81 protein-coding genes are annotated in these 100,569 nt (G+C 71.9%); 41 read left to right on the top strand and 40 right to left on the bottom strand.

Translation table 11 applies throughout. The features are described from left to right. Window positions 1-445 precede the first annotated feature (445 nt). The 6 genes from BCD48_RS39710 to BCD48_RS39685 all read left to right on the top strand — a co-directional run bounded on the left by BCD48_RS39710 (window position 446) and on the right by BCD48_RS39685 (window position 7,685). Complete coding sequence (locus BCD48_RS39710; RefSeq protein ID WP_071053546.1) at window positions 446-2,245, top strand: acyl-CoA dehydrogenase; 1,800 nt, start codon at window positions 446-448, stop codon at window positions 2,243-2,245. A 115-nt stretch (window positions 2,246-2,360) separates the two neighbouring features. Then, a complete protein-coding gene (locus BCD48_RS39705; RefSeq protein ID WP_071053545.1) occupies window positions 2,361-2,771 on the top strand; it encodes a YidH family protein in 411 nt (136 codons plus the stop codon). A 118-nt stretch (window positions 2,772-2,889) separates the two neighbouring features. After that, entirely contained in the window at window positions 2,890-3,237 is a 348-nt protein-coding gene (locus BCD48_RS39700; RefSeq protein WP_071053544.1) for a DUF202 domain-containing protein, read from the top strand. Between the two features lie 270 nt (window positions 3,238-3,507). Further along, window positions 3,508-4,218, top strand: a complete 711-nt coding sequence (locus BCD48_RS39695; RefSeq protein WP_198543584.1) for a vWA domain-containing protein — start codon at window positions 3,508-3,510, stop codon at window positions 4,216-4,218. Window position 4,219: 1 nt separating this feature from the next. Beyond that, a complete protein-coding gene (locus BCD48_RS39690; protein WP_071053543.1) occupies window positions 4,220-5,356 on the top strand; it encodes a PP2C family serine/threonine-protein phosphatase in 1,137 nt (378 codons plus the stop codon). Further along, the gene (locus BCD48_RS39685) at window positions 5,349-7,685 is read left to right on the top strand and encodes an NHL domain-containing protein (RefSeq protein WP_071053542.1); all 2,337 of its coding nucleotides are present in this window, start codon (window positions 5,349-5,351) and stop codon (window positions 7,683-7,685) included. Before BCD48_RS39690 ends, BCD48_RS39685 begins: the two co-directional genes overlap by 8 nt. A gap of 43 nt (window positions 7,686-7,728) precedes the next feature. On the opposite strand, the gene BCD48_RS39680 is transcribed toward BCD48_RS39685, so the two are convergent. Then, entirely contained in the window at window positions 7,729-8,502 is a 774-nt protein-coding gene (locus BCD48_RS39680) for a siderophore-interacting protein (protein WP_071053541.1), read from the bottom strand. A gap of 130 nt (window positions 8,503-8,632) precedes the next feature. Here BCD48_RS39680 and BCD48_RS39675 point away from each other — a divergent pair, with 130 nt between their 5' ends. After that, a complete protein-coding gene (locus BCD48_RS39675; RefSeq protein WP_071053540.1) occupies window positions 8,633-9,202 on the top strand; it encodes a helix-turn-helix domain-containing protein in 570 nt (189 codons plus the stop codon). Between the two features lie 17 nt (window positions 9,203-9,219). Here BCD48_RS39675 and BCD48_RS39670 read toward each other — a convergent pair whose 3' ends face one another. Then, a complete protein-coding gene (locus tag BCD48_RS39670; RefSeq protein WP_071053539.1) occupies window positions 9,220-9,984 on the bottom strand; it encodes a class I SAM-dependent methyltransferase in 765 nt (254 codons plus the stop codon). Window positions 9,985-10,195: 211 nt separating this feature from the next. Here BCD48_RS39670 and BCD48_RS39665 point away from each other — a divergent pair, with 211 nt between their 5' ends. Then, window positions 10,196-12,229, top strand: coding sequence for an MFS transporter (locus tag BCD48_RS39665; protein WP_241842347.1), 2,034 nt, complete (start codon window positions 10,196-10,198; stop codon window positions 12,227-12,229). A gap of 251 nt (window positions 12,230-12,480) precedes the next feature. Next, a complete protein-coding gene (locus tag BCD48_RS39660; protein ID WP_083419914.1) occupies window positions 12,481-12,978 on the top strand; it encodes a MerR family transcriptional regulator in 498 nt (165 codons plus the stop codon). A gap of 53 nt (window positions 12,979-13,031) precedes the next feature. Here the strand turns inward: BCD48_RS39660 and BCD48_RS39655 are convergent, their stop codons facing one another. The 3 genes from BCD48_RS39655 to BCD48_RS39645 form a co-directional block, all read right to left on the bottom strand. After that, on the bottom strand, window positions 13,032-14,408 hold the full coding sequence (locus BCD48_RS39655; RefSeq protein WP_071053538.1) for an MFS transporter: 1,377 nt from the start codon (window positions 14,406-14,408) through the stop codon (window positions 13,032-13,034). 274 nt (window positions 14,409-14,682) lie between these two features. Continuing rightward, on the bottom strand, window positions 14,683-15,813 hold the full coding sequence (locus BCD48_RS39650) for a uroporphyrinogen-III synthase (protein ID WP_071053537.1): 1,131 nt from the start codon (window positions 15,811-15,813) through the stop codon (window positions 14,683-14,685). A gap of 691 nt (window positions 15,814-16,504) precedes the next feature. Further along, a complete protein-coding gene (locus BCD48_RS39645) occupies window positions 16,505-18,247 on the bottom strand; it encodes a helix-turn-helix domain-containing protein (protein WP_071053536.1) in 1,743 nt (580 codons plus the stop codon). Window positions 18,248-18,832: 585 nt separating this feature from the next. Here BCD48_RS39645 and BCD48_RS39640 point away from each other — a divergent pair. Beyond that, on the top strand, window positions 18,833-19,522 hold the full coding sequence (locus BCD48_RS39640; protein ID WP_131804201.1) for a hypothetical protein: 690 nt from the start codon (window positions 18,833-18,835) through the stop codon (window positions 19,520-19,522). Window positions 19,523-19,613: 91 nt separating this feature from the next. Here the strand turns inward: BCD48_RS39640 and BCD48_RS39635 are convergent, their stop codons facing one another. From BCD48_RS39635 to BCD48_RS39615, 5 genes are all read right to left on the bottom strand, one after another. Next, window positions 19,614-20,504 carry a bifunctional helix-turn-helix transcriptional regulator/GNAT family N-acetyltransferase gene (locus BCD48_RS39635; protein ID WP_071053534.1) on the bottom strand — a complete coding sequence of 297 codons (891 nt, stop codon included), beginning with the start codon at window positions 20,502-20,504 and terminating at the stop codon, window positions 19,614-19,616. A 123-nt stretch (window positions 20,505-20,627) separates the two neighbouring features. After that, on the bottom strand, window positions 20,628-21,863 hold the full coding sequence (locus BCD48_RS39630) for an ABC transporter substrate-binding protein (RefSeq protein WP_241842346.1): 1,236 nt from the start codon (window positions 21,861-21,863) through the stop codon (window positions 20,628-20,630). Between the two features lie 498 nt (window positions 21,864-22,361). After that, window positions 22,362-23,711 carry an ABC transporter substrate-binding protein gene (locus tag BCD48_RS39625; RefSeq protein WP_083419913.1) on the bottom strand — a complete coding sequence of 450 codons (1,350 nt, stop codon included), beginning with the start codon at window positions 23,709-23,711 and terminating at the stop codon, window positions 22,362-22,364. A gap of 2 nt (window positions 23,712-23,713) precedes the next feature. Next, a complete protein-coding gene (locus tag BCD48_RS39620) occupies window positions 23,714-25,000 on the bottom strand; it encodes a GlnX family signal transduction membrane protein (RefSeq protein ID WP_131804200.1) in 1,287 nt (428 codons plus the stop codon). Window positions 25,001-25,487: 487 nt separating this feature from the next. After that, window positions 25,488-26,174 carry a hypothetical protein gene (locus tag BCD48_RS39615; RefSeq protein WP_071053530.1) on the bottom strand — a complete coding sequence of 229 codons (687 nt, stop codon included), beginning with the start codon at window positions 26,172-26,174 and terminating at the stop codon, window positions 25,488-25,490. A gap of 444 nt (window positions 26,175-26,618) precedes the next feature. On the opposite strand from BCD48_RS39615, the gene BCD48_RS39610 reads away from it, so the two are divergent. Next, window positions 26,619-27,629 (top strand): NADP-dependent oxidoreductase, encoded by a 1,011-nt coding sequence (locus BCD48_RS39610; protein WP_071053529.1) that lies wholly within the window; start codon window positions 26,619-26,621, stop codon window positions 27,627-27,629. Window positions 27,630-27,665: 36 nt separating this feature from the next. Continuing rightward, the gene (locus BCD48_RS39605; protein ID WP_071053528.1) at window positions 27,666-28,079 is read left to right on the top strand and encodes a MerR family transcriptional regulator; all 414 of its coding nucleotides are present in this window, start codon (window positions 27,666-27,668) and stop codon (window positions 28,077-28,079) included. Between the two features lie 35 nt (window positions 28,080-28,114). Here the strand turns inward: BCD48_RS39605 and BCD48_RS39600 are convergent, their stop codons facing one another. After that, window positions 28,115-28,768 (bottom strand): class I SAM-dependent DNA methyltransferase, encoded by a 654-nt coding sequence (locus BCD48_RS39600; protein WP_071053527.1) that lies wholly within the window; start codon window positions 28,766-28,768, stop codon window positions 28,115-28,117. Window positions 28,769-29,101: 333 nt separating this feature from the next. Then, a complete protein-coding gene (locus BCD48_RS39595) occupies window positions 29,102-29,704 on the bottom strand; it encodes a KH domain-containing protein (protein WP_157910620.1) in 603 nt (200 codons plus the stop codon). A 594-nt stretch (window positions 29,705-30,298) separates the two neighbouring features. On the opposite strand from BCD48_RS39595, the gene BCD48_RS39590 reads away from it, so the two are divergent. The 5 genes from BCD48_RS39590 (at window position 30,299) to BCD48_RS55195 (ending at window position 34,875) form a co-directional block, all read left to right on the top strand. Continuing rightward, a complete protein-coding gene (locus BCD48_RS39590; RefSeq protein WP_071053525.1) occupies window positions 30,299-31,072 on the top strand; it encodes a nucleotidyltransferase domain-containing protein in 774 nt (257 codons plus the stop codon). A gap of 339 nt (window positions 31,073-31,411) precedes the next feature. Further along, window positions 31,412-32,059 carry a DUF488 domain-containing protein gene (locus BCD48_RS39585; RefSeq protein WP_083419912.1) on the top strand — a complete coding sequence of 216 codons (648 nt, stop codon included), beginning with the start codon at window positions 31,412-31,414 and terminating at the stop codon, window positions 32,057-32,059. 218 nt (window positions 32,060-32,277) lie between these two features. Continuing rightward, on the top strand, window positions 32,278-33,345 hold the full coding sequence (locus tag BCD48_RS39580) for a type III polyketide synthase (RefSeq protein WP_071053524.1): 1,068 nt from the start codon (window positions 32,278-32,280) through the stop codon (window positions 33,343-33,345). Beyond that, window positions 33,339-33,860 (top strand): isoprenylcysteine carboxyl methyltransferase family protein, encoded by a 522-nt coding sequence (locus BCD48_RS39575; protein WP_071053523.1) that lies wholly within the window; start codon window positions 33,339-33,341, stop codon window positions 33,858-33,860. The genes BCD48_RS39580 and BCD48_RS39575 overlap by 7 nt, the downstream gene beginning before the upstream one ends. Further along, a complete protein-coding gene (locus BCD48_RS55195; RefSeq protein ID WP_071053522.1) occupies window positions 33,853-34,875 on the top strand; it encodes an FAD-dependent oxidoreductase in 1,023 nt (340 codons plus the stop codon). Before BCD48_RS39575 ends, BCD48_RS55195 begins: the two co-directional genes overlap by 8 nt. Before the next feature lie 35 nt (window positions 34,876-34,910). Here the strand turns inward: BCD48_RS55195 and BCD48_RS54505 are convergent, their stop codons facing one another. The 3 genes from BCD48_RS54505 to BCD48_RS39550 form a co-directional block, all read right to left on the bottom strand. After that, window positions 34,911-35,249, bottom strand: a complete 339-nt coding sequence (locus BCD48_RS54505) for a hypothetical protein (protein WP_241842345.1) — start codon at window positions 35,247-35,249, stop codon at window positions 34,911-34,913. Window positions 35,250-35,956: 707 nt separating this feature from the next. Continuing rightward, on the bottom strand, window positions 35,957-38,116 hold the full coding sequence (locus BCD48_RS39555; protein WP_071053520.1) for an acyl-CoA dehydrogenase family protein: 2,160 nt from the start codon (window positions 38,114-38,116) through the stop codon (window positions 35,957-35,959). Window positions 38,117-38,326: 210 nt separating this feature from the next. Next, window positions 38,327-39,352 carry an MBL fold metallo-hydrolase gene (locus BCD48_RS39550; RefSeq protein WP_071053519.1) on the bottom strand — a complete coding sequence of 342 codons (1,026 nt, stop codon included), beginning with the start codon at window positions 39,350-39,352 and terminating at the stop codon, window positions 38,327-38,329. Window positions 39,353-39,721: 369 nt separating this feature from the next. Between BCD48_RS39550 and BCD48_RS39545 the strand changes: the two genes are divergently transcribed. Both BCD48_RS39545 and BCD48_RS39540 read left to right on the top strand, forming a co-directional pair. After that, window positions 39,722-40,483 carry a crotonase/enoyl-CoA hydratase family protein gene (locus BCD48_RS39545; RefSeq protein ID WP_071053518.1) on the top strand — a complete coding sequence of 254 codons (762 nt, stop codon included), beginning with the start codon at window positions 39,722-39,724 and terminating at the stop codon, window positions 40,481-40,483. Further along, complete coding sequence (locus BCD48_RS39540) at window positions 40,480-41,439, top strand: thioesterase family protein (RefSeq protein ID WP_083419911.1); 960 nt, start codon at window positions 40,480-40,482, stop codon at window positions 41,437-41,439. The genes BCD48_RS39545 and BCD48_RS39540 overlap by 4 nt, the downstream gene beginning before the upstream one ends. Before the next feature lie 49 nt (window positions 41,440-41,488). On the opposite strand, the gene BCD48_RS39535 is transcribed toward BCD48_RS39540, so the two are convergent. Further along, a complete protein-coding gene (locus BCD48_RS39535; RefSeq protein WP_071053517.1) occupies window positions 41,489-42,109 on the bottom strand; it encodes a TetR/AcrR family transcriptional regulator in 621 nt (206 codons plus the stop codon). Window positions 42,110-42,348: 239 nt separating this feature from the next. On the opposite strand from BCD48_RS39535, the gene BCD48_RS39530 reads away from it, so the two are divergent. Continuing rightward, window positions 42,349-42,918, top strand: coding sequence for a TIGR03086 family metal-binding protein (locus BCD48_RS39530; protein WP_071053516.1), 570 nt, complete (start codon window positions 42,349-42,351; stop codon window positions 42,916-42,918). Window positions 42,919-43,254: 336 nt separating this feature from the next. Next, a complete protein-coding gene (hpnH, locus tag BCD48_RS39525; protein ID WP_083419910.1) occupies window positions 43,255-44,376 on the top strand; it encodes an adenosyl-hopene transferase HpnH in 1,122 nt (373 codons plus the stop codon). A 112-nt stretch (window positions 44,377-44,488) separates the two neighbouring features. On the opposite strand, the gene BCD48_RS39520 is transcribed toward hpnH, so the two are convergent. Further along, the gene (locus tag BCD48_RS39520; RefSeq protein ID WP_071053515.1) at window positions 44,489-46,222 is read right to left on the bottom strand and encodes a proline--tRNA ligase; all 1,734 of its coding nucleotides are present in this window, start codon (window positions 46,220-46,222) and stop codon (window positions 44,489-44,491) included. Window positions 46,223-46,576: 354 nt separating this feature from the next. On the opposite strand from BCD48_RS39520, the gene BCD48_RS39515 reads away from it, so the two are divergent. Then, on the top strand, window positions 46,577-46,819 hold the full coding sequence (locus BCD48_RS39515; protein ID WP_241842344.1) for a type II toxin-antitoxin system Phd/YefM family antitoxin: 243 nt from the start codon (window positions 46,577-46,579) through the stop codon (window positions 46,817-46,819). A 69-nt stretch (window positions 46,820-46,888) separates the two neighbouring features. Here the strand turns inward: BCD48_RS39515 and BCD48_RS39510 are convergent, their stop codons facing one another. From BCD48_RS39510 to BCD48_RS39490, 5 genes are all read right to left on the bottom strand, one after another. Further along, the gene (locus tag BCD48_RS39510; RefSeq protein ID WP_071053514.1) at window positions 46,889-47,275 is read right to left on the bottom strand and encodes a type II toxin-antitoxin system VapC family toxin; all 387 of its coding nucleotides are present in this window, start codon (window positions 47,273-47,275) and stop codon (window positions 46,889-46,891) included. Beyond that, the gene (locus BCD48_RS39505) at window positions 47,272-47,508 is read right to left on the bottom strand and encodes a type II toxin-antitoxin system CcdA family antitoxin (protein ID WP_274536629.1); all 237 of its coding nucleotides are present in this window, start codon (window positions 47,506-47,508) and stop codon (window positions 47,272-47,274) included. Before BCD48_RS39505 ends, BCD48_RS39510 begins: the two co-directional genes overlap by 4 nt. 191 nt (window positions 47,509-47,699) lie before the next feature. Continuing rightward, window positions 47,700-48,851 carry an acyl-CoA dehydrogenase family protein gene (locus tag BCD48_RS39500; protein ID WP_071053512.1) on the bottom strand — a complete coding sequence of 384 codons (1,152 nt, stop codon included), beginning with the start codon at window positions 48,849-48,851 and terminating at the stop codon, window positions 47,700-47,702. A gap of 115 nt (window positions 48,852-48,966) precedes the next feature. Then, a complete protein-coding gene (locus tag BCD48_RS39495) occupies window positions 48,967-51,162 on the bottom strand; it encodes an acetyl/propionyl/methylcrotonyl-CoA carboxylase subunit alpha (protein ID WP_071053511.1) in 2,196 nt (731 codons plus the stop codon). Between the two features lie 49 nt (window positions 51,163-51,211). Further along, window positions 51,212-52,864 carry a carboxyl transferase domain-containing protein gene (locus BCD48_RS39490; RefSeq protein ID WP_071053510.1) on the bottom strand — a complete coding sequence of 551 codons (1,653 nt, stop codon included), beginning with the start codon at window positions 52,862-52,864 and terminating at the stop codon, window positions 51,212-51,214. A gap of 514 nt (window positions 52,865-53,378) precedes the next feature. Here BCD48_RS39490 and BCD48_RS39485 point away from each other — a divergent pair. Further along, window positions 53,379-57,410 (top strand): serine/threonine-protein kinase, encoded by a 4,032-nt coding sequence (locus BCD48_RS39485; protein WP_071053509.1) that lies wholly within the window; start codon window positions 53,379-53,381, stop codon window positions 57,408-57,410. Between the two features lie 55 nt (window positions 57,411-57,465). Further along, window positions 57,466-58,938: a protein kinase domain-containing protein gene (locus BCD48_RS39480; RefSeq protein ID WP_071053508.1), complete on the top strand. Its 1,473-nt coding sequence runs from the start codon at window positions 57,466-57,468 to the stop codon at window positions 58,936-58,938. A gap of 138 nt (window positions 58,939-59,076) precedes the next feature. Here the strand turns inward: BCD48_RS39480 and BCD48_RS39475 are convergent, their stop codons facing one another. From BCD48_RS39475 to BCD48_RS51750, 8 genes are all read right to left on the bottom strand, one after another. Continuing rightward, window positions 59,077-59,838, bottom strand: coding sequence for a pentapeptide repeat-containing protein (locus BCD48_RS39475; protein WP_071053507.1), 762 nt, complete (start codon window positions 59,836-59,838; stop codon window positions 59,077-59,079). Continuing rightward, entirely contained in the window at window positions 59,835-60,533 is a 699-nt protein-coding gene (locus BCD48_RS39470) for an RNA polymerase sigma factor (protein ID WP_071053506.1), read from the bottom strand. Before BCD48_RS39470 ends, BCD48_RS39475 begins: the two co-directional genes overlap by 4 nt. Before the next feature lie 251 nt (window positions 60,534-60,784). Continuing rightward, window positions 60,785-62,116, bottom strand: a complete 1,332-nt coding sequence (locus BCD48_RS39465; protein ID WP_116271816.1) for a Kelch repeat-containing protein — start codon at window positions 62,114-62,116, stop codon at window positions 60,785-60,787. Then, window positions 62,113-62,838, bottom strand: coding sequence for a SigE family RNA polymerase sigma factor (locus tag BCD48_RS39460; RefSeq protein ID WP_241842342.1), 726 nt, complete (start codon window positions 62,836-62,838; stop codon window positions 62,113-62,115). The genes BCD48_RS39465 and BCD48_RS39460 overlap by 4 nt, the downstream gene beginning before the upstream one ends. Window positions 62,839-63,061: 223 nt before the next feature. Then, window positions 63,062-64,777: an HNH endonuclease signature motif containing protein gene (locus BCD48_RS39455; protein ID WP_083419917.1), complete on the bottom strand. Its 1,716-nt coding sequence runs from the start codon at window positions 64,775-64,777 to the stop codon at window positions 63,062-63,064. Window positions 64,778-65,512: 735 nt separating this feature from the next. Then, on the bottom strand, window positions 65,513-65,833 hold the full coding sequence (locus BCD48_RS39450; protein ID WP_083419909.1) for a hypothetical protein: 321 nt from the start codon (window positions 65,831-65,833) through the stop codon (window positions 65,513-65,515). Window positions 65,834-66,143: 310 nt separating this feature from the next. Further along, the gene (locus BCD48_RS39445; RefSeq protein WP_071053502.1) at window positions 66,144-66,404 is read right to left on the bottom strand and encodes a hypothetical protein; all 261 of its coding nucleotides are present in this window, start codon (window positions 66,402-66,404) and stop codon (window positions 66,144-66,146) included. Window positions 66,405-66,407: 3 nt separating this feature from the next. Then, window positions 66,408-66,566 carry a Rieske (2Fe-2S) protein gene (locus tag BCD48_RS51750; RefSeq protein WP_157910619.1) on the bottom strand — a complete coding sequence of 53 codons (159 nt, stop codon included), beginning with the start codon at window positions 66,564-66,566 and terminating at the stop codon, window positions 66,408-66,410. Between the two features lie 223 nt (window positions 66,567-66,789). On the opposite strand from BCD48_RS51750, the gene BCD48_RS39435 reads away from it, so the two are divergent. Together BCD48_RS39435 and BCD48_RS39430 are read left to right on the top strand one after the other, a co-directional pair. Further along, window positions 66,790-67,371 (top strand): NUDIX domain-containing protein, encoded by a 582-nt coding sequence (locus BCD48_RS39435; RefSeq protein WP_083419916.1) that lies wholly within the window; start codon window positions 66,790-66,792, stop codon window positions 67,369-67,371. Window positions 67,372-67,521: 150 nt separating this feature from the next. Further along, entirely contained in the window at window positions 67,522-67,731 is a 210-nt protein-coding gene (locus BCD48_RS39430) for a hypothetical protein (protein WP_071053500.1), read from the top strand. Window positions 67,732-67,850: 119 nt separating this feature from the next. Here the strand turns inward: BCD48_RS39430 and BCD48_RS39425 are convergent, their stop codons facing one another. Next, on the bottom strand, window positions 67,851-68,768 hold the full coding sequence (locus BCD48_RS39425) for an IclR family transcriptional regulator (protein WP_071053499.1): 918 nt from the start codon (window positions 68,766-68,768) through the stop codon (window positions 67,851-67,853). Window positions 68,769-68,926: 158 nt separating this feature from the next. Between BCD48_RS39425 and BCD48_RS39420 the strand changes: the two genes are divergently transcribed. From BCD48_RS39420 to BCD48_RS39400, 5 genes are all read left to right on the top strand, one after another. Further along, a complete protein-coding gene (locus tag BCD48_RS39420) occupies window positions 68,927-70,294 on the top strand; it encodes an amidohydrolase family protein (protein ID WP_083419908.1) in 1,368 nt (455 codons plus the stop codon). Further along, a complete protein-coding gene (locus BCD48_RS39415; protein ID WP_083419907.1) occupies window positions 70,291-71,604 on the top strand; it encodes an amidohydrolase family protein in 1,314 nt (437 codons plus the stop codon). The genes BCD48_RS39420 and BCD48_RS39415 overlap by 4 nt, the downstream gene beginning before the upstream one ends. A gap of 65 nt (window positions 71,605-71,669) precedes the next feature. Beyond that, complete coding sequence (locus BCD48_RS39410; RefSeq protein ID WP_071053498.1) at window positions 71,670-72,491, top strand: acetoacetate decarboxylase family protein; 822 nt, start codon at window positions 71,670-71,672, stop codon at window positions 72,489-72,491. Between the two features lie 195 nt (window positions 72,492-72,686). Then, window positions 72,687-73,484, top strand: a complete 798-nt coding sequence (locus tag BCD48_RS39405) for an SAM-dependent methyltransferase (protein WP_071053497.1) — start codon at window positions 72,687-72,689, stop codon at window positions 73,482-73,484. Window positions 73,485-73,530: 46 nt separating this feature from the next. Beyond that, window positions 73,531-74,376, top strand: a complete 846-nt coding sequence (locus tag BCD48_RS39400; protein WP_071053496.1) for a PIG-L deacetylase family protein — start codon at window positions 73,531-73,533, stop codon at window positions 74,374-74,376. Between the two features lie 166 nt (window positions 74,377-74,542). Here the strand turns inward: BCD48_RS39400 and BCD48_RS39395 are convergent, their stop codons facing one another. Then, on the bottom strand, window positions 74,543-74,806 hold the full coding sequence (locus BCD48_RS39395) for a DUF2277 domain-containing protein (protein ID WP_071053495.1): 264 nt from the start codon (window positions 74,804-74,806) through the stop codon (window positions 74,543-74,545). Between the two features lie 208 nt (window positions 74,807-75,014). Between BCD48_RS39395 and BCD48_RS39390 the strand changes: the two genes are divergently transcribed. Then, window positions 75,015-76,718, top strand: coding sequence for an AMP-binding protein (locus BCD48_RS39390; protein WP_083419915.1), 1,704 nt, complete (start codon window positions 75,015-75,017; stop codon window positions 76,716-76,718). Here BCD48_RS39390 and BCD48_RS39385 read toward each other — a convergent pair. Both BCD48_RS39385 and BCD48_RS39380 read right to left on the bottom strand, forming a co-directional pair. Further along, entirely contained in the window at window positions 76,715-77,725 is a 1,011-nt protein-coding gene (locus tag BCD48_RS39385) for a DMT family transporter (protein ID WP_071053494.1), read from the bottom strand. The two genes, BCD48_RS39390 and BCD48_RS39385, sit on opposite strands and share 4 nt — an antisense overlap. A 147-nt stretch (window positions 77,726-77,872) precedes the next feature. Further along, a complete protein-coding gene (locus BCD48_RS39380; RefSeq protein ID WP_071053493.1) occupies window positions 77,873-78,415 on the bottom strand; it encodes a CGNR zinc finger domain-containing protein in 543 nt (180 codons plus the stop codon). Between the two features lie 60 nt (window positions 78,416-78,475). Here BCD48_RS39380 and BCD48_RS39375 point away from each other — a divergent pair, with 60 nt between their 5' ends. Then, window positions 78,476-79,723, top strand: coding sequence for an EamA family transporter (locus BCD48_RS39375; RefSeq protein ID WP_071053492.1), 1,248 nt, complete (start codon window positions 78,476-78,478; stop codon window positions 79,721-79,723). A gap of 64 nt (window positions 79,724-79,787) precedes the next feature. Here BCD48_RS39375 and BCD48_RS39370 read toward each other — a convergent pair whose 3' ends face one another. Both BCD48_RS39370 and BCD48_RS39365 read right to left on the bottom strand, forming a co-directional pair. Then, window positions 79,788-80,216 (bottom strand): VOC family protein, encoded by a 429-nt coding sequence (locus BCD48_RS39370; protein WP_071053491.1) that lies wholly within the window; start codon window positions 80,214-80,216, stop codon window positions 79,788-79,790. Window positions 80,217-80,220: 4 nt separating this feature from the next. Further along, a complete protein-coding gene (locus BCD48_RS39365) occupies window positions 80,221-80,799 on the bottom strand; it encodes a helix-turn-helix domain-containing protein (protein ID WP_083419904.1) in 579 nt (192 codons plus the stop codon). Window positions 80,800-80,961: 162 nt separating this feature from the next. Between BCD48_RS39365 and BCD48_RS39360 the strand changes: the two genes are divergently transcribed. From BCD48_RS39360 to BCD48_RS39340, 5 genes are all read left to right on the top strand, one after another. After that, window positions 80,962-82,482: a DUF3375 domain-containing protein gene (locus BCD48_RS39360; protein WP_083419903.1), complete on the top strand. Its 1,521-nt coding sequence runs from the start codon at window positions 80,962-80,964 to the stop codon at window positions 82,480-82,482. After that, a complete protein-coding gene (locus BCD48_RS39355; RefSeq protein ID WP_083419902.1) occupies window positions 82,475-83,131 on the top strand; it encodes a DUF4194 domain-containing protein in 657 nt (218 codons plus the stop codon). The genes BCD48_RS39360 and BCD48_RS39355 overlap by 8 nt, the downstream gene beginning before the upstream one ends. Continuing rightward, complete coding sequence (locus tag BCD48_RS39350) at window positions 83,128-86,610, top strand: ATP-binding protein (RefSeq protein WP_083419901.1); 3,483 nt, start codon at window positions 83,128-83,130, stop codon at window positions 86,608-86,610. The genes BCD48_RS39355 and BCD48_RS39350 overlap by 4 nt, the downstream gene beginning before the upstream one ends. 115 nt (window positions 86,611-86,725) lie before the next feature. After that, window positions 86,726-88,144, top strand: a complete 1,419-nt coding sequence (locus tag BCD48_RS39345; protein WP_083419900.1) for a Wadjet anti-phage system protein JetD domain-containing protein — start codon at window positions 86,726-86,728, stop codon at window positions 88,142-88,144. A gap of 67 nt (window positions 88,145-88,211) precedes the next feature. After that, window positions 88,212-89,696: an AAA family ATPase gene (locus BCD48_RS39340; protein WP_116271815.1), complete on the top strand. Its 1,485-nt coding sequence runs from the start codon at window positions 88,212-88,214 to the stop codon at window positions 89,694-89,696. A 61-nt stretch (window positions 89,697-89,757) separates the two neighbouring features. Here the strand turns inward: BCD48_RS39340 and BCD48_RS50925 are convergent, their stop codons facing one another. Further along, the gene (locus tag BCD48_RS50925; RefSeq protein ID WP_131804199.1) at window positions 89,758-91,302 is read right to left on the bottom strand and encodes a wHTH domain-containing protein; all 1,545 of its coding nucleotides are present in this window, start codon (window positions 91,300-91,302) and stop codon (window positions 89,758-89,760) included. A gap of 62 nt (window positions 91,303-91,364) precedes the next feature. After that, a complete protein-coding gene (locus tag BCD48_RS39335) occupies window positions 91,365-91,979 on the bottom strand; it encodes a TMEM175 family protein (RefSeq protein WP_071053489.1) in 615 nt (204 codons plus the stop codon). Window positions 91,980-92,355: 376 nt separating this feature from the next. Between BCD48_RS39335 and BCD48_RS39330 the strand changes: the two genes are divergently transcribed. The 3 genes from BCD48_RS39330 to BCD48_RS39320 all read left to right on the top strand — a co-directional run bounded on the left by BCD48_RS39330 (window position 92,356) and on the right by BCD48_RS39320 (window position 95,501). Beyond that, entirely contained in the window at window positions 92,356-93,138 is a 783-nt protein-coding gene (locus BCD48_RS39330) for an enoyl-CoA hydratase/isomerase family protein (protein WP_071053488.1), read from the top strand. 4 nt (window positions 93,139-93,142) lie between these two features. Beyond that, window positions 93,143-94,222: an SDR family oxidoreductase gene (locus tag BCD48_RS39325; RefSeq protein ID WP_241842341.1), complete on the top strand. Its 1,080-nt coding sequence runs from the start codon at window positions 93,143-93,145 to the stop codon at window positions 94,220-94,222. Window positions 94,223-94,286: 64 nt separating this feature from the next. Next, window positions 94,287-95,501 carry an LLM class flavin-dependent oxidoreductase gene (locus tag BCD48_RS39320; protein WP_083419899.1) on the top strand — a complete coding sequence of 405 codons (1,215 nt, stop codon included), beginning with the start codon at window positions 94,287-94,289 and terminating at the stop codon, window positions 95,499-95,501. Window positions 95,502-95,602: 101 nt separating this feature from the next. On the opposite strand, the gene BCD48_RS39315 is transcribed toward BCD48_RS39320, so the two are convergent. Together BCD48_RS39315 and BCD48_RS39310 are read right to left on the bottom strand one after the other, a co-directional pair. Further along, on the bottom strand, window positions 95,603-98,947 hold the full coding sequence (locus tag BCD48_RS39315; protein ID WP_071053487.1) for a protein kinase domain-containing protein: 3,345 nt from the start codon (window positions 98,945-98,947) through the stop codon (window positions 95,603-95,605). 630 nt (window positions 98,948-99,577) lie between these two features. Continuing rightward, window positions 99,578-100,435, bottom strand: a complete 858-nt coding sequence (locus tag BCD48_RS39310; RefSeq protein ID WP_071053486.1) for an SMP-30/gluconolactonase/LRE family protein — start codon at window positions 100,433-100,435, stop codon at window positions 99,578-99,580. Between the last annotated feature and the right edge of the window lie 134 nt (window positions 100,436-100,569).

Raw genomic sequence — 100,569 nt, 5'->3', positions numbered from 1 at the left:
CTGGGTGAACTTCCTCCGCATCGATCCCATCCCCGGATCTCCCTGGTAGTCAGTGATAAGTACGTCCACTGTCTACAGAACCGGGATCACTCCACTTCGCTCATGGGCGGGGCTCCGCGGAGCGCGCCTCCGCGCCCAGCACGGTCACCTACCGCCGCGCGTCACCAAACCACAACGACCCGGTCTAGAAGCATCCCCGCGAGCGCCGCGGTCTCGGGCTGGTGACGTCACCGCGGAAAGCAACCGAGCTGGCGCGGAGGCGCGCCTCCGCGGAGGCCCGGCCACGGAGCGAAGCGAACGTGGTTGGGCCGCAGCGGAGGTCGCCGGAGCGCCCGTGAGCGGAGGAGGACAGCGCACGGAGGTCCCTTGGGAGCGAAGCGAGTAAGGGGCCGTAGTGCGCTGCCCGGACGGAGCGAACCAGAGACAGAGTGGATACGGTTACGCCATGGCCGAGTCTGTGCTGTTATCGCGGCGGAATCTCGACTTCCTGCTGTACGAGTGGCTGGACGTGACGGCGCTTACCAGCCGCGAGCGGTTCGCCGAGCACACGCGGGAGACATTCGACGCGGTTCTCGACCTCGCCGAGCAGGTCGCGACAGAGCACTTCCACCCGCACCTGCGGGCGGCCGACACGCACGAGCCGACGTTTGACGGCCAGCGGGTCTCGATGATCCCGCAGGTCGGCGCGGCGCTGGAGGTGCTCGCCAAGACCGGTCTGACGGCCGCCACCTTCGACGCGGAGCTGGGCGGCGCGCAGCTGCCCGACGTGGTCGCGAGCGCCTGCTTCGCCTGGTTCCAGGCGGCGAACATCTCGACGTTCGCCTATCCGTTCCTGTCCATCGGCAACTCGAACCTGCTGGTCGCCCACGGCACGCCCGAGCAGGTCGACCGCTACGTCCGCCCGCAGTTGGAAGGGCGTTTCTACGGGACGATGTGCCTGTCCGAGCCGCAGGCCGGCTCGTCGCTGTCGGACATCACCACCCGGGCCGAGCCGCGGCCCGACGGCACCTACCGCCTGTTCGGCAACAAGATGTGGATCTCCGGCGGCGACCACGAGCTGTCCGAGAACATCGTCCACCTGGTGCTGGCGAAGATTCCCGGCGGCCCGGCGGGCGTGAAGGGCATCAGCCTCTTCATCGTGCCGAAGGTGCTCGTCGACGAGGACGGCTCGCTCGGCGAGCGCAATGACGTCACGCTCGCGGGCCTCAACCACAAGCTGGGATACCGCGGCACCACGAACACGCTGCTGAACTTCGGCGAGGGGCGCAACCAGCCGGGCGGCGAGCCCGGCGCCGTCGGTTACCTGGTCGGCGAGCCCCACAAAGGCCTCTCGTACATGTTCACGATGATGAACTCGGCCCGCGTGCACGTCGGCGCGGGCGCGATGGCCCTGGGCTATGCGGGCTATCTGAAGGCGCTGAAATACGCGAAAGAACGGCCGCAGGGCCGCCCGCCGGCCGGCAAGGACCCGCGCGCGCCCCAGGTACCGATCATCGAGCACGCCGACGTCCGGCGGATGCTGCTCGCGCAGAAGTCCTACGTCGAGGGCGCGCTCGCGCTCGTCCTCTACGCCGGCAAGCTGCTGGACGACGAGCGCACCGCGCCCACCCAGGCCGAACGCGACCAGGCGCACCTGCTGCTCGACACGCTCACCCCGGTCGTGAAGAGCTGGCCGTCGCAGTGGTGCCTGGAGGCGAACAGCCTCGCCATCCAGGTCCACGGCGGCTACGGCTATACCCGCGAGTACGACGTGGAGCTGCATTTCCGCGACAACCGGTTGAACCCGATCCACGAGGGCACGCACGGCATCCAGGGGCTCGACCTGCTCGGCCGAAAGGTCGCCATCGGCGGCGGCGCGGGCCTGGCCGCGCTCGTCGGGATGATGCGCACCACCATCACCGCCGCGACGGCCGCCGGCGGCGAGCTCGCGGCTCTCGGCACCCAGCTGTCCGCCGCCCTCGACCGCGTCGTCGAGGTCACCGGTCTGCTGCACGGCGCCGGCGACCTGGACGTCACGCTCGCGAACGCGACGGTCTACCTGGAGGCGGTCGGACACATCGTCGTCGCCTGGCTGTGGCTCGCGCAGGCACTGGCCGCCGCGGGCAAGGACGGCCCGTTCTACGACGGCAAGCGCCAGGCCGCCCGGTACTTCTTCCGCTACGAGCTGCCGAGGACCGGCCCCCAGCTCGACCTGCTCGCGAGCCTCGACCGCACCACCCTCGACACCGACCCGTCCTGGCTCTGAGCGCCGCCCCGGCGCCGGAAATGAACAATCAGCGCACGAAGCGTCGATTTCCGCACCTGGCCGACGAACAATGTCCGCCATTCCTGGCCCGGCCGGGGGTGGTTAGGTTGGCGGCATGGAGTGGCTGCGCCGGCTGCGGCATCGGACGCGTGACCGCTGGACACGGCCGGTGCACACCGTGGGCGAGGAGCCGGACTACCGGTTCAGCCTGGCCAATGAGCGCACGTTCCTGGCCTGGATCCGCACGGCGCTGGCGCTGCTCGCCGGCGGCGTGGCGGTGGTACAGCTCGTGCCGACTTTCTCGATCGGCTGGGCGCGCCACCTGCTCGGGATCGCGTTGATCGTGCTGGCGATCGCGATCGCGGCGACCAGCTATGCCCGCTGGGAACGCCGGGAGCACGCGATCCGGCTCGGCGCCCCGCTGCCCCCGTCGCAGCTTCCCCGGCTCACCGGCCTCGGGATCACCGTCGTCATGGTCTTCGCGCTCGCCTTCGTCCTCGTCGACGTCGCCCGCGGCCACCGGTGACGCGCGGCCCCGACGGCCGGAGCCCCGCGATGGCCGACGGGCCCCCGCGGCCGGATGACCGCCCGGCGACCCGAGAAGAACCGGCGGCGGAGCGCGGGCCGGCTACCGGGAGACGCCGATGAGCGGCCCGGACGGGCCCCGGCCGCACCCGACCGAGCAGCTCGACCCGGGCCTGCAGAGCGAACGCACCTACCTCGCCTGGCAGCGCACCGGCCTCGGCTTCGCCGGCGTCGGCGCGCTGCTGCTGCACAACGCGTTCGACGGTCACTTCGTGCTCGTCATCCCCGGCCTGCTCGCCCTGCTGGCCGCGGCCCTGCTGACCACCCGCGCCCAGCTGCGCTACCGCGCGACCGTCGCCGCCGTCCACCTGGGCCGCTCCCCGGCCGACCGCCGCGTCGTCGCCGCCACGGCGGTCCTCACCACCGTGCTCTGCCTGACCGGCCTGGCCGTCATCCTCCTGCTCTGACCCCGCCAGCAGTCGTCGACGCCTGGCTACCGACCGTGCCGGCGTTTCTGACCTACGGAACCGGGCCTCGGGGGATAATTGTTGTCGACCCGGCCGATGCCGGCCGACCGACGCACGACCCGGGGGGAACCGCGCGAGAAGGCATACGTCCTGGTGTGTACGGTTGTGCCCAGGTTCGCCACTCCCTGTCAGGCACACCCCGCACTGGCGTCGCCATCCGGCAGTGCTCTGATGCAGGCGCCCTTTCCCCATGGACGAAGGACTTCGCGCATGTCTGATTTCGCCCCGGCGGTCAACGCGGACAACCCTGAGCCACGCATCGCGGTCGCGCTGCTGCTGGACACGTCGTGGTCGATGAACGGCGCGCCGATCGCCGCCCTCAATGACGGTTACAAGGCGTTCTGCGAGGCGATCGACGCCGACCCGCTCGCCCGCAAGCGGACCGAGGTCACGGTCATCACCTTCGGCGGCACGGCCGACGTCGCGGTGCCGTTCATGGAGGGGCGCGACCTCGCCGCGATGGCGTTCCACCCGAACGGCGGCACCCCGCTCGGCGGCGCGCTCGACCTCGCGCTGGACGAGATCGCCGCCCGCAAGCAGCAGTACAAGGACCTCGGCCTGTCGTACTACCGGCCGTGGCTGTTCGTCATCACCGATGGCGGGCCGACCGACGGCGCGACCTTCGAGCGCGCCGTCGGCCGGGTCCGCGCCGCCGAGGACGCCAAACAGGTCACCGTGTTCGGTGTCGGCGTCGAGGGCGCCGACATGCCGACCCTCGGTCGGATCTGCTCGCCGCAGCGGCCGCCGCTGCCGCTGCGCGGGACGGCGTTCCGTGAGCTGTTCCTGTGGCTGTCGGCGAGCATGAGCGTGGTCTCGCAGTCCGGCGGCCACGGCGCGTCCGACGCCAAACTCGCCACCGCGGAGGAGGGCGTGCAGGCGCCGCTGCCCGCGCCGTCCGGCTGGACGACCTGGACGACCTGAGGTGACCGGACTGCCCGAGGCGACGGGACGCCCCCAGGTGACGGCCCATCACACCACGGCCCACGCCGGGACGACCGAGGTCGGCGACGCCCACATCCGCGACGCCCACATCCGCGACGCCCACGCGCCCGACGCTCCCGGGCGCCGGCCGGCGGGTTGGCGGCTGCTCGGCGCCAGCGTCACGGGCGCCTCTCACCTGCGCCGCGGTGTCGGCCGTGAGGACGCGTTCGCGTGGCGCCGCGCGGGCAGGCTCATCGTGGCCGCCGTCGCCGACGGCGCCGGGTCACGCTCGCCGACGTCGGCGATCGGCTCCCACACCGCCGTCCGGGCGGCCACCGCGGCCGTCGACGACGGACAGTTCCTCGACGCCTTCGGCCGTGGCGGCGAGTCCGCGCTGCACTGGCTGTTCGCCCGCGCGCTGGCCGCCGTCACCGCCGAGGCCGGGCTGCTCGGCCTCGACGTCGACCGGCTGGCGACGACGCTGGCCGTCGCCGTGTTCGACGGCGACCGGGTCTACGTCGGGCAGGTCGGCGACGGCATCGCGGTCGTCCGGCACGACGGGGGAATCGAGACGGTCGCGGTCGGCCGGCGCGGCGAGCACGCCGGCGAGACCGACTTCCTCACCGCGCCCGGCGCGGTCCCCGCCCGGCTGGTGACCTACGAGGGGTACGGCGTCGACGCGTGCGCGCTGTCGACGGACGGGCTCGAGTACAAGATCACCGATGTGCGGCTGCGCACGCCGTACGAGCGGTTCTTCGTCGACACCTGGGCGTATGCCGGCGGCGAGACGGCGAGCTCCGTGTCGATCGAGTCGTTCCTGGTCGACGTCGACGACCAGACCGGCGACGACAAGACCCTCGTCGTCGCCGTCCACGGTTATGAGGGCCCGGCGGGCGAGCCGTATCTGGCCAGCGCGCCGCCCCTGGTCGAACCCGCCCCGGCCGCGGTGCCCGCCGCCGAGGCGGGGGCGAGCCAGCCGGCCGAGTCGCCCTACCCGCCGGAAAGCCCGGCGCCAGCCGACCTCGCCGCGCCGAGGCCGCCGTGGCCGGACCCGGCACTCGACGACGACACCCGGCCGTTCACCGCCTGGACGCCGCCCGTGCCGCCCGTGCCGCCTCCGACGGAAACGGGTGGCTGACGACGCCATGAGGCTGGGCACCGGCCAGAACCTGGTCGTCGGGCACCCGCTCGCCCAGGGCGGGCAGGGCAGCGTCCACGAGGTCGTCAGCCCGCCCGGGCTGGTCTTCAAGCGCTACTCCGACGCGGTCCTCGCGAGTCAGCCGTCGCCGGAGCGGCGGATACAGGCGATGATCGACAACCGCCCGTCGCAGTGGCGGGAGAAGAGCGGCCATCTCCTGCTCGCCTGGCCGACGGCGACCGTGCTGGACGGCCGGCGGTTCGTCGGGTTCGTCATGCCCAGGATCGACACGTCGCGCGCGGCGGAGCTGCACCTGGTCTCCAACCCGTCCGACCGGGCGAAGCCGGCGAAGAACGTCGCCTGGACGGCCGGGTTCACCTGGCGCTACCTCGTGCAGACGGCGGCAAACCTGTCGCTTGCCACCCAGGGGCTGCACGACGCCGGCTACGTGATCGGCGACTTCAACGAACGCAACGTGCTCGTCCACGCCGACGCCCGGGTGACGCTGGTGGACTGCGACTCCATGCAGGTCCGCGACCCGAGGACGAAGACGCTGTACCTGTGCGAGGTCGGCCGCGAGGAGTTCGAGGCCCCGGAACGGCACGGCGCGCCGAGGACGAGGCCGCGTGACGAGAGCGCCGACCTGTTCCCGCTGGCGGTGCACATCTTCCAGCTGCTGTTCGAGGGGCGGTCCCCGTTCGACGGCGTGTGGTCGGGGCCGGGCGAGAAGCCGTCGCGAGGAGCGCTCGCCCAGCGTGGGATGTTCAACTGCTCCGGTGACCGCAGGCTGCGCCCGCAGCCGACCGCCCCACCGTTCGACCTGGTCCCGCCCGACCTGCGACGGCTGTTCACCCGCGCCTTCGTCGACGGGGCGAAGCGCCCGTCGGCGCGCCCCATGGCGGGCGAGTGGCAGACAGCGCTGACCACGCTCGCGCGCGGGCTGCGTACCTGCGCGACGAACACGTCCCACGTCTACGGCGGCCACCTCGGCCGGTGCCCCTGGTGCCAGCGCCCCGCGCCACCGGTCACGACGGCCACCCAGATCCGCCCGCCGCCGGCCGCTCCTCCCGCCAGGACCGCCACCCAGCCGACACGGACGCATCGCCCGGCGCCCCAGCCCTCGCCGACGCCCCCGACGGGCCGCCGCCCGGTGATGGCCGTGAACACCCGGCCAGGCTTGACGGGCCCGACCCCGACACCCCCCTGGACGAGGCCGTTCACACCGGCGCCGAGCACCGCCGCCCGTCCCCGGCCCGCCCGGCGCTGGCGCGCGCTGAAGAAGGCGTTGATGCGGCTCCTGGCGCTGCTCGGGATCGCCTTGGCCGCCGGCTGCGTCGCGCTCGCGGCCACCGGCGTGATCAAGGACATGAACAATCCCGCGGGAGAGTTCCGCACAGCCGCGCTCGGGCCGTTCGGGTACCTCTACGTCAGCCGCACCTCGCATGGCGCCGCGACGGTCTACCGGGTCGAGAAGGACGGGGCGACGGCCAAGATCGCCGGGAACGGGAAGAAGACCGGCGGCGACGGCGGCCCCGCGACCAGGGCCGGGCTGCGCGACGTCACCGACCTCGCCTTCGACAGCACCGGCAACGCCTACCTCAACGAGGGCACGGACATCCGCAAGGTCGACATTCGCGGCGTGATCACCACCGTCGTCGGCGGCGGTACCGACGCGCCGGCCGACGGCGCGCGCGCGACCGGGATCGCCGTCGGCGGCCTGCGCATGGCCGTCGCCCCGGACGGCACGCTGCACTTCGCCGACGACCGGAAGGTGTGGAAGCTCCAGGGCGACGGCACGATCGCCACCGTCGCCGGCGGCGGGAGCACCGGCGGCGGCACGTCGCCCTCCCGGCAGGACGGGATCCCGGCCACGGAGTCCTATCTGGACGTCGACGCGATCGCCTTCGACAAGACCGGTCTCCTGCTCATCAGCGACGTGATGGCACGGCCGTCCCAGTACGACAGCAGGCTTCGCCAGGTCGGCCTGGACGGGACGATCCAGACCGTCGCCGGCACTCTCGACGAGCAACGCCCGTTCGAGAACGAGAACGGCATCGGCACCAGTGCCCTGGTCCGCTTCCATCCGGTCGACCAGATCGGCCTGGACGCGGATGGCCTGGTCGTCGTGGGCAGCTCCGGCCGGTTCATCCGGCTCAACCCCGACGGCTCACGCACCTACCTGCTGACGTCGGGCGGGACCCGCGAGCTGATCCCCGTGTCCGGCGGGTTCCTCGCGGTGCGCCCTGGCGCGGTCGACCTGGACGACTCGCGGGGCGTGACCAGGTCCAAGGTCTGCGGCAAGAAGGCCTGCCAACCGCGCAGTTGGTAGCGGCGCGCGGCACCCACGTCCAGGCCGCGACCCGGTGTGCGGCTCAGTCCATGCCGCGGCGGCCCGGGGTCCAGAACGGGTGCGTGATGACGGCGCGGCGGGGCCAGCCGCGGTCCTCGACGAGGTGGCGGCGGACGGCCTGAATGGTGCGCGCCTCGCCGGCGACGTAGGCGACGCCTGGCTCGGCGGGCAGCGCGAGCGCGGCGAGGGCCGCGGGCAGGCGCGGCGAGTCGGCGGCTGGTTCGCCCTCGCGGTAGACGAAGGTCAGCTCGTCGCCGCGCGCGAGCGGGAGCGCGTCGTCGAGACGGTCGTGCTCGATCGCGCCGAAGACCGGCGCGGTCGCCGGCAGGGCGCGCAGGATCGCGCCGAACGCGACCGCGGCGGTGTCGTCGCCGGCGAACACGTGGTACGGGGCGTCCGGCTGGGCTACCAGGTGGCCCTCCGGTCCCTTGACCAGCACGGCCCGCCCCGGCGCGGCGTCGCGCGCCCAGCGGGCGCCGGGGGCGTCGCCGCCGTGGTCGTAGAGGGCGAGGTCGAGCCGGCCGGCCGGGTGGAAGTCCCACACGGAGTAGGTGCGCTTGAGGTCACGCGGGTTGCGCAGCCAGGTGCCCGGTGCGGACGGGTCCGCGAGCACCACGCTGACGTGCTGGCCCGGCGTCCAGGCGACCCCGGCGAGCGCCTCGCCGGCAAGCCGGACCAGGCGGGTGCGCGCCGCCAGCTGTTCCACGCCGGTCACCTCGGCCCGCCGCAGGACCCGGCCCAGCGGGTTGCGTGACCGTCCCGCCCGCCCTGCCGGCGCGGCGTCTGTCGTCTCCATAACTTCCTCCGGAGCGCTCGATCTCGGTCGGCTGTACCGATTTCTACCGTAGATAGCTATACGATAGCTAGCAATCAACACAAACCACGGCCGGCCCGCCTCGCGCGGACCGCCACCTACGGAGGTCGTGATGAGTCCTTCCGAGCCGACCAGAGCCGTCTACGTCCGCATGCCGGACAAGCTCGCGCAGAAACTGGACAAGGCGGCCGAGCGCTTCGGTGTCAGCAAGCGCGACCTCCTGGCCACCCTCGTCTCCGACCACCTCGACATCGAGGGGGACGAGCTCGTCTTCCGTCCGCACGGGCGGGGGCCCGGCGGGAAGCGGACGGGCGAGCGCCCAGACGGCGAAGGAGCCGGCGACCAGCCGCGCGAGGAGTCCGCCGGCGCGTCCCACGGGCCTCGGCCCGGCGACTTCTGGAAGAAGCGCGCCGCCGACGTCTGGGGCGCGGGGACCGTCGCGGGCGGGGCGAGGACAGGGGCGGACAAGGCCGACGCGTCCGCGCCGGCGCCGGCGGCCCCGGTCAGCGAGGTCCTGACGCTGGAGGAGGCCGCCGAGCTGCTGCGCGTCTCAGCCGACGACGTCCGTGCCCTGGTCGAGTCCGGCGACCTCCCCGCCCGTCGCATCGGCGAGACCTGGCGGCTCACCCGCACCGCCGTCCTCACCTGGCTTGGCACCGAGACCCGGACCGAGTCGGGCTGAGGTTCCGCCGCGGCCGCCTACGGGTGCGCGGTGACGAGACGCAGCGAGCCGACGAGGGCTGGCTGGTAGCGCAGGGCCGCGTGGCGGCGGTCCCAGGCGCCGGAGACGAGGTCGGCGCGCAGGCGGTCGACGGCGCGGGCGGCCGCGTCGGACGCGATGTGGCCCCAGGCGGACTGGGCTTTGCGGACCGTCGGGTCGAGCAGGCATTCGGGACGTCCGTAGAAGGCCTCCACGAAGCCGTCGACGCAGTCGGCGGGTATCGGCACGGAAGTGACGGTGACGCTCCCGCCGAGCGCCGCCTGGACGCGGTCGATCGCGGGCATGCGCCGGCTCTCGAAAGCGAGCAGCTCCGGGGCGTAGTCGGCGATCCAGTGCGGCCCGAGCACGTCCGGGTCGAAGGTGAGGACGACGACCGGGCCGCGGGTGACCCGGCGCAGCTCGCCCAGCCCACGTTCCAGGTCGGACCAATGGTGGACGGTGACCGTCGCCATCGCCGCGTCGAACGTGTCGTCGGGGAACGGGAGCGCCTCGGCGACCGCGCCAATGGCGGGGGCGAGCCCCGCAGGCCGCTGCGCCCGCAGCCGGGCCGACGGCTCGACCGCGACCACGCGCCGGTCGCCGGGCTCATAGGAACCGGCCCCGGCGCCGACGTTGACGACCGTCCGGGCGCGCCCGAGCGCGGCGTGGACATACGCCGCGATCCTCGGGTCCGTGCGCCGGCGCAGCACGTAACCGCCGCCATGGGTGTTGTAGTCGAAGTCGCCGGCTGGCGGCCCGGTCACGCGGAGTCTCCTGACGTCGGCCGGGGGGCGCGGCCAGGTCCACGCGCGGCGCCCCGAGCGGTGCGGGCGGGTAGGCATCTTCGAGTCCACGACACCTCGCCCCCAACGTCCACGGAATTAAGGAACCCTCCCGGGGTCCCCGTTGCCGCCGCGCGGCGGCAACGGGGCACAGCGGGGCGGAAAGGCGACGCGAATCTCACGTTCACGTGAGATGGAGGTAGTAGCGTCGGGGAACGTGGCGACGTCGGAGAGCAAAGCGAAGAGCCCAAGCCGGTCACAGAGCCCGCCCAACGCCCCGGCCGGGCCGCCGGGCCCAGGCACCCCGGTCGCGGCAGGCACCCCGGTCGCGGCAGGCACCCCGGTCGCGGCGGGCCCGGTGGGCCCGGTGGGCGCGCCAGTCGCGGGGGCGGGCGCCGAGCGGGATGACGGCTACAAGTGGGTCGTCCTGATCAACACGACCATCGGCATCCTGATGGCGACGATCAACGCGTCGATCCTGCTGATCGCGCTGCCGGACATCTTCCGGGGCATCAAGATCGACCCGCTGGCGCCGGGGAACACGTCGTACTTCCTCTGGATCCTGATGGGCTTCATGCTCGTCACGTCGGTGCTGGTGGTGAGCCTCGGCCGGGTCGGCGACATGTTCGGCCGGGTCCGTTGCTACAACCTCGGCTTCGCGGTGTTCACCGCCGCCTCGATCCTGCTGGCCGTCACCTGGATGCACGGCGACGCGGCGGCACTGTGGATCATCATCGTCCGGGTTGTCCAGGGCATCGGCGGCGCGATGCTGATGGCCAACTCGACGGCCATCATCACCGACGCGTTCCCGGCCGACCAGCGCGGCTTCGCGATCGGCGTCAACGGCGTCGCGGCCATCTCCGGGTCGTTCCTCGGCCTGCTGATCGGCGGTCTGCTCGCGCCGATCGAGTGGCATCTGGTCTTCGTCGTGTCCGTGCCGTTCGGCATCTTCGGCACCATCTGGGCCTATCTGAAGCTGAAGGACAACGGCGTGCGGACGCCGGCGCGCATCGACTGGGCCGGCAATCTCACGTTCGCGGTCGGGCTGATCGCGGTCCTGGTCGGCATCGTGTACGGGCTGCAGCCCTACGGCGGGCACACCATGGGCTGGACGAACCCGTTCGTGCTCACCTCGATGATCGGCGGCGTGGTCGTGCTGATCGCGTTCTGCTTCATCGAGACGCGCGTGCCCGACCCGATGTTCGCCCTGGAGCTGTTCAAGAACAGGGCATTCACGATGGGCGCGATCGCAGGCATGCTCGGCGCCCTCGCCCGTGGCGGACTGCAGTTCATGCTGATCATCTGGCTGCAGGGCATCTGGCTGCCGCTGCACGGCTACAGCTTCGAGCGCACCCCGCTGTGGGCCGGCGTCTACATGATCCCGATGACCGTCGGCTTCCTCATCGCCGGCCCGATCGCCGGCCGGCTCACCGACCGCTACGGCGCACGGCCGTTCGCCACGTTCGGCATGGTCATCAGCGCGGCCGCCTTCGCGATCTTCGACGTCATCCCGATCGACTTCAGCTACATCTGGTTCGCGCTGGCCCTGCTGCTGATCGGCATGTCGATGGGGCTGTTCGCCGCGCCGAACACCACCAGCGTCATGAACTCGCTGCCCACCAACCGGCGCGGCGCGGGCGCGGGCATGCTCAACACGTTCCAGAACTCGGCGCAGGTGTTGTCCATCGGCGTCTTCTTCACCGTCATCGGCCTGGGCCTCGCCGCGTCGCTGCCGAACACGCTCTACTCGGGCCTGGTCGGGCAGGGCGTCGCCAGCGGTAAGGCGCATGAGATCGCCGGGATCCCGCCGGTCGGCAGCCTGTTCGCCGCGTTCCTGGGCTACAACCCGATCAAGCAGCTGCTCGGCGATGACACGCTGTCGACCCTGCCGCCGGGCAAGGCCGACTACCTGACCGGCCAGGAGTTCTTCCCGCACCTCATCTCCGGCCCGTTCGGCGACGGCCTGCACCTCGCGTTCGTCTTCGCGGCCCTCGCGTGCCTGCTCGCCGCCGTGATCTCCTGGATGCGCGGCGGACACGACCCGCGGGTGCACCGGACGCTCGCCGCCGAGACCGCCTCGGGCCTGGCCGCCTCCGGTGACGTCGCCGCGGACGAGATCGGCGTCGGCGGTGTGGGCGGCATGGATCCGGCCGAGGCGACTGTCGACGAGGCCGTGGCCGTGGGCGGCGGGGCAGCCACGGACCCGGATGTCAGGGGTCACGCTTGAGCCGGCTCGGCATAGCCCCATGGATGCGATCCGGATGTCAGGGTCGCCCCCTCGAAAACTCGGCATAGCCCCATGGGGACCCCGACGTGGTCTTTGGTGGCTCGATACACGACGTGGTGCTTTGGTGGCCCGGCATGGGGCGGTCGTCGGCCGTCGCCGACCACTGTGGATGGCCGGGGTGATGGGCGGGACATCTGGTTCGGCCGTCCGGCGTCCTGTGGACGGGCCGGTTCCCTGGGAATACTGGGACCATGACGGACAGTGCGGCGACGACGCGGGGCATCGGCGACGCCGAATTAGCGGACAGCCAGGGCGACGGCGAGCCGGGCCTGCTCGGGATCGGGCTGGCGGCCCGCGAGGTGGGCGTCTCGGTGCGCTCCCTGCGTTACTACGAGGAGATGGGCCTGCTGACCCCGTCCGGGCGCACCACGGGCGGGAATCGGCTCTACGCGCCGGATGACCTGGCGAGGGTCCGCCGGATCCGGGAGCTGCAGCAGCTCCTCGGTTTCAACCTCGACGAGGTCCGCGAGGTGCTTGGCCATGAGGACCGGCTGGCCCGGGTCCGCAACGACTGGAAGGCGGCCTCCGGCGACGAGGACCGGGCCCGCCTGCTCGACGAGGCCCGCGAGGCCTACCTGAAGCTGCGAGACCAGGTGGAAGCCAAGATCAAGCGCCTCGACTCGTTCCGCGACGAGCTCGACGCCAAGATCGCCCGCTCCGACCGCCTCCGCGAGTCCCTCCCCTCCTGAGGCGGGCTGGTGGCGAGGCGCTCCGCGCCTCGCCACCAGCCCCGCCGGGCGGGTCAGATGCCGGGGAGGCGGCGGGGAGACGGGCGCAGATAGACGGCCCAGGTGACGACGAAGCAGAGTGCGTAGAAGGCGATGAAGACGATGTAGGCGCCGTTGCCGGTCTTGTACGTCAGGAACGACTCGCGGAAGGCCAGGTTCACCAGCACGCCGCCGAAGGCGCCGATCGCGCCGGCGAGCCCGATGAGCGCGCCGGACAGGCGGCGCGCCTCCCGGTTGGCGGCGTCCACGTCCGGGTCGCCGGCGAGGACCGCCTTCGCCCGGAAGATCGCCGGGATCATCTTGTAGGTGGAGCCGTTGCCGATACCGGTGAAGGCGAACAGCAGCAGGAAGCCGACGAGGAACAGGGGCAGCGACTTCGCCAACGACGCCGCGAGCACCAGTCCGGCGCTCGCCGCCATCGCCACGAAGTTCGCGAAGGTCACCCGCGCGCCGCCGAGGCGGTCGGCGAGGATGCCCCCCACCGGCCGGATCAGCGAGCCGACCAGCGGGCCGAGGAACGTCAGGTAGGCGGCCTTGATGGGCGTGGAGAAGTCGGCCTTGAACTGCACCTGGAGCACCTGGCCGAAGGCGAAGCCGAACCCGATGAACGAGCCGAAGGTGCCGATGTAGAGCAGCGACATGACCCAGGTGTGGCCGTCACGGGCGACGTCGCGCATCGCGTGGGTGTCGTTGCGGGCCGAGGAGATGTTGTCCATGAACAGGACCGCGCCCAGCACCGACAGCACGATCAGCGGCAGGTAGATCGCCAGGATCAGCCGCGGGTGCTCCTTGCCCGCCGTCGCCAGCACCAGCAGCCCGACCAGCTGGACGGCCGCGACGCCGAGGTTGCCGCCGCCGGCGTTCAGGCCGAGCGCGCGGCCCTTGAACCGGTCGGGGTAGAACGTGTTGATGTTGGCCATGGAGGAGGCGAAGTTGCCACCGCCGACGCCGGCGATCGCGGCCGTGATCAACAGGGTGGTGTAGCTGACGCCGGGCTTCAGAATGACCGCGGTGACCGCGAGCGGCACCAGCAGCATCACCGCGGAGACGATCGTCCAGTTGCGGCCACCGAACTTCGCGACGGCGAACGTGTACGGCAGCCGAAGCGTCGCGCCGGTCAGCGTCGGGACGGTGGTGAGCAGGAACTTGCCGGCCGGGTCGATGTGGTACTTGGGGCCGAGGAAAAGGACGATGACTGACCACAGGCTCCAGATTGAGAAGCCGATGTGCTCGGAGAAAATCGAGAAGACCAGGTTTCGACGGGCGATGCGCGCCCCGGTGTTCTCCCAGAACACCGGGTCCTCCGGCCGCCAGTCGTCGATCCACCGGCCCGATTTGGCCGGCGCGGCCACCCCGTCTACCGGCCGGAAACCTTCCGCCGTCGTACTCATGTCATTTCCCTTCGCCGCGCCCGGGGCCCTGCGGGCGGGCAAGAGAATTTCACGCCGCCGCCGGCCCGGCCCGATGCTGGGTACCGGGTCCGACATGAAAGTAGGAAGCCGCCGTTACGGCGGCGGCCTCCGGCGGTGACGATTCTTGATCCTTTCGCTCACGCCGCTCGCGCGGCCGATGTGAGCGGACCGTCGATGCGAAACCGGGCACCGGTGAGCTGGAATGCGTGCCGGCTCGGGCCGGCGCACCGCCGTCCCGAGCACGCGCGGGCGGTCAGCCGGCGGCGAGGCGGTAGCCGCGCTTGAGGACGGTCTCGATGGCCCGGCCGGCCGGGCCCAGCGCCGTCCGCAGCCGGGCGACCGTCATCTCCATCGCGTGCTCGTCGGCGCCGGCGCCCGCGCCGGTGCGGGTGAGCAGCTCGGCGCGGGAGAGCACCCTGCCCGGCCGCTCGGCGAGCGCGACGAGCACCGCCGCCGCCTTCGGCGCGAGCATGACCGTCCGGCCGCCGTCGACGACCACCGCGCAGCCCTGCACCCGCAGCCGGTGCCCGCCGGCGTCGACTTCGCGGGCGCGCCGCGCGGGCAGTTCCTCGCAGACCGTGCGGACCAGCGCGCCGAGCCGGAACCGCTCCGGATGGACGGTCGGGATGCCCAGGAGGCGCAGCGGCCCGGCGCACACCGGCCCGACGCAGGCGGCCAGCACCGGCCCACTCATGGCCTCGACGAGCGCCTCGCGCTGGCCGAGCTCCGTCGCCGTGGCCAGTAGGCTGGCGACCGCGGGGGCGCTGGTGAACGCGAGCGCGTCCACACCGCCGGACACGACCTGCTCGACGAGCTTGCGTACCGGCCGTGAGTCCTCCGGCGGCTCCCAGCGGTAGACCGGGACCTCGACGACATCCGCGCCGGCGGCCCGCAGCCCGTCGATCATGCCCGGCAGTGGCTCGCCGTGCAGCTGGACGGCGATCCGCTTGCCGCGCAGGTCCTGGCCGAGCAGGTGGTCGAGCAGTTCGGCGCCCGACTCGGAGACCGGCGACCAGCACTCCGAAAGACCGGCGGCGCGCACCGCCCCGGTGACCTTCGGGCCGCGGGTGAACAGCCGCGCGGCGGCGAGCCCGCCGGACAGCTCGTCGCCCAGCCCCCAGCCGTGCGCGGCCTCCATCCAGCCGCGGAACCCGATCCCGGTGGTGGCGACCACCGCGTCCAGCGGCGCGGCCAGGCACGCCCTGGTCGCCTCCAGCAGCCGGCCGTCGTCCTCGAGCGGCACGATCCGCAGCGCCGGCGCCTGGACGACCTTGGCGCCGCGCCGTTCCAGCAGGCTGGCGAGCTCGTCGCGGCGGCGGGCGGCGGTCAGGCCGATGGTGAATCCGAGCAGCGGGGGTACCGGGCCGGGATTCGGTTCCGACATGCCGCCTCCCTCGCTGGCCAGGGCGGGGGCGCTGAGTATCCCCGCCATCAGGCGCCTGTTCCCGACCAAGGTGGTCCCGGGCCGATGTATATGACGGGATCTTTCCTGGCCTGGCGTCGCCGGCATCCCTGGGACGCATGACCGGCGCGGGAAGGCGCGTATCGCCCGTCAGACGCCGTCGCTGGCGTCAGTCCCCGCTGGCAATGCGGCCAGCCCGGGCCCGTGCCCCGCCGACGATACCGGCCAGCATCGCCGCGGGCCATGTCCTGTCAATTTCGTCACGGCCTCATCCGGGTAACGCATCGCGCCTCACGGGGACGATCTCGGTTGCCCTCACATCTCCCGGGCCCGCAATGTGCGGACGCCGCCTCACCTGCTTACCGCGCCGCAACAGGACCGAAATATCAATCCGGCCCGGGTATTGCCTCCGGCCCGGCGCGAAAAGTGGCCAGAGCACCCGTGCCCGGAGTCCGTGGCCGATACCAGAACCGCGGGCCGTCTCCCTCCCACCCGCGCCGCGAGGCGTGGCGGGCACTCACGGAGTTTTCCACGCGGCGGTAGGCACACGCCGCCGGGCGCCCCTCGCCTTCGCGCGTGCGTCGCCCCGCCCCGGACGCGGGCTGGCCATGCGCCGCCGGAGCCAGCCTGGCGCGGCCGGGCCCGCCACGCCTGGGCCGCTACGCCTGGGCCGCTACGCCTCCGGGCGTCCGGGCCGCTCGGGGTGGTGCAGCTGGTCGGTGAGCTCGGTGACGGCGGCGAGCGTCGGCCAGCGCTCGGCGACGCGGTCGTGAAGGCTGCGCACCTGGTTCATGACCCGGCGGGAGCCGGTGGCCCGGGCGATCGCCGCGGCGTCCAGGGTGTCCGCGCAGGCCTGTTCCGCCTCGTCGGTGTGGATGTGGGCGACGGCGAGGTGGTAGACGTACTCGGCCGCCCACTCGGCGCGGCGCATCTCCTCCGGCAGGCCGGCGAGACCGGCACTCAGGTCCCCGGCTGCCTGGCGCGCCCGCCGGGGGTCGACGCGTGCCAGGTAACGATGCGCGAGCCCCTCCTGCAGCCGGGCGAACGCCGGCGAGAAGTAGTAGCTCCACGGCGGCGGGCCGTCAGGGAATTCGCTGGCCTTACGCCACAGCTCGCGGGCCTCGCCGAGCTTGCGGTCGGTGGCCCGCGCGTCGCCGGCCATGGCGTGTCCACGGGCCTCCTGCCCGGCGTCGTAGGCGTGCTGGCCGGGATAGACGACCGGGACCCGCTGAGCGGCCTGGGACAGGCCGATGAGCGGGCCGACGGCGCACGCCTCCCAGGCGAGGTGGCCCTTGTAGCTGAGGATGTTCGCGGTCAGGCTCTGGTTGTCCGACTCGGCGGCCCACTCCGCGGCGCGGTCAAGCCAGACCCGGGCCTGCGCGGTCGCGCCGGTGTTGGCGTGCAGCCAGCCGGCGAACTGGGCCCACTGCGCGGCGACGTCGACCATCGCCTGGCGGGCCGGGCCTCGTGCCTCGATCACCAGCGGCATCAGCGCGGCGAGCTGGGCGGTGACCGGGCCGAGCAGTGGCGCCGAGCCGACGGTGTCCTCGACCTCCCGCTGCGCGGCGAGAATCACCGACAGCGCGTCGGCGAGCGGGGCGTCGGCCGCCCTGGCCACCCGGCTGGCCGCGTCGCGCAGCCGGGTGGAGGTGAGCGCCCGGGCGGCCGCCTCCTGCACTCCTGTCGGCGCACCCGTGCCCAGATCGATGTCGGCCGCGGGCCCCAGCACGGTGAGCGCGTCGGACTCGTAGCCGTCCAGCGACACCGGCGGTATGACCATGGTGGACAGCCGGGTCGCCAGCGCCGCGCGCGCGGCGGCGCGCCCGGCCACGTTCGCCCTCGCGGCGGCCCGGCCACTGGCCGGCTCCGACGTGGCGGTGACGGCCCGCGCGAACACGGCCTGGCCGCGGGCTCGCCGGCGCGCGGACGGCTCGTCCGGTGACGGCCGCGAGCCTCGGGCCGGGTCGTCCGCATCCCGCGGCCCCGGTAGGTCGCCTGCGCGGTCCGGCGAGCCCGGCGGCGGGTCGGCCAGATCCGCGAGATCGGCCATGTCGGCGAGCTGGGCCAGCCTGTCCAGATCGGTCAGCCCGCTCAGGCGCGGCCGGCGGGCACCCGCGGGCCCGCGCGGCGCCGGGCGGCCAGTGGCGGCCACCTCGGAAGGCAGCGGCGCGCGGAAGCCCAGCGCGACTTCGGAGGCGCCGTACAACTCGCGGTAGGCCCGCTGGTAGCGCGGCCCTGGATATGACTCCCCGCGCTCGTGCCGGCCAACTGTCTGAAACGTGGCGTTCGGCGGCGTGAAACCCGCGAGCGCCAGATTGCGTATCGCGTCAGCCACCTGGTCGAGCGTCAGCCCGTGGCGTTCCCGGTACCGTCGCAGTCGATCCGGGTCCCAGCAGTGGCGCACACTCGGAGCCATTGGCGTCAGACGCTCCTTCCATGTCCACGCCGAGCATAACGGCCTATGCGGGTAGGCCGATTGGCCCCATCACCTAAAGGTGGTCCAACGGCTAACGGAACGGCTAACGGAACGGCTAATAGGGGATCACTCCCAATGGTTCCCCGCCGGCCCTCCGTCTATCCCGATTAGCCGAACGTGCTGGATCCGCTGCCGTGCGGAGTTGAAGCTACACACGACGGGCTCGACCGGCACCGCTCCCCGGGGCCGGCCGGACCCGACAATGGTGGGCCGACAGCGTGGTCGGCGCACCGTAAGGCACGGACCGAGCCCCGCCAGATCTCCGCGCCGCAACCGCCCACCCGCGCGGCCTTCCCAGGGCCGCCGCGCCGACGCGCGGGCGGAGGACGGGAGCGCGAGCGGACCCTCTCCGTGCCGCTCGCGACGCCTGACCACTACGGGGGTGCACAACAACATGGCGGAATCGGCGCGGGAAGCGCGCCCGGCCGGCCGCGGTGCTTCGACGAAGCATTGCCACGGCTTATCACCCACCAGGCACCATGAACATGAATGCGACTGGTCATCGAAATGCAAAGCAGGCGGGTATTGCGGCGTACATGGGTCGACGCGGTCATGGTCGTGACCGACGGCCTGCCCGGCATCCATGCCCAGGTCCGGACAGAGACCGGCTGGGTGGATTTCGCTCTGGTGCCCGAGGGCTTCTCCGTGCCGGACGAGGACGGGCTGATCGTGCTGCGGGCCAGCGCCCCGCCGGTACGCGGCGGCGGGCGGCGGCTCCCGACCGGCGACGGGGAGTTCATCGGCGTCTACGAGCGTGCGCTGGTCCGGGTCGCGGTCCGGTTCGCCGAGGTGAACAACATCGCGGTGGTGCTGCACTGGAGAGGTGTCCCGATGCGCGCGACGGCGGTCGCCGTCGCGGTCGCCGGCTGGCTGCGCGATACCCGCGCGGTGACCGGCCAGCCGGCCGCCGTCGTCACCAGCGCCCAGCGCCCGCGGCCCGAAGGCGGGTTCATCGCCGTGTCGCACGCGGTCCGGCTCGCCGGCGAGCCCCCGGCCAGCATCTGGGAGCTCTGCTCCCGCCGTGCCCCCAGTTCGTCGCCCCAGCCTGTCGGGGACTCCGGTGACGAGCCGCCGCCCGGTCTCACCCCCGCCGACGGCCCCGATGACGCGGCCTGGGTCGCGAGCTGGACCATCCGCCCCCGCCCCGGATCAGGCACCGCCCGCGTCATCCGCCCCCGCCGCCGCCCCGGCCCCGACCCCGGCGAGGAGGAGTGACCGGCGGCCGGTCTCCTCAGACGCCGGAGGCATCCTGACGCCGGGGGCGGGCTTCTCGCCGTGGGGCTGGAATCCCGGCCGGCGGCACCGGTCAGGCGGGAGCCGTGAGGGACTTTTCGAAGAAGTGGGTCGCGAACGGATTGTCGCCGTATCGCGGTGTGCGCAGGTACCCGGCCCGGTCGTACAGCGCGATCGCTTCGACGAGCGTCTCGTTGGTGTCCAGCCGGGAGACGCGGTGGCCGAGCGCCCGGGCCGCGTCCTCCAGATGGCGCAGGAGCCGCGACCCCAGCCCGGCACCCCGCCACCCGTCGTGCACCCACATCCGTTTCATCTCGCCGACGCCGTCGTCGAGCGTGCGCACGCCCCCGCAGGCCACCGGCTCGCCGTCGCTGACCGCCACGAAGAACCCGCCGCGCGGCGGCGCCAGGTCGACGGCGTCCTTCTCCGGCTCGCCCGCCGGGTCGAACCCGAACCGCTGGCCGACCTCGGCGAAGTACCGGCCGACCGCGTCCCGTGCCACCGGCGAGTTCGGCTCGACCTGTTCGAACGTCACCGTGGCCGCCCGTACCAACAGGTCCGCCTCCGCCAGGGCCGTCGCGAGCCGCTCCCGCTGCCGCGCGGACAGCGGCTCGACCAGTTGGCGCGCCCGCGTCTCGGAGCGGTCCTCCAGCTGCTGCCAGCGGCGTCTGCCTTCAGGCGTCAGGTCCACGAGCCGTCGCCGCCGGTCCGCCGGGTCCGGCGTGACCACGGCCAGCCCTTCCTCCTCCAGGCGCCGCAGCAGCCGGCTGAGGTAGCCGGAGTCCAGCCCCAGTCGGGAGCGCAGCGCCTGCGCGGTCGCCGGTTCGGCACCGATCTCGAACAGCAGCCGGGCCGTGCCCAACGGCAGGCCCACCCCGAGGAAGGAGTCCTCCAGCGCGCCGATCCGCTGGGTGTAGGCGCGGTTGAAGCGTCGGATCACAGCGGTCGTCGCGACGTCGGCCATGCTCTCTGACTTTAGTCAGAGAACATGGCCGGGAAAAGCCCGACAGCTCCCGCCAGACGGACGCGCCACGGCCGGATCGCACGGACGCGCCCGGGGCCCGGGCGCCTCATGGGCAGGGCGTGCTCAGATCGCCTTGCCGCACCAGAAGCCGTTCGTGCCGCCACCGGCGGGTAGCACCGGCTCGAACTTCGTCCCCGACGCGTCGGCCTTGACGAAGGCGAAGCACGTGGCCGGCGCGGTCGGCGCGGAGAGGTTGGACGGCGCGATCAGGCCGCCGGCGTCGTAGTTCGTCACCTGGCGCAGGTTCGTGATGAAAGCATCGCGGGTCGGGCAGGCGCCGGCGAGATCGAGACCGTGCAGCATCTCGTCGGTCGAGACGTAGGCGGAGAGCGCGGCCTCCTGGTCGGCGTCCTCGAGCTCGGGCGAGTAGGTGGTCATCGCGGTGTGGTAGGTGCGCATGACGGCGGAATTCGCCTCGAAAGGGGTGTAACGGACGAGGACGGACATGCCGGCCATGTCCGCGCCCCGCTCGGCGAGCAGGTCCTTCTCGTAGCCCGCGGCACTCAGCGCGACGTTGAGCCGCACCCCGGCGGCCTTGGCCGCCGCGTAGATGTCAGCGAAGTCCTCGGGCCGCAGGGCGCCGACCAACGTGTCGGCCCCACTCCTGCGGAGCCCGTCGACGACGTGGGCCGGGGTGGAGGCGCCGGCGCTGTAGTCGCCCTCGCCCGCCACCGGGACGCCCTGGCTCTGCAGGCTGGACCTGAACTGGGACACGACGCCGCTCGTGCCCGGCGCGGTCGGGTCGGCCACGACGTAGGCCTTCGTCCCGCCGTTCGCCCGTACGTAGCTGCCGATGGTGTCCGCGGCGGCGTCGCTGCTGAACTGGGAGCTGGAGGAGAACAGGTTCTTGTGCCCGGTCCAGCTCGCGTCGACGGCGACCCCGGCCGCCGGGACGCCCGCCTCGTCCAGCCACTGGACGGATGGCCCGGCGACGAACGACTCCACGATCAGGCCGAAGACCTTCTCGTTGTCGATCAGGATGTGCGCCATGTTGGCGAAGACGGCGGGATTCGACTCGTCGTCCCGCCAGACGACCTCGACCTTGCGGCCGTGGATACCGCCGTTCGCGTTCTGGACGGCGACCCTGGCGTCCACGCCGCTGCGCACGGCCCGGAAGTCCCCGACGAACTCGCTGCCGCTGTCCGGGTAGATGAGGCCGATCTTGACGGTGTCACCCGACACACCCGGTGATGGACAGTCACCGCCAGCGGCGGGCACCGGTCCGGACGACGACGAGGCGCAGCCGGCGAGCACGGCCGGGATTCCCGTCACGACGGCCGCCGCCGCCGCGGCCGCCACGGTCCTGACACGTCCGCGCCGACCCATCATGACGATCCTCTCCCCCGGCCACCCAGCACAGAATGTGATTCCGAATGATCACTCCGCGAACGCTACCTGGGTCACCGCGGGATCATTCCCATGGGGTCGCGCCGGCGCCGGCCCCCACGGGCAGCCGAGCGCCCACGCATTTCCCGTCGGAAGGTAAAGAGGGTGTCACTCTTTGCATATCATGAGCGCCCAAAGAAGAACAACAGTCACGGGGCGGCACGGAACACGCCGTTACGTAGGCGCCTTTCTCGCAAGGTAGTGGGCTCGACCTCGGCCACCGGTTTTCCGGTCGGACGCACACGTCGTGACCTTCTTCACACTCCGTGACTATTTTCACGCGCAAACCAGCCGGGCCGAGCGGACGGCCAAAGCCCGGCCCACGGGCTGGTCAAAGGACCGTGCCGGCCCGCCGGCAATCGCGGAGACGGCGGGCGCAACGGGAACAGCGGGAGCCGAGTCTGGTCCCCGTCAGCCGGAACCGGACGGGCAGAACTGCTCCGGTGGCGGCGAGTCACCCGCGGCCACCGCGGGATAGGAACGCAGGCGGACGTTGTCGAGACCGGCGAGGATCCTGTCCAGACGGGCGGGATTGGCGACGAACTCGGTCACGCCCTGGTAGAAGGCGGTCCGCATCGCGGCGGGCATCGCGTCGGAGGCGTCGAAGACGACGTCCGCGCAGGCCGTGTCCTCGACGGAGCGCGCCAGCGCGCGCAGCGCGTCATCCGGGTAGGCGGTCGCCGTCACCGCGTTGTTGGGCGAGATCGTGCCGCCGGCGCGGGCCCAGATCTCCTGGGCCTGAGTTCCGGTCAGGTAGTTCGCGAGCCGCCGCGCCGCGGGCGTGTCGTGGAACATCGCCAGGACGTCACCGGCGATGATGATCCGCCGGTCGCCGCTGGCGGCCGGGAAGTCGAAATACCGAGCATCCGTCGCCGGCTGGCCGGCGCTGTCGCGGTATACACCGGCGGCGAACGAGCCGGCCTGGTGCAGGTAGCAGCCGGGCCGCCGGTCGAACATGGCGGCGCCGGGGTCGAGGAAGCCGGACAGCAGGGCGCCGGCCGGCCCGTCCCGCACCATGGCGGGCGCGACGAGCTTCCCCCAGGTCTCCCAGGCCTTACGCACGGTGGGACTCGTCCAGGCAAGATCGCCGTTCGCCCAGCTCCGGTAGTCCTCGGCGGTGGCCTGGTGGAGCAGGATGTCCTCGATCCAGTCGGTGCCGGGCCAGCCCGAGTCCGAGCTGGAGCGCATCCCCAGGCACCACGGCGGCGTACCCGTGGCGGCGATCTCCTGGCTGGTGGCGACGAGCTCGTCCAGGGTGGACGGGACGGGCCAGGAGTAGTGCGCGCCCGAGTACCAGACGAGGCTCTTGCGCGTCCCCTTGACGACGAGGCCGTACTCGCGGTCGCGCCCGTCCGCGCCGGGGACCTTCCCGACGCCGAGCCAGGTCGGGCCGTACTCCCGCTGGATCCTGGCCAGGTCGACCGCGCCGGAACCGTCGTCGAGCGCGACCAGCTGGCCGCCGCGTGCGTACTGCTCGAGGTCGCCGAGGCTCGGCATCAGCGCGAGGTCCGGCATGTCCCCGCTCTGGACCCGCCCGGCCAGCACCGCCTCGAAGTCACGCGTGCCCTCGAACCGCACGTCGATCCCGGTCTGCCGCTCGAACGGCCGCAGGACGTCGGCGAACCTCGCCTGCTCGTCGTCGGTCCAGGTGCCGAGCACGGAGACGGACTGCCGCGAGGAGACTCCGCCGCAGGCGACGGCGCCGAGGCCGAGCACGGCGACGGCGGACAGCATGGCTAGGACACGCCCGGGCGAACCCATGATCAGCTCCCGTACTCCCGGATGCGCGGCCAGAACGCGTAGGCGCCGAGGGCCAGCAGGGCGAGGGTGCCCGCGGTCATCGCCCACGGAAGGCCTACTCCGGGGATCGCGTCGTCGAGGGCGTCGTCCAGCGTCGTGGTCCGCTCGCCGACGAGCACACCGAGCCGCGCGTCGCGTGCCTGGTACACGGCGGCGGGACCGCCGCCGCCGTCGGCCTGACCCGCGGCCGGGAGGCCGGCCTGCCCACCGCAGCCGTCCGCCACGGCCACGTCGTCCTGACCGTTCTGGTCGTTCTGGATGTCGGTCGCGGTGGGCAGCACCGCGCCGCGGGCGAGGCCCGGGGCCAACTCGCCGAAGGTCCGGTCCTGTTCGATGATCGCCGCTGCCTCGCGTGCCTGCCACAGGCAGGCCACCGCCGTCGTCTCCCGGACGCCGCGGTCGATGTCGTGGCTGGTTCGCAGCGTGAGGGCCGTCAGGCCGCCGGCGAGGAGCACCAGGACGACCGCTGCCCCGAGCAGCCCGAGGCTCATGGCGCGGTGGAACCGATGGCGCAGGAACACCTGGGCGTAGACGAGCAGGGCCAGCAGCGCGACGGCGGCGGCGAGGTGGCCGCCGAGCAGCGCCCAGGGCGCCGTCCCCTCGTCCGGCAGGTTCGCGCTGTTGCGCGCCTGGAACGCCGCGACCGTCGCCAGGATGCCGGTCGGCTCACGCATGAGGTCCGAGGCGTACACCAGGTAGACCCCCGTGAGGCCCACGCTCGCGGCCGTGGACTCGGCTGAAGCGCTGGCATCGGTACCGGCGCCGGCACCGTTGTCGGCGCCCGGAGGCGTGGAGGGGGTGCCGTCGTCGTTGGCGTTCGCGGCGATGTAGACGTCACCCTGGTAGACGACGAGCAGGCCGTTGTTGACGGCCTGGATCTGCGCCCGGTCGGCCTCGCCGGCGGTGGAGTTGTCGGCCGCCCGCGCGAGCGCCTGGCCGGCCGTCTTGATGTCCTCCTGGAACTGCGCGGTGGGCGGGCCCCACGACCCTGGCGGGAGCAGGCTCTGCGCGGCGACCAGGTCGGCGTCGGCCAGCAGGGCGCGGGCCCGGACGGCGTCCACCACCGTGGGCGACGTCCGGTCGGCGAGGGTGACCGCCGTGTGGCGCTGGCTCAGGACCGTCGCCACCGCCGTCGCCCCGACGGCCAGCGTGGCGAGCACGACCAGCCCGGCGAGCAGCAGCAGGCGGCCCGGCGTGGAGGTCTCCCTGGCGCGTCCGCGCAGCCAGCCGCGTCCCGGTCTCGCCCTCATCAACATCCGCGGCAGCCTTCCTGAGCGCCGCCGGCGTGGCGACGCCCGCCCGCCCGCGCCGGCCCGGCGGTCCCGGCCCGATCAGCCCAGTCAGCCCGGTCGGTCCGGTCGGCTGGATCGGCCCGGACCAGGACGCCGCGGACGGGGAATGTGGCGTCGGTCGCGGCGTCGGCGGGAGCCGGCGCGCTGGCGGGCCGCACGCGAGCGGGCGGTGGTGATAACCCGGGTGCTGGGAGGCCGACGCTCATGTCTGCCCGCTACCGGCCGAGCGTCCGAGGGATCGCAGCCCCATTGCTGCCGGACCCGGTCATGGACTGCGATTCTAGATCGAATCCGACGGGCTCCGCGACCGGCAGCAAGCGACGCGTAGCCGACAGCAGGCGGCCACGGCCCGGTGCTAGGGTGCCCCGCTGCGCGTTCAGCCGCTTCATCCGCATGGGTGACGCCATCCCCCGCGGCGGCCCGCCCAGTGCGCCTCGGCCCGCGATCAGTAACGCGGCTCCACATAGGGGTGGACGTAGAAGCCGTCGTAGAAGGGCGTGAACCAGGCGTTGATGGGTGCCGCTCCGGGGTGGGCGGCGTAGTCGACGGCGGCGGGCTCGTCGTAGAGACGGAGATGGGCGTTGTTCTCGAACGCCGTCTCCTGGAAGTACTGGTAGCGAGCCCGCGGGTCGTCGTCGAGGCGGTACAGACGCAGCAGGCCCGCGGCCTCCTCCACCGCCAGGTACAGCGCGAGCTGCTCGGCGAGGCAGGCCATCGGAATCCAGTCCGGCTCCGCCAGCCGGCCGGTGACGGTGATCGTCGCGACCAGGAGCTTCTTGCCGAAGGCGACGGTGTAGTGGTCGTCATAGGTCGGCGGCAGGCGGTCCAGCGCGGCGAGGGTGTAGCCCTTCACCGCGGCGTCGTAGGCGGTCGCGGCGCCCGCGGACAGCAAGGTCGCGATGTCGTCGACCAGGTGGTCGATGAACGACGCACAGCCCTCGATGAGCGCGCCGGCGGCCACCAGCGCCGGGTCCCCCTCGCTGCCGGGAGCGGGGTCGCGTACCGCGCGAGGCCCGTCGTTCTCGCCCGCGAACGTGTCGACGTCGAAGGCACGCAGCCCGCGCGCGGCCCCTCGCATCCGCGCCGCCGCCGCGGCCCGCGCCTCGGCGTCCACCGCCACCTCCTGCCCCACGTCGCCGCTCCCCTCCCCAGCCGGGCACCCCGCATCGCGTACCACAACTCGGCAGCAACCATAGCGATACCGACGAATCCATGGGCGGAGTGCGCCGCGCGCAGCAGCCAGCCAGGAGACCGGACCGGCGCCAACGGCGACCGACCACACTCGGTAGCGGCAAAACGGGCAAGATCCAGCCATCCACACCTCACGGCCGCTCAACTATCCCGCCGGACGCCCGCCGGAGACTGCTCGACTACCCCTCACGGCCGCACGCTGAATGCTCATCTATCTGCGATTCCACAGTCGGGTTGTAGGGAACGCACGAACTTGGCCACTGCCGGTGTCAGTTGGCCAGTGGATGGCCATGTCGGAGGTAGTTGGCCAGCCGGATGCTGGTTTCGGGAGGTCGCGGCTTGCGCTTGACCTTGACGTTTACGTCAACCTCTAGCGTCCGCTGGCATGAACACGCCCCCACGCACAGGCCGAGAAGTTCGACTCGCCGCCCGCCCGGTCGGCATGCCCGCCCCCGGCGATCTCGTCCTTGCCGCAGCCGCGGTTCCGGAACCAGCCGCGGGAGAGGTGCTGGTGCGGAACCTCTTCCTGTCCCTCGACGCGGGGACGCGGATCCGGATGAGCGATGTCGGCGTGCCGATCCCCCTCATCGCGGTGGGCGAGGTGATGACCGGCGACGCTGTCGGCCGTGTGATCGCAAGCGCGAGTCCCGACCTCGCGGTCGGTGACCTGGTGCGACACGCGCTGGGCTGGAGGGAATTCGCACTGGCGAACGCGGATCGGTTCCACAAGGTAGACGGTCAGGCTTTTCCCACGCAGTCAGCGCACCTCGCCCCCGCCCTCACTGCCTGGGCCGGACTGGTGGACGTCGCCAGATTGACCACGGGTGAGACCGTCTTCGTGTCCGGCGCGGCCGGCGCGGTCGGTGGTCTGGTCGGCCAGATCGCACGCTTGAAGGGCGCCGCTCGGGTGGTCGGCAGCGCGGGATCGCCGGCCAAGGTGGCCCACCTGACCGGCGTGCTCGGCTTCGACGCCGCCTTCGATTACCACGACGGCTCGCCCGCGGACCAGCTGCGCAAGATCGTGCCGGGCGGCGTCGACGTGTACTTCGACAACGCCGGCGGCGCGCAGCTCGAGGCGGCGATCGAGGTCATGAACCCGCACGGCCGGATCGTCCTGTGCGGCGCGCTCGCCTCGCAGAACGGCGCGGCGCGCTCGTCCGGGCCGGCCAATCTGATCCTCGCCATCGCCAAGCGCCTGACGCTGCGGGGATTTCTCACCAGCGACCACCTTCACCGGGCACCGACGGTCCAGGCGGAGATGTCCGCGTGGCTACGCGCCGGACGTCTTCACCTCGACGAGAGCATCGTCGACAGTTTGGACAACGCTCCGGCCGCGTTCGTCGACATGCTCCGCGGCGCCTACACCGGCAAGGTGATCATCCGCCTCGCTCCGTAAGCGCGAGCCCTATCGTGACGCTCGGGAGGTGGGATCATGTTGATCGGCGAGCTGGCCGCGGTCACGGGAACGACCACCCGGGCACTTCGCTACTACGAGGAACAGGGGCTGTTACGCCCCCGTCGTACCCAGAGCGACTACCGGGTCTACGAGGACGACGACGTCACTCGGGTGGACAACATAAGATCACTCCTCGCGGTTGGGTTCATGCTGGAGGACATCCGATCCTTCCTCGCGTTCCTGAACCGCCCGCTGCCCGACCGGTTCCGTCCAGCACCCATGTGCGACGACGCGCTCGCGGTCGCCGCCCGGCGGCTTGCGACACTGGATGAGCGCATCACGGCGCTGGCGCGGCTGCGTGACCAGCTGGCCCTTCGACTCCCGGAACTGACTGGCCAAGTCGACCAGACGGGGCGGTCAACCCACGACCACGAAAAAGTGGCCAGGTAGCCTCGGAGCCGGTACGGGCGTCATCCGGTGGAGGCTTACGTCTGCTGCGGGCGGCGGGCCAGCAGCTGTGCCTGTCGGCCTCGTTCTTCGTCCGTCGGTGCTCGCACCAGCTGGGCGACCTCGACCAGCCCTGCCTGCCGTGCCAGCTCGGTGAGGTGGTCGGGTGGCCAGCGGTAGGCGCCGGTGACCCGGTGGTCGTAGGCGTGTACTCCGGCTGCGGGCTCGTCGGTGGCCAGGAAACCGAGCAGCAGGTGGCCGCCGGGTGCAAGGACGCGGTGGATCTCGGCGAGGATGGCGGGGATGTCGGCGGGTGGGATGTGGATGAGCGAGTAGCGGCACAGGGCGCCGCTGAGGATGCCGTCCGGCAGGTCCAGCGCGGTCATCGTGCCCACCTCGAAGCGCAGCTGTGGATGTGAGCGTCGAGCGATGGCGATCATCTCCGGCGACAGGTCCACACCGAACGCGTCCAGCCCCGAGCGGTGCAGGTGGGCCGTCGCGTAGCCGGGCCCGCAGCCAAGGTCGGCGACCGGGCCGGGCAGGGGGCGCGTGAGGTCGGCGAACGCGGACAGCAGCGCACGCTCCAGCGGCTGACGGTCGAGCACGTCGGCGAAAAGCTCCGCATACACCTCGGCCACGCCGTCATACGCCGCCGCGACGGTCGCCAGATAGTTCGGGGCAGACTCGGCCATGGCCGATCATCCTAGGCGTGGGCGTGCCTGGGCTGGCCAACTGCGGTGGCCAGCCGGTGCGCTGGCGCTGGCCAACCGGGTGTAGAGATCACGGATAGATGAGCAATCGGCCTCGTAGTTGAGCACTACATGAGCAGCAGGCCGCAGGCTGGTGAGCAGTCACGTTCTGTGGCGGTCGAGGTGCGGACTCAGTGCGGCCCGCTGGCATCGCAGGCCTATCGGGCACAAGCCGCGCTCCACCACGGCCGGCCCGCCGTGATCAAGGCGACACGCCAGGCCGGCCGCAGCAGTCAGGACCGCGGCACCAACGGATACGGATAGCGGCTCCGGTCCTCAGCCCACACGCCCGGACCCCTCGCTCTCCGGCCCCTCCTGCGGGCCAGGCACCTCCCAGATGTCCAGCCGCACCCGCCTGCCGGTCAGTTCCTCCATCTCGCCGCGGAGCCGGTCGGCCTCCGCCCCGCGTTGACCAGCCAGCAAGATCGGCCGGGCGGCGCGGATATCGACCCGCAGCCGATCCGCGGCCCGGCCGACCTCCACCGCCGACAACCCGACCGCCCGTTCTATGCCCCGCTGCACCGCACCGCGGATCGCGGCGTCCTCCGCAGCCTCCGCCTCGGCGCGCAGCTCCTGGTCCGTCACGATCTTCGAGCCAGCGGCGACCCGTGCTTCCTCGAACCCGGCCACCTCGATCTGGTCCGCCAGCAGCCGGCCCGCCATCTCCCGGCGCCCCTGCTCATCAGCCGCGGCGTACACCCGGCCCGCCTCGGCGGTCAGCTCCAGATCTACATGCGGACTCAGGTACACCCGCAGCACCACCGGCGGCTGGCCAGGATCACGCCCGGCGATCACCATCCGGCGGGCGACGGTGTACTTCTCCCCGGTCTCGGCCATCCGGGCCCGGATCTGCTTCTTGAACGCGCTGTCGTCAGTCACGCCAGGTCCCTCGCGGCGATGCTGCCCCGCGCCCTGATCGCCTGGCTCGGCAGTGACCGAACCCATCGACAGCGCGAACCAGCGGCCCTTGTCCTCACCGCCGCCGCGGGCGCGGGCCGCAGACAGCTCGGAGTGCGGCAGGCGCTCCTGCCTGCACCCAGGCTACTGTGCCGCCAGCGGACGCAGACAGCGCTTCACCTACCGTGTCGGCGGCTACGCCCCACAACGTCCAACCCGCCTTCGACCTTTTCGGTCGCGCCCGACCACGGCTACATTCAGTAGCTGACACCGGGCTCCACCACCGCCAGGATCAGCAAGAACTGCTCAACTATCCCCGCCGCACGACCCAAGATTCCGCTCATATAGCCGCGAACGGAATCACGAGGACCGACTGCTCGTCTTCAAGTGATCCCTACACGCGCTGTAGGGATCGGGGATAGATGGCCACTCGCCGTGATGGTTGGCCAGTAGATGGCCAACAGCCGGGTTAGTTGGCCAGTCTGCGGGAGGCGCCGGGCGACGCCGCTCGGGAGGCGATTCTGTCGCCGTCGTCGGTCGAGGTGGATGGGTGATGAGCCGGGTTAACGTCCGTGCATGGACGACGACGCCTTCCTCGACCACGTCGCCGAGCGCCTCGCCAGCCTGCCCGGGGTTCAGGCGGTCAGCCTCGGTGGGTCGCGGGCCGAGGGCACACACCGGCCGGACAGCGACTGGGACTTCGCGGTCTACTACCGGGAACGTTTCGAGCCCCAGGCGCTGCGCGACCTCGGCTGGCCCGGCCAGGTCTTCGAGGTCGGGGGCTGGGGCGGCGGCGTCTTCAACGGCGGTGCCTGGCTGGTCGTCGACGGACGCCGCACGGACGTGCACTACCGCGACCTCGACGTCGTCGACCAGGAGCTCGCCGCCGCGGCCGACGGCCGGTTCCGCATCGAGCAGCTGATGTTCCACCTCGCCGGCATCCCGTCCTACCTCGTACTCGCGGAGCTCGCGGTCAGCAGGGTGCTGCGCGGCCAGCTGCCCACGGTGCACTACCCGGCGGCGCTGCGGGAACGGGCGCCCAAAGTCTGGTGGGACAACGCGCGGCTGACCTTCGACTACGCACGGGTCTACCACGCCCGCCATGGCCGGCTGGCCCAGTGCGCCGGACTGGTCGCCCAGGCAACCTCGCAGGCCGCGCACGCCGTGCTCGCGGCGCGCGGCGAGTGGGTCACCAACGACAAGACCCTGCTCACCCGCGCGGACCTGCGCCAGGTCGACCACTTCGTCGCAGACGCCCGCGCCGATCCAGAGGCCACCCGCAGGCTCGTGGACGTCTCCGAGGAACTGTGCGCGGCGGCGGTGCAGGCCGTGCTCAGCCATTTACCCTGACCCCCGCCCACCTGGCGGGGCACGAAGCAGCTGTCCACGCCCCGGTGATGCTCGCATTGGCCAACAACGGCCGCATCCGGCGCGCTGGCACTGGCCAACAACGGCGATATCCCCTGCACGGAGTGGCCAGGCTCTTCCGGTCGTATCGAGGCCGGCCACGCCCAGGGCCCGCCGCCGTGGGGGCGGCGGGCGCGCCCGAACGCGAGCAGGACGGCGCCGGCGATAATCGCCAGTCGGATGTCATAGATGGCCCCGCCGAGGACGCCGAGCCGCGCGCCCGCACCGGACTCGCCGTCGCCTTGCCGTGTCGGGCGCCCGCGTGGTGGCGAGACCATCGGTATGGCCAGCTGCCCCCGCGACCAGGCGTCATCGGACTCGCCGCGGAAGCGGCTGGGCCAGGCTCCTGGCCTGCTCACAGTCGGTCATGGCACGGCGGACCGGGAGACGCTGACCGGGCTGCTGCGGGGCGCCGGGGTGGAGGCCGTCGTAGACGTTCGCAGCGTGCCAGGCAGCCGGCGGAACCCCGACGTCGCCCGCGCCTCACTGACAGCGTGGCTACCGGCGGCCGGAATCGGCTATCGCTGGGAACAAGGACTCGGCGGCTTCCGCCGGCCGAAGCCGGATTCCCCCGATGTCATCTGGCGGAACACGTCCTTCCGCGGATACGCCGGCTACACCCGCGACCCCCGGTTCCTGATCGCCATGGACCGGCTGCTCGCCGAGGCTGAACAGATACGGACCACCGTGCTGTGCAGCGAGGCAGTCTGGTGGCGCTGCCATCGTCGGATCATCGCCGACGTCGCGGTCCTTGCCCACGGGTGGACCGTCCAGCACCTCATGCACGACGGCCGCCTCGTCAACCACACGCCCACGGCAGGCGCCCGGCTCCGTCCCGACGCCCTGCTCGTCTACGACGAGCTGGCCACCGAACCGCCAAGCTCCAGCGACCCCGCCCGAGACGGTCATGTCCCCGACGGCCCGACCTGAGCCAGGCCCCCGCGCCCCAACTGGCCACCGCGGGCGGCGCCGGTGCGAGGCCCACCGTCCTACGTCGAGCCGACACCAGCGGCGAGCGCCACCGTTACAGTGGTCACGGTGAGGCTCGGCGTCAGGCGGCAGGAACCGGGAAGACCACGGATCAGCGAGCGCCTCGGCGGTGCCACGGGCGGGCCGGTCATCTGCCGAGCGTAGGCGGAGGCCATACGGTGAACAGAGCGACGACCATTGCGTCGGTACGCGGTGTCCTCCCCCCGCACCGATATCCGCAGGCACGACTCACCGAATTGTTCGCCCAGCTGTGCCTACCCGACTCGACGTCACGCGCCGTGCTGACTCGGCTGCACAACAGCGCCCGGGTCGCCACCCGCCACTTGGCCTTGCCGATAGAGCGGTACACCGAACTGGACGGATTCACCGCGGCCAACGACGCGTTTCTGTCGGTGGCGGTGGATCTCGGTTGCGAGGCCGTGCTCGGTGCGCTCGCCTGCGCCGGCCTCGAGCCCGCCGATGTGGACCTGATGATGTCCACGACCGTCACCGGGATCGCGGTGCCCTCCCTCGACGCGCGGATCGCCGCCCGGATCGGGCTGCGGCCTGATGTCAAGCGGGTGCCGATGTTCGGTCTGGGGTGTCTGGCGGGCGCCGCGGGCGTGGCTCGGCTGCACGACTTCCTGCGCGGCTGGCCCACGTCGGTCGCGGTGCTGGTGTCGGTCGAGCTGTGCTCGCTGACCGTGCAGCGCCAGGACCCGACCGTGGCCAACATGATCGCGTCCGGGCTGTTCGGCGACGGCGCCGCCGCGGTGGTGGCCCTCGGCGCGGACCATCCACGCGCGCCCAGCGGTCCACGGGTGGTCGACACGGTCAGCCATCTGTACCCGAACTCCGAACGCGCCATGGGCTGGGACATCGGCAGCACCGGTCTGAAGATCGTCCTGGGTGTGGAGGTGCCAGACCTGGTTCACACATACCTGGCCGATGACGTCAAGCAGCTCCTGTCGCGGCACGGGCTCGTGGTCGGCGACATCGCGCGCTGGATTTGTCACCCTGGCGGGCCGAAAGTCATCGAGGCCATCCAGATGGCGCTGGGCCTCGACGACAACGACCTGGCGATAACGTGGCGTTCACTGAACCGGATCGGCAACCTTTCCTCCGCCTCGGTGCTGCACGTGTTCGCCGACACCCTTGCCGAACGGCCGGCGGCTCCCGGCGACTGGGGCGTGCTGATGGCGATGGGACCCGGATTCTGCGCCGAACTGGTACTACTGCGATGGTGAGCGAAGTCTGGTACACGGTCCTGGTCGGGCTCGTCGCTCTCGAGCGGCTGGCGGAGCTGACGGTCGCCAAGCGCAATATGGCGTGGAGCCTGGCGCGTGGCGCCCGCGAGAGCGGCTTCTCTCACTACCCGTTCATGGTCGTGCTCCACACCGGCCTGCTGGCCGGCTGTCTGTTGGAGGTGTGGCTGGGCGGCGGTGACTTCCTGCCCGCGCTCGGCTGGCCGATGCTGGCGCTGGTGCTCGCCGCGCAGGCACTGCGGTGGTGGTGCATTCATACGCTCGGGCATCAGTGGAACACTCGCATTCTGGTCGTGCCAGGGCTGCCCCGGGTCACCAGTGGCCCGTATCGGTTGTTCGCGCACCCGAACTACGTCGCGGTCGTCGTCGAAGGATTCGCCCTGCCCCTAGTGCACACCGCGTGGATCACCGCCGTGGTCTTCACGGTGCTCAACGCCTGGCTGCTGACCGTCCGGATCCGGGCCGAGAACGACGCGCTGCGGTCGATCTATGCATGACGTCGTGGTGGCCGGTGGCGGACCGGCGGGGCTCGCGGTGGCATTGGGCTGCGCGCGGGCGGGCCTGGACGTCGTCGTGTGCGAGAAGCGCCGCGGGGTCATCGACAAGGCGTGTGGGGAGGGGCTGATGCCGGGCGCGGTGCGGGCGCTCGCGGCGCTCGGCGTCGACCCCGCGGGCCACGTGATCGAGGGCATCACCTACCGACAGGGCTCCTCGGTCGCGCACGCCACGTTCAGCGACGGGTTGGGCCGCGGGGTCCGGCGCACCGCCCTGCACGACGCGCTCCGCGCCGCTGTCGATCAGCACGCCGTCCCGGTGCTGCCGACCCCCGTCACTGAGATCGACCAGCGCGCCGACCACGTGCGGGCCGGTGAACTGCGCGCCCGGTACCTCGTCGCCGCCGACGGCCTGCATTCCCCCATCCGCGCCATGGTGGGGCTGAACGCCAACGGCCGTGTGGGGACACCGCGGTGGGGGCTGCGCCGCCACTTCGCCATGCGCCCGTTCAGCGACTCGGTCGAGGTGACCTGGGCCCGGCATTCGGAGGCCTACGTCACCCCCGTCTCGGCGGACACCATCGGCGTCGCGGTGCTCTCGTCGGTCCGGGGCGGCTTCGCCGACCAGCTCACCGCCTTCCCCGAGCTGGCAGCCCGGCTGGCCGACGCGCAACCCGTCTCCGGCGTCCGGGGCGCCGGGCCGTTGCGGCAGCGGGCCTCCGGCCGGGTCGCGGGCCGAGTGCTGCTGGTCGGGGACGCCGCCGGCTACATCGACGCACTGACCGGCGAGGGTCTGGCGGTGGCGCTGGCCGCGGGGGCCGAACTTGTGCGATGCCTGCGCGCCGACCGGCCCGGCGACTACGAACGCGCGTGGGCCACCACGTCGCGGCGGTCGAGGTGGCTGACCTCGGGTCTGCTGTGGGCTCGGAACCGCCCAGCGCTGGCGCGGCGGATCGTGCCGGTCGCCGCACGCGCCCCAGGACTGTTCACCTTCGCCGTCGACCAGCTCGCCCGCTGACATAAGCGTGGGCCCGTGGCCATGGGGCTGGGCGTCTACACCAGGACGACGGACTCGGCCTCTGCCGGGTCGGGGGTGGCAGGCACCGGGGCGCGGCCGGGAAGAAGGAGGCAGACGGGGACGGCGGCGGCGGTGAAGGCGACGGACCACCAGAAGGCGTCGCCGAAGGCTCCGGCGAGGACGGCCTGGGTGTGGGCGCCGGCGGTGGCGTGTTGCAGGACCACGGCGAGGACGGCGACGAGGATCAAGGCCTCGCTCTGACCGGCCGACCCCGCCACCCGGTGTGGCGACCGCCAGCTCTGGCGCAGCCCACCGTCAGTCCGCGGCGGGCGATCAGGGTCTCTGTCCGCCGGACCGATACCCTCGCGGGTCATCTCGCCCGTCCCCGGGGTCTCCGATCCGGAAGACTGCCGCCAGGATTGCCCTCCTTCGCCGAACGCAACTGCCTCAACGTAAACTCGCGCGGGCCGCCAGTAATGAGAGTGGCCCTGGCGATCCGTCTACGGTGCGCGCCCATGCGCCTACGCGGTCGCGGCGATCCAGCCGATCCCGACAGGGATGCCCGGCGTTGGGCGAAACCTCGGCCAGCCGGCAGAGCGGTGCTGTTCGGCTAGGTGTCGGTGGATTGCTGGGCGTCTTTGGGACGGTAGATCTCGATCCACCGGTCGACGTCTCCCTTCCGCCACAGGCGTCCGAGTGCTGTGCGCTGGACGGGCTCCGGAAACGAAGGACGTTGGGTGAGTTGGAAGCAGCGGGTTCGAGATCTTCCGGTCTTCTTGATCAGGTAGTCGATGCTGACGGGGAGATCGTCCTCGTGATCCGTTCCAACAGGCTCGCTCACGGTGAGAGACACTAGAAGTGACGGGTTAGCAAGTTTCCATATCGACAGTGGTTGCTAGGGCAGTGCTGGAGTCATCCCAGGCCCGGCGGCCGACATAGCTTGACGCTGAGAGCCGATGCCAGCCTGCCGGTCAGACGCTCGTGGCGGAGCATGGTGGATGAGTAGGGCTCGAACCCATGGCCGGAGGACTGTGAGTCCTCCGGCCATGGCGGGCGTCGGGTTCGCTTCAACAACCGGTCGTTACTTCAGCAGCGGGTCGCGGGGTAGGCCGAGGATGCGCTCGGCGATCTGGTTGCGGGTGATCTCGGACGTGCCGCCGGCGATCGTCATGGCGCGCCAGCCCAGGGCGCCCCGGCCCGCGACCGCGCCCGGGCCTTCGAGGAACGCCGTGTCGGGGCCGGCGAAGGCGAGGTTCAGCGCGGCGGCGGACCCGGTGTGCTCCGCGAGCGCCAGCTTGGTGACGTTGCCCTCGGGGCCGGGCTCGCCGCCGGCGACCGCCCGCACGGCACCGCGCAGGTTGAGCTGGCGCAGCGCCAGGCCCTCGGCGACGTGCCGGCCGACGCGCTCGGCGGCGGCGGGGAACGCGTCGGGGCTGGCCTTGTACAGCTCGACGACGTCGGCGGACGCGGGAGCGCCGATGCCGCCGCCGATGCTGACCCGTTCGTTGCCCAGCGTCGCGCGGGCGACCTTCCAGCCCTGGTTCGGCTCGCCGACGACGTCCGCGTCGGGGACGAACACGTCGGTGAGGAAGACCTCGTTGAAGTGGCTGTCCCCAGTGGTCTGGCGCAGCGGGCGGATCTCGACGCCGGGGTGCTTCATGTCAATGATCATCATGGTGACGCCGGCGTGCTTGGGGGCGTCCGGGTCGGTACGGACGGTCGCGAGGCCGCGCCGGCAGTACTGGGCGAGGCTGGTCCAGACCTTCTGGCCGTTGATGACCCAGCCGCCGTCGACCTTCTCAGCCCGGGTGCGGATGCCGGCGGCATCGGAGCCGGCGGCCGGTTCGCTGAACAGCTGGCACCAGATCTCCTCCCTGGTGAGCGCCTTGCGCACATACCGGTCGATCTGGTCCTGTGAGCCGTGCTGGACGAGGGTGAGGATGTTCCAGCTGGTGATCCCGTAGTTCGGGCGCTGGACGCCCGCGGCGGCGAACTCCTGGTCGATGACGAGCTGCAGGCCGCCCGAGGCCGCGAGGCCCCAGGGCTTCGGCCAGTGCGGCTGGATGTAGCCGGTGTCGATGAGCCGCTCGAGCTGTTCCCTCTCGGGGAGGGCGGCCACCTCCCGCGCGAAGGCGCGGACGCCCGCGCGGGCGTCCTCGACCTCGGGCGGCAGGTCCAGCGTCGACGCGCGGCTCGCCCCGGCCGCGGACAGCGCGGCGACGTCGGCGGCGGCCGCGTCCGTGCCGAGCACGGCCGCTAGCGTCGTCGCGCGGCGCAGCAACAGGTGGGCGTCGTGCTCCCAGGTGTAGCCGATACCCCCGTGGACCTGGATGTTCAGCGAGGCGTTGCCGGCGAACGCCGCCAGGGCGAGCGCGGCGGCGCTCGCGGCGGCGAGCTCGAGCTCGTCAGCACCCGAACCGTCGACAGCGGCCCGCGCCGCGTCCCAGACGGCCGCCGTGCCCAGCTCCGAGGCGACGAACATGTTCGCCAGGTGGTGCTTGATGGCCTGGAACGAGCCGATGGGGCGCCCGAACTGCTCGCGGACCTTGGCGTAGGCGGTGGCGGTCTCGACCGTCTCCAGGGCGCCGCCGACGGCCTCGGCCGCGAAGATCACCCGAGTGAGGGCGATGGCCAGGCGGCGCGCGCCGGGCAGGACGCCGGCCACCTCGACACCGTCGAGCCACAGCCGAGCCGAACGGCGCGCCGGGTCGAGCGCCTTCGGGACCTCCACCGTCAGCCCGTCCGCGCCCGCCGGCACGAGGACGACGTCGTCGCCGGCCACGAGCACGAACAGTGTGGCCAGCGCGCCGCCGAGAACCACTCCCCCGGCCCCGGACAGCCTGCCGTCCGCGAGCGTCAGCTCGCCGAGCAGCCCGACGGCGCCGATCGTCTCGCCGGCGGCCAGCCCGGGCAGCAGGCGGGCCCGCTGCTCCGCGTCCCCGGCCGCCGCGATGACCGCGGCGGCGGCGACGGTCGGCACGAACGGCCCCGGCGCGGCGGCGCGGCCCAGCTCCTCGACGACGACCACCAGCTCCGGCAGCCCGGCGCCGCCACCGCCGTGCTCCTCCGGCAGGTGCAGGCCCAGCAGGCCGAGGTCCGCGAACTCCTTCCAGAAGGCCGGCAGCGGCTCCTCGTCGGCCTCGAGTAACGCGCGGTTCGCGGCCCGCGCGTCGTTGGACGTCAGGAAAGCCCGTGCTGTCCGGGCAAGCTCCCGATGCTCCTCGGTGATGGCGATCGCCATGACGTGGCCCCTCCGACTTCTCTTCCCGCGGCACCTCCGACGGGAAGCGCACCGTCAAACGCTAGGACGGTTAGAACATCGTTTCATCCGGAGGACCTGGCGGCATCCCGAAGGACCGAGGGCATCCCGAACGACCGGGCAGCATGCGGCCGCTGGGACGACCAGCCGTTGGCCGTTGGCTGCCAGTCGTCGGCAGTCAGTTGTCGACCGTCAGCCGGCGGTGAGCTCCCAGGTCGGCGGGTCGCCGTCGAGCTCGCGGACGACGCCCCGGCGTTCCAGGGCACGCAGGTGCGCGAAGCCCTCGGCGAGCGCGGCCCGCTTCATGAAGCCCTCGACGTCGTGCCAGGGGCGTGACCAGGTCATCCGCTGGCAGATCGCCCAGGCGGTCGTGACGCCGTCGCGGATCGCGGTGATGATCTCACCGAAGCGCTGGTCGTGGTGCGCGCGCAGCTCGGCGAGCCGGGCGGGCAGGCTCGCGATGCGGTACTCGTGCGCCGGCAGCGCCTCCTGGGCCGGGTAGGCGCCGACCTTGTCGAGCGAGGCCAGGTAGTCGCCGAGCGGGTCGGCGCCCTCGACCGGTGAGAACGGGATGTTGGGTGTGATGCGCGGCAGCACGTGGTCGCCGGACAGCAGCAGCTGGTTCGCCGGCTCCCAGAAGCACAGGTGGCCGGGCGAGTGGCCGGGCGTCCAGATGGCGCGCAGGTCCCAGCCGGGGACGTCAGGGCGCTCGCCGTCCTCGATCAGGATGTCCGGCAGCGCCGGCGCGGGAAACTGGCCCGCCGGCGGCAGCGCCCGGGTCATCGTGGCGATCTCGTCCGCCGGCACGCCCGCGCGCACCAGCAGCCTGGCCATGCCGGCACGCAGGTCGGAGGTGTCCCCCGCGAACCGCTTGAGCATCTCGACGTCGGCCGGGTGCAGCGCGACCCAGGCACCCGACTCGTCGCGGATCCGCTTGGCGAGGCCGTAGTGGTCGTGGTGCATGTGGGTGGCCAGCACGCCGCGGACATCACCGATGCGGTAGCCCGCGATGGCCAGGCCAGCCGAGAGCGCGTCGTACGCCTCCTCGGTGTCCCAGCCGGCGTCGACGATGTAGCCACCGGCGTCGGTCTCGAAGAGGTAGACGAAGACGTGGCGCAGACCGATGGACGGCAACGGGACGGGGATGCTCCACAGCCCGGGCCGCAGCCGTTCCACGGGCGGCAGATCCACGCTCGGCGGCTGCGTAAGCGACGTCATCGGTCGGGCCCTCCTCCACGGCGCGGCTCCGCGCCCAGGCCCCGGCAACCCACGGCCGCGCCCGGGTCCGACACGGGCCCGCCCCCGGCGGGCGCCACGGCATCGGCAGCCCCCGGCCGGTAGATCATCAGTCAGGAATATCTTCACCGTACTCTTGCGTAAACTCCGGATTCCAGAGAACCGGAATCCAGTCCTCCGCAATCACCGACGGTAGGACGGGCACGGACCGGTTACGTGAAGCAAGAACTAGTGACACTGGGCAACCGCTTGCGGGGCGCGGCGGCCGGCGTGTACGACGGAACGAGGTCCTTCGCGGTTCGTCCTGCTGCTCCCCTGGTTCTCTCCCCCGCACCTCGTGAGGAGGTAAACGTGTCCGACGAGGTGCTGGTCGAGGCGGCCGACGGGGTCATGACGATCACTCTCAACCGGCCCGCGGCAAAGAACGCGATCACCAGGGCACTGAGCGTGGGCGTGGACACGGCGCTGCGCGCGTTCGAGGCCCGCGACGACCTCACTGTGGCGATCCTCACCGGCGCCGGTGGCACCTTTTGCTCCGGCATGGACCTCAGGGCGTTCGTCCGCGGCGAGAGCCCGATGGTGGAGCGCGGCCTCGCCGGGATCACCCACAGGCCGCCGCGCAAGCCGGTGATCGCCGCCGTCGAGGGGTACGCGGTGGCGGGCGGGTTCGAGATCGTGCTCGCCTGCGACCTCATCACCGCGGCGGACGACGCGCGGTTCGGGCTGCCGGAGCCGAAGCGCGGGCTGGTCGCCGGCGGCGGCGGGCTCTACCGGCTGCCGCGGCGGATCCCCTATCACCTGGCCATGGAGCTCTCGCTCACCGGCGGCTTCCTCGCGGCGCCGGAGGCGTATCGCTATGGCCTGGTCAACCGGCTCACCGAGCCTGGCGGGGCGTTGACCGCGGCCAGAGCGCTCGCCGCCGAGATCGCCGCGAACGCGCCGCTGGCGGTCCGGGCCACCAAGCGGATCGTCGCCGAGTCCGCGGACTGGACCGAGGAGGACTGGCCCGCGAGGCAGACGCCGATCTTCGACCCGGTCGTGCGGTCGCGGGACGCGATCGAGGGCTCGCGCGCCTTCGCCGAGAAACGCCCGCCCGTCTGGCGCGGCCAGTGACGACGACCGGGCCGGCCGCGGGCCAGCCGGCGCCCCCCGCCGACCAGCCCGCGCCCCCCAACGGCCAGTCGGCGCTCCCCAACGGCCAGCCGGCGCCCGCGGACATCGGCGACGACGACGGCCCCCCGTGGGCCTACTTCCGCCGTCTCGACGACGGCCGCTACCTGCCCGGCCGGTTCGCCAGCGGCGTCTGGGGGGCGAGGACCGTCAGCGGCCGCATCCTCGGCGGCCTGATCGGGCATGTCCTGGAGCAGGAGCAGGCCGAGCCCGGCTACCGGCTCGCCCGGCTCACCGTCGACATGTTCCGCGTGATCCCCTCCGCGCCGCTCGCGGTGACCACGTCGCTGGTCCGGGCCGGCGGGCGGATCCGGGTCGCCGACGTGCACGTCAGCCACGACGGCGTGCCCGTCACCCGCGCGACGGCGGTGTTCCTGCGCCCGTCGAGCAACCCGCCGGGCGAGATCTGGCACGCCGACCGGGACGAGTGGCCGGCGCCCGAACTGGGCTCCCCCGACCCGCGGCTGCAGGCGGGCTCGCGCGCCGACGTCCGGCCGATGGCGCCCGGCGTGACGCTCACCGGCGCGCTCGGCCCGACCGCGAGCGTCCAGCGAGGTGGGGTGTGGGTGCGCGAGCTGCGCGAGGTCGTCGAGGGCACGGAGCTGACCCCGCTGGTGCGGGCGGTGCTGGTCGCCGACATGACCAGCCCGACGACCCATCGCGGCACCGCCGGCATCCAGTACATCAACACCGACTTCACGCTGACGCTGGTCCGCGAGCCGGTCGGAGAGTTCTTCGGCGTCCTCGCCGAGGACCAGCACGCCGTCGACGGCGTCTCCTTCGGCCAGGCGACCATCCACGACGCCGCCGGCCTGCTCGGCACCTGCGCCACGACCACACTCGCCAACCCCGGCAAGGCCAACCCGGCCCGCCTCCCGGACCGCACGCGGCCACGCTGACGCGTGGCCGGTCCACGACGCCACCGGTCTGCTCGGCTACCTGCGCAGCTCAGTCCTGAGCTCTACCGCTCCTCCTGAGTGGGTCCGCCGAGTAGCCGCGAAGAGCCAGCAGGCGGTCGACCAGCGTGTCGGTGTAGGCGGGGGTGAGCGGCCCGGCGCCGAACAGCACGCGAACGTACATCGGGGCCAGGATGTGGTCGAGGATGTCCAGGCCCTCTGGTGGGTGTTCGCCTCGGTCGAGGGCGCGATCCAGCATGTCCTGGAGTTGGCGTCCGCGTTCCGCCAGGAACGCATCCCGCGCCTGTATGCCGGCCTCTCCCGCCGACGACAGGGCGATGACCAGGCGTAGCACCGCCAGCCCGTCGGGGCCGGTGAGGTCGCGGGCGACGTTGGCGGCGTAGGTACGCAGGTCCTGTTCCAGGCCGCCGGTGTCGGGGATGGGGGAGGTCGTGGTCAGCCACGTGATCGCCACATCCGTGAGCAGGGTCTCGAGGGTGCCCCAGCGGCGGTAGATGCTGCTGTCGGCCACGGTGGCGCGGGTGGCGACATCGCCCACCGTGAAGTGTCCGTAGCCGCGTTCGACGATCAGGCCGGTGACCGCCCGGTGCACCGTAGCGCGGACGCGGGCGCTGCGTCCGCCGGGCCGGCGAGTCGGCCGTGGTTCCGACATGCCGCCACCTTAACGCAGCCCAGACTTGCGTTTGACCGAGTCTGTCTATTATCGTGCCCTTAAAGCAGCCACTAACTGCCTTAGCGTCGATCGGGGAGCCCTGTTCTCACCGCCGACCAGAGCACCGAGACCCTGCCAGCCCAGGCGCCCAGCGCCTGGCTTTCACCCGCGTTCACGGCTGGCCTCACGACGTCCTGGCCAAAGCCGCCTGAATCACCTCGACTCCTGAGGACCACGACATGACCAGCGTGATCGACCAGATCAACCGTGCCCTCGACATGACCGCCGCCATCGTCAAAGGCATCACCGACGACCAGTTCGCCGCCCCCACGCCCTGCCCGGACTGGGATGTGCGCGCCGAGCTCAACCACCTGGCGGGCGGTATGCGGATCTTCACGGCCGAGCTCACCGCGACCGACGCCGGCGCCGACCACGACGCCGACTGGCTCGGTGCCAACCCGCCAGCCGCCTTCGCCACCGCGGCCGACCTCGACCGCGCGGCCTGGCACCGCCCCAACGTGCTGGACACGACGGTGTGCCTCGGGTTCGGTGCCGTCCCCGGGACGATGGCCGCGCTCATCCACCTCACCGAGGTCCTGGTCCACGGAGCCGACCTGGCGATCGCCACCGGCCAGGGGCATCTCGTCGACGAACGCGCATGCGCCGAACTGCTCACGATCATGCAGGGCATGGACTTCGACATCTTCCGCCGGCCGGGCATGTTCGGCTCCGCGGTCCCCGTCCCAGCCGACGCCCCCGCCCACCGGCGGTTGCTGGCCTTCGTCGGCCGCTCCCTCGCACCGCACTGACCTACGACTCATCACTCGTGACGGTTGTTTCCTCCGACAGGACGAGATCATTCCAGGCTGCGAGCAGATCCCTTTCGCGCGGCCCAAAGCCACGCCGTTTCACCACCCGCAGCCACAAGAAGCCAACAGCCGGACACGATGTCCGCCGAACCACGAGCAGCCAGGATCGGCGCCACGGACGTATCGGCGGCCGACGGGCGTACTCGGTGTTCGCGACATCCTTCCCACGACATCCTTGCACCCGGCGCCGAAGAAACCGCTCGCTTAGGGTGACCGAGCAAAGGGAGGCGCGGCCACCCAGTGGACGGCTGTTGAACAACGGCGGGAAGGGCGCAGATGAGTATTCCCCGGCGTCAGGCGATCAAAATCGGCGCGTACATTCTGAAGCAGCGACTCGCGGGGCGGACGAAGTTTCCGATCACGCTGGAGCTGGAACCGCTGTTCGCCTGCAACCTCGCCTGCGTGGGCTGCGGAAAGATCCAGCACCCGGCGGACATTCTGAAGCAGCGCATGCCGGTAGAGCAGGCGCTGGCCGCCGTGGACGAGTGCGGCGCGCCGGTGGTGTGCCTCGCGGGCGGCGAGCCGCTCATGCACCCGCAGGTCGAGGAGATCGTCGCCGGCCTGGTGAAGCGGAAGAAGTTCATCTACCTGTGCACCAACGCGCTGCTTCTGCCCAGGAAGATCGACAAGCTTCGGCCGTCGCCGTACCTGTCGCTCGCGGTGCACATCGACGGTCTCGAGGAGCGCCACGACGAGTCGGTGGCGAAGCAGGGCGTCTTCGCACAGGCCGTGGACGCCATCAGGGACGCGCAGCGGCGCGGTTTCCGGGTCACCACCAACACGACGTTCTTCAACACCGACACCCCGCAGACCGTGATCGAGGTGCTCGACTACCTCAACAACGACCTGAAGGTCGACGGGATGATGCTGTCGCCGGCCTACGCGTACGAGAAGGCGCCCGGTCAGGACAAGTTCATGGGCGTCGAGGAGACCCGGAAGCTGTTCCGCGACGCGTTCGCCGGGGGCCGCCGCAACCGGTGGCGGATCAACCACTCGCCCTTGTACCTCGACTTCCTCGAGGGCAAGGTCGACTTCCCGTGCACGGCCTGGGGAATTCCGTCCTACTCGCTGTTCGGCTGGCAGAAGCCCTGTTACCTCATGGGCGACGGCTACGCCAAGTCCTACCAGGAGCTGCTGGAGACCACGGACTGGGAGTCGTACGGCCGGGGCCGTGACCCGCGCTGCGACAACTGCATGGCGCACTGCGGCTACGAGCCGACCGCGCTCTCCGCGACCATGGCGTCGCTGCGCGAGTCGATCCGCGCCGCCGGCAGCTCCGCCGCGCCGGCTGTCGTGCCGGCCCTGCTCGGCGGCAAGCGCAAGCAGGCGACCGTGACCGTCCCCCGGCAGGAGTCGCCGGCCGCGACAGCCGACACACCCCAGAAGATCGACGCGTAGCGCGCCTCGCCGGCCCCACCCGACATGCCCGCGCACCAAGGCGGGGTGCGTGGACATGTCGGCGGCGTCCAAGAGGACGGGCACCGCGCGGAGCAGCGACGCGGCCGGGCGCTCAGTGGGCGTGGCGGAGGCGGGCGAGAGCCGTGACCAGGTCGTCGACGAGGGTCTCGGTGACGACGGAGCGGTCGCGGGAGCGGAGCTCGACGATGCCCTCGGCCGCGCGCCGGCCGACGATGACCTGGTAAGGGCAGCCGATGAGGTCGGCGTCGGCGAACCGGACGCCGGCAGAGCCGCCCGGGCGGTCGTCGACGAGAACGTCGAGACCGGCTTCCGCGAGCGCGTCGGTAACGGCCTGGACGACGGTCGGGTCGACCTTGCGGCCCAGCGGGATCACCGCGACGTCGTACGGGGCGAGCGACGCCGGCCAGACGATGCCGTGCTCGTCGTGGTGCTGCTCGACCACCACAGACAGGAGGCGACTGATCCCGATCCCGTAGCAGCCCATCACCATCGGCAGGTCGTTGCCCGCGGCATCGAGGAACGTCGCCTCCAGCGGCACCGTGTATCTGGTGCCGAGCTGGAAGATGTGCCCGATCTCGACGGCGCGTTCGACCGCGAGCGGTCCGCTGCCGTCCGGGGACGGGTCGCCGGCGCGGACGTCGACGATGTCGGCCCACTCGTCCGGCTCGAAGTCGCGTCCGTGGTTGCAGCCGGTCAGGTGGTGGTCGGGCTCGTTCGCGCCGGCGCACCAGTCACGGCCGGTCGTCACGTGATGGTCCGCGACGATCCTGGCGACGTGGGGAGCGAGCCCGACCGGGCCGACATGCCCGCGCACCAGAGCGGGGTGCGCGGCGAAGTCGGCGGCGTCCAGGAGGACGGGCACCGCGCCGAGCACCCGCGCGAGCTTGTGCTCGTTGACCTCCCGGTCGCCCGGGCACAGCGCGGCCACGACCTCCGTTCCCGCGCCGTCCGGAATCTTGTAGAGCAGGCATTTCAGGATCTGGCTCGCCGGGATCCCGAGGAACCCGGCCACCTCGTCGACGCTGCGCGCCCCCGGTGTGTGAGCGCGGAGCAGCGGACGGGTCCCCGACTCGACCGGCGCCGGGCGGGCGCAGGTGGCGGCCTCCAGGTTCGCGGCATAGGTGCCCGCGGGCGCGTACACGACGAGATCCTCGCCGACCTCGGTGGGCGCCATGAACTCGTGGTTCACGTCGCCGCCGATCTCGCCGGCCTGCGCCTCGACGGCGCGGAACCGCAGCCCACAGCGCGCGAAGACCCGCTCGTAGGCGTCGTACATCACCCGGTAGGTCTCACGCAGCGAGTCCTGGCCGTCGTGGAAGCTGTAGGCGTCCTTCATGACGAAGTCCCGGGAGCGCAGGAGACCGGCACGCGGCCGCAGCTCGTCGCGGTACTTGGTCTGGATCTGGAAGACCCGCAGCGGCAGGTCGCGGTAGCTTCCGACCTCGCCCGCGACCAGGCTGGTGACCAGCTCCTCGTGCGTCGGGCCCAGGCAGAGCTCGGTCCCTTTGCGGTCCGTCACGCGGAACATCAGGTCGCCGTAGCGGTCCCACCGGCCGGTGCGTTCCCACAGCTCGCGGGGCATCAGCGCCGGCATCAGCAGCTCCTGGCACCCGGCCGCCGTCATCTCCTCGCGCACGACGTCCTCGATCCGGCGCAGGACGCGCAGCCCGAGCGGCAGGTAGCTGTACACGCCGGAGGTGGCCTTGCGGATGTACCCGCCGCGCACCAGCAGCCGGTGGTTGGCCGTCTCGGCCTCCGCCGGGTCGTCGCGAAGCGTCCGGACGAGGACACGGGAAAGAAAATGCACGCGGGAAGACGCGTTCATCGGAAGGCTCCGTCACGTCGAGGCGGCCCGCGAGGCCGCGTCGTCTGGGGGCGGTCGGCTGACGGCGCGCGGCGGTCAGCGGCGATCGAGGCCGAGCCACCCTCGACGGACGGCTCGGCTACCTCGGTCGGCGCGCCGCCCCGACGAAGCCCATGCGGATCGCTCCTCTGCCCACGGTCGGACCATCCGCTGCCAGCCCGTCCGTGAGCCGGGAGCGAGGTCAACCGTAGCGCCCCCGGCCGCCATGACGTCAGGGATTTATGCCGCGCGGGCGCCGGCGGTCCGGGAGGCGGCTACCGCGCCGAGCAGCGACGCGGCCCGCGTCGCCAGAATCTGATTTTCAGACAAGACTTGATGACCATGAGGACCATGACGGCGACCGATGCCTCGCGGAGGTTCTCCGGCCTGCTCGACGCGGTCGCGGCTGGCGAGACCATCACGATCACCGGTGGCCATCGACCGATCGCGGAAATTGGCCCGACGCGCAGGCGGACCGGCGCTGACCTGCGGGCCGCCCTTGCGGGCACGACTCCGCCGGACGACGCGTTCGAGAAGAGCATCGCCGCCACGGTCAGTCGCCTCTCAACGGATGGCTGACGGGGCTCGCGGCCGCGATGGTCGCGCCTCCGCGATGAATCCGAAGGGAACCCAACCGCGGCAGGTGGGTTAGACCGCCTGAACCGCGACCGGTTGGGCGGTGTGTGCCGTGAGAGCGGCCAGGTCGGTGGGGTCGCTCGTGAGGATGACCGGATCATGCTGGGTTGCCGCGAAGGCCGCGACGATGGCGTCGGTCGCGCTGATGGATCCGGCACGCCCGGTGGCGGTCCGAACCCTGGCCCCTTCGCGCGCCAACAGCTCGTCGACCTCGCGGACCTGGCAGGCCCGCAGCAGCCTGTTCGTGTGGAAGTCACGTTGGTGGTTGCCGGTGAGAGCCTCGGTCAGGACCACGACCGGGACCTGCGCGGGCCAAAGCCCGCGGGCGCGTAGCTCGGCCAGCCGCGCGCGGTGGTGCACCAGATCCGACAGGCCGCCCGAGTCGAGGACGAGCGTCATCGGGAGTGCCTCTGGAGGCGGTCAGCCCAGTCACGGGCGGCAGCCGCCTCGTCGGCGGGGATCGGTCCGAGGTCGTTCTCCAGTTCGAGAAGGTATGCGTCCAGCTCGGCGAGTTTCGCCTGCCGGTCGAGCTCCTCGACCAGCGCGGCCGCGGTCACCCGCGAGACGTTGACACCAGCCGCCTTCGCGCGCACGAGAAGATCATCAGGCACCGTGATGTTCACCCTCGCCATGCGCATACTATACACACCAGCGACCCCCGACGATCTTCATGTGACGACCCAAACACTGTCTAGTACGACAGTACCGACGGCGACACGTAGGGACAAATCTAAACAGGGTGCACATGTCGTGACTTACCGTCGACCGAGGCGGTCAGGCGGCTCGTCAAGCCCTCGCTCACCCGCTCCGGCCGGTGCGCCGGCTAGAGGCCCAGATGGCGGGCGATGAGCATCTTCTGCACCTCGGAGGTGCCCTCGCCGATCTCCAGGATCTTCGCGTCGCGCCAGTGGCGGGCGACGGGGTACTCGTTCATGAAGCCGTAGCCGCCGAAGATCTGCGTCGCCTCGCGGGCGTTCGTCACCGCCGTCTCCGAGGAGAACAGCTTGGCGATCGCCGCCTCCTTCTTGAACGGCCGGCCGGCGAGCATCCTGGCCGCGGCGTCGTAGTAGGCGGTGCGGGCGACGTGCGTCCGCGCCTCCATCTCGGCGATCTTGAACTGGATCGCCTGGTAGGTGCCGATCGGGGCGCCGAACGCCTGGCGCTCCTTCGCGTACTTCACCGACTCGTCGACGCAGGCCTGGGCGAGGCCGACGGACAGCGCCGAGATCGCGATCCGGCCCTCGTCGAGGATCCGCAGGAAGTTCGCGTAGCCACGGCCGCGCTCGCCCAGAAGGTTCGCGGCGGGCACCCGCACGTCGGTGAAGGACAGCGGGTGGGTGTCGGAGGCGTGCCAGCCGACCTTGGAGTACGCGGGCTCGGCGGTGAAGCCGGGCGTCGGGACCGGAACGATGATCGTGGAGATCTCTGGCTTGCCGGCCTCGGAGCGGCCGGTGATGGCGGTGACGGTGACGACGCGGGTGATGTCGGTGCCCGAGTTGGTGATGAACGCCTTCGAGCCGTTGATCAGCCATTCGTCGCCCTCGAGGCGGGCGGTGGTGCGGGTGCCGCCCGCGTCGCTGCCGGCGCCGGGCTCGGTCAGGCCGAACGCACCGAGCGCGCGCCCGCTCGTCAGCTCCGGCAGCCACTCCTGGCGCTGCTCCTCGGTCCCGAACCGGTAGATCGGCATCGCGCCGAGCCCGACGCCCGCCTCCAGGGTGATCGCGACGGACGAGTCGACCCTGGCCAGCTCCTCGATCGCCAGGCACAGCGTGAAGTACTCGGCGCCCTGGCCGCCGTACTCCTCAGGGAACGGCAGCCCGAACAGCCCCAGCTCGCCCATCTGGGCGACGACCTCGTAGGGGAACGTCTTCGTCTCGTCGTGGTGCGCGGCGACCGGGGCGACGACCTCGCGGGCGAACTCCTCGATCGTCTTGCGCAGTGCCTCCTGCTCGTCGGTGAGCCGGGTGTCAGGCATCGTCGCGCTCCTTACTGATCAGCGCTGGTCGGCTGGTGTGGCGGGCCGGCCCCGGCGGTGAAGGTGCTCCTGAGCGAGGCCGCCGACGGGTGCTTCCCGTGTTCCAGGATGGCCCTCATGCGCCCGCCTCGGCGGCGCTCGGCTCCGCGGCGGCCGGCTCGACGACGGCGAGCAGGGCGTCGAGATCGACCCGCGCGCCGACGCCGACCAGGACGTCCTTGACCAGGCCCGCGACCGGCGCGGTGATCGCGTGCTCCATCTTCATCGCCTCGACGACGGCGAGCCGCTGGCCCTCGGCGACGGTGTCGCCGGCGGCGACGTCGACCGCGATGACCGTGCCGGGCATGGGGCTGCGGGCCTGCCCGTCGCCGGCCGCCGCCGCGGCCGCCCCCGGCTCGCGCACCCACTCCGCGAGCGGCCACGCGGCCCCGCCGGCGCCGACCCACAGCACGCCGGAGGTCGCCCCGGGGGCGGCGGGACCGGCCGCGACGTACCAGCTGCTCGTCACGCCGTCGAGGGTGACGAGCAGCCGCTCCGCCGCGGCCAGGCCGCCGCCGGAGACCGTGCCCATCACGGCGGCCGCGCCACCCGTCCCGGCCGCACCAACCGCACCAGCCGCGCCGGCCGCGGCGGGCTCGCCGACCCGCGCGACGGACGCCGCTATCGGCGCCCGCTGGTCGATGCGCACCGACGCGGCGGCCGGCAGGCCGCGCACGTCCACCCGACGGCGCACGCCACCGCCTACGTCGACCGTCCAGGACAGCCAGGCGTCGTCGCCGACCCGCCAGCCGGACGGGATGTCCCACGGGTCGACGACCGGCCCGGCCGGCCCGAGCCGCGACAGCTGCGCGAGCGCGTACACGGCGAGCGCGTCCCCCGGCGGCCCGCCGACGGCTTCGGTGGCGCCGGCCGTGGCGTTCGCCTCCGCGGGGCGGGCTGCGGCCGTCAGCTCGGCGAGGTGGCGCTCGACGAGGCCGGTGTCCAGCGCGCCCGCGCGGACGTCGGGGTGGCCGAGCAGGGTGCGCAGGAAGCCGAGGTTGGTGGTCACGCCGAGCAGCACGGTGCCGGCGAGCGCCGCGTCGAGCCGGCGCAGCGCGCCCACGCGGTCCGGCGCCCAGGCGATCACCTTCGCCAGCATCGGGTCGTAGTCGGAGCCGACCGTCGTGCCGGCCGCGACCCCCGAGTCGACCCGCACCCCCTCTCCCACCGGCTCCGCGAGGGCGACGATCTCCCCACCTGTCGGCAGGAAGCCACGGGCCGGGTCCTCGGCGTAGACGCGGGCCTCGACGGCGTGGCCGGACAGGACGACGTCTCGCTGGCGCAGCCGCAGCGGCTCACCGGCCGCGACACGCAGCTGCTCGGCGACCAGGTCGACGCCGGTGACCAGCTCGGTGACCGGGTGCTCGACCTGTAGGCGGGTGTTCATCTCCAGGAAGTAGAAGGTCTCCGGCTCGTCGCCCGCGACGATGAACTCGACCGTGCCGGCCCCGACGTAGCCGACGGCCGCGGCGGCGGTGACGGCGGCGGCGCCGATCCGCTCCCGGGTCGCCGCGCCGCCGGGGTGCGCGGTGAGCAGCGCCGACGGCGCCTCTTCGATGATCTTCTGGTGGCGCCGCTGGAGGCTGCACTCGCGTTCACCCAGGTGGATGACGGTGCCATGCGCGTCGGCAAGGACCTGCACCTCGATGTGGCGGGGGCCCTCGACGTAGCGCTCGAGGAAGAGGGTGTCGTCGCCGAACGCGTTCGCCGCCTCCCGGCGGGCCGACGCGATCGCGTCGCCCAGCTCGGCCGCCGAGCGGGCCACGCGCATGCCCTTGCCGCCGCCGCCGGCCGATGGCTTGATCAGCACCGGGAACCCGATCTCCTCGGCGGCTTCGGCGAGCGCCGCGGCGTCCATCCCCGGCTCGGCCCGCCCGGGCACCACCGGCACGCCCGCGTCGATCATCGCGCGCTTCGCGGCGATCTTGTCACCCATCACCTCGACCGCCCGCACCGGCGGCCCGACGAAGACGACGCCCGTGTCGGCGCAGGCGGCGGCGAACGCGGCGTTCTCGGAGAGGAAGCCGTAGCCCGGGTGGATCGCGCGGGCGCCGGTCGCCCAGGCGGCGGCCAGCACCGCGGAGGGGTTCAGGTACGACTCGCGCGCGGGCGCCGGGCCGATCCGGACCGCGACGTCGGCCTCGCGGACGTGGCGGGCGCCGGCGTCCGCGTCCGAGTAGACGGCGACCGACCGGATCCCGAGCTGCCGCAACGTCCGGATCACCCGGACCGCGATCTCCCCGCGGTTCGCCACCAGCACCGTGTCGAACATCGCTCCAGTCACCTGCCCATTCACCTCTGCTGTCTCCGCCGCGGCGGGCTCACATGCGGAAGACGCCGTAGCCGCGGTCGTCGATCGGGGCGTTCGCGGCGACGGACAGGGCCAAGGCCAGGACGGTGCGGGTGTCGGCCGGGTCGATCACGCCGTCGTCCCAGAGCCGCGCCGTCGAGTGGTAGGGGCTGCCCTGCGCCTCGTACTGGTCCCGGATCGGCTGGCGGAACGTCTCCTCGGCCTCGACGCTCCAGTCCTGCCCCCTGGCCTCGGACTGGTCACGGCGGATCGTGGCGAGCACCGCCGCGGCCTGGTCGCCGCCCATCACCGAGATCCGCGCGTTCGGCCACATCCACAGGAAGCGTGGCGAGTACGCCCGGCCGCACATCGAGTAGTTGCCGGCGCCGAACGAGCCGCCGATGACGACGGTGAACTTCGGCACCCGCGCACAGGCCACAGCCGTCACCATCTTCGCGCCGTGCTTGGCGATGCCGCCGGCCTCGTACTCGCGGCCCACCATGAACCCGGTGATGTTCTGCAGGAACAGCAGCGGGATCGACCGGGCGTCGCACAGCTCGATGAAATGCGCGCCCTTCAGCGCCGACTCGGAAAACAGCACGCCGTTGTTCGCGATGATCCCGACGGGGTGCCCGTGGATCCTCGCCGTGCCGCACACCAGCGTCGAGCCGTACTCCCGCTTGAACTCCGCGAACCGGCTGCCGTCGACGACCCGTGCGATCACCTCGCGGACGTCGTAGGGGATCTTCGCGTCGGTCGGGACGGCGGCATACAGCGTCGACGGGTCGACGGCCGGCGGCTCGGTCGGGACGACGTCCCAGGGGCGGGGCGCGCGCGGGCCGAGCGCGCCGACGATCTGGCGGACGATGCGCAGCGCGTCGGCGTCGTCCTCGGCCAGGTGGTCGGTGACGCCGGACGTGCGCGCGTGCAGCACGCCGCCGCCGAGCTCCTCGGCGGAGACGACCTCGCCGGTCGCGGCCTTCACCAGCGGCGGGCCGCCGAGGAAGATCGTGCCCTGGTCGCGCACGATCACCGCCTCGTCGCTCATCGCCGGCACGTAGGCGCCGCCGGCGGTGCACGAGCCGAGCACCGCGGCGATCTGCGGGATGTCGCGGCGGGACATCGTCGCCTGGTTGAAGAAGATCCGGCCGAAATGCTCCCGGTCGGGGAAGACCTCGTCCTGCAGCGGCAGGAACGCGCCGCCCGAGTCGACCAGGTAGACGCAGGGCAGCCGGTTGTGCAGGGCCACCTCCTGGGCCCGGAGGTGTTTCTTCACCGTCATCGGGTAGTACGTGCCGCCCTTGACGGTGGCGTCGTTGGCGACGATCACGCACTCCCGGCCGGAGACCCGGCCGATCCCGGTGATGATGCCCGCGCCCGGCGCGTCGCCGTCGTACATCCCGTCGGCGGCGAGCGGCGAGAGCTCCAGGAAGGGGCTGCCGCGGTCGAGCAGCCCGTCGACCCGGTCGCGCGGCAGCAGCTTGCCCCGGTCGACGTGCCGGCGCACGGCGGACTCGGGGCCGCCGCGGGCCCCGGCGAGCTTCGCGCGCAGCTCGGCGACGAGCTCCGCGTGCCGCGCCGCGTTCGCCCGGCCCTCCGCCGACCCCGCTTCGACCCTGCTGGTCAGCACCGCCCCCGCCGCCGGACCGAGCGGGTGAGACCCGAGGTTAGTGGCCGCTAACATGTCCGCCAGGTTAGCGTCCGTTAACCGCCGACGCCAGTTCTGCGCGGCGGGAGTGCCTACGTCACACCGCACTCGGGTCACCCGAACCCGGTCGAACCCTCTCCGTGGCGCCGGAGCGGCGCCAGCTCGGCGCCCGGAGCGTCCGTACGCCGGGGTTCGGCGTCAGGCGGCGAGACCGCCTTCTACGGGTCGAGGACGCTCCCCCGCATCGTCCCATGGGTCGCTCTCGTGCCGGTTCTACGGGCGTCACGCCGTCGGTCCCACGCCCGGCGGCCACGGGATTACTCACATTCCCCGGGCATGGGAACGGCCCGCCATGACCGTAGGACCTAGACACCAACAACCGCCGCAACGGTGCGCCGACGTTTCCGAAAGGTCGTCACATGTCCTTCCTGACCGGTGTACGGTACCAATATCGTGGACAAGGGGGCTCACGGTTCTCTCTTTTCCGGGTGAACTCGCGCCACTTTCTTGGATGGCCTGTCGGTACCATGCGCGATGACGAAGGGGCGCCGTGGGAACGGTGAGGTGGCCGCGTCGCAGGAAGACTGACAAGGGAGGCGAGGGCGGAGAAGGCCCGGAATTCTCGCGGGCGCCGAAAGCAGAGCCCGCGGCGCCGGCCCGGAACGCCACCGTTCTGGAGACCGCGCCCGCGGCGCCAGCGCGGCGGGCGGCGTCATCCTCCGCGGATGCCCGGGATGTTCCCGCCGTCTGGGCGGTCGGGCACCGGATCCTGGACCTGTACGAGGTGCGGCAGGTCTTCGAGTCGGGCGGGATGGGCCTGGTCTACCGGGTCCACCACCTCGGCTGGAACGTCGACCTGGCGGTCAAGAGCCCACGGCCGGAGTTGTTCGCCGGCGAGGCGGACAGGGAGCGTTTCGTCCGGGAGGCGGAAACCTGGGTGAACCTCGGGGTCCACCCGCACCTGTGCGCCTGCCACTACGTCCGCACGCTCGGCGGGATCCCCCGCGTGTTCGCCGAGTACGTCGACGGCGGCAGCCTGCGCGACTGGATCGACGACGGCCGGCTCTACCATGGCGGGGCCGCGGAGTCGCTGGGCCGCGTCCTCGACGTCGCTGTCCAGGCCGCCTGGGGAGTGGAGCACGCGCACGGGCGGGGAGTCGTCCACCAGGACCTGAAGCCGGCGAACATCCTCCTCGACTCCGAGGGCACGGCCAAGGTGACGGACTTCGGCCTCGCCCGGTCGAAGGGCCTCGCCGGCGGGCCGCGCCCGAGCCCGGCCGGCGTGGCGGCGACCGTGCTGGTCACGAGTGGGGGCCTGTCGCCGGCCTATGCCTCACCAGAGCAGGCGGCCGGCGAGCCGGTGGGACGGCGCAGCGACGTGTTCAGCTTCGCGGTCACCGTGCTGGAGATGTTCACCGGCGAGGTCACCTGGCTAGCCGGTCCCGCCGCCGGCGCCGCCCTGGATGACTACCGGACCCGAGGCCCCGCCGACCCCAGCCGTCCGTCGATGCCGCCGCGGCTGGCTGACCTGCTGGCGCGCTGCCTGGCCGACGACCCGGCCGCCAGGCCGGGCGGCATGGCCGAGATCGCCGCCGAGATCACGGACATCTACCAGCGGGAACTAGGCCATGTCCTGCCTCGGACGGCGCCGCGGGAGGCGGAGCTTCGGGCGGATGAGCTGACCAACCGGGCGCTGTCGATGCTGGACCTTGACCGGGTCAAGCAGGCGGAGATGTTGTTCGATGAGGCGCTGACGGCCGACCCGCAGCACCTGGAGGCGACCTACAACGCCGGGTTGCTGCGCTGGCGGGCAGGCAGGATGACCGACAGCGAGCTGGTGGCCAGACTCGAGGCGGTCCTGGCGAGTGCACCAGACCCCGGGCCGGTGCCGCGTCCGCTTGCCCAGCCGCACCTCAAGCGCGGCGACGTCGACGTGCCCCCTCCTGTCCTCAAGGTCCCCGCGGAGGCGGCGCGGCGCGCGCTGATGCAGCGGCTGCTTGCCCAGGTGCACCTCGAGCGCGGCGACGTCGACGTGCCCCCTCCTGTCCTCAAGGTCCCCGCGGAGGCGGCGCGGCGCGCGCTGATGCAGCGGCTGCTTGCCCAGGTGCACCTCGAGCGCGGCGACGTCGACTCGGCCCTTCCTCTCCTCGAGGAGGCGGCGCGGCGCGCCCCTGAGGACACCGAAGTCCGCGCGGCGCTGCGACGTGCCCGCGCCGATGGTGCCACCGGCCGCCGTCGACGTACCCTCGAAGGACACACGTCTGCCGTGAGTTCGGTCTGTGTGAGTGCCGACGGACGTCTCGCCCTGTCCGGCAGCCACGACGACACGGTGCGAGTGTGGGACCTGGCCACCGGCCGCTGCCTGCACGTCCTCGAAGGACACACCGAGGACGTGAACTCGGTGTGTGTGACCGCCGACGGGCGTCGCGCCCTGTCCGGCGGCGACGACCGGACGGTGCGGGTGTGGGACCTGGCCACCGGCCGCCGCCTACGCACCTTCCGAGGACACACGTCTACCGTGAACTCGGTCTGCGTAAGCGCCGATGGACGGCGCGCCCTGTCCGGCAGCGACGACCGGACGGTGCGGGTGTGGAAGCTGGCTACCGGCCGCCGCCTACGCACCTTCAGCCGCCGTCTACGCACCTTCAAAGGACACACCGGGGACGTCAACTCGGTGTGTGTGAGTGCCGACGGGCGTCTCGCCCTGTCCGGCGGCGACGACCGGACGGTGCGGGTGCGGAAGCTCTCCACCGGCCGCCGCCTGCACATCCTCGAAGGACACACTTCTTTGGTGTACTCGGTGTGTGTGACCGCCGACGGGCGTCTCGCCCTGTCCGGCAGCGACGACCGGACGGTGCGGGTGTGGGACCTGGCCACCGGCCACTGCCTGCACACCCTCAAAGGACACACCGGCGGTGTGAACTCGGTGTGTGTGACCGCCGACGGGCGTCTCGCCCTGTCCGGCAGCGACGACCGGACGGTGCGGGTGTGGGACCTGGCCACCGGCCACTGCCTACGCACCCTCCAAGAACACACCGGGAACGTGCAGTCGGTCTGTGTGAGCGCGGACGGGCACATCGCCCTGTCCAGTAGCTACAGCCGGACGGTGCGGGTGTGGGAGCTGCCGAACGTGGGGGCCGATGTCGCCTCGCTCCAGCTGTGCCGCCTGCGTCCACATGCCGAGCTGGTGCGGCATGAAACACAGTTGGAGACGCTGCTGAGCGCGGCCGAGCTTCCTACCACGGAGGGCCGCTTCCCGGCCGCGCTCACCCTGCTCAGAAAGGCGCGGACGATACCGGGGTACGAGCGGGACCCGCGAGCCCTGGAAACCTGGCGACGGCTTTCACTGTTCTCGGTAAGAACCGGTGTCCGCGGCATCTGGCAGTCGAGAATCATCGACGGACACGGCAACGTGACTTCGGTGTGTGTGGCCGCGGACGGGCGTCTCGCCCTGTCCAGCAGCCTCGGCAACACGGTGCGGGTATGGGAGCTGGCCACCGGCCGCTGTCTGCACACCCTCGACAACGGACACACTTTTGGTATCAAGTCGGTCTGCGTGAGCTCGGACGGGCGTCTCGCCCTGTCCAGCGACAATGACAGCACGGTGTGGGTGTGGGACCTGGCCACCGGCAGCTGCCTACGCATCCTCCAGGGACACGCCGGGGAGGTGAACTCGGTCTGCGTGAGCGCCGACGGGCGTCTCGCCCTGTCCGGCAGCCACGACAACACGGTGCGAGTGTGGGAGCTGGCCACCGGCCGCTGCCTGCACACCCTCAAAGGACACACCGCCATCCTGAACGGGGCCCTGAAGGCCGTGACCTCGGTGTGTGCGAGCCCCGACGGGCGTGTCGCCGTATCCGGCGGCAAGGACTGCACGGTACGGGTGTGGGACCTGGCCACCGGCCGCTGCCTGCACACCCTCAAAGGACACACTTTTGGGGTGTACTCGGTGTGTGTGAGCGCCGACGGCCGTTTCGCCCTGTCGGGCAGCCAGGACCGGACGGTGCGGGTGTGGGACCTGGCCACCGGCCACTGCCTGCACACCCTCAAAGGACACACTGGGATTGTGTACTCGGTGTGCGTGAGCGCCGACGGCCGTTTCGCCCTGTCGGGCAGCCAGGACCGGACGGTGCGGGTGTGGGACCTGGCCACCGGCCACTGCCTGCACACCCTCACCGGACACACCAGCGAGGTGACCTCGGTGTGTGTGAGCGCCGACGGGCGCCTCGCCCTGTCCGGCAGCGACGACCGGACGGTGCGGGTGTGGGAGATCGACTGGGAGCTCGAGGCCCGGGACCCGGCCGACTGGGACGAGGGCGTCAGGCCCCATCTCGAAACCTTCCTGACGTTGCACACTCCCGTTGCGGGCAGCCTGCCGCCGCGGGGCGAAGTCTCGGAACAGCAGATCCGGCTGGGTCTTTCCCGCCGGGGTAGGCCCTCGTGGACCGAAACGGACGTCGACAGCCTGCTCCGCCAGTTGCAATACTCCGGCTACGGGTGGATACGCCCGGCCGGTGTAAAGGCGGAGCTGGAACGTATGGCCCGGAACTGGGAAGCCCTGCCCCCGCTACCCGGGGCGTAGCAGAAGCCCACTCACCTATCCCGCGGATGCGGGTGGCGAGGATACGGAGACGACGATGCCGGCCACCGTCACATTGAAGGTGACCCACGGACGGCTGCAAGGCGAGGAATTCACCTTCACCGAACGAAACACCTGTATCCTCGGCCGCGCGGACGGCTGCACCCCCCGGCTTCCCGACGACGCCGACCATCGCACCGTCTCCCGGCACCACTGCCTGCTCGACATCAACCCGCCCGACATCCGCGTGCGCGACTTCGGCAGTCTCAACGGCACGTACGTCAACGACGTCAAGATCGGCCAGCGCGAGGCCCACCAGACCCCGGAAGAGGCCGCGGCCCAGACCTTCCCGGAACACGACCTGACCGACGGCGACGAGCTGAAGATCGGGTCGACGACCTTCCGGGTGTCCGTGCATACTCCGCTCCACTGCGTCGGCTGCGGCCGGGAGATCCCGGACGGCGCCCAGGCGGAGGCCGGGGCGGAGGCCGGGACCATCCAATGCGCGGCCTGCCGCGCCCGGGCCGCCCGGCGAAACTGCCCCGCGTCGCCCGCGCCCGTGTCCCCACGCTGCGCCGCCTGCGGCGAGCCGCTCGCCGGCGCCCGCCGCGCCGGACCGGGCAGCGACCTGTGCGCCGTCTGCCTGGCTGACCCCGGCAAGGTCCTACGTCACCTGCTGCGGCGCGCCCGCTCCGGCGACCGGGAACTCGCCGCGATCGGCGGCTACACCCTGCTGCGCGAGCTCGGCCGCGGTGGGATGGGCGCCGTCTACCTCGCCCGCGACGACACCACCGGTCATGAGGTCGCTCTGAAGGTGATGCTGCCCCGGGTCGCCGCCCAGCCCGACGTGCGGGCCCGCTTCCTGCGCGAGATCGCCATCAGCAAGGAGCTGCGACACCGCCACATCGTCAGCCTGCACGACATCGGCACGGCCCACGGCGGCTTCTACTTCACCCTGGAGTACTGCGCCGGCGGCAGCCTCGACAAGCTCGTCGCCCGCCGCGGCGGCAGGCTGCCCCTCGACGAGGCACTCCCGCTCGCCTTGCAGGCCCTGGAAGGGCTTGAGCACGCGCACGACCAGGGCGTCGTCCACCGCGACCTCAGCCCGCAGAACATCCTGCTCACCGACGGGACCTCCCCTGTCGCGAAGGTCGGCGACTTCGGCCTCGCCAAGGCCTTCGACCAGGCCGGGCTGTCCGGGCTCACCCGTACCGGCACCGCCGCCGGAAAGCCCTGGTTCATGCCCCGCCAGCAGGTCATCAACTTCAAGCACGCCCAGCCCGACGTCGACGTCTGGGCGCTGGCCGCCTGCCTCTACTGGACTCTCACCGGCGCCCATCCCCGCGATTTCACCGGGCGCAGAGACCCCTGGCAGGTCGTCCTCCAGAACAACCCGGTGCCCATCCGCAAGCACGACCCCACCATTCCCGCGGGACTGGCCCAGGTCATCGACCAGGCCCTCCGTGACCAGCCGGCCATCGGCTTCTCCACGGCCGCCGAGCTCCGCCACGCGCTCGACAAATACGGCTGACCCACGAGTCGCTCCCGCCTCCGCCGGGCGGACCACCCGCGTCGCCGGTTGTCCTCGGTGCCCTCGGAGCCGATCCGTTTCCCGATCTCCCGGGAAGCCCGCGGTCTTGGCACCGGCCGCCACCGGGACCTGGATCGCTCAGGCCTGGCCGCCGACCACGAACAGGCCCTCACCGACCTCCGCGGACGTGTCGCGCATCCGCTCCACCCATGCCCGTGGCCAGGCTGTGTCCGACGACCAGTGCGCCTCGTGCAGCAGGGTCCCGCTCAGCGTCGCCCCACGCAGGTCGACACCCCGAAGGTTCACCCCGCGAAGATCGGCCCCGCTCAGGTCGGCCAGACCGAGCGTCACTCCGCGCAGGTCCGCCCCACCGAGAACCACGTCCCGAAGATCGGCACCGCTGAGGTCGGCACCGCCGACGTTCACGTCACGCAGGTCGGCCCCCCGCAGGTCGGCAAGGCCGAAGGCCGCCCGGCGCAGGTCGGCGCCGCGCAGCGTCGCCTCCCGAAGGTCGGCCCCGCCGAGGTTCGCATCCCGAAGGTCGGTCCTGCCGAGGTCGGCGCGCCGCAGCGTCGCCCCGCGCAGGTCCGCGCCGCGCAGCGTCGCCCCGCGAAGATCGGCGCCGCGCAGCGTCGCCTCCCGAAGGTCGGCCCCGCCGAGGTCCACCTCACGGAGGTCGGCCGACTCAGGGCCCGCCACCGGATCAGATCCGCCGAGGTTACCGAGGTCGAGGAGGTCGGCCAGGCTGCGGCTCGTCAGTTCGGACGTCGAGGAGCCGACGTCGTGGAGCGTCTCGGCGAGAGAGCGGGGGGCGCGGTCCAGGATGCTCCGGCTGACGGGATCGCCGAGCGAGGAGCTCGCCAGAAGCTGGTGGATGTCGACCGGGCCGGAGGCGCTCATGACCGCGTTCCTCCCTTTAGTCCCTGGCGGAAGCGGTAGAGCATGCCTTCGACCGCGCGCGGGGTGACGTCCTCGCCGAGGAACCGGGCGATCTCCTCGTAGGTGTGGCCGGTGGCGGACAGCAGGACCGCGGTCCGCAGCCGGCCGGGCGGAGGCAGGGCCGCCGCGAGATCCTCGCGCATCGTGAACAGGTCAGCGGGATCACGAAGCGCGGGATCACGAAGATCGAGGGCATGCACACCCTCACCCACCAGCGCTCCGGAGAGGCGCTGGCGTTCCCACCGCGGATAGACGGTGCCGCCGAATGCCAGCACGCAGCCACCGATGAAGTAGGTCGACAGCTTCGCGCCTCCCTTCGGCGACCAGCCGCGGCCTTCCCGGCCGGCGTCCTGGAACCGGGCCAGGGCCGTGATGAGGGTTTCCTGCACCAGGTCGTCGATGTCGTCACGGGTCAGGGTGATCTCGCCGGCGGCGAGGCGGCGGACCCCACCCAGGCCCCGGCGAGCGCACTCCTGCGTGATCTGCCCGCTGACCAGCCACGCGTGCAGGACCTGGTGGCCGTAGCGGGCCAGGGCATCGGCGACCACCTCGTAGTCGGGCCCGGCGAAGCCGACCTCGATCAGCCGGGCATACAGCGCCGCATCCCCGGCAAGCCGCGACGCCCGGTCGTCGTCGACCGCGGAGTCGTCAGCCATCCGCCCTCACAGGCCCGTCCTCGTACCCGTCCTACGGACGGGGCTCCATCCAACCCACGTCCCCGGGCACGGACACCGGTCGCCTCTCATCCGTGCGCGACTCCAGTCCATGCGCGACCAGCCTGCCACAGCCGGACATGCCGGACACCAGCTCGCGGCGAACCATGCCGGTCAGGTATGGGGCGGATTGCCGCCGTCCCCGTCCCGTCCCCGGATACCTCGTCCCGAGTACGGCAAAGCCTCGGCTCGGCTCATGGGGCAAGGATCTGCGCGCCCGGGCGGCTTGGGCGCTGGGTGGCGGGGAGCTTGTCCGAGGTGAGGAAGGCGTCGCCGGAGGAGGGGACGCCCGCGAGGGCCTTGTCGGCGCCCCACGCGGCGAGGGGCACCCAGTGCCGGCGGGTGGGGTCGAGGACCTGGGGGAACGCGCCCCCGCAGTTCGGGATCACGGCCGCGACGGTCGTCGCGGCGGCCAGGTCGCGCAGCGGCACGACCGTGGTGCCGCACAGCGTGTCGGGCGGAAGGCTGGGGCCGCGCAGCGGCGTCCAGGTTTCGGCGGCGACGTCGAAGCGCGCGGCGGCAGGCGGCCGGTTGTGCCACGCCGAGCTGAGAGTCGCGGCGACGGCGACGGGGCCGTCGGTGGTGGTCACCAGACCCGTGCCGCCGGCCGGCGTCGTAAGCGGCGGGCCTGGGGCCACCGTCCACTGGCGGGTGGCCGGGTCGTAGACGAGCGTCCGGCCCTCGGCCGGGTCCGAACCCCGGCCTTCCGCCTGGGCCCAGATGACCACCTTGCCGCTGGCAGCGACGGCCTTGACGGGGACCAGGCTAGCGGGGACGGACACTGGCGGAAGGACGGTCCAGGCCCGCGTCGACGGGTCGTAGGCGGCGCCGTCCGTGAACACCTGGGTCCGCTGGCCATCGGGCCTGGGAGCGAGCTCACGCGATCCGCCCCAGACCACCAGCTCCTTGCCGGTCCAGACGGCGACGGCGCCGGTACGGGACTCGATGGGTGCTGGCGGCAGTTTCGACCAGGTCCTGGTCGTGACGTCGAAGGCCAGATCGCTGCCGGTCTGGTAGGCGCCGCCGTTGCCGCTCCCCACGATCGAGCCGCCCCACAGATAGACCGTCGTGTCGGAGACGGCGACGGTCGCCTGCGTCATCCAGGTGTCCGGGGCGGGGTCGCGAGCGCCGAACGGCGCGCCGACCGGATCGGACACCACCGCGGTCCAGTGCGTCGGCTCGCGGCCGAGGACGACGAGGGAGTGGCCCACGACGAGGGTCCGCTCGGTGTCGCCGAACATCAACGGTCGCGGCGACGGCAGGTCGCGCCACCGCCAGGCGTCGACACCGGTCGCGGGCGGCTCCGGGCGCGGCCCGCTGTCATGCCTGACCGGCCCGGCGACCAGCGCCACGACAGCGACGAGTACCACGACCACGCCGGCCGCGGCGGACGCGATGGCGCCGGCGCGGCGACGCCGGCGGGCCCGCCGGACACGAGCCTGGACGAGGTCGGTCAGCCGCGCGTTGACCGGCACCCGGTCGGCCGTGCGGCGCAGCAGGTCGGCAAGCTGCTCGTCGGTCATCATCGGCCGGCCTCCAGCATCGTGCGCAGGGTCGCCAGGCCCCGGCTGGTCTGGCTTTTCACGGTGCCCACCGAGCAGCGCAGCACGGCGGCGGTCTCGGCCTCGGTCAGCGCCAGGTAGTGCCGCAGCAGCACGGCGGCCCGCTGGCGCGGCGGCAGCTGGCGCAGGGCGGCGACCAGCACGTCACGTTCGTCGACGAGCAAGATCGCGTCGACAGGGTCTGCCCGCTCGGTCAGGTCCGGCCGGTCGCCGCCGCCGCCGGCGGCGGCGGGGCCGGGGCCGGGTAACCGCTCGCGCCGCCAGCGCGCGCCGCGCCACCACGACACGGACGTCGTCACCATCACCCGGCGCACATAGGCCTCGCGCCCGCCCGCCGTCACATGCGTGCCCCGCAGCCAGGTCTTGACGAGCGCCGTCTGCACCAGGTCCTCGGCCTGCCCCACGTCCCCGACGAGCAGGTAGGCGAAGCGCGTCAGCCGCGTCCCGCACCGCCGCACGAACCCCGCGAAGTCCTCATCGGCCGGGTCGCCGTCGACCGGGTGGCCGTCGACCGGGTCGCCGTCGACCGGGTCGCCGTCGGCCGGATTCCTGGCCGTCCGGTTCTCGGCCGGTTGGTTCCCGCGCGGCGGGGCTTTGGCCAGCGGGGTTCCGGCCGGCCGGGCACGGACGCCCTCCTTCACGCCGCGCCCCCGTGCCCGCGGCTCCCCGCCGACGTCACCACGCACCGACCGCCCTGCCTCCGCGTCCTGGGGGACGCAGTCCGCGTCTCCCTGCCACTGATACGCCTTCCAGGCGAGAAAGGTTGCGCGCGAAGACCCGCCGGATCGCCCGGTCTCGTCGCGGACTCAGGTCCCTACCGGAGGGCAGCATCCATGTCCCGGGCCGGGATGCCGCCTGCCGCCGCCAGCGCCGTGGCCGGCGTGAGTGGCCAGGCGCTGGCCGGCCGCGCTACCCGCTGGCGACGGGGGTGGCCGGATGCCGGCGGCGTTGGGAGTGACGGACCGGCCGCCGCGCGCCGTTCCCGCCGGGCGGGTGATGCCGGCAGGCACCGCCGTGTTCGGGCGCCGTCGGCGGGCGGGAATGGTGGTCCGTCGTTGTCTGGTCATGCGGGGCGCCAGGACCGCCGCGCGTCGCCCGAGCGGCCGCGTTCCACTGGTGCTGGGTGAGCGCGCAGATCGAGTCGGCGAGGTTGAGCCGGCCACCGTCGCGGGTAAGGATCGCGTCGTCGTCGAGGTGGCGGGCCATGGCCGCGAGGATCCCGGTGGGCAGGGGGCCGGGGTCGACGACGGGAGCGGGCCGCAAGACACGTCCGTCCGCCAGGGTGGCGACGACCGTGCCGTCGACACCCCGGTCGAGGATGGTCCCCTCCTCGTGGACGGCATGGTGGTGACCGGTGCACAGGATCGTCAGGTTGTCGATGTCCGTCGCGCCGCCGCCGTCGGACCATTCCGCCAGGTGGTGGACCTGGAGCCAGCGGGTGCGCTCGCAGCCCGGATACTGGCAGGTGCCGAGGTCGCGGGCGTAGACGGCGTCGCGCAGCCGGCGACCGGGTAGCCGGCGACGCCGCCCTAGGTGCAGTGGGTTGCCGGCGGTGTCGGACAGCAACGCGCGCAGGAGACCGTCGCAGCCGAGCCGGCGGAGCACCGACGTGGGCAGGCCGATCCCAGGCTCGGCATCGGCTCGCAACAGTCGACGGGCACCGGATGGGCCAACAGGCGGGCCGGGCTCACCAGCACCATCACGGAGACCAGCCGCCCCACCGGGCTGATCGCTGCCTGAGATCTCGTCGCCGCGAGGGACACAGCCGCTGCCTTCAGCGCCGGCGCGCAGGAGAGTGTCGACGTCCACATGGACGGTGACCGTGTGCGACGGTAGCAGCAGGCCGGGCGCGGGTCGGTCCAGGAACCCGGTCGCGAGCGTCACCAGCGCATCCGCGTCCAGCCGACGGTCGCGCGGCGCCACGATCACCTCCCCATCCGCCGGCACCCGATCGGGGTCGTCCGGCGATGGCGGCGGGGTGGTGTCCTCCAGGCTCGCCCGAGCCGCGTCGATCGCGGCCACCAGCTGGGCACCCTCGTCCGCCCGAAGCACCGCCGACAGCCGCAGCATCCCGTCCCGGCCGGTCCGCCACGACACCCGCCGCCCCGCCCGCTGCCCCGCGTGGTCGCCCGTCAGCCGCTCGCAGGTGGCCGCCAGCCGTTCCAGCTGGGCCGCCGTGCAACACAGCGCGTGGTTCAGCCAGACCCCCTCACTGTCCGGCTCGGCGACCCGGGCCACCGCCCGCACCTTCGAGTAGGACACCCGCCCGGCCACGAACGCCGCCCGCACCGCCGGCAACGCCTCCAACGCACGCCCGACGGCCAGGTGCTCCCGGGCGGTACGCACCGCAAGCCCACAGCGCCACGCCAGCCAGTGCGCACACGACACGAACCCCTGCCCCGACCAGCCACCCCGCCGGTCGAACGCAGCCACCATCACCAACCAGCCGCACGTCGCCGCGGCGAGCCGCCCCGCCCACGCGACGATCTCCCCCTCCAGCACCTCCAGCGGCACGGCCTCCACGTCCACCGACAACACAGCCGAGGCGGAGACGGCCTCGGTCCCAGCCGACGCGGGCGCAGACCCAGACGCAGACACAGACGCGGACATCGCGATCGCGGACATCGCCACCACCACCCGGGGCCAAGGGGTCACCGACACGACCAGACTCCCACCCAGCACCGACAGTTTTTCGGAATCACCCCAGCTCAGAGGCATGATCATTCGACCCGTGATCGCCATCTCCCTTGCGTGGCATGGAGGCGTCCCCGACGGCGGTCGGCGACCCGGCCAGGTTCCGACCGCGGCGACCGGCCGATGCCGGACGGAGCCGACCGCGACGGTTCCGCGGAACCGCGACACGGAGCCCACGCAACCCGAACGCCGACCAGCAGTCCCGAAGACCGCCCGTCACCGGCCCGAGGAGACCAGTGAACCGGTCGAGCCCGGCCGCCTTTGCCGATCAGGCCTCCCTGCCTGTCAAAGCGTCGCGAGCTCCGCCCGAGCCCAGGCTCGGAACCTCCATGCCACGCCCGGAACGTCCAGCGCCATGCCGCTGTCGGCGAGGCCAGCGCGGGCGACACACGCCACGACGGCTCCGCGGAACCGCGCGCCACGGCTCGAGCGGACCCACAGGGCCTGAGCCCACTCCGCCACCGACCGTCAACCGCCAACCACCGACCTGTGGCCGGGGCCGGGGCTGGGCTGGGCTGGGGGGCCGCTACAGCGCCGGCTCGACGAGCACCGGCGTTGCGGGGATGCCGGCTCCGTCCGTGGTCGCCACCGTGCTCCCGGCCCCGATCAGCGCGGTCGCCAGCCACCCCGTCGTCATGATCCGGCGTTGGCGAACCGGCAGTGGTCTCAAAGGCTTCGGGCCGACGGCCGAGCGCCGCTGATCGTTCCGGCCGCGGCCGCGCCACGGGTGGGGTCCTGGCCAGCCAGGCGGACCAGGCCTTTGCGGCCGTCGGCGGTTCCGCAGACGGCGTAGACGACGAAGGTGCGGTTGCCGGCCGTCCGCCTGGCCCAGTCGAGGACGGCGGGGACGTCGGTCTCGGTGATCTCGAACTCGGTCGAGCTGGGCGAGGCGTTCGAATGGGCCGGGCGCGTCCAGAAATAGACGCGGTAAACCGGATTGCCCAGTTCCCACGTGGTGTCGCGTGGGTCGACGCGCCGCACTCGCATGGTTTGGAGGTTATCGGCGTACACCAGGCGACATGCCAAACGCCACCGGCTGGAAGGGGCACAGAAAACCAATCCGTCGGTGACGGTGAACCGGTTCGCGAATGGTGTGCGCCCCGGCGCGGGCCCAGCCGCACGGCGGCGGTGCGGCGGCTCGGCGGCGGCGCGGACTGTCGGCGCGGCCCGTTCGGACGCCGCTGGCACCGCTTCGGTCGTCGTCGTGCGCGGTCCGTCGCGGCGTGCTCGCGTAGGCGGTCCAGTCAGGTGGCGGCTCCCGCCGACGTCGCGCCGGCATGAGCCGTGCTCGTCGGCATCAACTCGCGGTCAGCGCGGCGTCGACGGCGGCGGCCAGCGCGCCGTCGGCCGGGAGCCAGGAACCACTGGTCACCTCGGTGAGCAGGCGGCGGTAGGCGATGGTGCCGCGGTCGGTGTCGATGTGGACGTTCGCCATCAGGTCCAGGTGGTAGTCCGGCGGCATCGTCTCGAGGACGTACCAGTCCTCGTCGCGGACGGCGGAGTCGAACGCGATGATGTCGGCGCCCGGGCGGTCGGCTTCGGTGTCGTTGCGGACCACGAACTACAGCAGCCGGCAGGTGCCGTCGTCGACCGGCGCGATCGCCTTGACCATGAGGTCGCTGCCGAGCAGTCGGCGGGCGAGCGGCGCGTCCCCGAGGTCGGAGGCGAAGGCAACCGGGTACCAATAGTGCCGCAGGGACGGCTCGGCGGTGACACGCATGTCTTCCGACCGTAGGTTCATCGCGTTTTGAAATGGTTACACGATCATTCCGCCGCGGGCGGCGCGCCGTGCCCCACGTAAGGCCAAGGTGTCCAGGAGGTGGCCCGCAACATCCTGAACGCCCAGCGTGGCGGTCTGACCGTCATCCGGCGGCGTGCGCAGTCGCGCAGAGGCCGATGCGTGTCTGTAGAAGTGAGGCAGGCGGATCGGTGGCGAGGTGGGCGTGGCGGACGACGAGCCAATCACAGTACGGGCAAGTCGAGTGGTGTACGAGAACCCGTGGATGCGGGTACGCGAGGACGCGATCGTGCGGACCGGTGGCGTCGAAGGGATCTACGGCGTCGTCGAGAAGCCGGACTTCGCGCTGGTGATCCCGATGGACGCGGGCGGGGTCTGGCTCGTGGAGCAGCACCGCTACCCGGTCGGCGGGCGGTACTGGGAGTTCCCGCAGGGCTCCTGGGAGGACCGGCCCGGCGTCGACCCGGCGGAGCTCGCCGCGGCCGAGCTACGGGAGGAGACCGGTCTGCGCGCCGGCCGGCTCGACCACGTCGGCCGGCTGTTCACCGCCTACGGCTACTCCACCCAGGGCTGCCACGTCTGGCTCGCCACGGACCTGACCGAAGGCCCACGCGCGCCGAGCGTCGAGGAGCAGGACCTGGTGGCCCGCCGCTTCAGCCACGCCGACTGGCTGGCCATGCTCGCCGACGGCGTCATCCAGGACGCCTCGACCCTCGCCGCCTGGGCACTGCTGTGTGCCCGCCCACCGGACGGCCTCCCCTTCTCGCCTGCCTGTCAGCGGGAGTAACACGGGCCACATCGGTGCGGTTCGAAACACGGTCCTCGGTCGTGCGTGACCTGCACACGCAATTCCCGGCGGACCCACTACGCCTCGCGGACGGCGACCGGGGAGCCGCGCGGCGGGCGGCACGGCGGCGGCGCGCAATAGGATCGCGCCATGGTTGAGCCGCCGGTGATCGCCTTTGGCCCCGCGGAGACCGGTGGCACGTGGTGGGCGGTACTGCCATCAGCCAAGGTTCTTCGCTGTGACCGGTTGACCGATCTGCTTAGCACCGTCGAACGGGCGATGGCCGCGGACCACCCTGGCCGGCCGTTCGCGCTCCGCCTCGACCCGACCGGCGAGTGGGATCCCGGAGACGCGACGTGACCGCGACCCGCCGAGCCAGGCATACCCCGCGGATCTGCCTGCTCCCCGACGGCGCGGGGCTACCCCGGCCGTCCAACCGCGTCCCCTGAACCGCTTTCCGTCCTGCCCGCCATGCCTGGTCAGCCCCCGGACCGAATGGCGGGCGGGCGGCCGGCGATATCGGCCGTGACCGCGTCCGTCGCGGCGATGAGCGCCGTGCCGAGCCGGCTGGCCTCGGCTCCGGTGATGGCCGCGGCGAAGCCGCGCAGGGAGACGACGAGGGCGACGGCGCCGTGGGCGTCGAAGACGGGGGCCGACAGGGAGTCCACCCGGTAGTCCCGGGCGTCCTCCAGGTCGCCGGCGACGAAGTCCGCCGGGCTCGCGAGGCCGGCGGCGAGGTCGCGTAGCAGGCCGGGGAGCTGGCCGCGCAGGTTGGCCGCGGCCGCGGCGCCGACCTGGCGGCGTACCCGTTCGTCCAGAGACGTGGACAGCTCGACGGAGTAGCCCCGGACGCGGATGACGTGGAGGAGCTCGCGGTACTCGCCGCGGTCGGCCGGGTCAGTGACGCCGCCACGGTCGAGCCAGCCCTCGACGACCGCGTCCGGCTGCCAGGCCATCGACGTGATCCCGAGTGGCGGGTGGAACGGGATCGTGTCGCCGACGCGCAGCGTGGCGAGCGGGCGCCCGCGCGGGTCGACGACCAGGTGCGCGACCGTGGCGTACTCGGCCGCCGGGACAAGCGCGACGACCGACAGGCCGAGCCGGCGGTGCAGGTCGGCCATCCGGCCGCGCCCGGCGGCGAGCGCGTCGGTGCCGGCGGTGGCGGCCTGCCCGGCGGCGATCAGCCCGGGGCCCAGTGCGTAGGTGCGCCGTGTCGGGTGGCGACGCAGCCAGCCGGCGCGCTCCAGCGTGGCGAGCGTTGGGTAGCAGGTGGCGGCGGTGGTGCCGAGCCGCCGGGAGATCTCCGACTGGCTGAGGCCGCCCGGCGCGCCAGCGAGCATCTCGACGACGGCGATGACCCGGTCGGTCTGCGGGGACGGCCGCGGGCGCGACGACATGCGGCGACTGTACCGGCCCCTTTTCGCATAGTGCAAAGATTGACATGTCTGATGCAAAGAGGTTCCCTGATCGGGCGGCGGGCAGCCGCCGTCGAGCCGCCCGAGCGGCCGACCCAGCGGCCGGTCCCAGTGGCCGGCCGAGCCGAAGGGGACGCCCCATGGCCACCGCGTCCGAACACGGAGCACCCGAGAACAAAGCACCCGAGAACAGCGAGCCCGCGAGCAGCACGGGCACGTCCGGCGCCGACACCGCCTCCGCCACCCCGTATGTCGTCATCACGTCCGACAGCCACGCGGGCTTACCGACCGAGCTGTACCGGGATTACTTGGAGAAGGAATTCCACCCGGCGTTCGACGAGTTCCTCGCCGGCAGGCCGGCGGCGGTCGAGGAAATCCGCCGCATGGGGACCTCCGACGCGAAGTTCGCGCAGAAATGGTTCACCGAGAACGCCGAGGGCCTGGAGGGCGGCTGGGAGGCGGCGCGGCGGAACAAGGAGATGGACGCGGACGGCATCACAGCCGAGATCATCTTCCCGGACGCGGACGCCGTGGAAAGCCGCACCTGTGCCCCGTTCGGCACCGGCCTCGGCCTCTCCGGGGACCTCGACCCGGTGCTCGGCCTCGCCGGCGCCCGCGCCCACAACCGCTGGCTCGCCCAGCTGTGCGCCGACTCGCCGCTGCGGCGCCGCGGCATTGCGCTGGTGCAGATCACCGCCCCTCTCGACGACGTGCTCGCCGAGATCCGCCGATCCTACGAGTCCGGCCTGCGCGCCGTGATGATCCCGGCGATGTGGATGCACCAGGCGCCCTACCACGACCGGCGCTACGACCCGGTGTGGGCGCTGTGCCAGGACCTGGACATGCCGGTACTCACTCACTCCGGCCCGGCGGACAAGGAGTCCTACGGCGACCACCTCGGTATCTACGTCACCGAGGTGACGTGGTGGCCGGCGCGGCCGCTGTGGTTCCTGCTCTGGTCGGGCGTGTTCGAGCGGTTCCCGCGGCTGCGGTTCGGCGTCGCCGAGGCCGGCTGCTGGTGGGTGGCGAACCTGCTGTGGTTCTGGGACCGGCTCTACCTCGGTCAGAAGGGCGCGGAGAAGCTTGGCTCGCTCGGCGACCTCACGATGTCGCCGAGCGAGTACTTCGACCGCAACTGCTTCATCTGCTCGTCGAACACCAAGCGGCGCGAGATCGGCATGCGCTACGAGATCGGCCTGGAGAACATGCTCTGGGGGAATGACTTCCCGCACCCCGAGGGCACCTGGCCGCGCTCGCGCGAATGGATGAAGAAGACCTTCCACGACGTCCCCGTCGCCGAGGCCCGCCGGATGCTCGGCGAGGCCGCGGCCGAGGTGTTCGGCTTCGACCTGGCGGGGCTGCGCCCGATCGCCGACCGGCTGAACGTCACCCCGGAAAGCCTCGGCCAGACCGACGACGCGGCCAACGTCGCGAAATGGGCCCGGGCCCGCGTCGCCGGCCGGCACTGGCTGACCGGCCAGGACCTCCCCTGGGGCGTGGCCGAATGACCACGGACGCGACAGCCCCAGCGCCCACGCCGGCCCCAAACCCAAACCCAGGGCCCGCACCGGCACCGGCACCGGACGACCGCTACATCGTCATCTCGGCCGACTGCCACGGCGGCGGGAACCTGCGCGGCTACCGCCCTTACCTGGAAAACCGCTGGCTGGACGACTTCGACGCCTGGGCCGCTGGCTACACCGTTCCTTACGACGACCTCAAGGGCGACCTGGGCGGCCGGAACTGGGACTCCGACCGGCGGCTGGCCGACCTGGAGGCCGACGGGATCGTCGCCGAGGTGATCTACCCGAACACCGTCCCGCCGTTCTACCCGAACAACTCCCTCGTCGAGCAGCCGCCAGCGCCGAACGCCGGCGACCTGGAGCGGCGCTGGGCCGGGCTGCGGGCACACAACCGCTGGATGGCCGACTTCTGCGCCGCGGCCCCGGGCCGGCGCGCCGGCATCTGCCAGATCATGCTGCACGACCTGGACGCCGCCGTCGCCGAAGTGCGCTGGGCGAAGGAGAACGGCCTGTTCGGCGGCGTGCTGCTACCCGGTGCGCCGCCCGGTTCCGGCGTGCCCTCGCTGTACGACCCGGAGTACTACGAACCGCTCTGGTCGGTCTGCGAAGAGCTGGACATGCCGGTCAACCACCACAGTGGCAGCGCCGCGCCGGCCGCCGGTGAACGCGCCGAGGACAAGGTGATCCTGCTGCTGGAGGTCACCTGGTGGGCGCACCGGGCGTTCACCCACCTGCTGGTCGGCGGCGTCTTCGAGCGCCATCCCGGCCTGCGGCTGGTGCTCGCCGAACAGGGCACCGCCTGGGTGCCCGAGGAGCTGGCCCGCCTCGACTACTTCTTCGACCGGATGGGCACCGGCACCGCCGACTCGCAGGAGGCGGTCTGGGGCAAGGAGCTGGTCGGCGGGCTGTCCTTGCGGCCGAGCGAGTTCTTCGCCCGGCAGGTCCGCATCGGCGCGAGCTTCCTGCGCGGAAGCGAGGTGCCGGCCGCGAGCCGCATCGGCTTCGACAAGATCATGTGGGGCAGCGACTACCCGCACAGGGAGGGCAGCCACCCCTACTCGCGCGAGGCGCTGCGGGCCGCGTTCGCCGGGGTCGCCCCGGTGGACGTCGAGCGGATGCTCGCCGGCAACGCCGCCACCACCTACGGCTTCGACCTCGACGCGCTGCGCCCGCTCGCCGACTGGTTCGGCCCGAGGGTCGCCGAGGTCGCCGAGCCGCTGAAGCCGGCGTCGCTGCCCATCGAGGCCGAGATGTGCCCCGCCCTCATCGGCTACGGCAAGGAGGAATCATCGTGAGCGCAGGAGCAAGCGAGCGGAGTGGTCGTCCGAGGGACGAGGACGGCCACGGAGCGAGTGCGGCGATGGAGCGAACCCGAGACACAGTGAGTCCCCGTATCCGCTATGGCGCCCGTACCCCAGAGCAGCTACGCAACCGCGAGGTCGAGGCGACCTCGGTCGATACCTGGGCGACCTCGATCGTCGCGATCTACGAAACCGATCCCGAGCTGGTCGCGGCCGTCTTACCGCCGCCGCTGGTCGCGTCGACGCCCGAGCACGTGCGGCTCACGATCGCGCGGGTCGACGTCGGCCGCCGCCTACCACCGTTCGGCGCCGGCACGTTCGCCGTCGGCGCCGTCCACGACGGGCTGGTCGGTGACTATGCGCTCACGATGCCGATGTCGACGGAACAGTCGGTCATCGGCGGCCGGGAGACGTTCGGCGAGCCGAAGAAGATCGCCGAGGTCCGCCTCGCCCTCGGCGGCGACCTGGCCGTCGGCACGCGATTGACCGGCTCGTTCGCCCGGCTCGGCGTCACCTACGTGGAGATCAGCGGGCAGATCGTCGAGGAGCTGCCCCTGCCGGCGGACGGGGTGCGCACCAGCTTCTACCTGAAGTTCCAGCCGGCGCCGGATGGCAAGGGCTTCGACGACGACCCCGGGCTCGTGCATGTCCAGCGCCGGGAGAAGACGCGCAAGCTGTTCCGGGTGGACGGCGAGGTCATCCTGCGCGAGTCCCAGTTCGACCCCGTCGCCGACCTGCCGGTGCGCCGCCTCGTCGGCATCGAGATCGCCGAGCGCTCCAGCATCCAGACCGGCGCCGTCGTGCGCCGCCTGCCGCAGGAGGACATCGTCCCGTTCGCCCACCAGCGCTACGACGACCTCTCCCCCGTCGGCGAGGAGTAGCCGGACGGCTCGCCGGCGGCTTCCGGCGGCTCTGAGCGGCCGGGCTGGCACCAGCCCGGCCGCTCGGCGCCGCTCCGTCGCCGTGCACGCACCGCTACCGGGTGGCATGACGACGGCCAGTTGATGACCAGTTGTCCAACACTCTGCGACTATGTCCAGGTGCGCCGCGATGCAGCGGCCAAGGGGGGAGTGGACATGCCCAATGACGAGCAGTCCTCGGCCGGGTTAAACCCGTATCTCCCGCATCCGGAACGGATCCACAACTACTTCCTCGGCGGCAAGAACAACTTCGCCGTCGACCGGGCCCTGGCCGACCAGATGTTGGCGATAGACCCGACCATCCCGCACACCGCGCGCGCGAACCGGGCCTTCCTGCGCCGCGCGGTGACGTTCCTGGCCGCCGACGCGGGCATCCGGCAGTTCCTCGACATCGGAACCGGCCTGCCGGCCACCGACAACATCCATGAGGTCGCCCAGCGCCTCGCGCCCGAAAGCCGCATCGTCTACGTCGACAACGACCCGGTCGTGATCGTCCACGCCCGGGCGCTGCTGACCGGCGTTCCCGAGGGCGTGACCGCCTATCTGCAGGCCGACCTGCGTGACCCGGAGAAGATCCTGGAGGACGCGGCGGCCACGTTGGACTTCTCCCGGCCGGTCGCGACCCTGCTGCATGGCGTGCTGCAGTTCATCCCGGACTCCGACGAAGCGGACCGGGTCGTCCGGACCCTCCTGGACGCGATGCCGTCCGGCAGCTACCTCTCGCTGGCCCACATCGCCCAGGACGTCCGCCCCGAGACCGCCCGCAGCATGGACGAGGCGAGCGCGAGCAGCCCGGTGATCTCCGTCTACCGGACGCGGGACCAGGTCGCGCGCTTCGTGGACGGTCTCGAACTCGTCGAGCCCGGCCTCGTCACCGCCTCCGAGTGGCGTCCCGACCCCGGTGCCGACACCGCCCCCGTGCCCGTCTGGGCCGCGGTCGCGCGGAAGCCCTGAAGGTCGCGGCTTCGGCGTCGTCGCGCCGGTCTGGCACGATCCGGACGTGGGCTCGGTCGTGGCGCTGCACGCGCATCCGGATGACGAGGCGCTGTGGAGCGGCGGGACGCTGGCGTTGCTCGCCGCGGCGGGACATCGGGTCGTGATCGTCGTCGCGACCGACGGGCACATGGGGAACGGCTCCGATCCCGAGGCACGCGTCCGCCTGGACGAGTTGCGAGCAAGCGCGGCCGAGTTGGGGGTCGCCCGGGTCGAGTATCTCGGCTACGCGGACAGCGGGCACGGGCCGCTGTTCTACCCGGATCCGGATGACCGGCAGAGGTTCGCGCGCGCCGACCTGGACGAGGCGGCCGGGAAACTGGCCGGCCTGCTGCGCGCGGAGAAGGCGTCGGTTCTGATCAGCTACGACGCGCGCGGCGGATACGGGCACCGTGACCACGTACGGGTGCACGAGGTCGGCGCCCGCGCGGCGGACCTGGCCGGCGGCATCCGCACGGTGGAGGCGACCCTCCCGCGGGAGACCGTCGAACGACTGGTCCGCATCGGCCGGCTCGGCGCGCTGTTCCGACCGGCCCGGCCGGCCCAGCGGCCCCGGCCGTTCCGGCTCCGTCGCCAGGCCGCGGCGGCAGAGGAACCCGCTCCCCCGATGTTCACCCCGCGCCGCGAGATCGCCTACCGAGTCGACGTCCGCCGCTACGCACGCCAGAAGCGCGCCTCGCTCGCCGCGCACGCTTCCCAGCTCGCCGGCCCTCGCGCTCCGGCTCGCCTTCGCCGCTACGTCACCCGTCTTCCGGTTCCGTTGTTCGCCCTCCTCGGCGGCCGCGAGTACTTCAACGACCCGTCCGCCACCCCCGCCGCCTCGTTCCTGGACGTCTTCACCGACGCCGACTGACGCCCCGCCCCGCACGCTCCCGATGTGCGCGTACGCGCACAGGCGGTCCCGTGTGCGCGTACGCGCGCATCAGGGCTGGCTGGCTGGCTGGCTGGCTGGCTGGCTGGCTGGCTGGCTGGCTGGCTGGCTGGCTGGCTGGCTGGGCCACGTCTACACCAAGCGCGGCTCAGCGGCCGAGGCGGGCGCGGACCTCGGGACGGCGCAGCGGCGGGACGGTCGCCGGGGGCTGGCGGCGCGCCGGGAGCGCGTCCAGCAGCCGGTGGACGATGGCCGCCACGTCGGTGACGGCGCCGTCGAACGCCTCCGCCGCGGCCGGCGGCGGCTGGCGCAGGCCGCTGACCTTGCGGATGAACTGCAGCGCGGCTGCCTCGATCTCCTCGTCGGTCGCCGACGGCTCAAGGCCGCGCAGCTCCGTGATGTTGCGGCACATGCCTCCACGGTAGGTCCCCGCGCCGACAAGTCGGGCCCGCCGGCCTCTTCTCCGGACGACCGTCCGCGCCTTTCGCTGGGCGACCGTCCGCTCCCTCTCGGAACGACCACCCGTCCCGGGTTCCGTGCGCGGCCGATCCGACCTAACGTCAGTGATCGGCGTCACACAATCGGCGGTGGGGTTCCTGGTGGATCTGGAGGCGAGACGGATGGTGGCCACGACGAACCGGACGATCTCGGGGGCGAGCGACGTCGCGGGCGCGGGCAACGGCCCAGGCGCACCCGGCCCGGCGCTCGAGGCCGCGCGGACGTACACCTGGGTGACGCAGCTGGTGCGGCACGCCCATCAGGTTCCGGACGGCGTCGCCCTGCGGTTCGAGGGGCACGGCGTCACCTGGTCCGAGCTGGCCGACCGGGTGTCGCGGGTCGCCGCGGCGCTGACGCGGCGCGGGATCCGGCCGGGCGACCGGGTCGCGACGCTGATGCTCAACCGGGTCGAGCACATCGAGACGATCCTGGCCGCCGCCTGGGCGGGCGCGGTCGCGGTGCCGGTGAACTTCCGGCTGGTCGGCGCGGAGGTGGCCTGGATCCTGGACAACTGTGGTGCCGCCACGCTGGTCGTGGACGAGGCGACCGCGCCGGTGGCCGCCGCCGCGCGCGCCCGGGTTCCGGTCGAGGTGTGCCTGGTGGTGGGCGGCGACCCGGGGCGGGCCGGCGCCGGCGCCGAGGACTTCGAGACGGCGGTCGCGGCCGAGCCCGAGCGGCCCGACGAGGCGGGCGCGGCGGGGATGGGGGGTGGTCGCTTCCCGTACGCCCAGGTCCGCGAGACCGACACGTTCCTGATCATGTACACGTCGGGGACGACCGGGAATCCCAAGGGCGCGATGCTGACCCACCTCAACCTGCTGATGCAGGCGATCACGGCGATGCGCTCCTACCAGCTCGCCGACGCTGAGGCGGCGATGCTCGTCAGCGCCCCGCTGTTCCACATCGCCGGGGTCGGCGCGCTCGCGCCGGTGCTGCTGACCGGCGGGCGGGCGGTCGTCGTGCCGACGGGCGCGTTCGACGCGGCGGCACTCGTCGACCTGATCGCCCGGGAGCGGGTAACCAGCGCCTTCCTGGTGCCGACGCAGTGGCAGGCGGTGTGCGAGGTGCCGGGGGTACGCAAGATGGACCTGGCCCTGCGGTCGATGTCCTGGGGCGCGTCACCGGCACTCGCGTCGACGCTGGAGGCGATGGCGGCGACCTTTCCGGGGGTCGCGAACGTCGCCGTCTTCGGTCAGACGGAGATGTCGCCGGTCACGTGCGTGCTCGACGGCGCCGACGCGCCGCGCAAGCTGGGGTCGGTCGGGAGGCCGGTGCCGACGGTCGCGGTACGCATTGTCGACGACGAGATGCGCGACGTGCCGCGCGGCGAGGTCGGCGAGATCGTGTACCGCGGGCCGGGGCTCATGTCCGGCTACTGGCGCGACCCGGAGGCGACCGCGGCGGCGTACACCGGCGGCTGGTTCCATTCCGGCGACCTGGTGCGCGAGGACGAGGAGGGATTCCTCTACGTCGTCGACCGGAAGAAGGACATGATCATCTCCGGTGGAGAGAACATCTACTGCGCCGAGGTCGAAAGCATCCTCGCCGGCCACCCGAAGGTGCGCGACGTGGCCCTCATCGGCGTCCCGCACCCGCGCTGGATCGAGACGCCGCTCGCGGTTGTCGAGCCCACCGACCCGGACGACCCGCCGACGCTCGATGACATCCTCACCTGGGCAACGGACCGGCTCGCCTCCTACAAGAAGCCGACAGCCGTCGAGATCGTCGACGATCTCCCACGCAACGCGAGCGGCAAGGTCCGCAAGGTCGACCTCCGCGCCCGCTACGCGACACCCCCGGCGCGGAACCCGGCAGAGTCCTCCTAGCGGGCGGGTTTGTGACGTGACATGGCCCAGCCCCGCACACCCGGCTGGCGGGCCGACGGCGCGAGCGGCGCGGCGGGCACTGACGCGGCCGGAGCGGGCGCGGCCGACAGGGCGGACGGGACGACCAGGGAAGGCTCGGTCGCGACCGGTGGCCGCGGGGAGCTCGTCGCCAGGACCGAGCCGACGAGGATCAGCGCGAAGCCGACGCCGATGGACCAGGTCAGCGGCTCGCCGAGGAAGACCGCGCCGGCGGCGATGGCGACCGCCGGGTTGACGTAGGTGATGACGGTCGCACGGGCGTTGCCGACCTCGCGGATCAGCGCGAAGAACAGGACGAACGCCAGGGCCGTGCAGATCAGGCCGAGGGCGACGAGCGCGCCCAGGACCCGGGCGCTCGGGACGGCGCTCGGCCAGGTCGCGACGGCGGGGCCAACGTAGACGAGCACGGCGAACGCGAGGCAGGCGGCGGTCATCGGCAGCGAGGGCACGTCGCCGAGCCGGCGGACGGCGATCAGCGGGGCGATCGCATAGCAGACCGCGACGGCGAGGACCTCGAGGACCGGCCGGAGGCCGAAGCCGTGGACACCGGGCACGGCGAGCGCCGCGACCCCGCCGGTCCCGACAGCGAGACCGAGCCAGCGAGCCGCCGTGATGCGCTCGGTGCCTCCGGTCAGCCGGGTCAGGACGATCGCGACGACCGGGACGGCCGCGACCAGCAGGCCAGTCAGCGAGCTGGACAGGTGCCGTTCGGCGTCCGAGAGCAGAATCCACGGGCCGAGGATCTCGATCGTGGCGAACGCGAGAATCGGTCGCCAATGGCGCGCCACCTGGGCGCGACCGGCCCGGTCACGCAACGCCAGCGGCGCCAGCACCAGCGCGCCGACACCCGTGCGGGCCAGCACCAGCACCGGCCCCGACACCCCTTCGACCGCCACCTTGATGAGCAGGTAGGGAATTCCCCAGATCACGCTCATCGCCGCGAACAGCGCCCAGCCCCGCCTCGTCATCCACGCACACCTTTCGGCCGGGCCGGCAGCCCGCATCAGTACATATCAGTCCATATCAGTCCCCGTACGGACATCGCACGCGCCGAGCGTGCGCCGGACTTCAGCCCAAGTCCATCTACTTTTTGTCGGGGAAAACGCGAAGAATTTCTATATGGTCGGCCCTCGTCGACGGGCACGGTAGGCCGCGACAGCCTCGCGGTTGCCGCAGGCGGTGGAGCAGAAGCGGCGGGACCGGTTGCGGGAAAGGTCGATGACCAGGCCCTCGCAGCCGTCGGCGGCGCAGACGGCGAGACGGGACATCTCGTCGAGGCGGATCAGGTCGACCATCGCCATCGCGGTCTCGACCATGATCCGGGTGATGAACGGCGCGTCCGACGGAACGGCGTGGATGTGCCAGTCGAAGCCGCCGTGCCGGACCAGGCGTGGGACGGCGTCGGCGTCGGCGAGCACCTGGTTGGTCAGCTCGGCCGCCTCGTCACGGCTGCCGGCGAGCAGGCGGCGCAGCGCCGGGCGCAGGGCGCGGACCGCGGCGAGCTCGGTCTCGTCGCCGTCGCGGTGGCCGGTGTAACGAAACTCGTCGAAGAAGTCGTCGAGCTGCTCGACGGTCTCGAGGGTGTCCGGCGCCTGGGCGGAGTTGACCAACCACACCGCCGCCAGCAGTGACGCCTCGGTGTCATGAGCGAAGAGCACATTGACATATTACACCGATCGAACATAGCGTCATCAGCCATGAGGTCCCTGACACATGACATGGCGGCAGCGGGCCCGGCGGGCGGCGGTGTCCCGGCCGCGCGGTCGGGCACGGCCGACGGCCGCGCTCTCACGGGCGGCCTCACCCTGGACAGCGCGACCGTGGACAGCGTCACGACGGGTAGCGGCGCCGGAAGCTCCGGAGACAGCGGATCCGCGGACGGAGGCAGCGGGTCCACGGTCGGCACGCTGCTGGCGCTCGTATCGGCCGCGTCGTTCGGGATGTCGGGGGCACTGGCGCGCGGGCTGCTGGACAGCGGCTGGACGGCGGCGGCCGCCGTCACGGCGCGGGTGACGATCGCGGCGGCGGTGCTGCTGGTGCCGGCGCTGGTCGCGTTGCGCGGACGGTGGTGGCTGCTGCGGCGCAACGCCGGGCTGCTGGTCGGCTATGGGCTGATCGCGGTCGCCGGCTGCCAGCTGTGCTACTTCAACGCCGTCGACCACATGGAGGTCGGTTCGGCGCTGCTCATCGAGTACACGGCGCCGGTGCTGGTCGTGTTGTGGCTGTGGGCCCGGCACGGGCAGCGGCCGGGACGGCGGACGCTCGCCGGCGCCGTCCTCTCGGCGCTCGGGCTCGTCGGCGTGCTCGACCTGGTGGACGGCACCCAGGTGAGCCTGCCCGGCATGCTGTGGGCGCTCGGCGCGATGGTCGGCGCGGCGATCTACTTCGTGCTGTCCGCGGCCGACGACACCGGCCTGCCGCCGATCGTGCTCGCCGCGGGCGGGCTCGTCGTCGGCGCGGTCGCGCTGGTCGTCGCGGGCGCGGTCGGGATGGTGCCGATGGCCGCGTCGACGGCGCCCGTGACCTACCGGGACGTGACGGTGCCCTGGTGGGTTCCGCTGGCGCTCGTCGGGCTGGTCGCCTGCGCGCTGGCCTACTGCGCGGGGATCGCCGCCAGCCGGCGGCTCGGGCCGCGCCTCGCCTCGTTCGTCGCCCTGTTCGAGGTGGTGGCCGCGCTGGGCTTCGCCTGGCTGCTGCTCGCCGAGCTCCCCCGGCCCGTCCAGCTGTTCGGCGGCGTCCTCGTCCTGGCCGGCGTCATCACCGTGAAGTCCGGCGAGCCCAGGACCGTCAAGGCCGAGGCACCGGCCGACCAGGGCAAGGACGAAGGCCGGGCCGACGCGTCCGCCGAACCCGCGCTTGCCGAACCCGCGTCCGCGGCGGCCACGACCGTCGAGGCCGCGACCGAGGGGCCGGAGCTGGAGACCGGGGCTCCGACGGTCGAGGGGCTGGCGCCCGTCGGCGTGTGAGCCGAGGGCCGCGCGGGCGAGGACTGCCCGCGCGCCGCCCCCGGCCTTGCTCCGGGAGCACAGGTCAGGCGAAGTCCGCCGGGCTGAAGTTCCGGGGCTCGACGAGGACCAGCCAGTTGCCGGAGTTGTCGCGCATGACCGCCTCGACGCCGTAGGGCCGGTCGGACGGCTCCTGGACGAACTCCACTCCCTTGGCGGTCAGTTCCTCGTAGGTCTTGCGGCAGTCGTCTACCCTGAGCCCGAGGCCGCCGAGCTGGCCCTTGCCGAGCTGGCGGCGGTAGAAGTCGGCCGCCTCCTGGTCGAGCGGCGGCCCGGGGATCATGAGCGTGACATCCAGCCCCGGCTGGCTCGGGTGGCCGACGGTGAGCCAGCGGAAGCCCTCGCTCATCGTGACGTCGGTGCGTACCTCGAAGCCAAGCAGGTCGACGTAGAACGCGCGGGTCTCCTCTTGGTCGAGGCAGTAGACGGTCAGCAGCGAGATGTTCGTGATCATGCGGTCAGCGTAGGCCCGGCCCGGCGAAGCCGGCTTCTCCGAGATTGCGCGAGTTCAGGCCACCGGCCGGACCGTCTCCGCCGGCGCCGCCCGGGCCGGCCCGGCTGGCCGGGTCACCCGAGCCGCCGGGGTCGCCCGGATCGCCCGGATCGCCCGCGGTGCCGCGCAGGTCCATGGAGCCGCGCATGAACAGGTAGCAGCCGGGGACGTGCGGGGCGCCGCGGGCCGCCCACCGGTCGCGGTAGGCGGAGGGCGTCTCGCCGACGAGCTGGGTGAAGCGCGCCGAGAACGACCCGAGGCTCGAGAAGCCGACCAGCATGCAGATCTCGGTGATCGTCAGGTTGGCATGCCGGAGCAGGTCCTGTGCCCGCTCGATCCGGCGGCGGGTGAGGTAGCGAATCGGCGTCTCGCCATAGCTCGCCTCGAAGCAGCGGGCGAAGTGGAACTTCGACACCCGCGCGACCCGGGCCAGCTCGTCGAGGTCGAGCGGCTCACGGTAGTGCCGGTCGATGTGGTCACGCGCCCGCCGCAGGTGCGGCAGCAGCTCCAACGCGACCGGGCGTGTTCCTGCCGCCACCGCCACGTCGCACCTCCCCGGGTACCCGGCGGCACCGCCTCCCCGACGGTATCCGTCCACCGTTCAGGATCCTCGGCCGCCGAGCTCGCCGGCCATGCGCCCCGCCACCAACCGAGGTAGCTGTCGGACCTGTCACCTACGATCGCGACGATCGGGAGGAGACGGCCGTTGGACAACCACCTGGACTACGAGACGGTCGAGCTGCTGCGGCGCGGCCCGGCCTGGCGGCTGCTGCGCGCCGAGCACGCCCCGCTGGTCATCAGCTTCCTCGCCCAGGTCTTCGTCGAGGAGAACGTCCGCGACATCGCGGCATCGGCGCTCACCGGCCGTCTCGACGACACGTTGTACGCGTTGAACCAGCAGCTGGGTGACGGCACCTACCCGCGGTCCGCGAAGGCCTACCTGGAGGAATGGGCCAGCGCGGAGCAGGGCTGGCTGCGCAAGTACTACCCGCCCGGCTCCGACGAGCCCCACTTCGACGCGACCCCGGCTCTGGAGCAGGTCGTGTCGTTCCTGTCCGGGTTGCGGGCGCGGTCGTTCGTCGGCACGGAGTCGCGGCTGAACACCCTGTTCGACCTGCTCCGCCAGATGACACTCGGGACCGAGACCGACCCGGGGCGGCGTCTCGAAGAGCTGCGACGCCAGCGCGACGCGCTCGACCGGGAGATCGACCGGGTCGGCCGCGGCGAGCTCGACGTGCTGGACCCGTCGGCCCAGCGGGACCGGTTCCAGCAGTTCTCCGACATGGCACGCGAGCTGCTGGCGGACTTCCGCCAGGTCGAGACGAACTTCCGCGAGCTCGACCGGAGCCTGCGCGTCCAGATCGCCTCCTTCGACGGCGCGAAGGGCGAGCTGCTCGACGAGGTCCTGCGCAGCCGGGGCAGCATCACCGAGTCCGACCAGGGCAGGAGCTTCGGCGCCTTCTACGACTTCCTGCTCTCGGCGGACCGACAGGCGCGGTTCACGGCGTTGCTCGACCAGGTCCTGGAGCTTCCGGCGCTCGCGGACGCGGACCGGCGCCTCGGCACGATCCACCACGACTGGCTCGCCGCGGGCGAGCGAACCCAGGCGACGGTGCGGCTGCTGTCCGCGCAGCTGCGCCGCTTCCTCGACGACCGGGTGTGGCTGGAGAACCGCCGGATCGGGGAGATCCTGCGCGGCATCGAGGCACACGCCCTCCAGCTGCGCGACGCTCCCGGGCCGCTGCCAGGAGCCGAGCTCGACGAGACGGCGCCCCGGATCGTGCTGCCGATGGAACGCCGGCTGTACGCGCCGAAACGCCGGACGGCGATTGACAGCACCGGGCTGGAGGAGGGCGACGGCGACTTCGACTCGGGAGCGCTCTACGACCAGGTCCACGTCGACCCGGCGCGGCTCGCGACGGCCGTGCGCGACGCGCTGGCCAGCCGGCCCCGGGTCGGCCTCCCCTCGCTGCTGGCGGACCGCCCACTCCAGCGCGGCCTGGCGGAGCTCGTCGCCTATCTCGGTCTGGGCGACGAGGCGTTCAGCGTGGTCTTCGACGACCGCGCCACGGACGAGCTGACCTGGAAGGGCGACGATGGGGTGGTGCGGGTGGCGACGGTTCCGCGCGTGACGTTCGTCCGTGCCGGCTGGGCCGCCACGGCTGGCACGGCCGACACGGGCGGAACAGGCCCCGCCGCGGCCAGTGAGGAGCGCGCGGATGGCTGAGCCCGCGAACGGCCCGGCCGGCGGCCGGGCCGCCTCGTCCGCGCGGGCCGCGACAGCGCCCCAGTCCGACCTCGACTTCTCACTCGTCGTTACCAGCCTGATGAAGGGGCCGGTGTACCGGGACCAGCACGAGAAGGCCTGGCGCCACCTGCTCGGCCTGCGCACGCGGGTGTCCGACTACGTCGCCGTGATCGGCCTGCAGGTCATCGTGGACGACGCGGAGGGGTACGCGTTCCTGCGGTCGCGCCCGGATGACGACGGCGGTGAGCCTGTGCCCAGGCTGATCGCCCGGCGGGCGCTGTCGTTCCCGGTCAGCCTGCTGCTCGCCCTGCTGCGCAAGCGGCTCGCCGAGTTCGACACCGACAACGCCGACACGCGGCTCGTCCTGGCGCGCGCCGACCTCGTCGAGATGATGCGGATGTTCCTGCCGGCCGGTCGCAACGAGGCCCGGCTCGTGGACGAGATCGACACCCATCTCCGCAAGGTCGTCGACCTGGGGTTCCTCCACAAGCTGCCAGGCTCCGACGAGATGTACGAGGTGCGCCGGATCCTCAAGGCGTTCGTCGACGCCCAATGGCTGTCGGGCTTCGACGAAGGCCTCGCCCGGTACGCACGGTCGCTGACCGGCTCAACCGAGGAGGACGCATGACCACCGTTCACTCGGAGAACGGTCATCGGAAGCCGGCCACCGCTGACGCGGACGGTGCGGACGGAGCGGACGGAGCGGACGGGATGGACGCGACGGACGGGATGGGCGGAGCGGACGCGGCCAGGCCGCCGCGGCCAGGCTTCCGGCTCGACCGGCTCGAGCTGCTCAACTGGGGCACGTTCCACCGCCGCGTCTGGACACTGCGCGTCGGCGGGCACAACGGCCTGCTCACCGGCGACATCGGCTCCGGCAAGTCGACGGTCGTCGACGCGGTCACCACGCTGCTGCTGCCCGCGCAGCGGATCTCCTACAACCGGGCCGCCGGCGCCGAGTCCCGCGAGCGGACGCTGCGCTCCTACGTCCAGGGCCACTACAAGTCCGAGCGCGTCGAGTCGTCCGGCGGGTCCCGCCCGGTCGGGCTGCGGACCGACGGCAGCACCTATTCGGTGCTGCTCGGGGTGTTCGTCAACGAGGCGCTGGGCGCGACCGCGAGCCTGGCTCAGGTCTTCTGGCAGCCGGCGGACGACGCCGGGCAGCCGGAGCGGTTCTACGCCACCGCCGAGCGCGACCTGGGGATCGCCGCGGACTTCGCCGACTTCGGCGAGGACATTCCCGCGCTGAAACGCAAGCTGCGCCGGGCCGGCGTCGACGTCCATGACGGCTTCCCCGGCTACGGGCGTGCCTTCCGGCGCCTGCTCGGCATCGAGTCCGAGCAGGCAATGGAGCTGTTCCACCAGACGGTGTCGATGAAGTCCGTCGGCGACCTCAACGAGTTCGTCCGCGCGCACATGCTCGAGAAGCAGGACGTCGGGCGGCGCATCGACGAGCTCGTCGCCCACTTCGAGGACCTGACCAGGGCGCACGCGGCCGTGCGCCGGGCCCGCGACCAGCTCGAGGCGCTCACTCCGCTGCTCGGCGACTGCGACGAGTACGACCAGCTCGGCGGGCGGGAACGCGCGCTCGCGGCCGAGGCCCAGGCGGTGCGATATTTCGTCGCCGACCGCACCGCGGCGTTCCTGCGCGGCGAGATCCGCCAGCTCGACGTGCGGATCGAGCAGGACACGGCGCGCGCGGGCCAGCTCGACGCCCAGGTCCGGGCGCTGCGCGCGGACGAGAAGCGCCTGGAGCTCCAGCGCGCCGGTCTCGGCGGGGGCCGCCTCGGCGAGATCGAAAGGGAGCTCGGCCGGCTCGGCCAGGACCGCGAGACCCGCGAGGCCCGGGCGCGGGTGTTCGACACCCGGCTCGCCGCGCTCAGTCTGGACGCGGTGCGCGACGCCGGTGAGTTCGACCAGCGGCGCCGTGAGTTCACCAGGCTCGCCGAGACGCTGGCCGGGCAGCGCCAGCAGCTGGAGGCACGTCGGTCGGATCTGGACGTCCAGAGCAGGATGATTCGCGACGAGTCGGCGGCGCTGCGCGACGAGATCGCGAGCCTGCGCCAGCGGCGCAGCAACATTCCCGTGCGGAGCCTGGAACTGCGCGGGCGGTTGTGTTCCGAGACCGGCCTCGACGCGGCGGAGCTGCCGTTCGCCGGCGAGCTGATCCAGATCTCACCCGAGTACCGCGAGTGGGAGGGAGCCGCCGAGCGGCTGTTGCACGGCTTCGGGCTCTCGCTGCTCGTGCCGGATCGACACTACCAGGCCGCCTCCGACTGGATCGACCGCAACCACCTGCGGGCAAGGCTGATCTACTTCCGGGTGCCGTCGGCCGTCGGGCCGCCGCGGCAGCGACAGGCCCGCGGTGGGAACGCGCTGCTCGTCGACCGCCTCGACCTGAAGTCCGACTCGCCGTTCCTGCCATGGCTGCGGCGCGAGCTGGAGTCGCGGGCCGACCACGAGTGCGTCGCCACCATGGACGACTTCCGCCGCGCGGCGAAGGCCGTCACCCGCGCCGGGCAGATCAAGCACACCGGCGGCCGGCACGAGAAGGACGACCGCTGGCGGGTCGACGACCGCACGCAGTACGTCCTGGGCTGGAGCAACGAGCAGAAGATCGCCGCGATCGTCTCCAGGGCGGCCCAGGTACAGGCGGAGCTCGCGGAGATGACCGGCCGCCTCGACGCCGTCGCGGGGGACATCGAGTCGGTAGGCGGCCAGGAGACCAACGTCAGGCTGCTCGCGGACACGCAGGCCTGGCGTGAGCTCGACTGGCGCTCGGTCGCCCGTGAGATCGACGCGCTTGCCGCGGAGAAGGCCGGGCTCGAGAAGGCGTCGGCGGAGCTCGCGGACATCACCCGGCGCCTCGGGGAACTCACCGACGAGCTGAAACGGGCCGACGAGAGGGGCGACGAGCTGCGCCGCCGCCTCGGCGGGCTCCAGACGCGCCGCGACGACGCCGGGACCGAGCTGGCCGAATGCGAGCAGATGCTGTCAGCGGCCGAGTTCGCGCCGGCCAGCGCCTCGTTCACCACCCTCTCGGCCCGGCTGACCGAGCCGCGCCCGTCGTTGCCGCGCCAGTGGGCGGACGCTGGCCGACGGCTCGACGACGCCATCCGCCATGAGTCGCGGCTGGTGAGCGACCGCCGGGCCGTGACGGGCCGGCGCCTCGTCGCGAAGATGGGGCGGTTCCGGCAGGCCTACCCACTGGAGACCGCGGAGTTCGACGACTCGGTGGAGTCGATCGGCGGTTACCGGGAGCTGCACGCCCGGCTGGTCCGCGACGACCTGCCGCGGTTCGAGGCCGAGTTCAAGACCCACCTGAACGTGAACACGATCCGCGACATCGCGACGTTCCAGGCCGAGCTGAACAGGCAGCGCGACCTGATCAGGAGGCGGGTCGCGACGATCAACGAGTCGCTGACGTCCATCGAGTACAACCCGGGCACCTTCATCCGGCTCGAGCTCGACGACACCCCGAACACCGAGGTCAGGCAGTTCCGCGCGGACCTGCGGGCCTGCACCGAGGGGTCGCTCTCGGGCGGCGGCGAGGCCGACCAGTACTCGGAGGAGAAGTTCCTGCAGGTCAGCAAGATCGTGGAGCGGCTGCGCGGGCGGGAAGGGCAGACCGAGGCCGACCGGATCTGGACCCGGCGCGTCACCGACGTGCGCAACTGGTTCGTGTTCTCGGCGTCGGAACGGGCGCTCGCGGACGACACCGAGCGCGAGCACTACACGGACTCGGGCGGGAAGTCCGGCGGTCAGAAGGAGAAGCTCGCCTACACCATTCTCGCGGCGTCGCTGGCCTACCAGTTCAAGCTCGACTCCGGGCCGCGCACCTTCCGGTTCGTCGTCATCGACGAGGCGTTCGGCCGCGGGTCGGACGCCTCGACCCGGTTCGCGCTCGGCCTGTTCGAACGCCTCGGCCTCCAGCTGCTTATCGTCACCCCGTTGCAGAAGATCCACGTCATCGAGCGGCACGTGTCGTCGGTGGGCTTCGTCGACAACGAGTCCGGTAGCTACTCACGCCTGCAGAACCTGACGGTCCAGGAGTACCGCTCCAGGCGGGTCGGCCGGCTCGCGGCCGAGCTGGCCGCCGTTCGGTGACGCGACCTGACGCGGCGGCCGGTGCCGCGACCGCCGGTGCCGCGGCAGCTGGTCACGGGGTGGCTGGGTGCCGCGGTGCCGCGGTGCCGCGGTGACGGGGTGACGGGGTGACGGGGTGACGCGGGCGGGGACGAACGCGACGGGATGGACGACGCTCGCGGACGTGCGTGCCCGGCTGCGTCGGCGCTGGGAGAACGGTCAGTATCTCGCGGCCTGGGCGAAGGGCGAGCCGTTCGAGCCCGTGGAGGTTCCGCTTCGGGGGCCGGCGGTGAGTGAGCTGGCCGACCGGTTCGACGAGGCACGGACCTGGAGCCGGGAGTGGCTCACCGCCGCCGAAAGGTCGACGGACTTCCGGCTGCCGACTAGGACCGTCGGCGGCCGCAGCATCGGGACGAACAGGATCCCGGCCAGGTTCGTCGTCGACGGCGGCTGGGACGCGTTGTGGCGGCTTCTTCAGGTCACGGCCGAGGTCCAACGGTTCGTCAGGCTGCGTGCCATCACCGCGGCCGAAGGCCACGTGACCGCCAGACTCCCGGCCGCCACCGGCACGGAACCCCGAGAAGCCGACCCACCCGAACTCGACGACGTGACAAGGCCCGGATCTCTCGACGCCACCCCGCCCCGGTTCCGCGGAACCGCCGCATCCGGGCCCGGGCCCGGGCCCGCTGATGGTTCCGTCACCGTGGCGACGCTCGTGGGCTGGGTGAACACCCATCCGGTTCGGGTGCTCCAGCACTCCCCCGAGCAGTGGGCCAGGATCCTCGCGACGACCAGGTGGCTCGTGCGCGAACGCGGCCAGGGCCGATATCTGCGGCAGGTGCCGGTCCCCGACGTCGACACCAAGTTCATCGAGGCCCACCGGGCCCTGCTCGCCGAACTCCTCGACCTGCTGCTACCGGACGCCGCGGTCGACCAGGCGGTTTCCCGCTCCCAGTTCGCCCGGCGGTACGGGTTCCGGAGCCCGCCGGCCTACGCCCGGTTCCGGTCGCTCGACCCGGCCGCGAATCGCCTGCCCGGCGTGGGCGAGCTGAGCGTCCGAGTCGAGGACCTCGGGGCCGCGGCGCCAGACGTCGGCACCGTGTTCGTGCTCGAGAACGAGATCACCTACCTGGCCTTCCCCGACGTGCCCGACGCGGCCGCGGTCTTCGGTGGTGGGTACGGGCTGACCGGCCTCGCCGCGCACCCGTGGTTCGCGGGCCGCCGCGTCCTCTACTGGGGCGACCTCGACACCCACGGCTTCGCGATCCTCGACCGGCTGCGCGCCGAGATACCGGACGCCGAGTCTTTCCTGATGGACCGCGCAACGCTGCTGGCGCACCCGGACCAGTGGGTCCGCGAACCCTCGCAGCACCGCACCCAGTTGCCCCGTCTGACCCCCGAGGAGGCGGCGCTCCACCAGGACCTCGTCAGCCATGCCTACGGTGACGCGATCCGCCTGGAACAGGAGCGCATCAGCTTCCCCCATGTCGAAGCCACCCTCACCCGCCTGCTCGTAGCTCCTCCAGCCGCCACGGCTCCTCGCCGCGCCGGCTAGCGACCCGGTCAAAGAATTAGAAGTACACTTCTAAGAAGTACACTTCTAACGGCCCTGGGCAGGCGACATGATCCTCAAGCCAGAGCAGGTCTACGACCGGGACTTCGAGTGGGGGCACCTGACGGCGTTCGCGCGGCGAACCGGCGGGCAGGCGCAGCTCGGCATCGTAAGCGGGCGGCGGCGGCAGGGGAAGACGTTCCTGCTGGAGGCGATCGCACGGGAGAGCGGTGGACTCTACTTTGGCGCAACCCAGGCGACCGAGGCCGAGTCATTGCAGTTGTTCGCCGACGTGCTGGCGGAGAGGATCGACCTCCCGGTGCCGCCTCGCTTCGCGAGCTGGGATGAGGCCGTCGTGTACCTGTTCTCCGTGGGTGCCCCACTGCCGGGCCCGGTCGTGATCGACGAGTTCCCCTATTTGAGCACTGTGTCACCGGCGTTGCCATCGATCCTGCAACGGGAGATGGACCGGGCGGTGTCACCGACACGCGGCACCAAACAGGGGATCTCCCTGCTGCTGTGCGGGTCGGCCATGTCCGTCATGGGCAAATTGCTGGCGGGAACCGCCCCCCTACGGGGTCGGGCCAGCCTCGAGCTAGTGGTCCATCCCTTCGAATATCCGGTCGCCGCCAGGTTTTGGGGCATCGGCGATCCTCGACTCGCGGTCGCGCATCATGCGGTGGTCGGTGGCACCCCCGCGTACCGCCGCTTCGTCAACGAGGACGCCCCGGCCGGCCCGGAGGACTTCGACAACTGGGTGCTGCGCACCGTCCTCAACCCTGGAACGCCGTTGTTCCGGGAGGCCCGCTACCTGCTGGACGAGGAGGCCGGTGTCCGCGACTCCGCGATGTACCACTCGGTCCTCGGCGCGGTCGCGAACGGCAACAACTCCCGCGGAGGCATTGCAACCTATGTCGGTCGTAAAGCGACCGACATCAGCCACCATCTGGGCATGTTGGAGGATTGTGGTCTGTTGCGCCGCGAGCCGGACCTTTTTCGGCAGGGACGATCGGTCTACCGCATCGCCGAGCCATTGATCGTCTTCTATCAGGCGATCATGCGGCCGCGATGGGGACTGCTGGAGAGCGGCCGGGCAGTGCCCGTCTGGCGAGATGCCAGACCCCGCTTCTCAGCCCAGGTCCTCGGGCCGCACTTCGAGCAGATCTGCCGCGAGTTCGCGGTCAGCGCGCCGCCTGAGCTGTTCGGTGAGCTCCCAGGTGAGGTCGGGGCCGGCGTCGTGGCGGATCCGGAATGCAAGAGCCAGATCCAGATCGACGTCGCGGTCCTCGCCCCGCCCGTTCAGAGCGAGCCGCGGCGGGTCCTCTCTCTCGGCGAGGCGAAATGGGGCGACGTGATGGGCACCCGCCACGTGGAGCGGCTACGCCGCGCCCGCGACCTGCTCGCGGCCAAGGGCTACGACGTCCGCGACACCGTCCTCGCCTGCTACAGCGGCGCCGGCTTCGACCCAGCACTGACCACCGCCACCACTGCGACGCCCGCCGGGGCCAAGATCGCAACAATCGATCTCACTCGCCTCTACGCCGAGCCTGCCTGATCCTCGACGGACACAGCCCCTCGCTCCGTCTCGGACGTCTCATCCGACGGCGGGGTGAGACTCACGCCAGGTGGCAAGGCCCACCCGAGTTCCACCAACCGCCGCACAGCCGGGATGAACGGCGGGCCACCCTCGAGACTCTTGCCGAGCAGGCGACACAGATGCAGAGCCGGAACCGGAGCATAAAGATCGACGAGCCGACGAGCCGACTTCCACAACGGACCTTCGGGACTATATTCAGATCGTTTCTTTGTAGATCATGTGCCACTTCCGCTTCGCGCGGCACGGCGAACCCGTAGGCCAGGAGGCGCTTGATGATCTCCCTTGCGGATAGGGCCGTGTGGAGCGTCGCCAGCGCAATGTGAACTGGCGGTACCGGCTTGTCCCATGGAATCCAGGGCCCTTCTCCGCCAAGGCACTTGCTGAGCACCACCAGATCCGCGGATTCCACGCGGTCAGGCAGACGGTCGGATGCCGGGACGTCGAAGCCACAGGCCAGCAGCCGCGCGGCCACGCCGACGGGTGTCCACGCCGTTCGTGATGCGACGAACGCAATATGACCACGGTCAACCGGTTTCGCCGGGTCCAGACGACGACGGGAATCCGTCGGACCGCTCAATAGAATGCTATTAAAGTCTCTGGGGAATAGGTCGGCGCCCGGCGGGTCAAATCCATATGCTCTGAGCCTTTCGACTACCTCCTCGATGCCACGGTTGTTCTCCATTGCCGCCAACGCGACCATCCACGCCGGAACCTCCGGCGATGGAAGATCGTCAGTCTGGGATAGAATCTCCGCGTCGCCCGGCTCCACACGGTCCGGAAGAATTTCGTTACTCGGGCCCTCGAACCCGTACGCGCACAACCGGTCGATCACCTCGCGTGGCGCCCGACGGACACGATCCGCGATCTGGACGACGAAAGCCACGGACAGCCGTGCGACCTTCTCCGAATCTGTCTCCGAGCGCCGAATGAGGCGAGCCCAGATAAAGTCACTCCACTGAAGATAGGATATGATCTCACGGTCAATCTCGAGAAACTCGTCCGAAAGACTCTGGGGAACGCTACCAGTAAAACCGTAGGTACCCAGGGTGCATGCGATGTCCCATGGCGATCTTTGCGTTTCACCGGAAGCCGCGACCAAGTCGGCGGCGTCGAATTTCCGCCACGATTTGAACACACGCCCTAGGGACCGAATTACCTTGTTCTCGCAGTTGAGCAGCGCACGGCCGGCTGTCGGTATCTGCTCGGGTACGCCAGCGGAGGAGTTCAGCGTGATTCCGTAGTCGGCGAGCCGAGCAACAATTTCTCGAGGCGCCTTTCCAGTCACCGCGGACGCCTGTGTCACGTGAGCGAGCGACGCCTGAGAATCGGGAATTAACCATGGAGGAGAACCGTCCAGTTTAAGGCTCAGCAGCACTAGATCACATTCGTCGACCGCAGCCGGGAGACGGATTTCCGAGGGAATTCGGTATCCGCATGAAACCAAGATTTCGGTTACATCGTTCACAGAGATTCCCGTTTTCTCGGATATTATGGCCAGGAAACCGGGAAAAACCAATGTCACCATCGCCCTCGACGCGCAGACCCGTCTCTCCATCAGTGCCATCTGCTCACCACACCCATGACCGCCGTTGACCGAGCGGCGGGCTTCGCCGGGCCGGCCGCGGGTCAGTCCGGGGTGCCGAGGTCTCGGATGGCGTGCTCGATGCGGCGGTCGGGGATGAGCCACATGAGCGCGCCGGCCGCGTAGCAGGCGATGGCGATCAGGACACCGACGTGTCCGTGCGGGTCGACGAGCTGGGCGCACAGGATGCCGGTCAGGTAGATCACCGGCGATATCTTGCCTTTCACGTCCCGGCCGACGGCCTGCCGCAGCGGCGAATCGGCGCCCTGTCCGCGGATGATTACCAGCTGAAGGATGTAGTACGCGATCGCGGCGAGCAGCAGGTTGATGCCGTACAGGACGACGGGGCTGTGGGCGAACTTGCTCTCGTCCATCCAGGCGGTGGTGAACGGGAACAGCGAGAGGAAGAACAGCAGCCCGAGGTTCGCCCACAGCACGACCCCGGTGACCTGGCGTGTCAGCTGGAACATGTGATGGTGGTTGTTCCAGTAGATCCCGACGTAGACGAAGCTGAGCAGGTAGGTCAGCAGGCCCGAGCCGGCCGCGTGCCGTAGCGCGGCGAAGTCATGGCCCTCGGGGATCTTCAGCTCCAGGACCATGATCGTGATGATGATGGCCAGAACGCCGTCGCTGAATGCCTCCAGCCGGCTCGTCCGCACCGCGTGACCGCCTCACCGCCGCCCTGACCGGCGGCCCTCGGGCGCGGCGTCCATCTCGCCGCACGCACCAATCCGTGTGCCGCCCATAAGACCATCCCGCACCCGGCGCCTCGCCAGGGCTACCCCGCCCGCGGGACGACCACGGCGAAGCCGGGCCCGGCGGGCGTCTCGCGTCACTTGCGGCCGAAGACACCAGGAAGGTAGAACCGTGTTACAACATGGGCCTCGCAGGCTCCCCGGAGGGCCCTCCTGACCGAGGAGAGACCGCCCACGCTTCTCTCCTGGCGGCCGCGAGCCGCGGCCCGCTCCGGGGTCGGAGCTCCGGGCCGGTCCTGGGTCGGCTCGCGGCCGTTGGTGAGGCGGAAGGCGTGCGCACATGGCTGACGAACGGGTCCGGCTCGAGGTCGACGGGCCGATCGCCACGATCACGAACAACAACCCGGACAAGCACAACGCCTTCGACGACGCGATGGACCTCGCTCTTTTCGAGATCCTCGACGAGCTGGCGGAGCGACGCGACCTACGGGCGGTGATCTGGCGAGCGGAGGGGAAGTCGTTCTCCTCCGGTCGCGACGTCGCCGCGATCGGCGGCGGAGCCGTCGAACTCAGTCACCACGAGCTGATGAAACGCGGTCACCGCGGCATCCTGCGGATCCTCGACATCGAGGCCCCGATCCTGGTCGCGATGAAGGGCTGGTCGATTGGAGCGTCGTTTCAACGGGCGCTGATCGGTGACATCCGGGTGGCCGCCCAGGGCGCCCGGATGATGCTGCCGGAGCTTGGCTACGGCGTCATCCCGGACACCGGTGGCATCGGCCGGCTGTACCAGATCTGTGGCCACGGCGTGGTGAGTGACCTGGTGCTCACCGGCAGGGCGATGGGGGCCGACGAGGCGCTGGCGCACGGTGTCGTCTCCCGGGTCGTGCCGGCCGACGAGCTGGACAGCACGGTGCGCGAGATGGCCGAGAAGATCGCCGCCGCGCCGAAGGTCTCGGTGAACATGGCGCGCCGCGTGATCCGCCACCTCTCGGAGCCGACGCTGCGCTCGTCGATGGCGGACGAGCTCGTTTTCCAGACCTTCATCAGCAGGTCGGACGACATCGCGGAGATGCGGACGGCACGGGCCGAGGGGCGCCCGCCCCGATACACGGGGAGCTGACTACATGACCGGCAACGGACCCATGGGAACGAACCCGACCGACGGCGCCGAGGGGCCCAAGGCGGCCAACGCGAACGCCACGGACGCCACGGACGCCACGGACGCCACGGACACGGTGAACGGAGCAAACGGCGGGACGGGCGGAACCGCCTCGGTCAGCGCCAGCGCCAGCGCCGACGGCGCCGCAGGCCGGACCGGCGACGCTCAGGGTGTCATCGGGCTGTCCGAGCCGCCCGGCGCCGGTGAGAGCGCATTACCGCCCGGCACCTTCGACGGCGTCGCGGTCGTCGTCACGGGCGGCGGCACCGGGCTCGGCCGGGCGATCGCCACCGAGTTCGCCCGCCTCGGCGCCTCTATCGTCATCGGCAGCCGCAAGCAGGAGCATCTCGACGCCGGCCGGGAGGCCATGGAGAAGCTCGGCGCCCCGGTCCTCGCGGCCCGCTGCGACATCCGTGACCCCGAGAAGGTCGCGGACCTGTTCGACGCGGCCGAGGCCGCGTTCGGCCCGCCCGGTGTGCTCGTCAACAACGCCGCCGCCAACTTCCCCGTCCCGGCCGAGGACATGTCGCCGAACGCCTGGCGCACGGTCGTCGACATCACCCTCAACGGCACCTTCTTCTGCGCCCGCGAGTTCGCCCGCCGGTTGATGGCCGCCGGTCGGACCGGCTCCATCGTCAACGTCGGCGCGTCCTACGCCTGGACGGGCGGCCCCGGCTTCGCCCACTCGGCCGCGGCCAAGGCCGGGGTGAAGAACATGGTCGAGACGCTCGCCGTCGAGTGGGGGCCGTACGGGATTCAGGTGAACGGGCTCGTTCCCGGGCTCTTCCCGCATGAGGACATGACGGCCGATATCCAGGCCAACCTCGCCCGCACCCACGACAAGGCCGTCGCCCAGCCGGCGATGCGGGTCGGCCGGCCGCGCGAGCTCGGCTGGGCGGCGACGTTCCTGGCTTCGCCCTATGCCCGGTTCATCTCCGGGCACACGCTGGTCGTCGACGGCGCGAACTGGCAGCGCCGGGCGCTGACAAACCCGGCGGTGGTCACCGTCCGCGACCAGATGGGCCGCGGCCCCTTCACCCCCTGACCATCGGTCGCCGGCCGCCGGCCGCCTGACCTCTCACCTCGCTTCTCGTCGACGGAGGCTCGTCTTGTCCCTGTCCCACACGATCACCAACCAGGTCGCGGCCGGGGCGCGCTGGCCGCTGCGGTTCGGCATCTTCCTGGCGCCGTTCCACAAGGCCGGCCGCAACCCGACGCTGCTGCTCGAACAGGATCTGGCCCTGATCGAGCATCTCGACCGGCTCGGCTTCGACGAGGCGTGGATCGGCGAGCACCACTCCGGCGGATGGGAGATCATCTCGTCGCCGGAGGTGTTCATCGCGAGCGCCGCCGCCAGGACCCGCCGCATCCGGCTCGGCACCGGCGTCGTCTCGCTGCCGTACCACCATCCGCTGCACGTCGCCGACCGGATCGTCCTGCTCGACCACCTGACGCGCGGCCGGGTGATGCTTGGCGTTGGCCCGGGCCAGCTCGCCTCCGACGCCCACATGCTCGGCATCGACACCAACCGGCAGCGGGAGATGATGGAGGAGTCCCTCGAGGCCGTCGTCGCGCTCCTCGCCGGCGAGGAGCCGGTGACCCGGCAGACCGACTGGTTCACCCTGCGGGACGCGGTGCTGCAGCTCGCCCCGTACACCCGGCCGCGCCCGGAGATCGCCGTGGCCGCCACCTTCTCCCCCGCCGGCCCGCGCACCGCCGGCCGGTTCGGCGCCGGGATGCTCTCCATCGCCGCGAGCCAGGCCGGCGGCTTCGACATTCTCGGCTCCCACTGGGAGGTCGCAGGCGAGATGGCCGCGCGGCACGGGCAGACGATGGACCGGCGCGGCTGGCGGCTGATGGGCCAGATGCACCTGGCCGACACCGTCGAGCAGGCGGCGAAGGACGTCGCCTACGGGCTGACCGCCGTGCAGAACTACCAGTCAAAGGTGCTTCCGATACCACTCGACCCGTCGACCCCGCTGGCGGAGCGCATCGAGCACGGCAACGCGACCGGCTCGTTCATCTGCGGCACCCCGGACATGGCGATCGCGCAGATCGAGCGGCTGTGGCAGCAGTCCGGCGGCTTCGGCGGCTACCTGCTCCTCGCCGCCGACCTCGCCGACCCGGAGGCCACCCGGCACAGCTACGACCTGTTCGCCCGGGAGGTCGTCCCGCACTTCACCGGCGCCTCCGCGGCCCCGCTCGCCTCCGAGAACTGGCAGTTCGGCAAGTCAAAGACGTGGCGCGACCAGACCGCGGCCGCCATCGGCAAGGCGGTCCAGGACCACGCCGCCGCCACCGCGCCCACCCCGGCGACCAGCTGACCGGTCTCTCGGCGGTCTTCGTCGGAAATCGGCCACGTCTGTGGCGGCGGCTTCCTTGGCCGGGGTCGCCGTCAGTGGTACGCCGAGAAACGGCCCGCGTCTCAGACCTGAGGCAGCGCGCGGTCATCGGACAGCCTTCGGACCGAGCGAAAGTGCTCGTCAAGCACACCGGCATCGAACCGGACGGCGTTCACGGCCCACCAGAACGCGTCGCCGGCGCCATCGCCAGCGATCTTGTAGGAGCCGCCGGGCAGCAGGACCGCCCACCCGTCACCAAGCCCCATCAGGATCGCGTATGGGCGCCCCCCATCCGTCCGCCACAACCGCACCGTCCCGTCGGCGCCCGCCGCGGCCACCAGCCGGCCCTCCGGCGAGAACACCACCGCGTTCACCGGTCCCGCCGGACCGGTGAGCTGGCTCAGTTGGCGCCCGCCAGCCACGTCCCACAGCCGCACCGTGCCGTCCTCCCCGGCGGAGGCGACCAGGCGGCCATCCGGGGAGAACGCGACCGCGTTCACCGGTCCGACGTGGCCGGCGAGCGGGACACCCTGGGACGCGACGACGGGCTCCCACAGCCGCACCATGCCCTCGCCGCCCCCCGAGGCAAGCAGATGCTCGGTCGGGGAGAACGCGAGTCCCAATACCGTGCCCTCGTGACCCGCGAGGCGACGTAGCTGGCGGCCACTGGCCGTTTCCCACAGCCGCACCGTCCTGTCCTCTCCGCCAGAAACGAGCAGGCTGCCGTCCGGTGAGAACGCCACGGCGTTCACCCGGTCCTTGTGGCCGGTGAGCTGGCGCGGCGCCTGCCCGCCAGCGGTGTCATACAGCCGCACCTTCTTGTCGTCACCGGCGCAGGCCAGCAGGGCGGCATCCGCTGAGAACTCCAGCGCGCGCACCCGGCCGCAGTCCCCGCCGAGCTGGCGCAGCGCGCGTCCGCCGGAGGTCTCCCACAGCCGCACGGCGTGATCGTCACCGCCGGAGGCCAGGAGGCGGCCATCCGGGGAGAACGCCACCGCGTTCACCACGTCAGAGTGACCGGTGAGCAGGTGCAGCTGGCGCCCTGTGGACCGCTCCCACAGCCGGACCGCGTTGTCGTCACCGGCAGAGGCGAGCAGCGCACGGTTCGCGGAGAACACGACCGTCGACACCGCCGTGGCGAGGCTCGTTGTGTACGAGAGTGGCCGCCCGCTCGCTGTCTCCCATCGCCGGAGAACGGCGTCGTCGCCACCGGACGCGATCAGTCGGCCATCGACGGAGAACCCCACCGCGTTGACCGCGCCTGTATGGCCCGTGAGCTGGTAAAGCGGCCGCCCGCTCGCGGTGTCCCACAGCTGCACGATCTTGTCGGTCGCGGCGGAGGCGATGAGGTGGCCATCCGGCGAGAACGCCACCGCGTTCACCGCACCGGAATGACCGGTGAGCAGGTGGTACGGCCGCCCGTTGGCGGCATACCAGAGCCGCACCGCCTTGTCCTCGCCGCACGAGGCGACCAGACGGTTATCTGAGGAGAACACCGCCGCGTTCACCGCGCCTGTATGGCCCGTAAGCTGGTAAAGCAGAGTCCCGCTGCCCGTTTCCCACAGCCGCACCGTCTGGTCGTCGCCGCCCGAGGCGACCAGACGCCCATCCGGTGAGAACGCCACCGCGTTCACCGCACCGGTGTGACCGGTGAGCGGGCCGATCTGGCGTCCAGTGGACGTCTCCCACAGCCGAACCGCGCCGTCGTCGCCACCCGAGGCGATCAGGATGCCGTCCGGGGAGAACGCCACCGCGTTCACGGGGCTCGGGGTACCGCTGCGCAGGTGGTGCCCGGTGAGTAGGCCGATCTCGCGTCCTGTGGACGTCTCCCACAGCCGCACCGTGTGGTCGGCACCCGCGGAGGCCGCCCGAGCGCCGCGGGGTGAGAACGCCGCCGCGTTGACGGCACCGACATGACCGGTGAGAACACGGATCAGCCGCCCGCTGGATGCCTCCCACAGCCGCAGCGCGCCGTCCTGGCCCGCGGACATGAGGAGGCCACCCCACGGATCTACAGCGATCGAGCGCAGCGACGCGGGCGGGGGCGGGATGATGAGCGTCGCCGGATCGCGGCCGGTGACCGCGGCCGACGCCAGTTCGTCACCCATCAGGGCAGCGGGGTCGACGGCGCAGGACAGCAGCGCCGCCCGCGTCCAACGGACGCTGTCCAGCACTGCCCCGGCCAGGTCGGTGTGGACGAGCCGCGCGGCGCTCAGGTCGGCCCCGGTCAGGTCCGCGCCGACGAGCGAGACGTGGTCGAGCAGGGCGCCGGTCAAAACGGTATCGCGCAGCACGGCACCGGCGAGCGTGGTGCCGGTCAGGCGGATGCCGGCCAGGTCACGACCCGACAGGTCCGCATTGGTCAGATTCCGACCCGACAGGTCCGCGTCGGTCAGGTCCCTGCCCAACAGACCCTCGTTCGCCTGTCCGCGCGGCGGGTCACTCGGTCGTGAGACGGGATGCGGCCGTGTGCTGACGGGGGTGTCGCCGTCCCGGGGGCTCTCGCCCTTCGGCTTCGGCGCGGGGGGTGGGACCTGTCGGGGCTTGTGAGCCGACGCGGGGACGAGCTCCGGCTGAGCCGGAGCCGGCAGGACGGGAGCCGGCTGGGCGGCCGTGCGGATGTCATCGCTCGCCCACAGGAGTATTCCGGGCCGGGTCAGCCAGCCCGGTCTGAAGGCGCCAGCGCCCGCCCGCGCCAGGTCGAGCGCGAATTCACGGGCCGTCCCGTGACGCCGCACGACGTCGGCTTCGAGCGCCTTCATCACCACCTTGGCGATGGGTTCGGGCGCGACTGGCTCGGGCGGGCGGGTGCTCACCTGGGTCTGCCACAGCTCGAACAGGGTCAGGGCGGGGTCGAATGGCGGCCGGCCGGACAACAGCCGATAGAGCACCACACCAAGGGCGTAGACGTCGGTGGCCGGGCCGAGCTCACCCGGGCCCAACTGCTCGGGCGCCATGTGGCCCGGGCTACCGATCACGTAGCTTCCCTTGCCCTCCTGGAGGATCTTCGCGATGCCGAAGTCGGCGACTTTCGGCGTCCCGTCGCGGGCGAACAGGATGTTGTCCGGCTTGATGTCCCGATGCAGCACGCCAGCGGTGTGCGCGTACTCGAGCGCCTCGGCAATGGCGATCCCCACCACGCAGGACTCCTCCAGAGCCAGCCTGTTCGTCCGCTGCCGGTCCTTCAGGGTGCCTCCGGACAGATGCTCCATGATCAGAACACGGAGCTGCTGCTCCGGGCTCTCGCGATAGTCGAAGACCCGGGCGACGTGCGGGTGGTCAAGGTCGGCGAGCACCCGCGCCTCACGCAGGAACCGGTCCTGCTGGCCCGGCTGTGTCAGCACCTTGATCGCGACGCGGCGTCCCATGGCCCGATGACGCCCGTCGAAGACCAGTCCGAACCCACCCTGGCCGAGTGTGTCGCCCACCTCGTAGTCAGGCAGCGCCTCTTGGACCGCAGCCCTGTATATCGACACTCGCCCAGCCCCCGAGACACCGCGTTGGTCTGAGCCGTCAGTATCGCCGATATAGGAAGAGCGCTGGCCGCTATGCCTTTGCTGGCGGTGGGATGTCGGCGTCCCGCCCATACGCGCCCGCGTCGTGGCGCGTATGGGCAGAGCCGGCCCAGCCCACCGTCTGGCCATCTTTCCCGGTCACGGTGACGTCTGGCACGGTGCCGACAGACTCGGCTCCAGTCCGGTGCGCCGGGCGGCGGCCTCGCCAGCGCGAGCCCGTATGCGCGGGAGGAACGCTCACGCCCCGGCCGCGCCAGGTATACGGGGCCCTGGACACGACGGACTACCCATCGGGCCGCTCGACTGAACGGCCCGAACCGACCTGGCGCCGGGAGCCGACGACGCCGCCCGTGTCAGACCGTCGGGATCGCGACGTGGACACCTTTACTATTTTGACTACAGATGATCATGATCGTCGTCCCACGCCCCCCGCTGGACGAGCCTCGCGTGACTGAATGGCCAGAGCGGTTGTCGAAGACCAAGGCAGCTGGAAGGTCGAGCGGGTGGAAGACCAGGACGGGGAAGGTCAGGGGGGTCGGAAGGTCAGGGCAGACCGTCGCCCGGCACACGGACCCGCACCATGGTGACAGTGGACGTTCGCGCGCCGCCCAGGGCCGCGGAGTTCCAGTCGACGGCGGACAGGAGAAAAAGCGTCCGGCGGTCCGGTCCGCCCAGCGCGCAGGCGATGGCCATCCGGTCCCCCAGGGGAATGCGGTCCGTGACCTCGCCGCCCGGCACTATCCGCCGGAACTCGTGGGCCAGCGGAAAGGCGGCCCAGATTCCTCCCAGCGCGTCCAGGGCGATCCCGTCCGCGGCCGCGTCAGGAGTCGCGGCGACGACTCGCCGGCCGCCAAGGCCAAGGTCGGCGTCCAGGTCGAAGGCCGTGAGTCGCCTGGCCTTGGACTCGGCGACCGTAAGCGTCTGGCCATCCGGCGATATCACGGTGCCGTTGGGAAAGTTCATCTTCTCCGCGGCCACCGAGACCTGGCCGTCCGGGGCGACGCGCAGGAGCAGCCCGGCGTCCGGCGCGAGCGTGTAGCTGCCCACGAAGGCCGTCCCGTCGGCGGCGACGACCATGTCGTTGAGCTCGTCGTCAACGAGGTGGCCAAGCCGGGCGTACACGGAGCACGTGCGGTCCGGGGAGAGCCGGAGCAGTTCGCGGTCCGCCATCGAGACGATCAGAAGCGAGCCATCCGGCAGGAAGCCGAGGCCGGACGGCTTCTTGCCTGGCATCTCCAGCACCCGGGTGGTCTCGCCGGTCATCGTCGTGGTGTACACCGCCTCGCCATGCATGTCCGAGAACCAGAGCTTCCCGTCCCGCCAGCGCGGCCCCTCGGCGAAGACGAACCCGTCGGCCACCAGCTCCGGGCGGGCGCCCGGCTCGAGCACCGCCATGGTCATTGCCCGCCTCCCACGCCCGCCCGACCCATTAGTGCTCCTGGTGACAGGGGCCTCCGGAGGTGCGAACGAAGAGCATTTTCGCACCTCCTTTGGCCCTCTAGTGCTTCCGGTGACAGGGGCCTCCGGAGGTGCGA

This window comes from Pseudofrankia coriaricola (assembly GCF_001854805.1).
Taxonomy (GTDB): Bacteria; Actinomycetota; Actinomycetes; order Frankiales; family Frankiaceae; genus Pseudofrankia.
Note: the sequence above shows the minus strand (reverse complement) of the source record. Positions and strands in the feature narration are given on the sequence as shown.

What these genes read in the sequence shown, in the direction of transcription:
- BCD48_RS39710 (WP_071053546.1), top strand. Translation starts at nt 446, where the DNA reads ATGGCCGAGTCTGTGCTGTTATCGCGGCGGAATCTCGACTTCCTGCTG.
- BCD48_RS39705 (WP_071053545.1), top strand. Translation starts at nt 2,361, where the DNA reads ATGGAGTGGCTGCGCCGGCTGCGGCATCGGACGCGTGACCGCTGGACA.
- BCD48_RS39700 (WP_071053544.1), top strand. Translation starts at nt 2,890, where the DNA reads ATGAGCGGCCCGGACGGGCCCCGGCCGCACCCGACCGAGCAGCTCGAC.
- BCD48_RS39695 (WP_198543584.1), top strand. Translation starts at nt 3,508, where the DNA reads ATGTCTGATTTCGCCCCGGCGGTCAACGCGGACAACCCTGAGCCACGC.
- BCD48_RS39680 (WP_071053541.1), bottom strand. Translation starts at nt 8,502, where the DNA reads ATGGAGACGACAGACGCCGCGCCGGCAGGGCGGGCGGGACGGTCACGC.
- BCD48_RS39675 (WP_071053540.1), top strand. Translation starts at nt 8,633, where the DNA reads ATGAGTCCTTCCGAGCCGACCAGAGCCGTCTACGTCCGCATGCCGGAC.
- BCD48_RS39665 (WP_241842347.1), top strand. Translation starts at nt 10,196, where the DNA reads ATGGAGGTAGTAGCGTCGGGGAACGTGGCGACGTCGGAGAGCAAAGCG.
- BCD48_RS39660 (WP_083419914.1), top strand. Translation starts at nt 12,481, where the DNA reads ATGACGGACAGTGCGGCGACGACGCGGGGCATCGGCGACGCCGAATTA.
- BCD48_RS39655 (WP_071053538.1), bottom strand. Translation starts at nt 14,408, where the DNA reads ATGAGTACGACGGCGGAAGGTTTCCGGCCGGTAGACGGGGTGGCCGCG.
- BCD48_RS39650 (WP_071053537.1), bottom strand. Translation starts at nt 15,813, where the DNA reads ATGTCGGAACCGAATCCCGGCCCGGTACCCCCGCTGCTCGGATTCACC.
- BCD48_RS39645 (WP_071053536.1), bottom strand. Translation starts at nt 18,247, where the DNA reads ATGGCTCCGAGTGTGCGCCACTGCTGGGACCCGGATCGACTGCGACGG.
- BCD48_RS39635 (WP_071053534.1), bottom strand. Translation starts at nt 20,504, where the DNA reads ATGGCCGACGTCGCGACGACCGCTGTGATCCGACGCTTCAACCGCGCC.
- BCD48_RS39625 (WP_083419913.1), bottom strand. Translation starts at nt 23,711, where the DNA reads ATGGGTTCGCCCGGGCGTGTCCTAGCCATGCTGTCCGCCGTCGCCGTG.
- BCD48_RS39620 (WP_131804200.1), bottom strand. Translation starts at nt 25,000, where the DNA reads ATGAGGGCGAGACCGGGACGCGGCTGGCTGCGCGGACGCGCCAGGGAG.
- BCD48_RS39610 (WP_071053529.1), top strand. Translation starts at nt 26,619, where the DNA reads ATGAACACGCCCCCACGCACAGGCCGAGAAGTTCGACTCGCCGCCCGC.
- BCD48_RS39605 (WP_071053528.1), top strand. Translation starts at nt 27,666, where the DNA reads ATGTTGATCGGCGAGCTGGCCGCGGTCACGGGAACGACCACCCGGGCA.
- BCD48_RS39600 (WP_071053527.1), bottom strand. Translation starts at nt 28,768, where the DNA reads ATGGCCGAGTCTGCCCCGAACTATCTGGCGACCGTCGCGGCGGCGTAT.
- BCD48_RS39590 (WP_071053525.1), top strand. Translation starts at nt 30,299, where the DNA reads ATGGACGACGACGCCTTCCTCGACCACGTCGCCGAGCGCCTCGCCAGC.
- BCD48_RS39585 (WP_083419912.1), top strand. Translation starts at nt 31,412, where the DNA reads ATGGCCAGCTGCCCCCGCGACCAGGCGTCATCGGACTCGCCGCGGAAG.
- BCD48_RS39575 (WP_071053523.1), top strand. Translation starts at nt 33,339, where the DNA reads ATGGTGAGCGAAGTCTGGTACACGGTCCTGGTCGGGCTCGTCGCTCTC.
- BCD48_RS55195 (WP_071053522.1), top strand. Translation starts at nt 33,853, where the DNA reads ATGCATGACGTCGTGGTGGCCGGTGGCGGACCGGCGGGGCTCGCGGTG.
- BCD48_RS54505 (WP_241842345.1), bottom strand. Translation starts at nt 35,249, where the DNA reads ATGACCCGCGAGGGTATCGGTCCGGCGGACAGAGACCCTGATCGCCCG.
- BCD48_RS39555 (WP_071053520.1), bottom strand. Translation starts at nt 38,116, where the DNA reads ATGGCGATCGCCATCACCGAGGAGCATCGGGAGCTTGCCCGGACAGCA.
- BCD48_RS39550 (WP_071053519.1), bottom strand. Translation starts at nt 39,352, where the DNA reads ATGACGTCGCTTACGCAGCCGCCGAGCGTGGATCTGCCGCCCGTGGAA.
- BCD48_RS39535 (WP_071053517.1), bottom strand. Translation starts at nt 42,109, where the DNA reads ATGTCGGAACCACGGCCGACTCGCCGGCCCGGCGGACGCAGCGCCCGC.
- BCD48_RS39530 (WP_071053516.1), top strand. Translation starts at nt 42,349, where the DNA reads ATGACCAGCGTGATCGACCAGATCAACCGTGCCCTCGACATGACCGCC.
- hpnH (WP_083419910.1), top strand. Translation starts at nt 43,255, where the DNA reads ATGAGTATTCCCCGGCGTCAGGCGATCAAAATCGGCGCGTACATTCTG.
- BCD48_RS39520 (WP_071053515.1), bottom strand. Translation starts at nt 46,222, where the DNA reads ATGAACGCGTCTTCCCGCGTGCATTTTCTTTCCCGTGTCCTCGTCCGG.
- BCD48_RS39515 (WP_241842344.1), top strand. Translation starts at nt 46,577, where the DNA reads ATGACCATGAGGACCATGACGGCGACCGATGCCTCGCGGAGGTTCTCC.
- BCD48_RS39510 (WP_071053514.1), bottom strand. Translation starts at nt 47,275, where the DNA reads ATGACGCTCGTCCTCGACTCGGGCGGCCTGTCGGATCTGGTGCACCAC.
- BCD48_RS39505 (WP_274536629.1), bottom strand. Translation starts at nt 47,508, where the DNA reads ATGGCGAGGGTGAACATCACGGTGCCTGATGATCTTCTCGTGCGCGCG.
- BCD48_RS39500 (WP_071053512.1), bottom strand. Translation starts at nt 48,851, where the DNA reads ATGCCTGACACCCGGCTCACCGACGAGCAGGAGGCACTGCGCAAGACG.
- BCD48_RS39495 (WP_071053511.1), bottom strand. Translation starts at nt 51,162, where the DNA reads ATGTTCGACACGGTGCTGGTGGCGAACCGCGGGGAGATCGCGGTCCGG.
- BCD48_RS39490 (WP_071053510.1), bottom strand. Translation starts at nt 52,864, where the DNA reads ATGTTAGCGGCCACTAACCTCGGGTCTCACCCGCTCGGTCCGGCGGCG.
- BCD48_RS39480 (WP_071053508.1), top strand. Translation starts at nt 57,466, where the DNA reads ATGCCGGCCACCGTCACATTGAAGGTGACCCACGGACGGCTGCAAGGC.
- BCD48_RS39475 (WP_071053507.1), bottom strand. Translation starts at nt 59,838, where the DNA reads ATGAGCGCCTCCGGCCCGGTCGACATCCACCAGCTTCTGGCGAGCTCC.
- BCD48_RS39470 (WP_071053506.1), bottom strand. Translation starts at nt 60,533, where the DNA reads ATGGCTGACGACTCCGCGGTCGACGACGACCGGGCGTCGCGGCTTGCC.
- BCD48_RS39465 (WP_116271816.1), bottom strand. Translation starts at nt 62,116, where the DNA reads ATGATGACCGACGAGCAGCTTGCCGACCTGCTGCGCCGCACGGCCGAC.
- BCD48_RS39455 (WP_083419917.1), bottom strand. Translation starts at nt 64,777, where the DNA reads ATGTCCGCGATCGCGATGTCCGCGTCTGTGTCTGCGTCTGGGTCTGCG.
- BCD48_RS39450 (WP_083419909.1), bottom strand. Translation starts at nt 65,833, where the DNA reads ATGCGAGTGCGGCGCGTCGACCCACGCGACACCACGTGGGAACTGGGC.
- BCD48_RS51750 (WP_157910619.1), bottom strand. Translation starts at nt 66,566, where the DNA reads ATGCGTGTCACCGCCGAGCCGTCCCTGCGGCACTATTGGTACCCGGTT.
- BCD48_RS39430 (WP_071053500.1), top strand. Translation starts at nt 67,522, where the DNA reads ATGGTTGAGCCGCCGGTGATCGCCTTTGGCCCCGCGGAGACCGGTGGC.
- BCD48_RS39425 (WP_071053499.1), bottom strand. Translation starts at nt 68,768, where the DNA reads ATGTCGTCGCGCCCGCGGCCGTCCCCGCAGACCGACCGGGTCATCGCC.
- BCD48_RS39420 (WP_083419908.1), top strand. Translation starts at nt 68,927, where the DNA reads ATGGCCACCGCGTCCGAACACGGAGCACCCGAGAACAAAGCACCCGAG.
- BCD48_RS39415 (WP_083419907.1), top strand. Translation starts at nt 70,291, where the DNA reads ATGACCACGGACGCGACAGCCCCAGCGCCCACGCCGGCCCCAAACCCA.
- BCD48_RS39410 (WP_071053498.1), top strand. Translation starts at nt 71,670, where the DNA reads ATGGAGCGAACCCGAGACACAGTGAGTCCCCGTATCCGCTATGGCGCC.
- BCD48_RS39405 (WP_071053497.1), top strand. Translation starts at nt 72,687, where the DNA reads ATGCCCAATGACGAGCAGTCCTCGGCCGGGTTAAACCCGTATCTCCCG.
- BCD48_RS39395 (WP_071053495.1), bottom strand. Translation starts at nt 74,806, where the DNA reads ATGTGCCGCAACATCACGGAGCTGCGCGGCCTTGAGCCGTCGGCGACC.
- BCD48_RS39390 (WP_083419915.1), top strand. Translation starts at nt 75,015, where the DNA reads ATGGTGGCCACGACGAACCGGACGATCTCGGGGGCGAGCGACGTCGCG.
- BCD48_RS39385 (WP_071053494.1), bottom strand. Translation starts at nt 77,725, where the DNA reads ATGACGAGGCGGGGCTGGGCGCTGTTCGCGGCGATGAGCGTGATCTGG.
- BCD48_RS39375 (WP_071053492.1), top strand. Translation starts at nt 78,476, where the DNA reads ATGGCGGCAGCGGGCCCGGCGGGCGGCGGTGTCCCGGCCGCGCGGTCG.
- BCD48_RS39370 (WP_071053491.1), bottom strand. Translation starts at nt 80,216, where the DNA reads ATGATCACGAACATCTCGCTGCTGACCGTCTACTGCCTCGACCAAGAG.
- BCD48_RS39355 (WP_083419902.1), top strand. Translation starts at nt 82,475, where the DNA reads ATGGCTGAGCCCGCGAACGGCCCGGCCGGCGGCCGGGCCGCCTCGTCC.
- BCD48_RS39350 (WP_083419901.1), top strand. Translation starts at nt 83,128, where the DNA reads ATGACCACCGTTCACTCGGAGAACGGTCATCGGAAGCCGGCCACCGCT.
- BCD48_RS39340 (WP_116271815.1), top strand. Translation starts at nt 88,212, where the DNA reads ATGATCCTCAAGCCAGAGCAGGTCTACGACCGGGACTTCGAGTGGGGG.
- BCD48_RS50925 (WP_131804199.1), bottom strand. Translation starts at nt 91,302, where the DNA reads ATGGCACTGATGGAGAGACGGGTCTGCGCGTCGAGGGCGATGGTGACA.
- BCD48_RS39330 (WP_071053488.1), top strand. Translation starts at nt 92,356, where the DNA reads ATGGCTGACGAACGGGTCCGGCTCGAGGTCGACGGGCCGATCGCCACG.
- BCD48_RS39325 (WP_241842341.1), top strand. Translation starts at nt 93,143, where the DNA reads ATGACCGGCAACGGACCCATGGGAACGAACCCGACCGACGGCGCCGAG.
- BCD48_RS39310 (WP_071053486.1), bottom strand. Translation starts at nt 100,435, where the DNA reads ATGACCATGGCGGTGCTCGAGCCGGGCGCCCGCCCGGAGCTGGTGGCC.